A 113,654-nucleotide genomic window follows, 5' to 3' on the forward strand; every position below is an offset into this window, starting at 1 on the left:
CTCACCTTGCCGGTTTCCGTTCAGCGCTGACCCGTAACCTGAACACCTATATCGAGGCGGAAGGTCTGGCCAAGAAGTTCAAGGTTGCGACTACAGGTGACGATGCGCGTGAAGGCTTGACGGCAATTATTTCCGTTAAGGTTCCGGATCCCAAGTTCTCTTCCCAGACAAAGGATAAATTGGTTTCTTCTGAAGTGAAGACTGCAGTAGAACAGGAAATGGGTAAGCAATTCGCTGATTTCCTGCTCGAAAATCCTGGTGAAGCCAAAGCGGTTGTCGGCAAGATGATTGATGCGGCACGCGCTCGTGAAGCGGCGCGCAAGGCACGCGAAATGACCCGCCGTAAGGGCGCTCTGGATATCGCAGGTCTGCCCGGTAAGCTGGCGGACTGTCAGGAAAAGGACCCTGCCCTGTCAGAACTGTACATCGTGGAGGGTGACTCCGCAGGCGGTTCGGCGAAGCAAGGCCGTAACCGCCGTACGCAAGCCATTCTTCCACTAAAGGGCAAGATCCTGAACGTGGAGAAGGCGCGCTTTGACAAGATGCTGTCTTCTGCTGAAGTCGGTACGCTGATTACAGCGCTGGGCTGCGGCATTGGCCGTGAAGAATTCAACATCGATAAGCTGCGTTATCACAACATCATCATCATGACCGATGCTGACGTTGACGGCTCGCACATCCGTACGCTGCTCTTGACGTTCTTCTTCCGTCAGATGCCCCTGTTGATCGAGCGTGGTTATATCTATATCGCTCAGCCTCCGCTGTATAAGGTCAAGCGTGGCAAGCAGGAGCAATACATCAAGGACGACGAGGCGATGGAGGAATACCTCACGCAGACCGCGCTTGAAGATGCCAGCTTACACGTGAATGAGCATGCTCCAGGACTTTCCGGCGTTGAGCTGGAGAAAATGGTGAACAGCTATCGTACGGTGATGAAGTCCCTCAAGCGGCTGTCCCGCCTGTATCCGTCGGATATCAGCGAGCACATGCTTTACCTGCCTCGTGTTGAATTGGAGCAACTGGCTGACCAAGCGGCGATGAACGCATGGATCGACAGGCTGCGTACGCGTCTGAAGACCAATGAGCGCTCCGGTCTTGCCTACGAAGTCAACTTGCGTGAAGACCGCGAACGTCATCTTTGGCTGCCAGAGGTTGAGACCAAAGCGCACGGGCTCTCAAGTTATGTCACCTTCAACCGGGATTTCTTCGGTAGCAATGACTATCGTCAGATCACGACGCTGGGCGCCCAGATCAACAACCTGCTTGAAGACAGCGCTTATGTGAAGCGTGGCGAGCGCCGCAAGGCAGTCTCTACTTTCCGTGAGGCTCTTGAGTGGCTAATGGGCGAGACAGCGAAGCGCTACAGCATTCAACGCTATAAGGGATTGGGCGAAATGAATCCGGATCAGTTGTGGGAAACCACAATGGATCCGAATGTACGTCGCATGTTGCGTGTCACGATTGAAGATGCCATCGCTGCTGACCAGATCTTCAATACCCTGATGGGCGATCAGGTAGAGCCGCGTCGCGACTTTATCGAAAGCAATGCCCTGGCAGTATCGAACCTGGACGTCTGACCGCTCGTAGTAGTCAAAAGGCCAACGGAGACGTTGGCCTTTTTTATTGTGGTTAACTTTAACAGCATCAATACCATGCGTTGATTTTCCACAGCTGTGTTGGAAATCTGCTGGTAACACAGCTTGTGTATATCTCAAAGTTATACACAGTCGAGTTAACACATGTCTTCTCTTCCCTTGTTGAAAACACATCGTTTGCAGCTAAGGCCGTATGTCCCTGCCGATGCGCCTTTTCATTATCTGCTGGCTGACAATCCCGATATTGCTTCCATGACCGGGACGCTGCCCTCGCCTTATACCCTTGAACTGGCAAAGCACTGGATCTCCAATCATGAACGTTGGTTTATGGAAGGACGAAGCCTTAATCTGGCCGTTGTGCTTCAAGAACATGCTGCGTTGATTGGAACGATAAGCCTGAGCGGTTTCGGCTCTCCTCATCGGAAAGCTGGCTTGGCTTACTGGATAGGCAAAGCCTACTGGAATCAGGGCTACTGCAGTGAGGCAGCAAGGGTGGTAATTGAATATGGTTTTACTACGCTTGGACTCAATCGGATCTTCGGCGAGTGCTTCAAGCGAAACCGCGCATCTATCAGAGTGCTGGAAAAGCTAGGTATGAGCTATGAAGGGTGCCGGCGCGAAGATATGCATAAGGCAGAGCAATTCGAGGATGTGATGATGTATGGCTTGCTTCGAAAGGAATGGAAACAGACCGCTGTATAACGTTTCATCTGTGCATAAAAAAACCCGGTTATCCCGGGTTTTGTTTTTTGATCTGATCAACTATTAGTGGCGGGCCTGACTGGAGGGTCAGTTAACACTGAGTTATGCACAGGGGATATAGAGGCCAGCGCTTGATCGATAAAGGACTGACTACGGGTATTGAGGTCTACAATCGCACGGGGATCAGAGCCATTGGGCGATAGGGCCGGACCAATAATCACTTTGATGGTGCCGGGACGCTTGACCCAGCTCTTGTTTGGCCAGTATTCACCGGCGTTGTGAGCGATAGGCAGTACCGGCACGTTCAACGCACAAGCCAGCGCAGCGCCACCGCGAGAAAACTTGCCAGTCTCTCCCGGCGATACACGAGTACCTTGGGGAAAAATCAGTACCCAGCAGCCTTGCTTGATGTAGCGTCCGCCTTGTTCGGTAATCTGCTGAAGGGCAACCTTGCCATTGTTTCTATCGATAGCGATTGGCTTGAGCAAAGCAAAAGCCCAGCCGAAGAACGGTACCTTGAGCAACTCGCGCTTGATTACTTGCGAGGTGGGTTCAAACAGGGCAGACAGGAAAAAGGTTTCCCAGGTGCTCTGGTGGTTGGCAATGATGATGCAGGGTGTCTTGGGAATATTCTCAAGCCCTGAAATCTCATAACGGATACCGCAAACCACCTTGGCCAGCCAAACGGCAAAACCCGTCCAGGCCTTGACGATAAAGCGATAGCGCGCTCGATAGGAAAGCAGCGGAGCGACCAGCAGGGATACACACGACCAGATGATGCCGCTGGTGCCAAGGAGAATATAGAAGATCACAGTACGCAGGACGCGCATGGATTAGTCCTGTAGGAGATGTTGTACAACAGCCGCCAGATCGGGAAAGACCTGTGTTCCTTCCGGGAGCGGCTTCTGCAAGGTTCGCTCACCCTTCCCTGTTTTCACAAGGTAAGGCGTACAGCCCGCGGCAATACCAGCGGTCAGATCACGCAGGCTGTCACCGACCACAGGAACCCCGGTCAGGTCGGTCATGCCGTAATGCTGTGCCACCTGGCGGAACATACCCGGGCTTGGCTTGCGACAGTCACAGCCGTCATCCGGGCCGTGGGCGCAGTGAACGATCAGATCGACATGGCCGCCCTGCCCGCTCACCAGCTGCTTGAGCTTTTCGTGCATGGCCCCCAGTGTCTCGCCATCGAACAGCCCGCGCGCAATACCAGACTGGTTGGTGGCAATCGCCACCTTCCAGCCGGCTTGGCTCAATCGGGCCATGGCTTCGATACTGCCCGGGATCGGAATCCATTCCTCAACCGATTTAACAAACGCGTCGGAATCCTGATTGATGACGCCATCCCGGTCCAGCACGATCAGCTTCATATCAATCAACCCAGCAACGAGATATCAGCAATGCCCAGGAACAGTGCCCGTAGACGTGCCAGGAGCGCGTAGCGGTTTGCGCGGATATGCTCGTCTTCAGCGTTTACCAGTACCTGATCAAAGAAGCTATCGACCGGTTCACGCAGACTTGCCAGGCGGTTGAGTGCTTCGCGGTAGTTACGTGCCAGCGACAGCGGCTCGACGTTCTGCTCGGCATCAGTGATTGCTTCGAGCAATACCCGCTCGGCGTCGTGTTCGAAGAGCTTGGCATCGACCTGGGCCAGTACCATGCCTTCGGCCTTGCCGAGAAGGTTGGATACACGCTTGTTGGCCGCTGCCAGCGAAGCGGCTTCCGGCAAGCCACGGAAAGCCTGAACGGCCTGCACTCGCTGATCAAAGTCCAGTGCCGAGTTGGGTTTCAGGGCGCGTACAGACAGATAGACTTCAGCGGCAACGCCTTCATCCTCATAGCGCGCGCGCAGGCGGTCAAAGATGAAATCCTGTACCTGCTGAGCCAGATCGCCCGCCTTGACCTTATCACCGTACAGTTCAATGGCCTTGTCGATCGCAGCCGGAATACTGAGGTCCAGCTGTTTTTCGATCAGGATGCGCAGCACACCCAGGGCCTGACGGCGCAGGGCGAACGGGTCCTTGCTACCGGTGGGCAGCATGCCGATGCCGAAGATACCAACCAGGGTATCGAACTTGTCTGCCAATGCAACAGCGGCGCCTGTAGCGGTACGAGGCAATTCAGCTCCTGCGCCGCGGGGCATGTATTGCTCGTTCAGGGCATGTGCAACGTCTTCGGCTTCACCACCATGCAGTGCGTAGTAATAGCCGGCGATGCCCTGCATTTCAGGGAATTCACCCACCATTTCGGTAGCCAGGTCGCATTTGGCCAAGATGCCGGCGCGTGCTGCTTTCTCTACGTCGCTGCTCAGTTGTTCGGCGATGTATGCCGCCAGCTGGGAAACACGCTCGGACTTCTCATAGACAGTGCCAAGTTGAGCCTGGAAGACCACATTCTTCAATCGCTCGTTGAAGTGCTCCAGTGGCTGCTTCTTGTCCTGCTTGAAGAAGAATTCGGCATCGGTCAGACGCGGGCGAACAACCTTCTCATTTCCAGAAACGATCTGGGTCGGGTCTTTGCTTTCGACGTTTGCCACTGTGATGAAACGCGGCAGGAGCTTGCCGTTAGCGTCCAGCAGGCAGAAATACTTCTGGTTGTCCTGCATGGTGGCGATGAGGGCTTCCTGGGGAACCTCGAGGAAACGCTCCTCGAACGAGCACACCAGTGGTACCGGCCATTCGACCAGCGCGGTCACTTCGTCCAGCAGATCCGCCGGCACAACGGCATTGCCCTGCTGTTCGGCGGCCAGCTCATTGACGCGGTGCTCGATCAACGTGCGACGTTCGGCAAAATCAGCCAGCACATAAGCTGCGCGAAGGTCTTCAGCATAGTTGGCGGGAGCCGTGATGTTTACGCTGCCTGGGCTATGGAAGCGGTGACCACGAGATTCGCGGCCGGCCTTCTGGGCCAGGATTTCGCAATCCAGTACGTCATTGCCAAACAGCATGACCAGCCACTGGGTTGGACGAACAAATTCTTCACGACGGGCGGCCCAGCGCATGCGCTTGGGAATAGGCAGTTCGCCCAGGGAGGCTTCGACAATCCCTGGCAACAGGGTGCCGGCTGGTTGACCCTGAATTGTCTGGGAGAAACGAAGCTTCGGACCGCTACGGTCGATTTCGCTGATATCCACGCCGCACTTGCGGGCGAAACCCAGCGCCGCCTGTGTAGGGTTGCCGTCGGCATCAAAGGCTGCCTTGACCGGCGGGCCGTCCAGATTGACGCTGCGATCAGGTTGCTGCTCATCCAGCTGGTTGATCAGCACGGCCAAACGGCGCGGTGCAGCGTAATAGCGGGCGCCGGTGTAGTTCAGCCCGGCCGCCTTGAGCCCTTTCTCGATACCGGCCAGGAAGGCTTCGCCCAGGCTCTTCAAGGCCTTGGGTGGCAGCTCTTCGGTGCCAAGTTCGACGAGGAAATCCTGGGCGCTCATTGTTCGGCCTCCTTGAGTTTGGCGAGTACTTCGTCACGCAGTTCGGACGTGGCCATGGGGAAGCCAAGGCGTGCGCGGGCCTTCAGGTAGCTGTGCGCCACAGCACGGGCCAGGGTACGAACGCGCAGAATATAGCGCTGGCGCTCGGTTACAGAAATGGCGCGGCGAGCATCCAGCAGGTTGAAGGTATGCGAGGCCTTCAGCACCATTTCATAGGTCGGCAACGGCAATTCGAGCTCAAGCAGGCGGTTGGCTTCCGACTCGTAAAAGTCGAACAGCTCGAACAGCTTGGGCACATTGGCATGCTCGAAGTTGTAGGTGGACTGCTCCACTTCGTTCTGATGGAACACGTCGCCATAGGTCACGGTACCGAATGGACCATCGGTCCAGATCAGGTCATAGACCGAGTCGACGCCCTGCAGGTACATGGCCAGACGTTCCAGGCCATAGGTAATCTCACCGGTCACTGGATAGCACTCGATGCCACCGGCCTGCTGGAAGTACGTGAATTGGGTAACTTCCATGCCGTTCAGCCAGACTTCCCAACCCAGACCCCAGGCACCCAGGGTGGGCGATTCCCAGTTGTCTTCCACGAAGCGGATGTCATGGACGAGCGGGTCAAGGCCGATGGCCTTCAGGGAGCCGAGGTAAAGCTCCTGGAAGTTTTCCGGGTTGGGCTTCAGGACTACCTGGAATTGGTAGTAGTGCTGCAGGCGGTTGGGGTTTTCGCCGTAGCGACCGTCGGTTGGACGGCGGCTGGGTTGTACGTAGGCGGCGTTCCAGGTTTCCGGGCCGATGGCGCGAAGGAACGTGGCGGTATGGAACGTACCGGCGCCGACTTCCATGTCATAGGGCTGCAAAACAACGCAGCCCTGCTCCGCCCAGTAGTTTTGCAGGGCGAGGATCAGATCCTGGAAGGTGCGCACGGCGGGTGGAGTCGAAGTCACGGCGTTCACCTGTGCTGGAGACGGTAAAAGTCAGGCAGTATAACCGATTAGACTCGGATGATATTTAGGTGAACGGCCTGTTCTGACCATTAGGGAGTCCTCATGCCGCGTTGCTACTGGTGTACTGACGATCCGCTGTATATCGCCTACCACGATCAGGAGTGGGGAATACCGCTGAAAGATCCGCAGCGGCTATTCGAGTTGCTGGTGCTGGAAGGCTTCCAGGCGGGATTATCGTGGATCACCATTCTGAAAAAGCGCGCCCGTTATCGGGAAGTGCTGTTCGGTTTCGATCCTGGGCGACTGGCGGCCATGACCGATGAGGAGATTGAGATACGCATGCAGGATGCAGGCATCATTCGCAACCGGATGAAGCTCAAGGCTGCCCGGCAAAACGCCCAGGCGTGGCTGCGCCTGGAGGATCCGGTGACGTTTCTCTGGTCGTTCGTCGGTGGTGAGTCAAAGATCAACCATTTCCGCGATCGCAGCGAGGTCCCTGCCATCACGCCTGAGGCCGAGGCCATGAGCAAGGCGCTCAGGAAGGCAGGCTTCACGTTTGTCGGCCCGACCATCTGTTATGCCTATATGCAGGCCGCCGGGCTAGTGATGGATCACACGACGGACTGCGACCGTTACGCCGTGTTGTGTGGTCATCAGATGCCGAAAGGCTGATCAGCCCCGGCGTGCGGCAGTACAATAGTGGATTTTATGCTTGTGGGAGTTGCTCTTGGAAAAGCTCAAAGGCGCGCTGATTGTCGGCTTCTTGCGTCTGTTGGCCCTATTGCCCTGGTCCATGGTACAGCGGCTGGGTTCCTTCATTGGCTGGTGCATGTGGAAACTGCCGACACGTGCTGGCAAGGTGACCCGGATCAATCTGGCCCATTGTTATCCAGAGCTTGAGGGCGAAGCGCTGGAGCAATTCTCCAAGGAGTGCCTAGCTGGTATCGGCAAGACCCTGACCGAAAGCGCCTGTGCCTGGATCTGGCCAGCAGAGCGCTCGCTCAAGCTGATTCGTGAAGTGGAAGGCATGGACGTGCTGCAGGAGGCATTGGCTTCAGGCGATGGCCTGGTGGGCATTACCAGCCATCTGGGTAACTGGGAGTTGCTCAACCACTTTTATTGCTCCCATGCCAAGCCGATCATTTTCTACCGTCCGCCCAAGCTGAAAGCAGTGGATGAGCTCCTGAAGAAACAGCGGGTTCAACTGGGCAACCGTGTGGCACCTTCTACCCCGGAAGGCATCATCAGTGTGATCAAGGAGGTGCGTCGGGGCGGCGCTGTGGGTATTCCGGCCGATCCCGAGCCCAGCCGAAGTGCGGGGCTGTTCGTGCCCTTCCTCGGCACTACGGCGCTGACCAGCAAATTTGTGCCGTCGCTGTTGGCCAAGGGTAAGGCGCGGGGTGTGTTTTTCCATGCGGTGCGCCTGCCGGATGGCAGTGGCTACAAGGTGATTCTCGAGGCTGCTCCACCGGAAATGTATGACAAGGATCCGGAAGTGTCCGTGGCCGCCATGAGCAAGGCGCTGGAGCGTTACGTCAGTACCTACCCTACGCAATACATGTGGAGCATGAAGCGCTTCAAAAACCGCCCGGATGGCGAGCCTCGCTGGTACTGAGCGTATTCCATGCACTTGTGTGGTCAACCATTCATATCCAGCCAAGTGTGATGCCTGGTCTGTTCGGGTTCAGACCAGGCCTTGATACAGGCAAACCAGTCTTACTGTTCGAGAGCAGCAGGTGAAATTCTCAATTCCCAAAATTGCTACAGCACCCTTCTGTCCCTCCGAGGTCAGTGGGTCGTTGCCTGTCACGCCCGGTGCCCCCTTCTGGCGCAAGGCTTTCCAGTTTGCAGGTCCGGGTCTTCTGGTCTCGATCGGTTACATGGATCCTGGCAACTGGGCAACCGCCATCGAGGCAGGCTCCCGCTTTGGCTACAGCCTCTTGTTTGTGGTGTTGCTGGCCAGCCTGGCCGGCATGGTGGTTCAGTGCCTATGCGCGCGTCTGGGGCTTGCTACTGGCCGCGATCTGGCGCAGCTCTCTCGCGAGCGATACAGCCCGCGGACAGCCAAGACGCACTGGGCATTGGCACAGATATCCATCATCGCCACCGATCTGGCGGAGGTGCTGGGATGCGCGTTGGCATTTCATCTGCTGCTTGGGTGCTCGCTAACCACGGGGATCATCCTGACGGCCTTCGATACCTTGTTGATCCTGAGCTTGCAGCGTCGGGGGTTCCGTCAGTTGGAGGCTATCATGCTGGGGCTGGCCGCCACGATCGGTATCTGCTTCTTTATCGAGCTGATGCTGGTCAATCCATTCTGGCCCGACGTGGCGAAAGGCTTCGTACCGTCCTGGGAGGCGATCGCTCATCAGGAGCCCTTGTATCTGGCGATCGGCATCCTGGGCGCGACCGTCATGCCGCACAACCTCTATTTGCACTCTTCGGTGGTGCAGACACGTCTGGTGGCGAAGGATCAGGCCAGCCGGCTAGAGGCCATTCGGCTGGCGCGTTTCGATACCATCGGCTCGCTGGCACTGGCCCTGCTGATCAATGCGGCGATCCTGATTCTGGCCGCTTCGGCATTCCACCGTACCGGCCATACCGATGTGGTCGAGATTCAGGATGCGTACCACCTGCTCGATCCGCTGGTTGGCGGTGCGCTCGCCAGCATTCTGTTTGGTGTGGCGCTGCTGGCTTCGGGACAAAGCTCGACCTTTACCGGGACGGTAGCCGGACAGGTCATCCTGGAAGGGTATCTGCAACTCAAGATTCCCTGCTGGCAGCAGCGATTGGCCACACGCGCCATGGCCCTGGTCCCGGCGCTGATTGGCGTGTGGTGGTTGGGCGAGGGTTCCGTGGGCAAGCTATTGGTACTGAGTCAGGTTGTCCTGAGTCTGCAGCTTCCCTTTGCGCTCTACCCGCTCATTCGGATGACGAGCGATACGAAACTCATGGGCCCTTTTGCTAATCGCACCTATACCAAGCTGCTGGCCTGGTTTCTGTTCGGTATCATCAGTCTCGCCAACCTGTGGCTTCTGGTGCAGTGGTTATTCTGATGACAGACGGAAAAGCAGTAAGTAGGAGAGCCTGATGGGTATCAATCAGAGACGCCATCCCCGTGTAGCCATGAAGTGCCGGTTGCGCATTACGCACCCGGAGTTTGGCGAGCTGATCTGCCAGACGCGTGACCTTTCCGACGGTGGCGTCTATGTACAGCACGAGACGCTGACGGAGTGGCCTGTAGGGACACGGGTGCAGGGACAGGTGCTGGACCTGCCCATCGAGGCACCTGTTGTCGACATGGAGTTGATGCGTGTGGATGCGCTCGGTGCAGGCTTTCGCTTTCTACGTGGGTAAACCCTGCGTTGGCTTAGCCCTTCTTCTTGTCCAGACGCTTCAGGAAAACCGTCATTTCCTTTTCCGACTGCTTATCGCCTTTGGTCTGCGCAGCAGTCAGGCCTGACTGCCAGGCCGCGCGGGCACCTTCACTGTCTCCCTGCTGTTCCAGGGCCTTGCCGAGCAGCTTCCAGGCGGCCGAATAAGTGGCATCCTGCTCTACGCAGCGTTGAAGGTGTATAGCGGCTTGCGCGGCATTTCCGGCATCTAGATAGCCCTTGCCCAGCCCGAAACGCAACATGGGGTTATCCATGCCTTTGGCTAGCATGTTTTCCAATGATTCGAGCATGGGCATTTCCTCTTATTTGGCGATCTTGATCAGCTTGGCGTAGTAGAACCCGTCGTGGCCATTTTCCTGAGGAAGTAGCTGCCGCCCGTGGGGCTGTTTGATTCCCCAGGGGGCTGGAATATCCAGCTCCCGAGCACCCGGTGTTCGGGCCAGAAACGCGCCGATGTTGTCGGTATTTTCGACCGGCATTACCGAGCACGTGGCGTACAGCAGAATGCCTCCCACCTCCAGCGTAGGCCAGAGTGCATCCAGGAGTTCGGCCTGCAGTTGGGCCAGGGCTGGGATGTCTTCGGGCTTGCGGGTGAGCTTGATGTCGGGATGACGACGGATAACTCCGGTGGCTGAACAGGGTGCATCCAACAGGATGCGCTGGAACGGTTTGCCGTCCCACCAGCTGTCCACCGCACGGCCATCGGCAGCGATCAGGTTGGCAGAGAGATTAAGGCGGCTGAGGTTTTCACGCACACGCACCAGGCGCGACGCTTCTGCGTCGATCGCTACAACTTCAGTCAGCCGCTCTTCCCGCTCAAGGATATGGCACGTCTTGCCGCCCGGTGCGCAGCAGGCATCCAGGACACGTTGACCCGGGGCCAGCTCCAGCAGCAGGGCTGACAGCTGCGCAGCTTCATCCTGAACGCTGACGCGTCCCTCGGCAAAGCCCGGCAGGGTTTTAACGTCCTGAGCGACCGCCAAGCGAATACCGTCCTCGCTGTAGGTACAGGCTTCGGCCTCAACACCTGCGGCGACCAGTTCAGCCAGGTAGGCATCGCGCGTTCCCAGGCGATGGTTTACCCGCAGCATAAGCGGCGGATGCAAGTTGTTGGCGTGGCAGATTGCTTCCCACTGCTCCGGCCAGCGGGCCTTGAGTTCTTTCTGCAGCCAGCGCGGATGCGACAGCCGGGCCGCCGGGTCACGCTCGAGACCTGCCAGCAGCTCTTCGCCTTCGCGCTGGGCACGGCGCAGCACTGCATTGAGCAGGCTTTTTGCCCAAGGCTTTTTAAGCTTGTCCGCGCAGCCTACGGTTTCACCTAAAGCTGCATGGGCAGGCACGCGGGTGTAAAAAAGCTGATACAGACCAACCAGCAGCAGCGCTTCCACGTCGCGATCCGCTGCCTTGAATGGTTTTTGTAACAGCTTCTCGGCCAACAGAGCCAACCGGGGTTGCCAGCGAGCGGTGCCAAAAGCCAGCTCCTGCACCAGCGCCCGATCTCGTGGATCAACCTTGTCCTGTTGGGCTGGCAGGCTGCTACCCAGCGAGGCGCGGCCTGCCAGTACGGCAGCCAGTGCCCGAGCCGCAGCAAGACGGGGATTAAGACTCATAAGCCAAGTACCTGACCTGCGGCAAAGCGCTCACGGCGGGCATTGAACAAGTCAGCAAACGCGAGCGGTTTACCGCCAGGAAACTGTATACGCGTTAGCAGCAACGCGCCTTCACCACAGGCAACCCTTAAGCCTTCACGGCTGGCCTCCAGAATCGCACCTGGCTGTCCGTTACCGTCTACTACTGTTGCTGCGTAGATTTTCACGCCCTCTCCCGCCAAGGTGCTGTGGCACAACGGCCATGGATTGAAGGCACGAATCAGCCGTTCCAGATCGACAGCAGGACGACTCCAGTCCAGCTTGGCTTCTTCCTTATTAAGCTTATGAGCATAGGTTGCCAAGGCATCATCTTGCAGCTTGTCTGGCAACGTACCGGCTGCCAGCGCAGGAATGGCTTCGACAACCGCTTCTGCGCCGAGTAAGGCGAGGCGATCATGTAAGCTGCCACCAGTGTCCTCGGCGGTAATCGGTGTGCTTACCTTGCTCAGCATGGGACCGGTATCCAGGCCCGCTTCCATCCGCATGACCGTGACGCCCGTTTCGGCATCGCCCGCTTCGATGGCACGTTGAATTGGCGCAGCCCCTCGCCAGCGAGGCAACAGCGAGGCATGGCTGTTAATGCAGCCCAGGCGCGGAATATCCAGGACAGCTTGAGGCAGAATCAACCCATAGGCTACGACGATCAGCAGATCAGGCTTAAGGGCTGCAAGCTCTGCCTGTGCATCAGCGTTGCGTAGCGTCTGAGGTTGATACACCGGAATATTGTGAGATTCCGCCAGCTGCTTGACGGGACTCATCGCCAGTTTCTGCCCTCGTCCGGCCGGACGGTCAGGTTGTGTATACACAGCGGCTATCGAGTAGCCTACCCTTAGCAAGGCATGCAGATGGCGGGCGGCAAATTCTGGTGTACCAGCAAAGACAATACGCAACGGTTGAGTCATGGGGCTCTCATGGATCAGTACAAGGCAGCAACTGCTCGCTACTATAAAAACGAGTCTTGCATAGGATAGAGGTCTTGGCACCAGAATGAAAAAGGCCTGCTGCTGCAGGCCTTTTCAGCGCAATCAGGCGTTCTGCTGGATACGGTGCTGCTTTTCCAGCTTTTTCTTGATGCGGTCACGCTTGAGCGAGGACAGATAGTCTACAAACAGCTTACCGTTGAGGTGGTCGACCTCATGCTGGATGCACACAGCCAGCAGACCTTCACAGATCATCTCGAACGGCTCGCCGTTACGATCAAGGGCATTCACCTTAACGCGCTCGGGCCGCTCTACTTTCTCGTAGAAGCCCGGCACGGACAGGCAGCCTTCCTGGTACTCGCCCAGATCCTGGGTCAGGGGTTCCAGTTTGGGGTTGATGAACACGAGCGGCTGACTCTTGTCTTCACTGATATCGATGACGATCAGCTGCTTGTGAACATTGACTTGAGTGGCGGCCAATCCTATGCCAGGTGCTTCGTACATGGTTTCGAACATGTCATCGATCACCTGACGAAGGGCATCGTCCACCTCCGCAACCGGCTTGGCGATAGTACGCAAGCGGGGATCAGGGAATTCTAGGATATTTAAAAGGGCCATGATGTGTGTGAAGCACGTGTGGAATAAATTCGAAAGGCACTGCTAAGATGCAGCAGCGTTGATTTAACAGCCCCGCCAGGGAGTGATTGGGGCATTCCCTCAGGGTTTTTTTGCATATTGCACATAGTAAAGGGATTCACCGGATGAGGAAATCGTTGTTCGCCCTGTTGCTGGTGGCGGCTAGCAGTTGGGTGCAGGCCGACGTACAGCTGCGCCAAGGGCATCCAGACAGTTACACGGTGGTGCGCGGCGATACCCTTTGGGATATTTCCGGCAAGTTTTTGAGCAAGCCCTGGCAGTGGCCAGAAATATGGCATGCCAACCCACAGGTCGAAAACCCGCATTTGATCTATCCCGGCGATAGACTGAGTCTTGTCTACGTGGACGGGCAGCCTCGGCTGATGCTCAACCGTGGCGAGTCCCGCGGCACGATCAAACTGTCGCCTACCATCCGGTCGACACCGATTGCCGAAGCGATACCGACGATTCCGCTGGAGGCCATCAACAGCTTCCTGCTGTCGAACCGTGTGATCGATGATGCCAATCAATTCAGGAGCGCCCCCTATATCGTGGCCGGCAATGCCGAGCGTGTTGTCAGTGGCGCCGGTGATCGAGTCTACGCACGTGGCCACTTCACCGAGGACCAGCCTGCCTACAGTATTTATCGGCAGGGAAAAGCGTATAAAGATCCCCAGACTGAAGAATTTCTGGGCATAAACGCCGATTATATCGGTAGCGGCGACAAGGTGACCTCTGAAGGCGACATGACCACGCTGGTGCTCAGCCGCTCCAATGAAGAAGTTCGCCTGGGCGATCGCCTGTTCCCCACCGAGCAGCGTGTCGTCAACTCGACCTTTATGCCCAGTGCACCCGACAGGGACATCAACGGAATCATTCTTGATGTTCCGCGTGGTGTTACCCAGATCGGCCAGTTCGATGTGGTCATCATCAACAAGGGTATGCGCGACGGGTTGGTCGAAGGCAACGTACTGGCTGTCTACAAGACCGGCGAAACCGTACGCGACCGGGTAACGGGTGATAACGTCAAGGTGCCCGACGAGCGCTCTGGTCTGCTGATGATCTTTCGCACCTATGACAAGCTCAGCTATGGCCTGGTCCTGAATGCGACTCGTCAGCTCTCGGTTCTGGACAAGGTCCGTAATCCCTAAATAGTCACACTGGCGCAGCCTTTCAAGGGGTGCGCCACGATCAAGGATGATCGTATGTCGTTTTCTTCCCCGGCGGAGCTTGAAGCCCGCCTGCGTCTGCATAATCTCCCTGAGATTGGTCCGCGCCGCTTTCACCATCTGATTCATGCCTTTGGCAGTGCTTCGGCAGCGCTCAGTGCGCCGGCTTCCGCCTGGCAGGCATTGGGTATTCCGGGCGTCTGCGCTGACGCCCGCCGTACCGCTGAAACCCGTGAACGTGCAGCCCATGCCCTCGCCTGGCTAGAAGGTGAACATCACCATGTGGTGTGTTGGGATGATCCCCGCTATTCCGCACTACTGGCCGAAACCAAGGGGGCGCCGCCTCTGCTCTATGTAGCGGGAGCCGTGGAACTGCTGGAGCGGCCCCAGCTCGCCCTGGTCGGCAGCCGCCAGGCAAGTGCCTATGGGCTTGATAACGCTCGCCGGTTTTCCAAGAGCCTTGCGGCGGCAGGTTTTTGCGTAACCAGCGGCCTTGCGCTCGGCGTCGATGGTGCAGCTCACGAAGGTGCGCTGGAAGCCAGCGGTGCTACGATTGCCGTATTGGGCACAGGACTTGAGCGACTCTATCCTCGTCGCCATATCAGCCTGGCTCGTCGTATCGTCGAGCACGGTGGCGCGCTGGTGTCAGAGTTACCCTTGGATGCAGCACCCAACGCCGCCAACTTTCCGCGGCGTAACCGTATCATCAGCGGGTTATCACTCGGTGTACTGGTGGTCGAGGCGAGTCCTTCGAGTGGCTCCCTGATCACAGCGCGGCTGGCAGCAGAGCAAGGACGCGAAGTGTTTGCCATTCCCGGCTCGATTCATCATCCCGGCGCACGTGGCTGCCATCAGCTGGTCCGTGAGGGGGCGCAACTGGTCGAGAGTATCGAACATATTCTGGAGTCGCTTAGAGGCTGGCAAGCACCGTTTGGACAGTCATCCCTGCCCTTGATGAATGAGCCCGAACTAGCAGATGTTCCACGTGAAACGCATCCTTTGCTGGACGTGCTGAGGGCTTCCCCCCAAAACAGCGAGACGCTTGCCCAGCTCAGCGGTTACGAGGTTTCTCATTTGCTGGCCGAGCTGACGGAGCTTGAGCTGGATGGCCGTGTGGCCCGTGAAAATGGACTTTGGGTCTATCGAGCGTGACGGGTCAGTCTCGGTTAAACTCGTGATCTTTTTATGGACAGGAGTGAACCGATGCTCAGCTGCTGGCGCGTTCAATATGCTGCTCACGTCATACGTCACGGCGGTGTAATCGCCTACCCGACCGAGGCAGTCTGGGGCCTGGGATGTGATCCCTGGGATGCGGCTGCGGTCTATCGGTTGCTGCGTATCAAGCAGCGCCCGCTGGAAAAGGGTTTGATTGTAGTGGCCGACAACATCAGGCAGTTCGATTTCCTGCTGCATGATCTGCCCAAGGAATGGAAGGACAAACTGTCGAGCACATGGCCGGGGCCCAATACTTGGCTGGTGCCGCACCAGAACCGCTTGCCGGGCTGGGTGACGGGTGTGCATCAAACGGTAGCGTTGCGTGTGACTGACCACCCTCTGGTGCGTGAACTGTGTGCCTTGAGCGGCCCGATCATTTCTACCTCCGCCAACCCGGCGGGACGTCCGGCCGCCCGTTCACGGCTTAAGGTTGAGCAGTATTTTTCCGGAGAGCTGGACGCCGTGCTGGGCGGTGCGCTGGGTGGTCGCAGAAGCCCCAGCGTTATCCGCGATCTGGAAACAGGTCAGGTCTTTCGTCCCTGATAGTAGAGCTGACCTCTATGACTAAATAGTCAGCTCTGGGGTTCGTCAACAAGCATATGACGGACCCGGTTGGCCAGCTCATCGATCAGGAAAGGCTTGCCGATTATGTCGGTACCTTCGGTCAGACTACCCTTGGGCTGGACGGCTTCGCCCGCATAGCCGGTCATGAAGAGAATCTTCAATGTCGGACGTGACGCCCGTGCCCGCTCGGCCAGTTGCGTACCGCTCATGCCGGGTAGCCCTACATCGGTAATCAGTAGATCCACCGGCGCGTCGGATTCCAGGATAGCCAGGGCCTCATGTGCATGGTGAGTATCCTGGGCCGCGTATCCCAACTCATTGAGTACTTCGACCACGAGCAGGCGAACGGCCGAGTCATCACCTACGACCAGAATGGATTCGCCGTTTCCTGGCGCTACGACTGCTTCGACTTCCTCTTGATCCAGAGACTCGGCTTGAAGTGCACGGGGGAAATACAGGGTAATCGTTGTGCCTTGCCCTACTTCGCTTTGCAAGGTGACATGGCCGCCAGACTGTTTGACGAAACCATAGATCATCGACAGACCCAGGCCTGTGCCCTGCCCGATGGGCTTGGTAGTAAAGAACGGGTCGAAGGCCTTGGCTACGACCTCCGGACTCATACCGGTACCGCTGTCCCGTACTGTTAGCGTGACGTAGTGACCTGGATTCAGATCTTCCAGCGGATGGGTTGCCTCATTGAAAAAATGACCTGTTTTGAGTACCAGGGTACCCCCATCAGGCATTGCGTCGCGCGCGTTGATGACCAGGTTCAACAGGGCGTTTTCCAGCTGGTTGGTATCCGACAGGGCATGCCAGAGATGGGGATGCAGTTGGGTGATGATTTCGATGTGCTCGCCGAGGGTTCGCCGGACCAGATCTTCCAGTGAAGTGACGAGGGCATTCAGATCGATGGGTTGAGGATCGAGTGTCTGACGACGAGCAAAGGCCAGCAGGCGCTGCGTCAATGTGGCAGCACGATGAGCCGAGACACTGGCGGCCTCCATGTAACGCTCCAGCCCTTGAAGCTGCTGGCTGCCAATTCGGCGCTTCATGATTTCAAGCGAACCAATGATGCCGGTCAGCAGGTTATTAAAGTCATGGGCAATCCCGCCGGTGAGTTGCCCGACCGCTTCCATCTTCTGCGACTGGCGTAGGGCTTCCTCGGTCTGCTTGAGCATGACCGCCGCCTCTACTTCAGCCGTGACATCCCGCGCAAAGACATAAACCTGTCCATCCTTGTCGGCCGTGGCCTTCCAATCGATCCAATGCCATTCGCCTGAGCGGGCTTGGTAGCGGCTGCGAAGGCCATTGATCGTCTCGCCGATTGGGAGCTGTCGAAAATACTGTGTGGGCGATGGATCGTCGGGATACTCGAGTCGGGAAGGCTCAAATGCCAGCAGCTCCGATTGGGACCAGCCCAGCTGGCGCGTCCAGGCCGGGTTCAGGCTTTGCCAGCGCTCACGCGCGAACACGCCCAAAAGATCGTCTGACAATGTCCAGGTACGGTCGCGTTCGGCTGTTCGTTCGGCAACCCGTTGCTCCAGGGTTTCGTTCAGTTGGCGCAAACGATGCTCGACTTGGCGAATTTCGGTGATGTCGGTGTGCACGCCTACCCATTCGACAATGACGCCCTCTTCGATGACAGGGATCGCCCGGACCGAAAAGATCCGCCACTTGCCGTTCTGGCAACGCACGCGCTGTTCGTCGTGAAAGGTCTTGCGTCCACGTAGGGCAGCACGCCACCGCTTGAGCGAGCGAGGCGCATCTTCGGGATGCAGCGCGCGGGTCCAGCCCGTGCCCTGGTATTCCTCATACGTCTGGCCCGTCAGAGCACTCCAGGCGGGCTGTTCTCCAATCATGCGGCCCTTGGCGTTGTTGGTCCACAGCACCCCCTGAACCGCATCGACCGCGGCGCGGAACCGCTGGTTGGACAGGTGCAGCGACGCTTCGGCCTGCTTGCGCTGGGTAATGTCCACAACCACGGCACTGACATACTGAGGCATGCCCTCTGCGTCGTGGGCCAGCGAGACGTGCAGGCTGGTCCAGACATGGGAGCCATCCGGCCGCATATAGCGCTTGTCGACCAGATAGGACTCTCCCGTCTTGAACATCTGCTGGGTCAGCACCTTGCTGGTCTGGCAATCTGACGGATGCGTCAGTGCATCGACATTGCTGCCGATCAACGCTTCTTCGGAGCGCCCGAGAATCTCGCAGTAGCGTGCATTGACGAGCACAATCGTGCCGTTGAGGTCCGTCTGGCAGATACCGACCGCAGCCTGGTTGATCAACGTGGACAAGCGGTTGGTACGGTCCTGCAGAGTAGCTTCAGCCTGAAGCCGATCTTCGATATCGATGGAAACAGTCACCGAGGCGATGACCTCGCCTTCGGAATTACGCACGGGCGCGCTGGAAACTTCAAATGTGCGAACGGTCCCGTCCGCGCGCCGATAGATCATGGGTTCCGGTGGGATGGGATTTCCAGAGGAAAGCGCCCGTACCGTCGGGTAGTCCTCAATGGCATAGGGTCGGCCATCAGAATGAACCGCTCCCAGATGCTTGTAGCGATGCAGACTCTCCCCGCCCGGTGTAATGCCAAGTTGGTTCTGAATCTGCTTGTTCAGCATCAATGAGCGCCCGGTGCCCGCTTCGGAGATGGAAATACCCAGAGGGGCCTGCTCCAGGACGCTGGTCAGCAAGCCACTTTCGAGTTGTAGCCGGGCTTGGCTTTGGTGAAGTTGATCCTGTGTCCTGGCCTTTTCGATAGCGACCGACGCGAACTGCGCCAACTGCACCACAATGGCTTCGTCCGCCTCATCGAACTCACCCGTGAACTTATCCGAAAGCTGGATCAGGCCCAGATTGGTGCCCTGATGGCTGATCAACGGGACCGCCAGCCAACCGCGCATGGGTGGATGTTCATTGACATAGGTGCCAAAGTTCTTCCAGCGCGTATGCGCTTCCAACTCGGCCTGGGTCATGCGCACGGGCTGATTGGTCTCGCAGACCATGGCATAGATGCCGCCGCCACTGGGCAGGGCGTCGAGATGGCGCCACTTTGCGTATTTCTCGGAAAGCGACACGCTGGTGATGGATTGGCTCCAGTCTTCACCCTGGGTCATGCTGACTACGGATTGGTGAGCCCCTACGATCAGGCGGGCCTGCTCGGTAATGGCGTCCACGGTGGTTTTCATGTCGGGTGCCGAGGTAATCGCTCGCGTTGCTTCGGCCAATGCCTTGAGCTGGGTCACGCGGCGGCTGAGCGTGTCAGTCAGATGATCGCGGTCGCGCTCGGTATGCAGGGATTGGGTTCGATCCCGCAGGGTCAGCAGAAAGCCGAGATGAAGGTCGTCTTTCATGAGCGGTACGGTTCGCGCACTTCCCCAGAACTGCGTGCCGTCGCGGCGTACATACCAGCGCTGGCTGTTCACATGACCTTTCGCTCGGGCCGTTTGCCGCTCCTGATGAAGAATGGGACCGATGAGGTCTTCGGCGTTGAGCAGGAACTCGACGGTCTTCCCGACCGCCTCGGCCTCGCTCCAGCCGAACAGCGTCTGGGCACCGGCATTCCAGCTGGTCAGTCGCCCGTCCAGGTCCGTGGTAATGATGGCGTAATCCGTAGCGCTGTCGAGGATCGCAGCGAGGAGGGCTTGATGAGGCATACGATCGACACAGGCTCCAAATCAGCGGTACTACGGAGGAGGCAAGTCAGGCTTGCCTCCTTTCCTGCAATTATGACCGTTCCAGGATCAGAACGGTTGACCCCGTTGTTTCACGGCCTGCCAAGGCACGTTGCGCCTGGGCGGCTTCGGATAACGGGTAGCGTTGGTTGATCTCGATCTTGAGCGTACCGTTGGCGACCAGGCCGAAGAGTTCGTCTGCCATGGATTGCAGCCGTTCTGGCGTATCGGCATAGCCTGCCAGGGACGGACGTGTGACAAACAGCGAGCCTTTCTGGTTCAAGATCGCCAGGTTGACCCCTGTCACAGCGCCAGACGAATTTCCAAAACTAACCATCAGGCCACGCGGTGAGATGCAATCCAGCGACGCCTCCCAGGTATCCTTGCCGACACTGTCATAAACGACCGGACACTTCCTGCCATTGGTCAGCTCAAGGACTCGCTTGGCGATATCCTCTTCCTTGTAATTGATTGTCTCCCAGGCGCCCAGGCGACGGGCATGTTCGGCCTTGGCCGCAGAGCCCACAGTGCCGATCACGCGCACGCCCAGCGATTTTGCCCACTGACAGGCCAGGGAGCCGACGCCGCCCGCAGCGGCATGAAACAGGATGGTTTCGCCCGCTTCGACACGATAGGTCTGGCGCAGCAGGTACTGGACGGTCAGCCCCTTGAGCATGACCGCTGCCGCTTGCTCAAAGCTGACGCTTGCTGGCAGGTGAACCAGATTACGCTCCGGCAGGGTGTGGACCTCGGCATAGGCGCCCAGCGGGCCGGTGGCATAGGCAACCCGATCTCCAACCTTGAACCGCGTTACGCCACTGCCGATGGATTCGACGATCCCTGCGCCTTCACTGCCCAGCCCGGACGGCATGGTGCTGAGAGGATACAAGCCGCCCCGGTAGTAGGTATCGATAAAGTTGAGCCCGATGGCCTCATTGCGGACACGTACTTCGTTCGGCCCTGGGTCGGCAGGTGTGAAATCGACATATTCGAGCACTTCCGGGCCGCCGGTGCGGCTGAACTGGATACGTTTTGCCATGGGGATTTCCTTGTAAGAATAGTGGCTGAACCTTAATCCAATCCCTTGCAGGGGCCTGCGTCAACCGGCAAAGCACCCTCCGGTGGTATGATTCAGGACTTTCTTTACCCTGCCCTACTCCAGGTGATGACCGTGAAAGACCGAATCGAAGCCGTAAAGGCATACCTGCTCGATCTACAGGATCGCATCTGCCAGTCCTTGGAAGCGGAGGATGGTCATGCCCGGTTCATGGAGGAGGCCTGGACACGTCCTACCGGCGGCGGTGGTCGTACGCGTGTGATTGGTGAAGGTGCCGTCATCGAAAAAGGCGGTGTGAACTTTTCTCATGTCCACGGCGACAGCATGCCGCCTTCGGCCAGCGCCCATCGTCCTGAGCTGGCAGGTCGCAGTTTCGAGGCCATGGGCGTCTCGCTGGTGATCCACCCTGAAAACCCGAATGTACCCACCTCCCACGCCAATGTGCGTTTTTTCATCGCTGAAAAAGACGGTGAAGAACCGGTCTGGTGGTTTGGTGGCGGTCTGGATCTGACGCCTTATTATGGTAACGAGGAAGACTGTATCCACTGGCACCGGGTGGCACGTGATGCCTGTGCGCCATTCGGTGAAGACGTCTACCCGCGTTACAAAGCCTGGTGTGATCGTTACTTCCAGATCAAGCATCGCAACGAGCCGCGTGGAATCGGTGGCCTGTTCTTCGATGATCTGAACGAGTGGGACTTCGAGACCAGCTTTGCCTTTCTGCGGGCTATTGGCGATGCCTACCTGAACGCCTACCTGCCGATTGTACAGCGTCGTCGGAACGAGCCTTTTACCGAAGCACAGCGCGAGTTCCAGGCCTATCGCCGCGGCCGCTACGTAGAGTTCAACCTGGTCTATGACCGTGGCACCCTGTTCGGTCTGCAATCGGGCGGCCGTACCGAGTCGATCCTGATGTCCCTGCCACCCATCGTGCGTTGGGGATATGACTGGAAGCCGGCACCCGGTAGCGAAGAGGCTCGTTTGACCGAGTACTTCCTGACCGACCGTGACTGGTTGGCTGATACCTGATACCGACCCATTGATCTTTGCTTCAAGGACATCTCATGGACCGTTATGCCGTCATTGGCAACCCTGTCGCCCATAGCAAGTCGCCTGCCATTCATAGCCGCTTTGCCGAGCAGACAGGACAGGCCATGCGCTACGACACCTGGCTTGCGCCGCTTGGCGAGTTCGAGCGCAGCGCGCGTGAGTTTTTTGCCAATGCGGCAGGCGCTAATGTGACGGTCCCGTTCAAAGAGGATGCCTTTCGATTTGCCGATGAGCTGACCGAGCGTGCCCGACGTGCCGGTGCGGTCAATACGCTAAAGAAGCGGGAAGACGGGACCTTTCTGGGCGACAACACTGACGGTGCCGGACTGGTTCGTGATCTGACGGTCAATGCAGGCCTGTCCCTGACTGGCAAGCGTATCCTCATCCTGGGCGCTGGTGGTGCCGTACGTGGCGTGTTGGAGCCCATTCTGGCGGAGCGGCCTGCGGCCCTGGTCATTGCCAATCGGACCGAGAGTAAGGCCATACAGCTGGCGCGTGAATTTTCAGCGCTGGGAATGATCGAGGCGGCAGCGTTCAACCTTGAGGCGGAGCCGTTCGACCTGATCATCAATGGCACTGCTGCCAGCCTTTCCGGCGATGTTCCCCCTATCACCTCTGCCCTGGTCCGCGCTGGGGTAACCGTTACCTACGACATGATGTACAGCAAGGAGCCAACGCCCTTCTGTTGTTGGTCAACCACACACGGCGCAGCACAAGCCCTGGATGGTCTGGGTATGCTGGTTGAGCAGGCTGCCGAAGCATTTTACCTCTGGCGCGGCATACGGCCGGAGAGCGGCCCGGTATTGCATGAACTCAGACAGCAGCTAGCAGCGTCCTAATTAGAGCATTGCGTCCCCTGGATGGCTTTGTAGGAGACCTGCTGCTGACGCATGTGGATAAGTAATGCCTGTACAAAAAGATCCGAATATTATCCACGCTGAAAATGGATATTGCAGTAGGCCTGTTTTGACTAACAGAATTTATGGCTTGAAGGCAAAAGACAGGCGTATTAAGACGAAGTAGCAATGGAGTTTGCTATAGCGCATGTGGATAAGATTCAACTCCTGTGCATAATTGGGGAGATACCCACAGGCTTCATGTTGTCTTTATCTACGCTTGAAGAAGGACGCTGGAAGGTATTTGCGGCAAACAGTGCCCGGCAGCGTAGCCAGGCACTGAGTTGAATATCAGTTCAGCAAGGTGGCATCCAGGCTGATCTTGGCGTTCAGTACCTTGGAGACTGGGCAGCCTTCCTTCGCCTTGTTGGCGATGGCCTGGAATTGGTCGTTGTCGATGCCTGGGATCTTGGCCGACATGGTCAAATCAATCGTCGTGATTTCGAAGCCTTCGCCTACCTTGTCGAGCGTAACCACTGCCTTGGTTTCGATACGCTCGGCTGTGAAGTTCTCCATCCCCAGCATCATGGAAAAGGCCATGGAGAAGCAGCCCGCATGCGCTGCGCCAATCAGCTCCTCGGGGTTAGTGCCGGGCTGGTCTTCGAACCGAGTGTTGAAACCGTAGGGATTTTCCTTCAGCGCGCCGCTGCCTGTGGAAATCGTACCTTTACCGTCCTTCAAACCACCTTGCCATACAGCAGATGCTGTCTTTTTCATGGTTCCTCTCCTGTGGATGACTCGAGTTATATGTGAAATCGGATGCTGGGCAAAGTTCGTTGGAGGGTGCGGCGAAACGTAAGGCGTACAGGTGGTGTTCATCAGGGTAAGGTAAAAAGGCCGGAGCAAATGGCCAGGGTTGTGGTCAGCCTATGACCTGCCTTTTCTCCGGTCTGATTTATTTCAAGGAGTCGTCATGGACTATAAGAACCTCGGGTCTACGGGCCTGAAAATTTCTCCGCTGTGCCTGGGCTGTATGACCTACGGCGTGCCTGAACGTGGTAATCATCCATGGACGATGGGCGAAGAAGAGAGTCGCCCGCTACTCAAGAAAGCCCTCGACATGGGCATTAACTTCTTTGATACCGCCAACGCCTATTCCGATGGTACCAGTGAGGAAATCGTCGGTCGGGCGCTGAAGGACTTTGCCCAGCGTGACGAGATTGTGCTGGCCACCAAGGTCTATTTTCCGATGCGCAACAAGCCCAACGTGGGCGGCCTGTCACGTAAGGCGATCTTTGCCAGTATCGATGCCAGCCTCAAGCGCTTGGGCACTGACTACGTGGACCTATACCAGATCCACCGCTGGGATTATGAAACGCCCATCGAAGAAACCATGGAAGCGCTGCACGATGTGGTGAAGGCGGGTAAGGCGCTGCATATCGGTGCGTCCAGCATGTATGCCTGGCAATTCGCCAAAGCTCTGCATGTGGCGGATCGAAATGGTTGGACCCGTTTCGTCACTATGCAGAATTATGTGAACCTGCTGTATCGCGAAGAAGAGCGCGAAATGCTGCCGCTCTGCCGTGACGAAGGCATAGGGGTCATTCCCTGGAGCCCCATGGCACGTGGAAGGCTGACCCGAGATTGGGATACCAGCAGCGCACGCGTTGAGAGTGACGAGTTTGGCAAGAGCCTGTATGCCAATACGGCCGATGCCGACCGCCGTGTGGTTGAGCGTGTGGCCGAGATTGCTAACGAGCGTGGCGTACCGCGTGCACAGGTGGCGCTGGCCTGGGTTGTGCAAAAAACTGGCATCAGTGCACCCATCATTGGTGCGTCCAAACCGCAGCACCTCGAAGACGCTGTGGCCGCCCTCTCGCTCAACCTGACCGCCGAAGAGATCGCCCGCCTTGAGGAACCTTACGTCCCTCATGGTGTGGTCGGTTTTGCCTGATCATGGTCTTTCCGGTACGACACCTGTCGTACCGGACCTACCGCACCATTACCTCACCCTATCGGTTTCATAGTTACTAAAAAGAGCCTGGTTACTTTTAATAACTGCCTTAAAGGCGTAAAGTGAATTTCTTGATGTAATCACGCTCAGCGAGGTTGCCATGGACGATTTTAACAAGTCCGCTACCGGGCGCCGCCGACTGAAAAACCACGACTGCCCTATCCGTGATGTGCTGGACCGTGTAGGCGATGCCTGGTCGGTACTGGCTGTTTTCAAGCTGGACAGCGGACCACTGCGTTTCAATGAACTCAAGCGTCAGATCGATGGCATTTCCCAACGAATGCTGACCGTCACGTTGCGCAACCTGGAGCGCGATGGATTGATTACCCGAACGGTCATTCCGTCAACGCCGCCCCAGGTGGAATACGCCCTGACCGGGATCGGGCAAAGCCTGGTCATTCCCATCAGAGCCTTGGCCGATTGGGCCGCTCAATCGCAGCCGATCATTCAAGAGGCGCGCGATACCTACGATCTGGCCGTGCGGCAGCGGCAAATTGAAGAGCCTGCCGCGGCTAACGAGGAGACTTCTGCATGACTCAACTCAAAGACACTGCCATTTCCGTTTTGGACCTGGCGCCGGTACGGGACGATGGTAACGCCGCCCAGGCTCTGCACAACTCACTCGACCTTGCTCGCCATGCGGAGCGGCTAGGCTATAACCGATTCTGGGTCGCTGAGCATCACAACATGGACGGTATCGCCAGCTCAGCCACGGCCGTTCTGCTCGGATACCTGGCGGGTGGTACATCCACGATCCGCATCGGCTCCGGTGGCATCATGCTGCCCAACCACGCCCCTCTTGTTGTGGCCGAGCAGTTCGGCACGCTGGATGCTCTGTATCCGGGCCGTATCGATCTGGGGCTTGGCCGTGCGCCCGGGTCCGATCAGATGACCGCCCATGCACTGCGCCGTGATCGTTTGGGAAGCGCCGATGACTTCCCTTCCGACGTAGAGGAGCTGCAGTACTTCCTCGGTCCACGACAGGAAGAACAGCGGGTAATTGCCGTGCCGGGTATCGATAGCAACATACCGATCTGGCTGTTGGGATCGAGCCTGTTCAGTGCTCAGCTAGCGGCTGCCAAAGGTTTACCGTATGCCTTTGCATCCCATTTTGCGCCACGCTATATGCATGAAGCGATTCGTCTGTACCGTGAAAACTTCCGCCCTTCCGAGGTGCTGGACAAGCCCTATGTCATGCTGGGTGTTCCGCTGGTTGCAGCAGACAGCGACGAGGAAGCCAATTACCTGGCAAGCACGGTTTATCAGCGCGTCCTGGCATTAATGCGTGGCCAAAGCCTGGTGCTTCGCCCGCCGGTTCGAAACATGAGTCCTGAATGGTTGCCCCATGAAAAAGACGCTGTGCTGAACATGCTGGGCATGGCGATTATTGGTGGGCCGGACAAGGTACGCGAGCGGGTCGATTTGCTGCTTGAGAAGACCGACGCCGATGAATTGATTTTCACCTGCGATGTGTATGAACATGCTGATCGACTCAGGTCGTATCAGATTCTGGCCGAACTTAAAGGCTGATATAAAAAGGGCGCTATGGCGCCCTTTTTCATAACGTTAAACTAATAATGCTGATATCAGCGCATTCTAAAGAGATATCAATCAGCTATTAAATTAATATTACTTTATTAGCGGGCTATTTATCTGCAAAGTTCTGTTGCCAGAACTGTTCGAAGGCTTCTTTCCACTCGGGTAATTGCACGCCCCAGTTAGTCTGAATACGTGAGCAATCCATTCGTGAATTAGCTGGACGTTTCGCTGGAGTGGGATACTCATACGTGGCAATAGGATAAAGCCGGGCACGTAAACGGCCTTGCTCTTCAAGTTTCTGAGCGATCGTTTCGGTAAAGCCAAACCAGGATGTCTTGCCTGTCGAGGTAAGGTGGTAAATACCCCAGGGGCCTGGGTTGCCCATGGTAATGCGATCTACGATGTGGCTAGTGGCTGAGGCAATCGTATCGGACCAAGTCGGTATGCCGATCTGATCATCTACAACGCGCAATTCGTCTTTTTCCTGCAGCAGGCGATGCATGGTACGAACAAAGTTGTGACCATCCTGGGAGTAAACCCAACTGGTTCGCAGAATCAGATACTGTCCGCCTACGGCCTGAACCGCCTGTTCGCCAGCCAGCTTGCTTTCGCCATACACGCTGGTGGGGTGGGTGGCATCCTCTTCACTGTAGGGCTCGTTCTTGTCACCATCAAATACATAGTCGGTCGAATAGTGGATGAACGGAATGGCCCGTGCCACAGCCTCCTCCGCCAGAATCCGCGGTGCCTCTGCGTTTACCTTGAAAGCCATCTCGGCGTCGGTCTCGGCCTTGTCCACAGCCGTATACGCAGCAGCATTGATAATCAGGTCTGGCTGCACACGTCGAACGGTTTCACGAATGGCCTCTTCATTTGCAAGATCCATGGCATCACGACCCAGAACAACAAGTTCATGATCGGTTTTAAGGCTTCTTTGCAGCGCTTGAGAGACCTGACCGCTTCGACCTGTAATTAAAATTTTCATACTTCTCCAGCCTGATCGAGCGGCATTAACCCAAAAGCAGTGAGCTAGTTGATTAAGAACCCGATAGTGGTTGGTTTAATAATGAGCGACTGATGCTCAATTATTGCCCAACAATAAATCAATGTGATGGTCGCTATGTTGAACGCGTTTAAAAGTTAAGCAAACTTTAAATAAAGCGAAAAACACAGAGCACCGCAGTTTATAAAAAACCAGGGCGATAGTGTGCCTGCCTATACGGGCAAGGCCAGAGGCGGGGCGGAGCGCTATGGCGGCGTGGGCAGCCAGAAAAGGAGATTGGTCATAAAACGTGCCAATAACAGCGTGCTTAGTCGGCGAACACTAACACACCTTTGTGACGGTTTGTCAGCAAAGTTGTTTCAAGACAGACAAACCTTTACAGAGGCTGTTGAAAGGCCATGAAGTTGGCAGAAGAAGCGGGCCTAGTACCTTGAGGCTTGTGAGTTCCATGGCAAGGCCGCTCTTCTTTGATAAGGGTCAAACCGGCTTTTGTACCAGTGCAAGGCCAGTCATTTCCTGAAGACTTTCAAGTGTGAGGCCTTCGACAAGTTCGCTGGCATACACGCGGCCGTCAGCAATATCGAAAATAGCCAGATCGGTATACACACGAGATACGCAGCCTACGCCCGTCAGCGGGTAGGTACAGTGCTCGACCAGCTTGCTTTGCCCGGCTTTGGTCATGAGATCCATCATGACAAAGACCTGCTTGGCACCTATTGCAAGGTCCATAGCACCCCCTACGGCAGGAATCGCATCAGGCTCGCCGGTGTGCCAGTTGGCCAGATCGCCTGTGACGGATACCTGGAAAGCGCCGAGCACGCAGATATCCAAATGGCCGCCGCGCATCATTGCGAACGAATCCGCATGGTGAAAAAACGCACCGCCTGGCAGCAGGGTGACAGGCTGCTTGCCAGCGTTAATCAGATCAGAATCTTCCTTGCCCTCCTCTGGCGCCGGACCCATGCCCAGTATGCCGTTCTCGCTATGCAGAAAAATCTCGCGGTCAGCCGGCAGGTGGTTGGCCACTAGCGTCGGCAGTCCAATCCCCAGATTGACGTAGGCTCCTTCCGGGATGTCCTGGGCGACTCGGGCAGCGATCTGGTTGCGGTTGAGTCTGTTCATTCCTGATCTCCTGAAACACGAACGACGCGTTGCACAAAAATGCCTGGCGTAACGATGATTTCCGGATCGATCTCGCCCAGCTCCACAATTTCACGGGTTTGCACGATGGTAGTCTTTGCGGCCGTCGCCATGATGGGACCAAAATTGCGGGCAGCCTTGCGGTAGGTCAGGTTGCCCCAACGGTCGGCACGGTCCGCGCGAATCAGAGCAAAGTCGGCATGAATGGGATATTGGATAACGTAGTGCTTGCCGTGGATTTCGCGTGTTTCCACGCCTTCGGCCAGAATCGTGCCGTAGCTGGTCGGCGTGAAAAAGGCGCCGATACCGGCACCCGCAGCGCGGATACGCTCGGCCAGATTGCCCTGCGGCACTAACTCCAGTTCAATTTTGCCGGCACGGTAAAGCTCGTCGAATACATAGGAGTCGGTCTGGCGTGGAAACGAACAGATGATTTTGCGAACCTGACCTGCCTTGAGCAGGGCTGCCAGGCCTACATCGCCATTGCCCGCATTGTTGTTAATGATGGTGAGATCTTTCGCACCGTGCGCTATCAACGCATCAATCAGCTCAGAAGGCTGTCCGGATGGGCCGAAGCCGCCAATCATTACGGTGGCACCATCGTGGATGTCTTCCACCGCCTGGCTCAGGCTCTCGACAATCTTGTTGATCATTGTATGTCCTCATTCAAGGGTCTCGCTGTTGCTCATGCACCAGCCGAGGAGGTAAGCCGCATGCACCGAGCATATGCGATTGCATCCTTTGAAAAAGGTGGTTGTGTCCGATAATCGGACACAAAACGCTTCATATGTGCGTTTATCGATCGGCACCCGTATTAGTACGCCGTCGTAAGGCAAGTAGACCATTTCAGCATTTCAATACGGCCTTTGGAGAATTAACCGGCACAGCGCTGGTCATTTTAATGACTTACTCAAATGCGATGATGGCAAAAGGCTCTAGGTCAAGCATTGGCGATTAGGTTAACCAAATATTTGTGTGCACCAATTCACGGTATTGTAGGGGAATCTGAATCATTCCTGAACACGGGAGAATCGGTTAAGCAAAAAACATTGTGATCCTAAAGTTTCCTTTTACTGTGTCGACTTACTAAAGAGGCCACAGGAAATTCGGCTTTCGCGCTAACGCTATCAACACAAGGGATTTGAATGAATATTCTTCAGGAAACACTGAATGAGCTATCTTCACTCCGCGCCCAGTATTGGACGTTTTGTACCCAAAGAGCAGCATGTCTTTTGGGGTGAGCGAGTCAGCGAGCTGCTGCAGATCGTTGCGATCAGTCACGGCTTTGATTTGATGCGCCTTGGCGCAAGCGAGGCATACCGCCTCAAGGGCTTTCTGGATACGCTCGAACAGAATGACTATCCAGAACTGGCCGACTGGAATGACCGGGTTTTTGCCTGCACCCGCCTTACGTGCCGGGTCGAGCTTGAGAAGTACATGCTGGAAGGCATGCCCAAGTCCTGACGTACCCCCTCTCCTTTCTGGGCTGCCCGCCTGATGTGGCAGCCGGACGCTCATGGTGAAACCGCCTCTTCTTCAGCCGATGCAGGTTTGGTCAGGCGCATTGAGGTCAGATATAGCGAAAATACCAGGACGAAGGCACCCAGAAGAAAGCCGACATAGGGAATTCTGAAGGCAATCAACAGGGCGGCGGCGGCACCGCTGGCTGCTGCTGGGATAGCTCTGAACACATCAAGCTTCAAGGTAAAGGGTTTGTGGCATTCGGGACATAATCGGCTTCCATCCGACTCAGGCGGACCGAAGACTGCAGCGTGGAAGGCGCTGATGCTTTGTTTGCAGTGGGGGCATTTCATGCTGAATTCCTTTTCAAGCAGTCAGGCAGGTTAACTGCATCCTGAAATCCTACGCGCGCTCCGAAGAAAATGGGGAGCTGCCGTGCAGAGCTGTGAGCAGGTTCATGTAAATAAGCATGGGTTTGTGCTAAAGCCACAGGCCGTTAGCTCAAGTGCCTGGACTGTCTTTTCGAACGGATAGGACCCTCCGGGTTGCCGATCGTTTCTGGTCTTATCACATCTTGTGGCCCTGGCTGGAGCAGCCCTGCGTCAGAATGTCAGTCACGGTATTGTTCGTCCCTGCCGTACGCCAGGATATGCTGGCATAGCCTTTCGTCTAAAAACATATAAGGTGACTCAACGCTTACGGGCGCGTTCCGAAACGAGCCTTCTTCTCCCTGCCCATCGAAGCGGTTTCGCTGGAATGGTTTCAGTAGAGGCACTCCAGCGCAGCGGCTTAAAGTGATCCCGTCAGAGAGGTCTTTCGGATCTGTCCAGTCCTAGTCGTATTGCTGCCCATCGGCATGTGCCGGGCGGACGAAATGCTCTCACCAACCCTTTTTACCTTGTTGCAGAATCCCTTGGCAGGCAGATGAGCCCTTTCCCTTCAGGTGGCGCTGTCTGCCTTTAGCGACAGGCCCGGCTAAGCGGGCTGTGAACACAATAACTAAAAAGGGTGGTAGCGATGGAGCACATTCTCAAAGCAGCCTTCGGCTGCCTAAGCGAAGCCGAGCATGTCCGACATGAGTTGATCGCAAAAGGTGTAGCCGGTCGGCATATCTCACTTTCAGCCTCTCGAAATGAGACGGCAGGTTCTTCCACAGGTTCGCTGGGTGAACGAATCAGCCATTTCTTCTGTTCGCTTTTCGACCTGGCCGATGATGAGCCCGCGCGCGAGGCCATTACCGAGCACTCGACTGTCCTGACGGTCACGCTTACCGAGTACCAGCAGCAGGCCGTAGTTGAGGCCGTGCTCGCGCAGAACGGTGCAATGAGTGCCCATGCCCTGACGGATGACTATGCCATCTCCAGTCACTATCCAAGTTCGGCCTGTATGCTCGGCATGGGTTCCTTCGCCTTGGCCGGTCAGGTGCCACAAGAGGCGACAGGAGGCCGGTTCGTGCCGACCCAGGCGGAAGAGGAGGCCTGGTTGACCAAGCCTCCGCTGGAGCTGCCCTCGCTATCTCTCTCATTTGCCAAGCCCTAATCACAGGATCAGGGCTTGCAGGGCTAGGTGTGCAGTGCTGCCATGGCCTGGCCGAGATAGCGCTGGATATCGTCTGTCATCCAGGTGCCCTCAGCCAGCTGCGGCTCGCAGGCATGGGCCTGGCGCAGTTTATGGTGGGTCTCGGGATTTGTGCCTGCATAGGCGGTAAACAATGCGGTCCAGCGTTGCGCCAGCTGCAGCGCCTCTGGAGAGTGGGGAGGCAGTCCGTTATCCATAATGCGGCTTAGATCGGCCAGAAGCGGTAGCCATTTCGGGACCTGCTCGCCATAGTTTGCCTGCATGAAGGCGAACTCTTCGGGTGTGAGATACCGTTCATAGATCGCAAGCTTGCCGGCCGTGAAGGCCTTCAGGATAAAGCGGGTCATCTCGGTGGTGACACCCGTCTGTTCCTGTAGCGGGGCCTCATGGCGGAACAGCTCGTTGAGCCGTACGGCCAGGGCCGGGTTGGTTGATGTATTGCGCTCCAGGAGCGTCATCCAGCGCCGTGCCAGCGACTGTGCTTGAACGGACTCAGGGGGGAGCCCTTGTTGGAGGAGCTGATGGGCTTCCTGCACCAGTGCGCGCCAAGCCTGCTGGTTGGCGGGAGTGTAGAAAGGCAGTTCATTCAGGTCTTCAGGGGCGAAATGCTGTTCGTACATGGTCATCAATTCCAGGGTCTTCAACCAATCGGCCAGGTCAGGCTCCTCTCCTTCACTGAGTTGGCGATGCAAGTCTGCCAGGCGATTACGCAGATTCGTTTGCCGGGTAATCTGTCGGTCCAGCAGGCGGATCTGCTGCTCGGTGATGGTCAGGAGCGCAACGTCTGGCCGCGCCAGAAGGGCTCCGATCTCGGCCAGCGACAGGCCCATGCCACGCAGGGCCTGGATCTGGTGCAGCCGGGCAATATCGGCCCGGTTATACAGTCGGTAGCCAGCATCGGAACGCGCGGAGGGTGTGAGCAGGCCGATGCTGTCGTAATGGTGAAGAGCCCGAATCGTAAGACCCGACTGCTTAGCCAGTTCGCCCACTTTCAATAGCATCGAATTGCTCCTTTCTTCCACGTGCGGAATTGATCCTGAGGCCTCACGTTACGATAGGGTCAAGTGCAATTGCATGTGTCATTGGGATCAGACAGACATGCGACAATAATGCGCTAGGATCTGGCCGTACCGTATAGGAGCAGGTAATGGGTTTTTTTGAAAAACTGCGCAGGCGATCGGCTAGAAAAACGATTCGCAAATTGCCTAAATTGCATCGAGAAACCGCTAAGCTCAGAGATATATACCCGAGCTACACCATAGGTACAGGCACCTATGGTGCTTTAACCGTCAGCGATTGGCATGAAGGCTCGACCCTGGTAATTGGCCCTTACACCTCTATTGCCGCTAATGTTCAGATCTTTCTGGGCGGTCATCATCGTATCGACTGGATCAGTTGTTACCCTTTTCCAGCAGTGCTCGACGAGGCTGCACATATTATCGACTATGGCGGTACTAATGGTGATGTGATCATTGGTAGTGATGTCTGGCTTTGCTCAAACGCTATGATCCTTTCAGGAGTCAGTATCGGACATGGGGCAGTTGTTGCAGCAGGCGCGGTGGTAACCAAGGATATAGCCCCTTACGAGGTGGTAGGGGGAAATCCGGCGCGCCATTTGAAGTGGAGATTTCCTGAAGCCGTTAGGGCGCAGCTTTTGGATTCCTGTTGGTGGGACTGGCCAGAAGACGAGATCTGCAAGGTATCTCCGCTGTTATGTTCGCAAGATATTGATGCTTTCTTATCGTACTGCCAGTCCCGTTAAGCCTGTCGGCTCATGACGAGAAAACGTGCCAAACGAATAACTTCGTAAGGCTACGCTTTAGATACGGGAGCTGGTTTATTCCTGTTGGCCAGGGATCCAACCAGCGCCCAACCCAAGCCACTTACCACGACTCCAATGGACAGCGCCACGGCCAGACGGAAGGCGCTGCCGTACACCAATGGTGCAAGCCAGCCGCTGACAATGGAAAAGAAGATCATCTGGACAAACCCCAGGACTGACGCGGCGGTACCAGACAGCTCCGGTACGCGCTCGAGGATGCGTAGTGTCATGGTAGGAATACCCAGCGACAGGCCGAAGACGAACAGCCCGTGCGGGATGACGGCCGCATAGACGTTCAGGTCGGTAGCCAGACCTGTATAGGTCAGGTTGATCAAGCAGCTCAGGCCAAGCATGGCGTAGGCAAAGCCGATCAGTCGACCGGAAGGCAATTGTGAGGAAAGCCGTGCTGCCAGAAAGGACCCGCTGGTCAATCCGATCACGATAGGAATGAACAGATAGCCAAAGTCGGTTTCGGCCAGCCCCAGTACCTGGGTGACAAAATCGGGGGCGGCGCCGATCAGGAAGGCGAAGCCGCCAAACAGGGCGCCGAAGACCACGGCGCGTGCCATGAACTGCCCGTCCCGCATGACTCGTCCGTAATTGCGCGACAGGACGCTCAGATCGAAGGCTTGTCTGCGTTCTGGCGCCAGGGTTTCGGGCATCAGGAACGCGCAGAGCGAGGCGCTGAAAACGGCAAGCGCCGCGAGGAAAAAGAATACGCCGCGCCAACCGGTGTGTTCTGACAGGTAGCCGCCAATAATCGGCGCAAAGGCTGGGGACACGCTGAAGACCATGATGATGTAGGACATGGTTTTCTGGGCCACCGGACCCTTGTAACAGTCCGTCACGATGGCCTGTCCCACTACCATTCCTGCACCAGCGGACAGGCCCTGGCAGACACGGCCTGCCAGCAGCCAGTCGAAGCTCGGGCCGAATGCCGCGATCAGCGAGCCGGCGATATACACCGCCAGGGCCGAAAGAATGACCCGCCGGCGGCCGAACGAGTCGGACAGGGTGCCATGCAGAAGCGTCATGAATGCGAACGCCAGCATATACAGGCCGAGCGTCAATTGGGTCTTTTCAGGTGTCAGCTGAAAATCTCGGCCGATGGCGCCAAAGGCCGGCAGGTAGGCATCAATCGACATGGGGCCGATACAGGCCAGGGCGCCGAGGATCAGCACCATCACGGGATAGCGAGGAATAGAGGTGGTGGTCGTTTGCAAGGGGAATAACCTGTCACGGGCCACAGTGGTCCGCGTCAAACAAGGGAAACGCCTACCCCTCAGGGTAGGATGATCAGCCGGTCCGGTAGCTCGTTACGCGTATGGGTTGCCGGCAGGTGTTGCTTCAGGTGCTCACCGCATGCATCGATACAGGTCAGAAAGCCCTGCAAGGTTTCGCCGCGACGAACCTGCTGTGTAAAGGTTGCGATGATCGACTGCCAGGTTTCGTCACTCAGCTTTTGCGAAATACCTCGGTCTACGAGGATTTCCACATAGCGTTCGGCTTCCGATACAAAGATCAGCATGCCAGTTTCCGCCTGTGTGTGGTGAAGGTTGTGCTCGAGAAACTGACGGCGTGCCAGGTTGGACGCGCGCCAGCAACGCACCTGGCGCGGAATCAGACGCGTCGTGATGGCTGGAATACGGAAGATCAGACTCAGCACAATTAACGTGCCCCACTGGACCAGCAGGAGTTCATGGGGGCTCAACCAACCTGGGTAGTAATTGATTGCGCCTGGAACGATCAATGCAATGAGGCTCGCCCAGAGTAACGGGATATAGGTGTAATCATCGGCCCGTGCGGCCAGCACCGTGACCAGCTCTGCATCGGTATCGCGTTCAACGCGAGAGATGGCTTCAGCGACCTGTCGCTGCTCGTGCTCGTTGAGTAATGTCATAGAGGTCCGCTCTCCTTACCAATCACCTGAAGCCCCGCCGCCGCCAAAGCTGCCGCCGCCCCCACCAAAACCACCTCCTCCAAGGCCACCTCCTCCCGAGCGGCCACCACCGCCGAGAACACTGCCAAGGATTGCCCCGGTTAGCACCGAGTTGCCTCGCCCGCCACGTCCACCACGACCGCCTCCGCCACCTTTCATCATGAACAGGATGATGACGAACAGGACGATGAACAGAATCGGGGTAGGACGATCTTCACTGCCGTGATATGTATCCTCCTGTACCGGGCGTGCCAGCGGATCGCCGCCCAGCACCTTGAGCATGGCACTGGCTCCCTCGCTGATGCCTTGGGCAAACTGACCCTGCCGGAACGCGGGAACGATCACCTGATTGATGATCAGGAAGGACTGCGCATCCGTCAGGCGATCTTCCAGACCATAGCCGACTTCGATTCGGACCTTGCGGTCGTCACGCGAGACAAGAAGTAACGCACCATTGTCTTTGCCTTTCTGCCCGATCCCCCAATGGCGACCGAGCTGATAGCCATACTCCTCGATAGAACGGCCTTGCAGGCTGGGGATGGTAGCGACCACCACCTGTTCGCTCGTCGCCTGCTCATGGGCCTTGAGCATCTGCTCCATCCGGGCCTTGGTCTGAGCGTCCAGCATTCCGGCCTGATCAACGACCCGGCCGGTCAAGGGTGGGAAACCAGGAGCCTGCTGGGCCTGTGCCACTACTGCACAAGCCCAGAACAGAATCCACAGCGCAAAGGCGCGAAACACCAGGCGATCAATCATTGATTGAAGTTGACCTTGGGTGCCTGATCAGCGTTGGGCGTCGTGGCTTTGAAGTTCTCGCGAACCGGCAGGTCGCTATAGAAGATCTTGTGCCAGATGCTGCCCGGGAAAGTGCGGATTTCGGTGTTATAGCGCTCGACCGAGGCGATGAAGTCACGGCGGGCCACGGCGATACGGTTTTCAGTACCTTCCAGCTGGGATTGCAGGGCCATGAAGTTTTGATTGGACTTCAGATCCGGATAACGCTCGGACACCACCATCAACCGGCTCAGGGCACCACTCAGCTGCTGCTGGGCCTGATCGAACTGCTGGAGTTTCTGGGGATCGTTAAGCGTGCTCGCGTCGACCTGAATGGAGGTTGCCTTGGCGCGGGCCTCGATCACGGCGGTGAGGGTATCCTGCTCCTGCTTGGCGTAACCCTTTACGGTCTCAACCAGATTCGGGATGAGATCGGCACGGCGCTGGTACTGGTTTTCCACCTGCGCCCAGGCCGACTTCACTTGCTCGTCATAGGTAGGAATAGTGTTGATGCCGCAGCCGCTCAAGAGCGAAGCCAGCACGGCGAAGACCGCAATCTTCCAGCTCAAGCGTAGTCCCTGGGTCGTATGCATTGCGTGTAACTCTCCGTTTGTATACCTGAATATGGGTGGCAGTCATGGCTTCGTGATGACGAAGCGTGCGTATAAATACGGATAGCGCGACCCCGCAAGAGTTCAGGCCAGTCGCCTCCGCTGTTGCCACGAAAATCGCAACCACTGCCCATTGAGGTAAGGCGAGCGAGGCTCATTATCTGGCAGACGGAACTGCCCGGAACAGGTGTTAGGGTTTTGTTGCAGATGGGATAACGAGAGGGGTAACGCAGAGGAATGGGATTACGAAGCTGCGCGGGGGTTGATAGCGGATCGGCGCAAAGGCCGCTGCGCTATCACCTGCCGGGCAGCTCCGGGAAGTTCTCGCAGCAATAGAGCGTTTCGCCACTTATTGGTTCACTGCGAAATATTTTTTATCAGATCAGCTGTTTTCGATACGGAAACCGATTTTTAGCGTTACCTGGTAGTGCGCCACCTTGCCGTCTTGAATATGACCACGCGTTTCGGCGACTTCAAACCACTCCATGTTCTTGATGGACTTGCTGGTCTCCGCCAGGGCGTTGTTGATGGCATCTTCGACGCTGGTGGTGGAGGAGCCGACAATTTCCAGCTTCTTGTACGTGTGATGATCAGACATGAAAACCTCCTGGTTGTAGTTGGCCAATCATCTGGCCAAGGAAAAAACCGCTTGTTTAATGAGTCTCATCAAAACGTGGATTAGTTCAGTGTGTACAAGTGTTGATCAAGTTTGTGTCGCACTTTCGCTGCCGGGTGAAGTCAGACCCGGAACACCCAATGAAACAGGAGGTTCACGCCATGGCTCGTAACAGTTCCTATCAGGCAACCCTTGAAAATCTTGAAGACCAGATTCAAACACTGAAAGATTCTCTCTCCTCCTTGAAGCGCAGTGCTTCGGCGGAGTCCCGTCATTCGTTGAAGTCGTTCAAGGACAACACCAGCCACGCGCTGCACCGCTCGGGTGAGAGCCTGGAAGATTTTTATGACGAAGCACGTGTACTGGCACTAGAAGCCAGCAAAATAGCCGGTACAAGTGTGCGCAAGCACCCTTGGGCTACTGTAGGCGTGGTCGCCGGTCTGACCGTACTGGCAGGCTGGTGGCTGCTGCGCGACGAATAATGTCGCCTTTTTCGCCGCTCGCCTTGCCGGGCGGCGATGACCCTTCCTAGTTTTCTGCCAACGCTGCTCGCAGCCACTGTGCAAGCCGCTGTGCTCGCTGGTCCGCCAGCCGCCCCGGCACCCATAATGCCAAAACCGCTTCGGTCTCAACGAATCCCCACGGTGCTATTAGCCGTCCTGCCGCCAGATCTCCAGCCACTAGGGGTTTAGGCGCAATGGCGACGCCCAACCCGGCCACGGCTGCTTCCAACAGGTAATACAGGTGCTCGAAGCCTGCGCCAACCGTCAGGCTGTCAGCTGGCAGACCATGGCGTTGCGCCCACGCAGGCCAGGCCTGCGGACGGGAAGCCGTATGCAATAGTGGCTCACCCAACAGCGCCGTAGGGGGTGCGTTCTGAAACAGGAATGCATTGGCATACCGCGGACTGACGACCGGGCCGATACATTCAGGGGCCAGCATGTGTACGTGCATGTCCGGCGGTGCAGTTGGCTCGGCAAACAAGAGCGTGGCGTTGAGGCCGGGACGGCGGGGATCGAGCTCTCCCTCGCTGGTAGACAGGCTCAGCCGTAGTTCAGGCAGTTCACGGTTGAGTCGATCCAGTCGCGGAATGAACCAGCGAGCCAGAAGGCTGCCCGAACAGCCCAGCACAAAGGGGGCATCGCTGGCGCCGCGTTTGAGATCGGCGCAGACGCTGCGCAGCCGCTCGAACGCTTCGGCACTGGCGTCCCGCAGTCGAAGACCCGCTTCGGTTAGCGCAAGGCCCCGCCCTTCCCTGACGAACAGCACCACGCCCAGCTGTTCCTCCAATGCACGGATCTGACGGCTTACCGCGCCATGGGTAACGAACAGCTCCGCTCCTGCCTTGCTGACGCTACCCAGGCGCGCAGCTGCCTCAAAGGCACGCAGAGCATTTAAATGAGGAAGATCGTTCATTATCCGACCCGTGAGTTTTTCTAACAGATACAGGCGATCTTATCGATTTATTCCTGTCCAGCAACCGGTTAGTGTAAAACCATATTCACAGGGAGCTCTCCCATGACAGACATGACCTACAGCCAAGGCCCTGATGCTCAGGGCATGTTCGGCCAGTTTGGTGGCCGCTACGTGGCCGAAACCTTGATGCCGCTGATTCTGGATCTCGAGCGTGAGTACACCGCCGCGATGAAGGATCAGGCGTTTCTGGATGAGCTGGCCTATTTCCAGCGCGACTACATTGGTCGCCCCAATCCGCTGTATTTCGCCGAGCGCCTGACCGAGCATTTTGGTGGCGCCAAGATCTATCTGAAGCGCGAAGAGCTGAACCACACCGGCGCGCACAAGATCAACAACTGCATCGGCCAGATTCTCCTGGCCAAGCGTATGGGCAAGACCCGCATCATTGCGGAGACTGGCGCCGGCATGCACGGCGTGGCCACTGCCACCGTAGCGGCCCGCTTCGGCCTGCCCTGTGTGATCTACATGGGCACCACCGATATCGACCGGCAACAGGCCAACGTCTTTCGCATGAAGCTCCTGGGTGCGACGGTGATCCCGGTCACTGCCGGTACGGGCACGCTCAAGGATGCGATGAACGAGGCACTACGTGACTGGGTGACCAATGTCGCCGATACCTTCTACCTGATTGGCACTGTCGCCGGTCCGCACCCCTACCCGGCCATGGTTCGTGATTTCCAGGCCGTAATCGGTCGTGAAGCCAAGGCGCAGATCTTTGAGAAAGAGGGTCGTCTACCTGACAGCCTGATCGCCTGTGTGGGTGGTGGCTCAAACGCCATGGGGCTGTTCCATGAATTCGTGGATGACAAGGACGTGGCGATCATTGGCGTTGAAGCCGGTGGTCACGGTGTCAGTACCGACAAGCACGCTGCCAGCCTGAACGGTGGCGTTCCTGGTGTCCTGCATGGTAATCGTACGTTTCTTCTACAGGACGACGACGGCCAGATCATCGACGCGCATTCTATCTCCGCCGGCCTGGACTATCCTGGCATCGGCCCGGAGCACGCCTGGTTGCATGATGTGAAGCGCGTGGAGTATGTGCCGATCAATGACGACGAGGCACTGGCGGCTTTCCACCAGACCTGCCGTCTGGAGGGCATCATTCCAGCGCTGGAATCCGCCCACGCTCTGGCTGAAGCCTACAAGCGCGCGCCTACGCTGCCCAAGGATCACATCATGATCGTCTGCCTCTCCGGCCGCGGCGATAAGGACATGCAAACCGTGATGAGCCATCTGGGAGACAAGCTATGAGTCGTCTGGAAACCCGTTTCGCCCAGCTGAAGCAAGAGGGCCGCGCCGCGCTCGTGACCTATACCACCGGGGGTGATCCGGACTATGCCACGTCGCTGGCAATCCTCAAGGGCCTGCCCAAGGCGGGTGCCGATGTGATCGAGCTGGGCATGCCCTTCACCGATCCCATGGCTGATGGTCCAGCCATCCAGGCTGCGGCCCTGCGTGCGTTGAAGAATGGGCAGACCCTGGCAAAAACGCTGGAGATGGTGCGTGAATTTCGCCAGGAAGAAGCCGAAACACCCCTGGTGCTGATGGGGTATTACAACCCGATCCACCGTTATGGCGTTGAACGCTTTCTGGCCGAGGCCAAGGAGGCCGGCGTAGATGGTTTGATCGTGGTAGATCTGCCACCCGAGCACGATACCGAATTATGCGATCCGGCTCAGGCAGTGGGCATCGACTTTATCCGCCTGACGACACCTACTACAGACAATAACCGCCTGCCGCGTGTGCTGAACAGCAGCTCAGGCTTTGTATATTACGTCTCGGTGGCGGGTGTGACAGGGGCGGGTTCGGCCACGACCGAACACATCGAGCATGCGGTCGAGCGGCTGCGGCAGTTCACCCAGCTTCCGTTGTGCGTAGGCTTTGGTATCCGGACGCCCGAGCAGGCCAGAGTGGTCGCTCAGCTGGCGGATGGGGTGGTAGTGGGCTCCGCCTTGGTAGACCAGATCGCCAAGGCGCAAAGCAGCACCGAGGCCGTCGAGGGTGTATTGAGCCTGTGTGGCAGTCTGGCGGAAGCGGTACGCAGCGCGAGGCGATGATAGATAAGTGGCCTGAGTGATGGATATCGCTTCGCTCAATCTATCCTATGGGCTAATACCCTGCCGGTACTGCGCGTAACGCACTCGCCTCAAACAAAAGCCGCTGCATTTGCAGCGGCTTTTGTTTTGCAGGATGGGTTGAGCTTGGCGATACCCATTATTCCCGCCCATACCGCGTCTTATTGCGCGGCGACTGCCTGGCGAGCGGCCATATGGCGCTGCTGCTTGTAAGCCTTGGCAACCTCTGGAATTGGAGTGACCTTGCCGGTCTCTATCCATTTGCGCAGACGGTTAGCGTCAGCCATGTGGGTGTATTTACCAAAGGCATCCAGTACCACAAACGCTACGGGACGGTTGTTCATGACCGTGCGCATGACCAGGCAATGGCCGGCTGCGTTGGTAAAGCCGGTCTTGGTAACCTGAATATTCCAGTCGCTCTTGCCTACCAAGTGGTTAGTGTTATGAAAACCCAAGGTGTAGTTGGGCTTGCGGAACGCCACGGTTTTCTCTTGCGTGGTGCTCAGCTGGCCAATCAGCGGGTAATTGCGGGTGGCCTGGAGCAGCTTGACCAGGTCACGGGCGGTCGAGACGTTATTCAGGGACAGACCTGTCGGCTCGGTATAGTGGGTATTGGTCATGCCCAGCGCACGCGCCTTGGCGTTCATGGCGGCCACAAAGGCCTTTACACCGCCCGGGTAATGCTCGGCCAGACTGGTGGCTGCACGGTTTTCCGAGGACATCAGCGCCAGTAAGAGCATGTCATGACGGCTGATCTCGCTGCCCAGACGCACACGCGAATACACACCGCGCATTTCCGGCACATCGTCAATCTTGACGGTCAGCATTTCATCCATGGGCTGTTTGGCATCCAGAGTCACCATGGCGGTCATCAGCTTGGTCACGGACGCAATGGGAGCCACGACGTCGGGGTTGCTGGAATACAAAGGCTGGCCCGTTTGCATGTCGACCAGCAGGGCGCTGCCCGATGCCAGTTCTTGCCGCATCGGCACAGTGGCCTTGGCCTCGGCTGCACTGACATTTGCAGCCCCCAGGCTGCCCCCGATCAATACAGCACTCAATACGAGAGAAAGATATTTCACGTGAATATCGTCCGGCTGAAGAGGTAAATAGCAGACTCGACCTGTCTGGCGTCTCGAAAGGCACTCTGGCAGGTCCCGAGTCCGGCGCAGCGGCAGTATAAAGGGCACCCTCCCGGGCGATGGAACCCCCTTACCCAAGTTTTTTCGTGGCGCGAAGGTAAAGGTTTGCTGACATAGCGCTCTGACGACGCGGATGACGATAGACTGAAAACAGCCCATGCCGTAGGTAACGGGTTGTTTTGAATCAGGATCCTCTGGATCGCCATGTGGGAGACCACCATGAATCGCATGAAAAAAGCCATCGCCAGCGTATGCGTTACGTTGTGTGTGGGATCGCCACTTGCGCTGGCTGCGCCGCCGGATCAAATGAACGGGCCGCAGGGTGGCAGCAAGGGACACGGTCAGGGCGCGCAGATGCTGCATGGCCAGGACCATAAAGGCGGTTCTGCCCAGTCGAAGGGTAACCAGGGCAATCAAGGACATGGCGGTCCGCAGGCCAGCCAGGGTCATGGCAAGCGGTTACCTCCGCAGGATTTCAGCCCGGTACGTGAAACCATACGGGCCCACAAGGGCGAGATCGGCCGCGGCTCACCGCTTCCGCCGGGGCTGGTGATCGCCAAGGGCAAGCCACTGCCCCATGGGTATGGCAAGCCGCTGCCACCCGGCATCGCCAAGCAGCTACCCCGCTATGACGGTTATGAATGGCGCCGTTTGGGCACAGACATGGTACTGATCGCCATCACGACCGGCATCGTGTATGAGGTCCTGCACAACGTGCTGGATTGATTGGTCAATTCTTTGGGTGGTGGCGCAGTAACCCTGCGTTAGTGCGCCTTTGCCTAGACTGAAGCAATCCATGGTGCCGCACAGTGCGTCATCACGGGCTTACTGAAAGTCGTATTGCACGGGTTCTTCGGGTAACACGGACAGGTCAAGCGGCCTTACCGCACCCATCCAGAGGGCATGGTCGCGGTGATCGGCACGATCATGGCCGGTCACGGGATGGAGAAAGATCACCAGCCCGTTCCGGTTGAGCGCCAGCCAGGGCACCACGTCCGCAAATACCTCTGGACGAAACGACAGCTGACAACTCCAGTCCGGGTGAGGGCCGACCGGTCGCTGGTGAACCCGGCCCATCGTCACGGCAAAGCGGCGCGCGGCCTCTTCGCACAGCGCCCTGGCCTGCTCCAGTGTCGTGGCGTCGAAATAGACATGGGCGTGGTAGCCCTGGATAGCCGCTGTCATGTCTTACCCTTCAAAGCGAATGACGACTTTGCCCACATGGCTCTGTCCGTCCATGTAGCGATACGCCGCTTGGGCCTCGTCGAAGCTGAAGACTTTGTCGATCACCGGCTCGATGCGATGCAGGGCGATGGCACGGTTCATGGCATCGAACATCTCGCGTGAGCCGACATAGATACCCTCCAGTACGACAGAGCGCTGGATCAGCGCTGCCGGGTTGATCTCTCCACCCGTCAGCACACCGATCAGGTGGGTGGCGCCGCCCGGACGAGTCGAGCGCAGCGAGCGAGGCAGCGTACCGGCTCCGCCGACTTCTACCACATGGTCAACACCGATTCCTTCGGTCAGGCCTAGCACCTGCTCCTGCCACTCCGGATGCTGCTTGTAGTTCACGGTCTCGTGGGCACCCAGGGCTTTAGCTTTTTGCAGCTTTTCATCGCTAGATGAGGTAATGATGGTGCGTGCTCCGGCCGCATGAGCGAATTGCAGGCCGAAAATAGAGACCCCGCCTGTGCCAAGCAGCAGTACAGTCTGACCGGCTACCAGTGGCTGAACACTGCCGAACAGCGCATGCCAGGCCGTTACGCCAGCGCAGGGCAAGGTGGCACCGGCCTCATAGGAGAGATGCTCGGGTAGCGTAACCACGCCGTTCTGGTCGAACAGTACGTACTCGGACAGCACCCCGTCGATGGCGCCACCCAGGGCGGAGGCACCGTGGGTGGGGTCCAGATGGCCGCCAATCCAGGTCTGCATGAAGATACCGGCCACGCGATCGCCTACTTTGACGCGGTCAACGTCATCTCCGATCTCCACTACCTCCCCTGCACCATCGGACAGGGGCACCAGATCCTTGGGCAGACCGCTACGTGCATAACGGCCGGTTGCGACCATGAGGTCGCGGTAGTTCAGCGAGGCGGCCTTCATCTTGACCAGAACCTGGCCGCGTCCCGGCTTGGGTGTATCACGCTCGCGCAGGGTCAGGTCGGCATAGGATTCGGCTTTAGGCAGGCAATAGAAACGCATCGTACTCTCCTGTTTGAGAAATGAGCGGGCTCAGGGCCGCCACAGAAAAAGGTTCAAACCGTTACACTTGGGTCGGACCGCATGGAAACGATGAAGCTCAACAGAATGTGTCACAAAGCGAACTGATATCACCGGTTCAGGTCTGTTAGCTAACTTTTTTGCCCGTGCCTCACTGATCAGAATGAGTAAACGCCATGAAGCTGCCCTCTTTGCTACCACTGTTCCTGCTCGCGCCACTGACCGGCATCGCGACCACCGCCAGCGCTGAGCCGGGACTGTATAACCTGCTGGTAGGGACCTACACCAACGGCAGTAGCCAGGGGCTTTATGTCTACCGATTCGACAGCCGCGCCGGGCAGGTCACCGGACCGCTGCGCGTTGTCAAAGCCCACAACCCGTCCTATCTGACACTGGCGCGCGACGGCCGTACGGTATTTGTCGTCAATGAAAACGGTCGTGGCAGCAAGGGCGATGACATTGGCCGCGCCACGTCTTATCGCTTCGATCCAGAAAGCGGCCGGCTGCAACAAATCAGCCAGGTCAAGACCCTGGGGGATCATCCAACCCACTCGACGCTCAGCCCTGACGGACAGTTCCTGTTTGTCGCCAACTATTCCGTCGAGCCCGAAGGCTCTCTGGCCGCGCTGCCGGTGCAAAGCAACGGTGTGCTGAGCCCGGTTGCCCAGATCGAATTCTTCCAGGCCAGTAATAATCACCCGGAGCGGCAGACGTCCGGCCATGTCCATGGGGTGACGTTTACGCCAGACGGCCAGTATCTGTTCTCGCCAGACCTCGGCGCTGACAAGATTTTTGCCTATCGCTACAACCCTGCACGACAGGAGCGCCCGCTGTCTCCGGCTGAAACCCCCTATACGCCCGTTCCATCAGGCAGCGGCCCGCGCCATATCGTCTTTAGCGGTGACGGCCGTTTCGCCTACCTGACCCTTGAGCTGACCGGACAGGTCATGGTGTTCGCCCATGAAAACGGTGCACTGCGACAGTTACAGGTCTACACCTTGGCGCCGGAAGGTTTCAGCGGCAAGGTAGGAGCAGGCGCCATCCATCTCTCCAACGATGGCCGCTTCCTCTACGCTGCCAACCGAGGCGATGACAACCACATCGATGTGTTTGCCGTCGATCCGGTGGAAGGCACGTTGACCTTTGTTGATCGCCGCTCCGTCAACGGTCGCGAGCCCCGCGAGTTCAGCATTGATCCGACGGGACGCTACATGCTGGTCGCCAACCAGGGCAGTAGCCAGCTGAAGGTGTTCGCGCGCGATCCGCAAACCGGCAAGCTGGGCGAAGAGTTACAAAGCGTCGACGTGGCCATGCCGTCCGACCTGAAGTTCGTGGCGGTGCCCTGATGTTCGACCGTTTGCACCATGTGGCGCTGATCTGCTCCGACTACCCCACGTCCAAGCGTTTTTACACCGAGGTGCTGGGGCTCAGGGTGATAGCCGAGACCTTTCGTGAGGCGCGCCAGTCCTGGAAGCTGGATCTGGCTGTTGGTGATCACGCCCAGCTCGAGCTGTTCTCCTTCCCGGACGCGCCACCGCGCCCTTCTCGGCCGGAAGCGCAAGGGCTGCGTCATCTGTCCTTTGCCGTGGAAGACCTGGACGCTGCCATTGCGCATCTCAAGCAGCATGACGTTGCCGTAGAGCCTGTTCGGGTAGATGAGCTGACGCAGAAACGCTTTACCTTTTTCAGCGATCCGGACGACCTGCCCCTTGAGCTCTACGAGCGTTAAGGGCAATACCCGGCGGCAATAAAAAAGGCAGCTCCTGGAGCTGCCTTTTTCGTAGGCGTCAGCGTTAGATCTCGAAGCGTTTCACCAGACCGTTCAGGTCCACCGCCAGGCGAGACAGTTCCGCACTGGCAGCATTGCATTGGGCTGCGCCGGTTGCGGACTGGGAGGCCAGGTCACGGATGTTGACGAGGTTACGGTCTACTTCACGAGACACCTGCGCCTGCTCTTCCGACGCGCTGGCAATCACGATGTTGCGCTCGTTGATCTCGGCAATGAGCTGGGTGATTTCTTCAAGCGCCGCACCGGCAGACTGGGCAATCGCCAACGTGTTTTGCGCTTGGCTGGCGCTGCTCTGCATGGATGTTACGGCTTCCTGCGTACCGCCCTGGATGGCGCTGATCATCTGTTCGATTTCACGGGTGGACTCCTGGGTGCGGTGGGCCAGGGCACGCACCTCATCCGCGACCACGGCAAAACCGCGCCCCGCTTCACCGGCCCGTGCTGCCTCGATGGCCGCGTTCAGGGCCAGCAAATTGGTCTGCTCGGCAATGGCCCGAATTACATCCAGCACCTTACCAATATCGTGGGCCTGTTCGGCCAGTCCGCTGACCAGTGTGGACGTCTTGTCCACCTCGCCGGCCATGTGCTCAATGGCTGTAACTGTGTTGTCGACCTTGGTGCGGCCTTCGTGAGCGGCCTGCGCCGAGCGCTTGGACGATTCGGAGGTGGACACGGCGTTACGGGCTACTTCCTCGACAGCGGTGCTCATCTGGGTCACGGCAGTTGCAGCCTGCTCGATCTCGTGGTTTTGCTGGGTCAGGTTCATGGATGAGCTTTCCGTAACTAGATTCAGCTCCTCTGCCGCAGAGGCCAGTTGTGTGGAGGACGAGGAGATCTGTTCGATCGCATCGCGCAGGTTACCTTGCATGATGGCGAGGGATTCGAGCAGCTGCCCTACTTCATCTTTGCCTTCTACCTGAACCGGCACGCTCAGGTTGCCGGATGCCACGGCGCGTGCACTGCTCACGGCCTGACCCAGCGGACGTACGATGCTACGGCTCATGACCCAGGCCAGCAATACCGTGATTGCAAACGCCAGGGCGATGGCAAGGCTGACGCCCAGCTTGCCGGCGTTATAGGCTGCCTCCGCCTTGTCGGCGGCCTTGCCGGATTCATCTGCGCTGTACTGCGACAGCTTTTTCAGGCTAGCAGCAAGTTCATCGGCAATTCCCGCCATTTGCGCATTTAGAATTATATTCGCTGAAACTTTATCGCCTGACATGACTAAGCGTGTCATTTCAGCTTGATGGATTAAGTATGCATCCTGGAGCTTTTTGAACTGGGTATAGAGTTCCTGCTCGCTTGGCAGTTGAACCATCGTTTCATAGCGCGCCTCGGCATCCTTAAGCTCTGCTTTGACGGCGCTTAATTTGTTTGCAGTTTCCTGGCGGCGTTGATCAGTGTCAGCTGTAAATAGGCGCAGGCTAAAGACACGTACACGCATCATGTGCATGTTCATGTCACCCAAGGCGGCAATAGCTGGCAGCCAGTGTGCATCTACCTCGCGTGACTGCTCGCGCATGTTGCTCATTTGGCTCATTGAAAACAGGCCGAGCCCTAGAACGATAAGCGCCATCAGACCAAAGCCTGCGGCCAGGCGGGGAGCGATTTTCAGAGTGCGTAACGCCATGAGTTCATCCTCAAGAACAAGTAGGCAGAAAGCCTTTGCTTGTCCTATCGGTCCAGGCGCTATTAGCTTGATAGGCTTTTTACATATCGCAATACAGTGTTTTTCATATGCTGAGGCGAAAGCGGTCTAGCACAAGGGTTTCGCCGTTGATCTCATTATGCAGCCATCCGACGAACTGCTCGACCAACCTGCCCCGCCGCTTCCGCTCGGGAATCAGCGCGTGATAGCCATAGGCAGACGTAGCGCACTCGGCAATCGGGCGACATAGCAAACCTTGCTCGACCAGATTGTCCACCAGATGGCGCCAGCCAATCGCAACGCCCTGGCCGGCGATAGCGGCTTGAATGACGAGGGTGTAGTTATCAAAGCTCAACACTGCCGGAATAGGCGGTGCTTGAATATCCAACGCCTGGAAGAGCCCTTTCCAGTCGAACCATTTGCTCGACAGCTCCGGCTTCAAATGCAGCATGGGCAGGCTGGCCAGCGTCTGCTTGGGGAGCGGCAGTGTCATACCCTGAACCAGGCGCGGACTACAGACCGGGAAAACCTCTTCTCGAAACAAGGCCAGCGACTCACCATGCTTGAAGCGACCATCGCCAAAGGTCAGGGCAATATCGATATTTTGCAGATTTAGCCCAGGCATGCGATCGCTGGTGACAAGGCTGACGTCCAGCTCCGGGTGCAGTGCATGAAAGCGGGGCAGGCGAGGCATCAGCCAATAGGCGGCGAAGGCGAAATCGGTCGCTACGTTCAATACTTCATGAGGTGCTCGTCGCGTGATGGCTGCAATGCCTGTGTCGATGCTGTCCAGTCCTGCTTGCACGTGTTCCAGAAGCAACGCCCCAGCGGCCGTCAGGGTAATGCCTCTATACACACGGTCGAACAGGCGTACCGCCAGCTGTCCTTCCAGCCGTTTGATCTGCTGGCTGATGGCCGGCTGCGTCATGCCCAACTCGGCTGCCGCTGCGGTAAAGCTCAGGTGCCGGGCAGCCGCTTCGAAGATACGCAGGCAGTCTAGCGATAGTGGCTCATCCATCAATGCCATAAGTTCTCCTTATCCAACACATGCATTCTCATGTGGTTTACCCATCAACCTTGCAGGATTGATCATGGGCTCACGCACTATCGCATAACTTTCCAGCATAGGACGCGCCGCAATGAAGCAACCCAATATCCTTTTCATCATGGCGGACCAGATGGCTGCGCCGCTGCTGCCGCTCCACGGTGCCGACTCGCCCATCAAGGTTCCCAATCTTGAGCGTCTGGCACAGCAGGCCGTGGTGTTCGATTCGGCATACTGCAACAGCCCGTTGTGTGCGCCCTCTCGCTTTGTCCTGATGAGTGGGCAATTGCCTTCCAGAATCGGGGCCTACGACAACGCCGCTGACTTTCCTGCGGACGTTCCGACTTATGCCCATTACCTGCGCCGCCTGGGCTATCGCACTGCCCTCTCCGGCAAGATGCATTTCTGCGGACCGGACCAGCTCCACGGCTTCGAGGAGCGTCTGACCAGCGACATCTACCCTGCCGATTATGGCTGGGCGGTGAACTGGGACGAGCCGGATGTGCGTGCAAGCTGGTATCACAACATGTCATCCGTGCTGCAGGCCGGGCCTTCCATCCGCACCAATCAGCTGGACTTCGATGAGGAAGTGGTCTTCAAGGCCAGGCAATATCTCTACGACCATGTCCGTCGGGGGGATGACCAGCCCTTTTGCCTGACTGTCTCCATGACTCACCCGCATGACCCCTACACGATTACCAAGGAATTCTGGGATCTGTATGAGGAAACGGACATCGAGTTGCCACGGGTGGCGCTGTCCCAGGATGAGCAGGACCCTCACAGCCAGCGCCTGCTCAAGGTCATCGACCTGTGGGACAAGCCGTTGCCGGAGCAGAAGATTCGGGATGCGCGCCGCGCCTACTACGGGGCATGCAGTTATGTGGATGCCAATATCGGCAAGCTGCTCAAGACTCTGGAAGAGTGCGGACTTGCAGAGGATATGATCATTGTCTTCTCGGGTGATCATGGCGACATGCTGGGCGAGCGCGGCCTCTGGTACAAGATGCACTGGTTCGAGATGTCTGCCCGCGTACCCCTGCTCATCCACGCCCCCAAACAGTTTGCGGCGCGGCACGTTAGTGCGTCGGTTTCCACCATGGACCTCCTGCCGACCCTCGTGGAGCTGGCCGGAGGCTGTGTGCAGGACGGCCTGCCCCTGGATGGTCGATCACTGCTGCCGCACCTGGAAAACCGTGAGGGCCACGATGAAGTGATCGGCGAATACATGGCCGAAGGTACTCATAGCCCGCTGATGATGATTCGGCGTGGCCGCTACAAGTTCATCTACTCCGAGCAGGACCCGCTGCTTCTGTTTGATCTCGCCAATGATCCCCAGGAGCTGGAGAACCTTGCAACCAGCAGTGAATACCAGAGCGTGTTGGATACCTTTGTACAGGAGGCCCGTACCCGATGGTCCATACCCCATATCCACGCCGATGTGCTGGCCAGCCAGCGGCGTCGCCGCTTTGTCGCCGAGGCGCTGAATAAGGGCATGCGCACGGCGTGGGACCACCAGCCGTTCGTGGATGCGAGCCAGCAATACATGCGCAACCACATCGACCTGGATGATCTGGAGCGCCGTGCCCGTTATCCACAGCCGCTGTAATCAACCCTTGCTCGAAGGATGCTGACGGGCCACTGTAGACCCGATAACACACGCTGAAGGACGCACGCATGAAACCAATACCCACGCTCTTGATGGTTGGCGCCGCCCTGTTTGGTACGCAGGTTCACGCTGAAGATGCCGCTTGCGGCACTGTTCGTATGGCTGATCCGGGTTGGAGCGATATATCCACTACCAATGCCGTTGCCGGCTTTCTGCTCGAATCGCTGGGCTACCAGAGCACGGTCGACACGCTTTCCGTCCCCATCGTGTTTGGCGGCTTGAAGGATGGCAAGATCGACGCCTTCCTGGGCAACTGGATGCCTGCGCAGCAAGGGTATTACGATCAATTCGTTAAAAGCGGCCAAGTGACCGATCTCAAGGAAAACCTGAACGGGACCGAATTCACCCTGGCCGTACCCAAGTATGTCTGGGACGCCGGTGTGAAAGACTTTAGCGATCTGGCCAAGCATGCTGGCAAGTTCAACAAGAAGGTCTACGGCATCGGCTCGGGTGCCCCGGGTAACCAGTCGATCCAGAAGATGATCGACGGTAACGAGTTCGATCTGGGCGGCTGGCAACTGGTGGAATCGAGCGAGCAGGCCATGCTGGCGCAGGTAGGCCGCTCTGTGAAGCGCAACCAGTGGGTGGTCTTCCTGGGCTGGACGCCCCACCCCATGAACATCAATTACGAGATGAAGTACCTCACCGGCGGTGAGAAATACTTTGGCGAGGCGGGCACGGTTCATACGCTGACACGTAAAGGGTATGCCGAGCAGTGCCCGAACGTAGGCAAGCTGCTCTCCAACCTTGCGTTCACGCTGGATATGGAAAACGCCATCATGAACGACGTGGTGGAGAAAAAGATCAGTTATGCCGACTCTGTACAGAACTGGCTCAAGGCTAATCCACAGGCCATTGAGCCCTGGCTGCAGGGTGTGAAAACCAAGGACGGCAACGACGGTCTGGACGCGGTCAAGGCAAAGTTGTAGAACATGATTGCGTAGGGAAAACGGGATGTATCACTAACCCGTTTTCCTGCGGCTACAGGCTGAACCCGCCTCTATCGATAGCCATATTCACCAGGCTGTCACAACACGGCGATAGCCTTTATCGCACCGTGTGCAGCGGGCAAAAAATGTCCCTTATCGGCTACACCCCCCTTATTTCCTGTATTCCATGAGCTTATGAAACGTCATACGTCAGACATCTTATGAGTTAAAAGGCTATGCAAAATCACCAGATAAATAGTCATACCTATTGCTAACGAAGTGGGGCTGTTATGAGTAACTTCACTGGGTCATGTAGCGAGCTTTAGAGCGCGCTACACATGATCTCGCGGCCTACAGTGGAGGGAATATCGGCGGTTAAGGAGCATATTGAGCGAAGCGATTTTGCTGCTTTTCTCTGCATTCAGTGGGCATGAGTGTTTTGATGATGGGTATCGCGCAGCTCAACCCATCCTGCTCATCACACCAGCGCTTCTTTCAACGCCTCCAGTGTCTCAAACACAAACCGCGGCCCTTCCGCTTCCAGCTCTGCACGGCCTCCATAACCGTAGCTCACACCGGCTGCATCTACACCGTTGCGTCGAGCACCTATGAGGTCGTGTTTGCGGTCTCCAATCATCAGGCAGGTCTCGGGCTGCAGCTTTTCCGTCTCCAGCACATGTTTGATCAGCTCGCCCTTATCCGTACGCGTGCCATCCAGCTCGCTGCCATAAATGGCCTTGAAATACCCCGTCAGCTCAAAGTGGCGCGCGATTTCATTAGCAAACACCCAAGGCTTGGACGTCACCACATACAGGCTGTACCCCGTCTCCTTGAGCGCTGCCAACGTCTCGCGGATGCCTGGGTACGGCGTGTTTTCATACAGGCCCTTCTCTTTAAAGCGCACCCGATAGTGCTCTACGGCTTGCCAGGCCTGGGCATCGTCGAATCCATAAGACGCCATAAAGGCGCTGTGCAGCGGCGGGCCGATAAAATGAGTAAGCGTGTCTGGATCGGGCTCATTGATACCCATCTGAGCCAGTGCATATTGGATGGACAGTGTGATGCCGAGCTTGGGATCGGTCAGTGTGCCGTCCAGATCGAACAGGAGATTGGCATAAGGCATAAAGTCTTCTCATCAAGGCTGTGGATAACAGAGCCTACCCTAACCGCGCGGGCTGGTTTAGGCTCAGGCCTTACCTAATAAGAAGAAGGATTCACGCATGAACGTAGCCGGTAAAGTCGCGCTTGTCACCGGGGCCTCCCAAGGAATCGGCAAGGCCGTTGCCCAGGCGCTATTGAATGATGGGTATCGCGTCGTAGTCGCTGCCCGTCGCGAAGCGCCGTTGCAGGCGTTTATGGAAGAAGCCAAGGCTGCAGGTCAGGAGGCCCTGGCCGTTGTGTGCGATGTGACGGACGAGCAAAGCGTAGACGCCCTGTTCGAGCGCATTAACGCAACTTATGGCCGGCTCGACGTCCTATTCAACAATGCGGGTATCGGTGCCCAGGCCGTACCTATTGATGAGCTGGACGTCAGTGCCTGGCGTGCTACGGTCGACACCAACCTGACCGGCGTCTTTCTGTGCAGCCGCGCCGCCTTCCGCCTCATGCGTCACCAGACACCCCGCGGCGGTCGGATCATCAATAATGGCTCCATCTCCGCCCACGCCCCACGGCCTTTCAGCGTAGCCTATACCGCGACCAAACATGCCATTACCGGCCTGACCAAATCCCTCTCCCTCGATGGCCGCGCTTATGACATCGCGTGCAGCCAGATCGACATCGGCAATGCCGCTACCGAAATGACCGAGCGCATGAGCACAGGCATCTTGCAAGCCAACGGCGAAAAAGCCATCGAGCCACGCATGGATGTGCAGCACGTGGCAGACGCGGTGCGTTATATGGCCGGTTTGCCTCTGGAGGCGAATGTGCAATTCATGACAGTGATGGCGACTAAGATGCCGTATATAGGGCGGGGATAAACATAGCGGTTGTCTTCGATTAATTAAGAAAAGCTGTATAAGAAGCTTAACTGACCCTGAAAGCTAATTTTATTTAAAGGGGAGTTTGCGATGTTAGGTAGATTTAGTCGTTATATGAGGTCGCAGCTAAGTTGTTTTAGAAAAGAATCATTATGGTCTGCGCGTGATATAAATGAAGGAATGCTGATTATATTTTGCTGGGCTATTCCTGCTTTTTTGATAGTTTGTCTTGTGGAGTATTTTCATGATTATCTTCCTGCTAATTATTTGAAGGCGGCTGTTTCAGAGGGAATAGGCCCTCATTTGTGGAATGTAATTGGGGTCATATCTTTTGTTTTTGTTGGCCTCGCAATTTTGTTGCCTCGATCAAAGTTTATTGCAAGGTGTGCTTATCATCTTTTGGTAAATACTTATGCGATTGGGGGGCTTTCACTTGGTTTATTGACTGGACAATTGCTGATATATTCAGATCCAGTGGTTGGGAGTGTTGATTTATGGAAGGCTTGGATTATAAGCACAGGATTAATACTATTAGTTGCGCTAGCCTTTTTACTTAACTTTTCTTTTTGGTATCTTGGGATTTTAATGAATTCACAAGGGAAAAGTGGTGGTTTTCTTCACTGTATGGAAAGTGTGGATTTATGGATAAGAGTATTTGCATTTATATTTTTATCTATTTTATCCACTGTTTTTTTGTTTATGGAAACTTAGAGTCGTATTTTTAAGCTAGGCAAGCTGTAGCTGAAAGAATTTTAGCTTCAAAAAACAATTTACTAACGAACCTAAGGCTGAGTAGGCAGCTGTAAAAATACTAACTCTTGTAGCTGCGATACGGTCCGTTTTAGGAATGTAGATTTTTCATACCTTTTTGATCAATCTCTACCGCTCTTGGTATGTTTTAGTTTGTTTTATATTTTTTCCAATTTTTCTAAGTTTCTATAAGAAACAAGCCCATCCAACAATAAGTTTTACTTAGCTTCTAGCTCGAATACAGAGTGATTATAAATCTAGTTCCTATATCTATGATTTGCAGCCATTAGCACTTATGAAGCCGGAAGTTTTGAGGAGTCGTATTGAGGAAATATTTTGCGAATGAAGGTAATGATCTGAATTAGCTATTAGGTAAACTTGTTTGATGCAGAAACTATTAAGTCACTTAATTTCTTTGTTCGGCGATTTCTTTTCTGCTTCACATAGTCTCGCGCCTTATTTAAAAGCCCGAGCTATAAATTAATGGGCCCCTAATCTTTGCCTGCATAAGGATTTTCTGCTTATATAAATAGCCAAATTTAATTTTTAGTGCTGCATGTCTGAGGTCTTCTAGGCTTTCAATAGGTGTTCAAATTCCATAAAAGCTGAATTATTTATTCTGCGAATAGAAATTTACTTTTTATATAGAATTAAGCTGGGTGATTTCATCATCCCCATGCGCTTAACCTATATAATAGGTAGTTCCTCATAGAAGCAGCTCAGTATTTTTAAAGTTGTGTGGTTGTTACAAGCTTTATATTTTTAAGCAAGACCATATGCGCCTCAGAAAAGGATGGTCATTTTAAGTGCGATACATTGTGGCCATTCTAAAAGCTGAATTGAGCGCATAGCCTGCTTATGCTAACTACACAAGAATTCATGTTCTTTTTTTGACTTGCCTATTTGAAAATTGTTGCCTCACTTAGCCATATCAAGCATGCGTCAAATACCACTGCCAATCCTGCTCCCCTACCTCCCCCATGAACTGACGGTACTCGGCCCATTTAATAGCGAGATAGACCTTCAAGAACTCCTCACCCAAAGCCTCCCGTGCCCAGGTTGAAGTTTCCAGACTGCGCAGCGCTGTGAGCCAATCGGTGGGCAGGGTTTCGCGGGCTTGTTGATAGCCGTTGCCGGTGATGGGCTCGCCGGGATCGATTTCTTCACGAATCCCTTTATGAATACCGGAAAGAAGCGCGGCGGCGGCGAGGTACGGGTTGGCGTCGGCGCCGCAGATGCGGTGCTCGATGTGGCGGCTGGGCGCCGGGCCACCAGGAATACGGAAAGAGACGGTGCGGTTGTTAACACCCCAGCTCTTGGCCAACGGGGCGTAGCTGTTGGCCTGGAAACGACGGAACGAGTTGGCGTTGGGGCAGAAGATCGCCAAGGCGTCATTCAGCGTCGCCATCATGCCGCCAATACTGTGGCGCAGTAACGGCGTACCGTGTGGGTCTTCGCTGGCCATAAGGTTGTTACCGTTGGCATCGGCCAGGCTCACGTGCAAATGCAGGCCGCTGCCCGCCAGATCACCAAAGGGTTTGGCCATAAAGCAGGCCTGCAAGCCGTGCCGGTTGGCTACGCCACGGACCAGCCGCTTGTAACGTACGCCCTCATCCACCGCCTGCAGCGCATCGAAGCGGTGCTCCAGGGTCAGTTCGATCTGGGATGGAGCGTATTCGGAAATGGCTGTGCGTACCGGCAGCCCTTGCACCTGGCAGGCGGCGTACAGGTCATCCAGGAACGGCTGTAGCTGCTCCAGCTCATACACTCCGTACACCTGCGGAGCCTGTGGGCGGATGCCATTCATTTGCACGGCAGGCTGTGGGCGGCCCTGGGCGTCGCGCTGCTTGTCCAACAGATAGAACTCAAGCTCCACCGCCATGACCGGGTGATAACCGTCCGCCTTGAGTCGATCCACGGCGCGCACCAGCACATGCCGAGGGTCTGCCGGAGCGGCAGGCAGGCCCTTCTCCGGGTGCATGCTGACCTGCACCTGCCCGGTGGGCACGGTGCGCCAGGGTTGCAGCGTCAGGCTGCCGGGCAGTGGATATGTCCAACAGTCGGCATCCGCCACGTCCCAGACGAGCCCGGTCTCGTCAACGTCCTCCCCCTGGATGGTCAGCGCCAGGATAGAGCTGGGCAGCGGGCGACCATTTTCATAAATGGCCAGCAGTTCGTCGCGATGCAGGAGCTTGCCGCGTGGGACACCGTTGGCGTCGATCAATATCAGCTCAATGCTGCGCACGTCAGGGTGCTGGGCAAGAAAATCGCGGGCTTCCTGGGGATCGGCAAAGGTCATGATCAGGGCTCTTGTTGTTAGGGTTATTCGCGGGCGTTGGGCAGGGCCAGCAGATCGATCAGGGCATTATCCAGCGTGGCGATGAGACGATCCACGTCTGCCTCGGTGGTGTCGGGGCAGCACAACGTCATGTTGTGAAACGGCGTGATCAGGATGCCGCGATTGATCAGATACAGGTGCAGCGCCATCTGTAATTCATCATGAAAGGCTGCCTCGGCTTCGGCACCCGTCTTGGGCGGGGTTGGGCAGAACTGAAACTCGCACCGTGCGCCCAGCTCGGTCACAGACCACTTCAAGCCATGTCCGGCGATCAATCGGCGGAAGCCATCAGCGAGGCGCTTGGCTAGCGGCAGCATGTGGGCATAGGCAGCGGGTGTCATCACCTGTTCCAGGTTGGCGCGCATGCAGTGCATGGCCAGGGCGTTGGCGGAAAGTGTGGTGCCCATGCCGCTGTGGCCGTGTCCGTGGCTATGTGCCTGCGCCTGTTCTCGCGCTGTGTGCATGCGTTCGGCCATTTCCGCACTGCAACCAAACACGCCGCAGGGTACGCCGCCAGCGATGGGTTTGCCCATCACAAAAAAGTCTGGCTCAAGGTTCCACAGGCGGGTGCAGCCGCCAATGTCAGTAGAAATGGTATGGGTCTCGTCGATGATCAGCAGCGCGCCATACTGGCGGGTCAGCTGCCGACACTGTTGTAGAAAGCCCGCCTCTGGTAGGACCATGCCAATATTGGTCATGGCGGGCTCGCATAACAGCGCGCAGACATCCCCTTCAGCCAGGGCCGCCTCCAAGGCTGCCACATCGTTGAAGGAAATGGCGCGGCTGTATTCGGTCAGGTCATACGCTTGGCCAATCAGGCCGGAACGAGGCACCGTCCGACCGTTGCGGTGGCGCACCATCACATCGTCTACCGTGCCGTGGTAACAGCCATCGAATACCAGAAGCGTCTTGCGTCCGGTTACGGCACGCGCCCAGCGCAGCACGTAGCGATTAGCATCGGTTGCCGTGGCGGTGACCTGCCAATACGGCAAGCCGAAGCGTTCGGCCAGCAACTCGCCGCACACGACCGCATCCTCGCCCGGCAACATGGTGGTAAGGCCGTTGGACGCCTGTTCGGCCAATGCCTTGGCAATGGGGTCCGGTGAGTGACCAAACATGGTGCCGGTATCGCCCAGGCAGAAGTCGATGTATTCATGGCCGTCCACGTCGTAGAAACGTGCGCCCTTGGCCTGCTCGACGAACAGGGGCACCGGCGTGGACCAGTCGGCCATCCAGTGCATGGGAACGCCTCCGTAAAGCGACTTTCGGGCGCGTTCGGCCAGTGCCACGGAGTTCGGATTGTTGGCGAGAAAACGCTCGCGCTCTTGAGCGGTAAAGGTTTCTACAGCAGATGGGTGGATGCCACTGGCGGTCATGCAGATCACCTCGCTTGGACGTCTCCTCATGCTATGAGTAACCGCGTAAAACGCAAGGTGTTGGCAAGAGGCCGTTTTCTATTAGAGGGGCCTTACAACGTGTTCATGTCCCGGACATTGTAAGATGACGGTTTTGCTGCCGTGCGGCCTGACTCCTGTATGAGGTTACAGCCTTGATTCTCTACGATCTGGAACGATCCGGTAATTGCTACAAGATCCGTCTGCTGCTGTCTGTGCTGGAGTTGAACTATCAACGGGTCAAGGTCGATCTCAATGCTGGCGAAAACCGGCAGCCGGAGTTTCTGGCCATCAACCCCCGGGGGCAGATTCCGGTTCTGGTGGATGACAGCGTAACGCTCTGGGACTCCACATCGATCCTGGTGTATCTGGCTCGCCAGTATGGTCGTGGCTTGTGGCTGCCTACCGATCCCGTGACCATGGCCAAGGTGATGCAGTGGCTGGCCTTCGAACAGAACGAAGGTCGCTATGGACTAGGCCGTGCCCGGTCGATCAGTCTTAACAACACGTCGGTCTTTGCGCGTACCGGCAACCTGACGGATTGTCAGGCCTTGGGTCTGGCTGGACTAGACGTTCTGGAGAAACAGCTGACTGGCGAAGAGTGGCTGGTGCCGGAAGCCGGCGGCCCGACGATTGCCGATATCGCCTGCTACCCATACACCGCCATGGCGCCGGAAGGCGGCATTGATCTGACGCCGTTTGTAGCGGTTCAAAAATGGCTGCGCCGTGTACAGGCGTTGAAAGGGTATGTAGAGCTGCCAAAGGCCGCTCCGGCATGACGTATAGGTTGGATTGAGCGCCTTGGATTGATACCCAGCAGCCCGCTTGGGTATCAATCGGCTCAATACAGCCTGAAGTAGGCTTTTTGCCACTATTTTCTGTCATGAAAAGGTCATCTGAGCACGGCACTTTTGGCAGGCCTTGAAACAATCAAGCGCTTGGATCACTGTCAAAAGGATATTCAATGAAGACGATGCCCGCCCGTTGGTCTCAAACGGCCGCACTGTCCACCTCTCTGGTTGCCTCTGCACTGCTCACCGCCTGCGCCACACATACCACTTCTCCCACGTCCGCCGACACCAGCAAGGCCGCTCCGGCCAGCTTTTATGCTCGGGGTGCAGCGGGTGACCTCACCCAGCATGGTGGTGCCCGCCGACTGGACGGCGACCTGACACAAGCCTTGAAAGCAACGCTTTCGGATCGGCCTGCCAAGAATGTGATCCTGCTGATTGGCGATGGCATGGGCGATTCGGAGATTACGATCGCGCGCAATTACGCTGAAGGTGCAGGCGGCTATTTCAAAGGCATCGACGCCCTGCCGGTCACGGGCCAGTACACCCACTATTCACTGGATCGCAAGACGGGCAAGCCTGACTATGTAACTGACTCAGCGGCGTCTGGCAGCGCCTGGGCAACCGGCACCAAGACGTATAACGGTGCCATCAGCGTCGACATCAAAGGGCAACCACAAAAGACATTACTGGAATTGGCGAAAACGGCTGGGAAGGCGACTGGAAACGTCTCCACCGCTGAAATCCAGGACGCAACGCCTGCTGTGTTGGTCGCTCATGTAACCGGGCGTAAATGCTACGGTCCGGTTGCTACCAGTAAGCAGTGCCCTGCCAATGCGCTGGAAAATGGTGGTGATGGTTCGATTACCGAACAGCTTTTGAACACACGCCCTGATGTTACGCTCGGCGGCGGTGCAGCGAGCTTTGCCGAAACGGCCCGTGCCGGACAATGGCAGAGCCAGACGCTGTTGCAGCAGGCCCAGGCGCGTGGTTATCGCGTGGTGAATGACCTTGATTCGCTCAAATCGATTTCTCAGGCCAACCAGCAGCAGCCACTGCTCGGGCTCTTTTCCCCGGGCAACATGCCGGTACGCTGGATGGGACCAAAAGCCAGTTACCACGGCAATATTGATCAGCCAGCCATTACGTGTCGCGTTAACTCCGAGCGGACGGCCAGCGTGCCAACGTTGGCAGACATGACACAAAAGGCTATTGAGCTACTTAATCAGAACGACAAGGGCTTTTTCCTGCAGGTAGAAGGGGCCTCCATCGACAAAGCTGATCATGCGGCTAATCCCTGCGGCCAGATCGGTGAGACCGTAGACCTCGATGAGGCGGTGCAAAAGGCGCTGGCTTTTGCCAAGGCTGACGGTAATACGCTGGTTATTGTGACGGCGGATCATGCCCACTCCAGCCAGATCGTCTATCCCGATGTGAAAGCGCCCGGCCTGACCCAAGCCCTTAACACGCGTGACGGTGCAGTCATGACGGTCAGCTACGGCAACTCTGAAGAAAGCGACCAAGGCCATACCGGCGCGCAGCTACGGATTGCTGCTTACGGTCCTGGCGCCGCCAACGTGTCCGGTCTGACTGATCAGACGGATCTTTTCTTTACCATCCGCAATGCCCTGCAATTGCCCTGACAAAGGCTACTGTGTAGCGCTACTCAATGGAGCATGCTTCGTTAGGTAGCGCTACGCTTTACCCAACCTACAATTCAGAATGGCAGGCATGTGTCATGCGGCGATACCTAACGGTACGATTTGATCAAAGCGCGCGGAACATCACGTAGCAGTCCACCAGCCCCTGGGTGCGGTGACGGTAGGCCTTGGGCAGCGTGCCGACGACCTCAAAACCATGCTTTTTCCACAGGGCAACCGCCACCTGATTGGTGGAGACCACCGAGTTGAACTGCATCGCCAGAAAGCCCAGCTCGCGCCCCATATCCAGTGAATGGGCGCACAAGGCACTGGCGACTCCCTGCCCGCGTGCGGCTTCGGCAGTCATGTAGCCGCAGTTGCACACATGGCTGCCCGGCCCGGCGGCATTGGGCTTGATGTAATAGGTACCCAGAATCTGCCCGTCCCGCTCAGCGACAAAGGTGGCCTTGGGTAGCTCGACCCAGAGCTTCCAGGCGGCGTCACGGTCCATGGCCGGATCAAGCGCATAGGTTTCCTGGCTTTGGACGACTGCCTGGATGATCGGCCAGACCTGATCAAAGTCAGCGGCGGTAATGGGACGAATATTCATAAGAGTACTCCTGCGTTCGTTCTGGCTTTGATAATGCCAGCTCACGCCTGAAAACGTTACGTTTGTCGCTTCGCGAAACGTTCTGTTTCATCTCCACACTTTGCACACAATCCCTCGACAGGCCAGCAAGGTTGCCTTTGCACAATGCAGGGCAGTTGTCATCGCGCGTCTGCTGTAGACCACGGTGATCCTCACCCAATCGCAGTCTGGAGCAATCCATGAACAACGAAGCCTTGCTGGCTGACGAAGCCAAATACTGTTCTTTTGGCGACACCGTCCACTACGTTAATCCGCCCAAGATTTTTACTGGCTGCGAAGGCAGCTACATGTATGACGCCGAGGGTACGCCCTACCTCGACCTGCAGATGTGGTACTCGGCCGTCAACTTCGGCTACAAGAACCCGCGTCTCGACGCCGTGATGCGCAAGCAGCTGGACGTCCTGCCCCAGGTTGCCAGCCAGTATCTACACCCGACCAAGATCGAGCTGGCCAAGACCATCGCTCAGGACGCCGAGCGCAAGTTTGGTTTGCCGGGCCGCGTGCATTTCAACGTTGGCGGTTCGCAGTCCGTTGAGGATTCGCTCAAGATCGTCCGTAATGCTACCGGCGGCAAGAGCCTGATGTTTGCCTTCGAAGGTGGCTACCATGGCCGTACGCTGGGCGCATCGAGCATTACCTCCAGCTACCGCTACCGTCGCCGTTATGGTCACTTTGGCGAGCGCGCCAACTTCGTGCCGTTCCCCTATCCCTTCCGCCGCCCGAAAGGCATGACGGCCGAAGAGTACGGCGAGCACCTAGTGAAGGACTTTGCCCGTAAGTTCGAGAACGAATACCACGCAGTGTGGGATCCCAAGGCGAAGGAGTCGGAATATGCGGCCTTCTACGTCGAGGCTATCCAGGGCACCGGCGGCTATATCGTTCCACCGAAAAACTACTATACCGGCCTGAAAAAGGTCTTGGACGACCACGGCATTCTGATGGTGGTCGACGAGATCCAGATGGGCTTCTACCGTACCGGCAAGCTGTGGTCGATCGAGCATTTTGGCGTGAAGCCGGACATCATCGTCTTCGGCAAGGCGCTCACCAACGGCATGAACCCGCTGGGCGGTGTGTGGGCCCGTGAAGAGCTGATCAACCCCGATGTATTCCCGCCGGGCTCCACGCACTCCACTTTCGCGTCCAACCCGTTGGGTACGGCGCTGGGCCTCGAAACCCTGCGCATGACCTCGGAAGTAGACTACGAAAAGCATGTGATGGACCGTGGTGCGTACTTCCTGGAAGGCCTGAAGGACCTACAGAAGCGCCACAAGGAAATCGGTGATGTTGACGGCCTAGGACTCGCCCTGCGTGCCGAGATCTGTACTGAAGACGGCTTTACCCCGAACCGCGAGCTGCTGGACAAGATGGTTGATATCGGTCTGGCTGGCGATCTCGAATACCAGGGCAAGAAGACCGGTCTGGTGCTGGACGTGGGCGGCTACTACAAGAACGTCATCACGTTTGCACCGTCGCTGGAAATCTCCTTCGCCGAGATCGATCAGGCGATGGTACTGCTTGACCAGCTGATCACTCGCGCCAAGCAGGCCTGACGCGGTGGGGCTCGAACAAAGGTCCGGCTCTGCCGGACCGCTGTACGGCAATCAGCTCGAGCCTGGGGCGCTGATCGATCAGTTCAGTGCCCATCCGCCCGATGGGTTTCAGGTGCTGCGCCTGCCCCAGGCCACACCGGGCTTCGAGGCGGAGTTCGATCTGCTGACTACAGTAGACGGATCGCTCAAGCGTAGGGTCGAATCACTTCCCCTTTATCGCCATTGGTCCAAATGGCTGCGTATCCGTACAGCCTTCATCGGCACGACGGTTTCCGAATATGCCCTCTTCCCGGCAGCCTGGTCGGCCCGCTCGCTGGTCAAGCGTCTGCGTAAGGCGCTGGGGTGGTGCTATCCGATGATGATCATCAAGGATATTCCCCAACACTCCCCCCTGCTGGACGACTCGGCCAATCGGTATGCGGAGCGGCTGCTTGAGGCCTGCAAGGCAGAGGGCTTCGTCCTGGTAGAAGGTCAGGCGCTGGCCTATGTACCCATCGATTTCGTCTCCGTGGAGGAATACCTGGGCCGTCTTTCGTCGAGCCGCCGTAAGGATATTCGCCGTAAATGGCGCAAGCGCGAGGCGTTGACGATTCGTGAGGTGCCGACAGGCGATGCGCAGTTCCTGTGTGACGAGCTGATCGACGAGTATTACCGGCTATACCTGAATGTGTACGACCAGAGCGAGATTCACTTCGATCGTCTGTCTCGAGGGTTTTTCGAGCAGATGCTGCGAGATGCAGGCAGCGGTGGAATGGTATTCGAGTATCGCCATGAAGATCGTCTGATCGGCTATAACGTGTGCTTCGTGCATGACGGCAAGCTGATCGACAAGTACATCGGGCTGCAATATCCCGAAGCCCGGTCGTTCAACCTGTACTTCATCAGTTGGCTCATCAACCTGGACTATGCCCTCAGCCGCGGCCTGACCCATTACGTAGCCGGCTGGACAGACCCGGAAATCAAATCCTACCTGGGTGCTTCCTTTACTTTCACCTGTCACGCCGTCTATGTGCGCAACGCCCTGTTGCGTGGCCTGGCGCGACGCTTTTCCCGGTACTTTGAAAGTGACCGCCAATGGAGTGACAGCCGTGAACCAGCCTATCGTTCTGGATCTTGATGGTTCTATCGGTGCAGTAGACAATGCCCTGCGCCTGGACCTGCGTGACTGGCAGGCACGGGTGCGGTTTGGCTGCCGCGTCTCGACTCTCGATGCCTTCGGCCGTGATGTGGTGGCCCGCCTACCCGTCAACCACGGCCCTGTACTGATGGGTAGTGGTGATTTTCATCATTTGAGCTGGCCGCTCATTGCCCGGCAGACGTCCCGTACACGGGGCGTTCGGGTCGTAGTGTTCGATAATCACCCGGACAACATGCGTTATCTGTTTGGTATCCATTGCGGTTCCTGGGTGCGTCGTGTCGCCCTATTGCCGCAGGTCAGCCACGTTCATGTGGTGGGTATCACCTCGCCAGACATCGGCCGTGGACATGCCTGGGAGAATTACCTGACGCCACTGCGCAGCGGTAAGCTGAGCTACTGGAGCCTGGGCGTAGACACGGGGTGGGCGCGTTGGCTGGGTGTGCGGTCGGCCTTTCGCAACTTTGCCGATGCCGACACCCTGGCTGATACCCTGAGTGAGCTCCTGATTCGTGAGCAGCAACCCACGTACTTATCCATCGACAAGGATGTTTTCAGTCCTTCGGTCGTCCGCACCAACTGGGATCAGGGTGTCATGCTTGAGCATCATGTCATGCAGGCGATTGAGGCCTTGAAGGGGCAGCTCTTGGGCAGTGATATCACCGGTGATGTCTCGGTCTATCGGCACCCCAGCGCCTGGAAGCGCTGGCTAAGCGCCGGCGATGGCCAGACGCTGGAAATACCTGATTTGACCTTACAATCCTGGCAGGTGGAGCAGCATGTGCTCAATCAGCGTTTGGTTAGCCGGCTGAACACGGCGCAGGGCTATGAGCGCGTCATGCGCTCGGCGTGACAAGCCTCTTCAATCACCCCATAGACCACATCAAAATCAGCCTCGCTTAACCAGGGGCTATTACTGATAGCCAGGATTCGACCCGCCAGCCGGCGGGCTTCCTGGCATTCAACGGGCGACTTGTAGGTAAGCGTCGTGTTCAGATAGTGGTAATCCGGCAGAGCATGCACGAAGGGAATGCTCAAACCGTAGCCACTGCCCCAGGCAGTCTCTAGCACCGTATCGCGGGCCTCGCGGCTGGGCATGAGCACTAATAAAACGGGCCAGCTCCCCTCGCCCTCATGACCTACAAGGGGAACCAGCCCAGAAAGGGTGCGCAGGCGCTTGAGCCTGCGTTCGGCCTGCATGCGCTGTTGTGTGAGGAAGTCGGGCAGGCGCTTCAGGGCGCGAACGCCAACGGCCTGCCGCCAGGACCCAACCTGATGCAACGTAATGGGCAGAGAAAAATATTCATCGGCAGCGGCCACCCAATCCCCTTTCTTCAGCGCACGCCGCAGTGGCAGGCCGTAAGCGAGCCGCAGACCCGCAGGCCGATAGAGGGCGGCATAGCCCAATAGCTCAACACTGCGCTTGAATTCCAGCCAGGGTTTTGGCTGCGCCAGCGCCTGACTGGCATGACGCAAGGCCTGACGAATCGTCTCCTCGCGGGCGATAAGGGCGCCGCCTTCAAAAATCGTAAGCCCCTTGCCCACTGCCAGGCTGAAAAAGGCAATGTCGCTGCGTATGCCGATGCTATGACCACCGACACGGCTGCCCAAGCCCTGGGCGGCATCCTCGATCACCCAGGCGCCTACCGCCCGGGCGCATTCAATCGCTGGGTCGATATCGCTGATCCGGCCGCACAGGTGGGTTGGGACGACGGCCAAGGTCTGCTCGTTGCACAAAGCCTCGAGCATTAATGGATCAAGGTCGAGGCTGTCCGGCTTGAGGTCACAGAGTTGCAGCTCAAGCCCACACTGGACAACCGCCAGCGCCACCAGCGGGCAGGTATAGGCCGGAACGATAACGGTCGTACGCGCAGGTGACAGCCTTTTCAGCGCTGTAAGCGCAATGACCATTGCCGCGGTGCCAGAGCTTTCCAGCTGAACATGCTCCACGCCTAGAAAACGCGCCAGGGCGGTGCTCAGGTTACGCTCGCCGCCGGGCAGCAGGTCGCGCAACCGCAAGGGCAGGCCCGCTGTGGGCGGTGCGTCGAAGTAGGCTTTACGAGGAAGCGGCTTCACGGTGTTCACTCAGGGCCAGGCAAACGATGCCCAGGATGATCAAACCGGCAGCCAACAGTTGCGGCCAGCCCAGATGCTCGTTGAACAGCCACACGGACAGCAGCATCACGGAGACGATCTCCAGGTGCGAGGCCGCAAAGGCCGGGCCGACCGGCACGTGCTTGAGCAGGGTCATCCAGCAGAAAAAGGCGCCGATGTAGCCTACGAACGCACCGTAGATCCATGGATGGCCGAATACCCGCCACAGCCACTCGGTGGTCATCGACAGGGGTTCGGCCTGCATGGCGGCGTATTTGAAGCTCAGCTGCGCCAGCGTATCGAACGCCATGAGTAGCAGAAAACCAATCAGGTAGAAACGCTTCATGCCTGTATCCCTACCACGGCAACGCCAATGGAAATGAGGCTGATGCCCAACACCCGCAATGGCGTGAGCTTTTCAGCGAAGAAAAAGCGCCCCGCCAGCATGATGGCCACAATATTGATAGAGCCCAGCAGTACACCCTGGGACAGCGGCACCAACGACAGAAACGCCAGCCACACGACAAACTCCATCACGTAGCAGCCGATTCCCAGCCACAGCCACGGGCGACGGCTCATCTCTATCCAGTGCGCAAGTCCGTCCTTGTCCGCCGACTCGGTCGCTGCAGCCTTGAACGCCAGCTGGCCGACACTGTCGATCACCACATTGGCGATCCACAGCACGATGACGAGCCCCGGAAAGGTTTCGGCCGTCATGCCGTGACCCTGTCCGCCACAGGCGATACTGCCTGCTCGCCCAGCGCGCTCTTGATGAACGCAACCGTTTCGGAGGCCACCTTGCGCCGCTCACGGTCCACTGTGATCATGTGGTAGCTGTCTTCCAGCCAGACCGTTGTCACCGGGCCCTTGACCGAGCGCTCTACCAGTCGCGCGTTATAGTCGAGGCTGGCAATGTCGTCCTGGGTCGCGTGCATCACGAGACAGGGTGAGGTGATGTCGCCGAGCTGTTTGCGTACCTGGGTAGCTAGGGCATACATCTCTGCCACGGCCCACCAGGGATTGCCCGGCAAGCCTGCTGCGGCGCTGTCGCCGGAATTCATCTGGTCGACGATGTAGGTGCGCAGCATTTCATCCTTGATGCCATAGGGCGGCTGCTCGATGAACATGGTCTTGCGACCGATGCCCAGCGCCTTGCAGATCGGAAGGATGAAGCAGAAACGGGTGTAGAACGGCATGCTCCAGCCGTCGTGGCGGAACATGGTCGCCAGCGCGGCTACGCCGGCAATCCGGTCCGGCTGATCGGCTGCCAGCTTGAGTGCCAGTAGCGCGCCCATGGACAGGCCCGCCACGAAGACATGATCGACCTGCTCGCGCAGCTTGTCCGCTGCAGCGCAAACACTGGCATACCAGTCCTGCCAGCGTGTTTCGACCAGATCATCGGCTGTGCCGCAGTGGCCGGCCAGTTGAACACCATAGACTGTGAAGCCAGCCTTGTTCAGCCCACGGCCGAACAGGCGCATCTCGTTGGGCGTTCCGGTCAGGCCGTGGATCAGAAGGACGCCGGTGCGGCCGCCTTCCAGAAGAAATTCATGTTCAGTCATCGAGAGGGTTGCTCTTGAGGAACGAGCTCGTCCAGCCAGGACAGGGCGTCGTTGAAAGTGGAAATCGGTGCGAAGGGATAGCCGCGCTGGCGGCAATGATCGATCAGCTTGTACTTGGCCAGCACAAAGTCGGCACGGCCCGAGACGCAGAAGTCCGAAGTGCTGTCGCCAATGAATAACACGCGTTGCTGGCGCTGGTGCTGAAGGGCAAGCCGCTCGCACTTGCAGGTGCCGCTGTCGCGAAGGCAGTGCGGGCTGGCAAAGGGAGAGGCAAGTTCCCAGCTGCGCTCGCCGGTCTGGGTCAGGTAGTTGGCCTGCACGGGCAGCCCGCCCAGGCCGTGGCGACGCAGGATATAGCGGATCGCATAGTCTAGCCCGTCACTGATGACTTGAATCAACAGGCCCCGCTCACCGGCCGCCTCAACGAAGGCCTGAAAGCCCGGATCGATGGCGATACCGTCAAGATGTGCGTGAAACTCTTCCTGCGACATGTCCAGCAGTGCCACCTGGCCCTGCATGCAGTCACGGGAGCCGATCCGACCGGCCTCCCAATCGTCTTCCAGCTCTTGCCAGCCGGGGCGGCCAAAGCGTTCGAGCAGGGAGTCGATCACATCGACCTGGCTGATGGTGCCGTCGAAATCGCACTGGATCATCCAGGGCTGCGAAGGGTTCGGCAAAACCTCGCGAACGACAGGCGTATAGGGCCTGAGCGATTCGTCGAGCACGGAGTGTGAAAGATTATTCATGGAAATTCACCCGTACATTCTGGCCGATACGAAGCGTCGGCGGCTGATCGAACGCGAGCAGGCAGTCGACCACTCGCACGTTGGGATGTCCCTGGCTGTCGTCGTCCAGGTGGCTGCTGCCAAAGAGATCGCCCAGGCGTGTCACGTGCGCCTTCAGGGGCGGCTGGCCGGGCTCGGCTTCCAGCACAACATCTGCCGTCATGCCCGGCTTCACACGATGGACAAAGCTTTCATTGAGTTCTGCGCGGATTTGCAGCGGGCGCTCCGGCAGGATCACCAGCAGCGGCCTGGCATCCTCTGGCGAAACGAGCGAACCCTGGGTGGCGTTGACGCGCACTACCGTCCCGGCCTGCGGTGCGTGCAATACGCGCTCGGCCAGTCGATCCTTGGCCAGCGCGACGTGCTGGCGGGCAATCTCGACCCCTGCCTTGGCAACGGCCTGTGCCGATTCCAGCTGCTGAACCTGTTGCCGGGCCTCGGTTGCCTGTTGAGGGTCCACTGCACCCTGACGGGCGGCCTTCTGCAATTGCTGCGCACGCTGGCGCGCTGGCGGCAGACGCTGCTCCGCCGCTTTCTGCCGGGCCTGCGCCTGCGCCAGCTCTGCTTCATAGGCCTTGAGTTCGGTACGGGCGCTTCGGTCGTCCAGCGCTGCCAGTTCGGCGCCGCGCTGGACCGTATCGCCTTCGGCTACGGTAAGGCGTGCAAGTCGGCCGGCTTGCAGGGATTTAAGCTCCAGCAGCCCACCTTGCACCTCTACCTTGCCCCTCGCCATGGCTACATATTTTGCGGCTTCGGTCGCAGCCGGTTTCGCCGGTCGCGGAGGTTTCTTGTCCGAGCAGCCTACGACCGACGCGATCATCAAGGCGGCCAGCAGACTGTGGGTAATACGCATGTTCATCAGGCAAACTCCCTGCGGGCGTGGCTGCCCTGTTCGGAAGGTCGCCAGTCACGTTGAATCTGTCCGTCCTCCATCTCCAGTACCCGGTCGGCATGACGGATCAAGCGCGGATCGTGGCTGACGCACAGCACGGTCGAACCTTGCTCATGGGCGATGCGTTGCAGCATCCGGGCGACGTTTTGTCCGTTTTCGGCATCCAGGGCACTGGTAGGCTCATCGGCAAACAGCAGTTGGGGGCGCTTGGCCAAGGCGCGGGCAAGTGCCACACGCTGCCGCTCGCCGCCAGACAGCGAAGCCGGGCGCAGGTCGAGCCGGTGAGCCAGCCCCACTTCCTTGAGCACCTGCCGGGCGCGCTCCAGGGCGTCCTGGTTGGAAAAGCCCAGATAGCCCAGCGGCAATGCCACCTGCTCGGTAGCGGTCAGCGCCGGAAACAGATTGAAGCCCTGAAAGACAAAGCCGGTGTGCTTGAGGCGGAAGCGCTCAAGGGCACGCTTGGCCAGACCGCCCAGCTCCTGGCCCAGAGCGCGGGTCTGACCTTCGTCCGGCGCCTGCAACCCACTGAGCAGCGATAGCAGCGTGCTCTTGCCGCACCCTGATGGACCCGAGATCAAGGTCAGTTCACCGGGATAGATGGAGACGGACAGCCGTTGCAATACGTGCAGGCGAACCATGCCCATGAGGAAGGATTTGCTGACCTCATCGGCTTCCAGGCTGGGAGCGGGACGCTTCACAGGAGTCATGTCATTACCTCAACAGCAGTGCAGGGTCAGCGCGCAGCAGGCCGCGCATGGCAATAAGCCCGGACACGAGCGCAAGGCCCAGGACCAGGGCGGCGCAAATCAGCGCGATCGGGGTGTTCATGGCCACGGGGACGTCATGGCGGGCGGCGATGCTGAGCAGGACCGTGCTGGTAAGCCCGGTGACAAGCAAGCCGAGCCCGCCAACCCAGCAGGACTGTTCAAGCACTACCTGACACAGTGATCGGAAGCTGGCGCCCAAGGCGTTGAGCACCGCGTATTCGCGGGCAGAGGCGGCTACCATGGCCATCAGCGACTGGCTGGTAATCACCGCGCCGACCAGGCAGACAATGCCTGCCATGAACAGTACGGCTACCCCCGCGCCGGTATCGAACATCCAGTAGAGCTGGGAGCGCCAGGCGAATTGCTTGGCCGTCCAGACCTCGAAGGGACCGAAAGACGGGTTGGCGACCAGGCGGGTCTGTGCTGCCTCGACATGGCTGGGCTTGCGCACCTTGGCAACGTAATAGGTCGGTCCGCTGCCAGGATTGTCATCCCCCTGCAGCAGGCGGGCCGTGTCCAGTGAGGCCAGCACGTTGACGCCACCCAGGCCGCGCAGACCGGCAATGGCCGCGACGACATGAACGCGATGGCCATTGATCCATGCGGATTGATCCAGGCTGACGCCCAGCTGATTCAGTTCCGAGCGGTCGACGATGACGGCGTTGGGCTCTTCCAGGCGCTGGCGCAGTCCTGAGGAGAGCAGGCTGGAAAACATCATGCCCTGGCGGCCCGGATTGATCCCCGATACAAAGACCGATACTCCACCGCTTTTCTCATGGGTGCCATGCCAGTCGCCTTCCACCCAGATATAGGGTTCTACATCGGTAACATCCGGGTCCATGCGCAGGCGCATTTCCACGTCAGGACTGATCGTCCGACCAAAGTTGACGCTCTGGGTACCTGGATAGCCCGCCCATAAATCGGCGGATGAGGACGAGACGTACACCGCCGCGCTGCCAAAGATACCCAGCACCAGTGCAGCCTGCACCGTCAGCAGCACACCGGAAAAGCCAATGGCCAGAATGGCTGGCAGAAAGCGGCGCCACTCGTGGAACAGTGTCTTGCGGGCCAGGGCAATCATGTGTGCTTCTCCCCGGCTCCGGCAGGAAGCGGTGCGCCGCCCAGCGCCTTATAGAGCGCCACGAATGCCAGGCTTCGACGAGCCTGGGCCGTGGTAAGTTGAAGCGAGGCCTGCAACTGATCACGCTGGGCGTCTAGCTGCTCCCATTGGCTGGTCAGGCCTAGTTGAGTCAGGGTCAGGCCGTGTTGCGCCCGTTCGTCCAGTGCCGCTTCTGCCTGTTGTAGGTGCGTGACCCGCTCCTGCTCCTGGCTAAAGGCCGCCAGGGCCGCTTCGGTCTGGGCAACGCTATCGAGCAAGACCTGGCGGTAACCCTGCAAGGCGGCCTTCATAGCGTACTTCTGGGCTTTCTCTGCGGCTTTGCGCTGGCCCCAATTGAAGATAGGCAGGTCAATAATCGGACCTACCATGGGAACGCTGTTTGAGCGGACCTTTTCGTGCATTGTCATGTTGTAGGCATACAGATAGGAAGTGCCCAGCGCGACGTGAGGATAGAGATTGGCATGGGCCAGACCCAGCTCACCGGCTGCCTGCAGGACGTCGGCTTCTGCCCTTTGGATATCGGGGCGCGTACGCAAGAGGTCGCTGGGTACCTGCTGCACCGAGACCTGCTTGATGCGCGGCAGCGGCTGTACCGTATTCCAAGAGGCATCTGGCGAGGTCTGCCCCAGCAGGGCGGCCAGGGATTGCAGGGTTCGTGCCTGGACCTGGCGGGGTTGCGCCAGGCGTGCCAGGGTCTCGGCTCGTTGGGCCTGGAGTTGCAGGCGCTGATCGGGCGCCGCCAGATGGCTGGGAATACGGATATCCAGCAGGGCCAGGGCCTTCTGATCCAGCGCCGCCAGGGCTTCGAGCGTCTGGATCTGCTGCTGGGCGGCGCGCAGTTCGAGGTACTGGCGCACCACTTCCGAAACTACAGTGACCTGGGCGGCCTGCTGCTCGGCTTTGGCCTGCTTTATCCTGGCTTTGGCCTGCTTTTCAGCACCTTCACGCGCGCCAAACAATCCCAGGTCCCAGACCGCGTCCAGGCTGATCTGGAAAAAGGTATCCGTGGCTGAGACTTCCTCGCTGCTGCGGGTTGCCAGTGACAGTTGGGGTAGATAATTGGCGTCAGTCTGGCGTGTCAGTGCGTGGGCCTGCTTCAGGCGGCTCGAAGCCTGGGCGAGCGTCAGGTTATCGGATACCGCACGTGCCACCAGCTTATCCAGTACGGGATCGTTGAAGGACTTCCACCAGCCGTGCAGGTCAACGGTCGGCGCTGCTGATGCAGGCTGGGCAACCTGTTGCTGCCACTGGCCCGGCAGCGTCTGGGGCAGCGCCGGTGCATCGATCTGCGAGCAGCCCGCCAGCACCGTGAGTGCCAGGCTGCAGGTAGAGCAAAAACTGACCGGAAAGCGAACCATACGACAGCGAACCCTGGACAGCGAGTATCCAATCGAAAGAGGTTTATGTAGCCCGAGGCTACGGCGTGAGGAGATTGTGCAAAGTCAAACTTGCGTGGCTTTGCAGGTTTTGTGGAGGAACGATGGAGACGCGAATGTCGGGTGCGGATGAATGAACATGCAGGCATGGAGTCCAAGTCGATACGCTTGGTTTGCGCTAGTTTGGTAGTCCGCGGAGCTACCCTCGTAGAGGTGTGAGCAGGTCCGTATACTGCTTCGGATTGAACTCAGAGGCGCTATGTATGAGTAACGACCCCCGGCCATCAGGTCCTCTCGTCCTGTTCGTGGAGGATGAGCCGAGCATCTCGGATATTCTGGTGGCCTATCTGCAACGTGACGGCTTGCGTACCGTGCATACGGCGGACGGGCTCGAAGCCCTCCAGCTGTTCCGTCGCCTGCGTCCGGATATCGTGCTGCTCGATATCCGCCTGCCCGGCATGGATGGTGTAGACATCCTCAAGACCATCCGCAACGAAAGCGAGACGCCGGTCATCATGGTCAGCGCCCTGGCCGACGATCTCGACAAGATGCTCAGCCTCCGCCTGGGGGCCGACGACTATGTGGTCAAGCCGTATAACCCGGCCGAGGTTGTGGCCCGTGTCCGGGCGGTACTGCGCCGCACCAGCGCTGTCCAGGCGCAGACACATACGTCTGCCCCGCTGCGCGTAGGTCGTCTGGAAATCGATCAGCAGGCCTACATGGCCCGGGCATACAGCGAAGGCGGCGAAGCTCAGGTCCTGCCACTGACCCTGACCGAATTTCGTTTGTTGAGCACGCTGGCCAACCAGCCTCGCCGCTGTTTTTCGCGCAGCGAGCTGATCGAGTCCTGCCTGCCGGAAAGCGACGCGCTGGACCGGGTCATCGACTCGCATTTGAGCAAGCTGCGGCGCAAGCTTCAGGATGCTGGCTGTGATGATCTGATCGAAACTGTACGCGGCATTGGGTATCGACTATGGCCCGAGTCCTAGACCGCATATGGGTCCGCTTCGGGCTGAATATTGTTGCCACGGTCTTTGTGACCATCGGCCTGCTCTGGGCCACCATATTCGTCTACACCCAATACGAGTACGACCGCTTCTACAACAACCTGCCCGTTAACGTCCGGCAGGAGATGGATCTGCTTGAGGCGCAGGATCAGGACAACAGTCCCCGGATGATTGAGATCTACAGCCAGTACTGGCGGGGCGACCCTTGGGACGGCGAGCAGCTGGCGCTTGTCCTGGGGTTGGTGTTCTGTCTGCCGTTCGGCCTGATCGCCGGGCTCTGGACGTCGCGACTCGTGACCTTGCCGGTGGGGTCCATTGCTGAGGCGGCCAACCGGATCGCCCTGGGCGATTTCAGCGTGCGGGCGCACAGCAAGAGCCAGCGTGGCGAGCTGGCGGATCTAGTACGCGATTTCAACCACATGACCGATTCCCTGGAATCTTTAGAGCATGAGCGCAAGGCCACTGCGGCTGCCATCTCCCATGAGCTGCGCACGCCTATTGCCATTCTGCAGGCCCGGCTGCATGCCCTGTGCGATGGAGTCATTCCGGCCGAGCCCCTGGAGTTTCAAAAGCTACTCGAACAGGCTGAACACCTGGGGCGGCTGGTGGATGATCTGCATACCCTGTCGGTAGCCGATGCCGGGCGTTTGTCGCTCCATATGGTCACGGTGGATCTGGCTGAAGTGGCGCGGGACACCCTAGGCAAATATGCCAGCCGTCTGGACAGTTATGGGATTGAGGCCGAGCTGGCGGTGGAGGCCCCGGACCTCACGGTCAAGGCCGACGAGGATCGGCTGCGACAGATCCTTAACAACCTGATCGAAAATGCGCTGCGCTATGCACGCGAAGGCGGCTGGCTGGAGCTTCGCCTGAGTACCCATGCCGAACAGGCTGTAATCGTGCTGAGCGACGCCGGTCCCGGCCTGCCTGATGTCATCAAGGCCAATCTGTTCAAACGCTTTCAACGCGCGGATGCCTCGCGTAACCGGGCCAGTGGCGGAACCGGCCTGGGCCTTGCCATCGTCAAGACGCTCACGGTGCTGCAGGGTGGCCGCATTGAGGCCGGTGAGTCGGCGCGTGGCGGCGCACAGTTTCGTATCTATCTGCCGTTGAGCCGTGCCTGATCGCGTATCAACATAGCCGATACCCAAGGCGATTGGCATAATCGCGCCGGCTTGCAGGCCTGAAGCCGCAAGCCGGACCTTTCGACTGGCCGCGCCGCTGGTGCTCGACCGGCTGAAAATGGATTTTCACCCCTTATACGAGTTCTCTCATGAAAAAAGCAGCTGGAATTGCTGTCGGTGTTGCCCTGGTCGTTGGAGCGGTCGCTGTGGGCGGTGCCTGGTATACAAGTACCCAACTGGAAGGTGCGCTGAACCAGGCCATTGACCAGACCAATACACAATGGGCCAAGACGCTGCCTGATCAATCGGCGCATATGGAACTGGTCAGCCTGGACAAGGGACTCTTCAAGAGTACCGCCCACTACCGCATCGTCCTGCCGGGTAGCGGCTTGGGACTGGACACGCCGATCGAAGTGCTCATGGTCGATCACCTGGAGCACGGCCCCTTCCCAGCGTCCCGTCTGGCCTCCTTCAAGCTGGCGCCGGTCATGGCCAGCAGCCATTTTGCGCTGGAATCCAGCCCCAGCCTGCAGGCTTGGTTCACGGCTGCCAACAATGCGGTACCCGCGTACGGCACAGCGGTAATTGGTTACGACCAGCAGGTGAATGGCACGCTGACACTGCAGCCCTTCGAGCTTAATGAGGATGAGCGACACGTAGCCTTCGCTGGGGCAACGCTTGGGTTTAAGACTGACCTTGAGCTGAAACGCTATCAGCTCGACCTGTCGGCGGATAGCCTGGTATTGACCTCGCCGACCAAAAACGGAGCGATGGTCAGTACAACGTTGAAAGGCATGCGTGTTACCGCCGATCGCAGCCTGGGACAGAGCGGGCTGTATACGGGCCGCTCGGACCTGGGCCTCCAGTCGATGCAGATCCAGGGGGACACCCTTCCACCGGTGGTCATGCGCGATATTACCGCCCAGGACAATCTGCAGGAGCACGGCCTGAGGCTCGCCGATACCATCCACTACACACTGGGTGGTATGACGGTTGACGGTAAGGAGGTAGGAAGTGGCCGTATGTCCCTGAGTTTTAGGGATATCGATGCGGCAGCCTTGCAAGGCATGGCGACCACCTATTCGCAGTATGCCGAGCGTGTCCAAATCGATCCGGAAACCCAGCAGATGCCCGCAATGCTGCCGGAAGAGCGGGCCCGTATGCAGTCCTTTGGCAGTACGTTGCTGGCGGCCAATCCCGTGGTCACGCTGGACGAGTTGTCCTTCAAGACCGCCCACGGCGAGAGCCGCTTCAACATGGCGGTCAATCTGACGCGTCCGGCGGAATATGATCATCTGTCGCCCGCCGAGGTGTACCAGCAGATGATCAGCCGGCTGGATATGCAGCTTCGCCTTTCCAAGCCGATGATTGCTGACCTGCTCTCGCTCAAGCGCGATCCGTCCCAGGATGCTGCCGACGCTGCCCAGGAGGCCAAGGCGGCAGGTGAGGCAATAGGCGACATGGCAGCGTCGTCGCAGATGGCTCGGGTGGAAGGCGATGACATTGTCGCTACGCTCAACTATGCCGACCACATGGTCGACTTCAACGGCCAGAAAATGGCCCCCGAGCAGTTCGCCATGCTAATGCAGAACACCGCGCTGGCGGCTATCACCATGTCAGCACTGGCGCCCCAAGCACAGTGATTCTGGTGCGCGCGGTGGCTGGCTGATGCCGCCGCGTTTCATCGGTCTCGGCAAATAGCACTCCCCGCTCCCGGACAATGGCGCTATAACTGACCCACCTTAGTCAGGGAGCGGTCGCCATGTTGTGGAGTCAGTTCGCCGAAACGCACGAGGTGTTCAATCAGGTCCCGCCGTTGGAGGGAGTCAACCTCTATAGGCTGGATACGCCACTTCAGGAGTGGATACACCGCTACCGGGGTGGTTGGGCGGATGACCGCCTCGGCGTCTATGGGGCGCTGGCGGGAGGACCTCTGATGGCGGCCGGTTTTCTGGCGAACCGGTATCCCCCCGAATTTCACAGCCATGACCGGTCCGGTCATCGTATCGACCAGGTCGAGTTTCACCCTGCCTATCACGAGTTGATGCGTACCGCCGTCGAGCACGGTATCCCTTCCCTGCCATGGACCGATCCGCAGCCTGGCGCTCACGTGGCACGGGCAGGCCTCATGTACCTGCATAATCAGGCCGAAGCCGGTACGAGCTGCCCGCTGACCATGACCTTTGCCAGCGTACCGGCCCTGTTGCACCAGCCGGGGCTGGCTGCGCGCTGGCTTCCCAAGGTCACGGCGCGTGTCTACGATCCGTCCCATGCGCCGATGGAGACCAAGGGCGGTGTGACACTTGGCATGGCCATGACCGAGAAGCAAGGCGGCACTGATGTGCGCGCCAACACCACTCAGGCTCACCCTGTGGGCTCCCCTGGTCCGGGCGAAGCCTATGAACTGGTTGGCCACAAGTGGTTCTGCTCGGCGCCCATGTGTGATGCCTTCCTGACACTGGCACAGACCGCCCAAGGGCTCTCGTGCTTCCTGCTGCCACGCTTCCGGCCGGACGGCAGCCGCAATCAATTCTACATCCAGCGGCTCAAGGACAAGCTGGGTAACCGCTCTAATGCGTCCAGCGAGGAGGAGTACCGCGGTGCGCTGGCCTGGCTGATCGGCGAGGAAGGCCGTGGTGTGGCGAATATTCTGACCATGGTGGGGATGACCCGCTTCGACTGCATGATTGGCTCCAGCTCGCTCATGCGGCAGGCGCTTACGCAAGCCATGCACCATTGCGCCCATCGGCAGGTCAGTGGCAAGCGGCTGATTGAGCAGCCGCTCATGCAAAATGTTCTGGCTGACCTGGCCCTGGAAAGCGAGGCTGCCCTGGCACTTACGCTGCGTCTGGCGCAAGAGCTGGATCAGCCGGACGATACGGGCGAACGGGCCTTCGCGCGGCTGGCCACAGCGGTGGGCAAATACTGGATCTGCAAGCGGGCTCCCGCCTTTATCAACGAGGCGCAGGAGTGCCTGGGCGGGGCGGGCTATATCGAGGACAGCCTCCTGCCACGGTTATATCGCGAGGCGCCGGTGAACTCCATCTGGGAAGGCTCCGGCAATGTGCAGTGTCTGGATGTGCTTCGTACGCTGTCACGTGATCCGGACGTGGCAGCCGTCCTGTTCCAACATCTGGATGAAGGCCGTGGAGATGTGCGGTTGCAAACCCATGTGGCGCGGTTGAAGGCCGCCTTGGCTGAGCAGGATGATCTGCCGTACCGCGCCCGACAGGTCACGCAGAGCATCGCCCTGGCCCTCCAGGCGCGTCTGTTGCTGGATGCGGGTAACCATGAGGTAAGTGATGCCTTTCTGGCCAGCCGGCTAAGCGAGCGGCACGGTTATGTCTACGGCACGCTGCCTCTGGGCGTGGCGCATGAGGCAATCCTGCGCCGCAGCGCACCCTTGATGGTATAGCGCCAGCTTTCCTGGCCAGCAATGAAACCTTGGGCGGCTCCTGCGGTTCATACCTGTATCGTGTACAAGCGGGTGACGACAGGCATGGGTATGCGCGCCTCCTTTCTGGTGCTGTTGCTGGGCTTCTTCCTTGGAAGTGGCTACGCCCAGGCATGCCGTGCGCCCGGATCTCCGTGCCTCTTCATGCAGGCCGAACAGATTGACGTTCGCCACTCGTCGCCCTCTCCTGCCTCTCAGAATACCCTGATGGTCAAGGCATGCTGCTGCGTTCCGGCACAGGCTGCTGCGGTACGGCTAACACTTGCCCGTGCCCCCCTTCCTTCGGACCCTTACGCGCCGTCCTTATACCACTCTGTATACCCCTCCCTGCCTGATCCGCCTCCCAAGGCCATGCCCGTTTGAGCCCATCAATCAAACCCTTATTTCAAACGGAGAACGATCATGACGACTTCTGCTTACGACGCCTGCATCAAAGCCTGCTCCAACTGTGCCCTCGTCTGCGAAATGTGCGCATCGGCGTGCCTACGGGAAGAGGACGTGAAAATGATGGCGCGCTGTATTCAGCTTGACCGGGACTGCGCCGACCTGTGCGCCTTGGCAGCGGTGCTGATGCAGCGCGAGAGCCCTTTGGCCAAGGAGTTTTGTGCGCTGTGTGCCAAGGCCTGCCGTGCTTGCGGTGAAGAGTGTGCCAAGCATGACATGGACCACTGCCAGGCCTGTGCCAAGGCTTGCCTGAGCTGCGCGGAAGAATGCGAGCGCATGGCGGCCTGATCCATCCGTACCCCGGCGCTCCGGCGCCGGGCCCTTTTGCTTTGGAATGTGGCCAACCGTGAGCTGACAAGGTCAGCGGCCATCTGCCTGCAAGGAGCTACGCGTGAACAAACCTCGTTTCAAGCCTTATAAATCACCCTCCGGTGGTTGGGGTTCGGCTTTCTCAGTCGCGAATATCCTGATCCGTGAAAAGTCGCCTGTTGGCTCCGGCCTTCTTCTACTCAAGCAAAACAAGCCGATCGAAGGCTTTGCCTGCGTCAGCTGCGCCTGGGCCAAACCCCACCCGGCCCGCCCTTTTGAGTTCTGCGAAAACGGGGCCAAGGCCACCGCCTGGGAAAACACCAGCAACCGCTGCGGACCTGATTTTTTCGCGCAGCATACCGTGACGGAATTACTCAACTGGCGTGACTACGACCTAGAGCAACAGGGTCGGCTTACTCATCCGCTGCGCTGGAACGCCGAGACGGACAGATACGAGCCGATTCGCTGGGACGTTGCCTTTCGCGAGATTGGCGATGAGCTGAGGGCCATGGCCGACCCGAACGACGTGGTGTTCTACACCTCGGGCCGGGCGGCGCTGGAAACCTCCTACATGTTCCAGCTGTTTGCCCGTATGTATGGGACAAACAACCTGCCCGACAGCTCCAACATGTGTCACGAGAGCACCTCCATCGCCCTGCCGGAAAGCATTGGTGTGCCGGTGGCCACTGTGACGCTTAACGACATGGAAAAAACCGACGGCCTGTTTTTCTTCGGTCAGAACGTCGGTACCAGCAGTCCGCGCATGCTTCACCAGCTTGAAGAGGCGCGTCAGCGCGGCGCGCCTATCGTTACCTTTAACCCGATCCGTGAGCGCGGGCTGGAGAAATTTACTAACCCGCAGTCCCCGACCGAGATGGCGACCGGCAAGGAAATCACCATCAGCACCCATTACAATCAGGTCGCCATCGGGGGTGATATTGCGGCCATGGCCGGGATGTGCAAAAAGCTGTTCGAGATGGACGACCAGGCGCGTGCCGCCGGGAAACCACGCGTGTTGGATGTGGACTTTATCGAACAGCATACCCATGGCCTGGATGCTTTCGAAGCGAAGATTCGCAGCTATACCTGGGAAGAGCTGGAGCGTCGTTCCGGCCTTACCCGCAGTGCCATGGAGCTGGCGGCAATGGTCTATGCCCGCTGCGAGCGCGTCATTGGCGTATATGGCATGGGGCTTACCCAGCACCGTCAGGGCGTAATGAACATCCAGATGCTCGTCAATTTGTTGCTGCTGCGCGGTAACATGGGCAAGGAAGGCGCCGGTATCCTGCCCGTTCGTGGTCATTCGAACGTGCAAGGGCAGCGTACCGTCGGAATCACCGAGAAGGCCAGCCACGTCCCGGCGGAAAACCTCAAGAAGCAGTTCGGCTTCCAAGCGCCCCAGGATGACGGCGTGAACACCGTCGAGGCGTGCGAAGGCATTGTCAGCGGTAAGGTAAAGGCCTTTATCGGTTTGGGCGGCAACTTTGTACGAGCCGTTCCGGAAACACTGCTGATGGAGCCGGCCTGGCGCAAGCTCAGGTTGACCGTGCAGATTTCCACCAAGCTCAACCGTAACCATCTGGTGCACGGTGAGAAATCCTACATCCTGCCATGCCTGGGCCGTACGGAAATCGATGTGCAGGCCACCGGTGAGCAGCGCCATACCACCGAGGACAGCACAGGGTGTATCCGTGCCTGGCGCGGCGTTGCCAAGCCGGCGGCGCCTAATCTGTTATCGGAGCCCGCCATCGTGGCGGCACTGGCCAAGGCAACACTGGAGCCCAATCCCCGGCTCGACTGGGATGCCTGGGTCGCCGACTACAGTCTGATCCGTGACGCCATCGCCGAGAGCTATCCCGATATCTTCCATGACTTCAACGTGCGGATGCTGGAGCCTGGCGGTTTCCATCGTCCACTCGGTGCCTCCGAGCGCAAGTGGGCCACCGAGACCGGCAAGGCCAACTTCATCACTCCCGACAAGCTCACTCCTGATGACGACATCGAGCCTGATCTCAAAAAGCAGGGCGTGCTGCAGCTGATGACGCTGCGCAGTAACGATCAGTTCAACACCACCGTTTATGGCTACAGCGACCGCTTCCGCGGCGTCTATGGGACGCGGGCGGTCATCCTCATGAACCGTCGTGACATGGCCCGCCACGGGCTGGCCGAAGGCGACATGATCCAGGCCATTACTGCGGTGGACGATGGCGTACACCGGGAAGTCGGCCCACTCCGGGTGACCCCGTACGACATCCCCGAGGGCTGTTGCGGTGGCTACTACCCCGAATGCAATCCGCTGATTCCGCTCTGGCATTACGCGGAGCGCAGTAAAGTGCCTGCCGCCAAGTCCATTCCGATTCGGCTGCGCAAGGTCATCGCCGTGGTGAAGGATCGCAACATCCCGTCCGAGCCGGCTTCACCGGCCGGGGTGGGCGCGGTGTAAGTGAACCGAGCCCTGGCGGTCCGGCCAGGGCTCAGCGATTGATTAGCCACAGCACAACGGATACCACCGCACTGATCAGAATCATGGTGGTGATAGGGAAAAAGAACGAGACGTTCTCCCGTTTGATCACGATATCGCCCGGTAAATGACCCAGCGGTAGGCGTCCGATCCAGGGCCATAACAGGCCGACGGCAACTATCAGCAGTCCTATGACGATCAGGGTACGAGACATATCATCATCCGATTCGAGAGCCATGCCTAAACAGATTTCGCGAGTGTGCCTTGCGTTCCTTTTAATCCTTTCTCTAGGCCACGCCCTGGCGGCTGAGCAATCCGCCACGGGTGATGAAACCATTTCTCCAGGCGATGCCCGCCGCGCCGTCAGTGTGTTGCAGGACGAGCAACAGCGTGCCGAAGCGGTGCGGGCCCTCAAGGCGATTGCCGACACGGCTCCAGCCAAGGATGCCGATGCAGCGAAGTCCGATGATCAATTGACGGACGATACTGCTGCCGATACCGCGGCCCCTGCCGAAGCACCTGCTGCCGTGGCGATCGAAGCGAACGGTCTGATTGCCAGAACGCTCCGTCAGGTCAGTCGGTGGGGCGATGGGCTGGAAGATCAGCTTCACCAGATCAAACAGGCCGCCCTGGCGTTCCCAGTGTGGTTACGAACCCATTCTGCCAGTGACCAGGGCAAGCATATCCTGAGCGAGGCGCTGGTCGATCTGGCCATTGTTTTCGGCGTAGGCCTCGCCCTTGAATGGGGGTTGCGCTACCTGTTGGGCAGACCCCGCCGCGCCTTGATCCAGCATGCTGAAGAAGCAGACGAACGCGCCCGACGCGAGCAGGCCGAGCGGGATGAAAGGCAGCGACTGGCTCAGGCCCAGGCCAGGGCGCGGGCCGAACGGGAACAGGCCGAGCAGGCAGCTGTTGCCAACGCTGCCGAGGTGGGCGGTATTCGCCCGGCCAGCGAAGAAGTGGCGCTGGTACAGACGACGCGTGATGGCGTCGAGCAGATCGAGGCCGTACCGGTCGGTGCGACAAATGCCGCCAAGGGTGGCACCGCCAGTACCACCTCCGACTCCGCAGCCCAATCCCAACAGCAGGCGACTGCTGATGCCGCTACGCATGATACAGCTGCTTCACCCCGGCATACCGCCATGCCGGGCGAGCACTGGAGCACCCTGCGTCACCTGCCCTATGCACTGGGCTCGCTAATCTTTGATCTGTTGCCGCTGGCGTTATTCTTTGGTGCAGCGGCGCTGATCATGCGGGCGCTGTCGGGGGATGAACAGAGCGTCATGACGGTTGTTCAGGGCTTCGTGGGCGCCTACGTTACAGTGCGCGTCTGCATGGCCGTGGTTCGCCTGTTGATCTCGCCGATAGGCCACGGGATGCGCATTATTCGCGTCAGAACTGATATTGCCCAAACCCTGGAAACCTGGATACGGTTCACCGTTGTGCTGGCGGCGTTCGGTATCGCCCTGGCTGAGGCTGTCGAGGCGCTGGGCGCAGGCCGGGCGGGCCATCTGGCAATCGTCAAACTGTTCTCGCTGCTGGTTCACCTCTGCCTGGTCGTGCTTATCTTCAAGGTTCGCAAGCCGGTCGGTGCATTGATCGAAGCACCTGCCGAGGCAACCGGGCCGGTGGCCGCCCTGCGTAACTGGCTGGCGCTCGTCTGGGCTTTCTTTGCCGCAGCATTCGTTATCGGGCTGTGGGTGGTGTGGGCGCTGGGTGTCGAGAACGGCTTTCCCAAGCTGATCAACTTTATTGCCCTATCAGGTGCGGTGGTCATTGCAGCGCGGCTGCTGGCGATCCTGGTCCTGGGCGCAGTAGGGCGTGCTTTTCAACCCAAGACCGACGCGCCTTCAGATGAGAGCAATACGCCTGCCTCGTCTGTACGCAGCCGCTTGGCTGATCGTTATTACCCGCTTGCCCGCCGGTTGATCACCGCGACTATCACCGTGTGCACCGTCATTGTCCTGTTTCAGCTCTGGGGCCTTGACGCGCTGAGCTGGTTTGCCAGTGGCACCATAGGGCGCAGTCTGCTTTCTGCCGTATTGACGATCCTGGTGGCGGCTCTTGTGGCGATTGTTGTCTGGGAGTCGGCCAATGCCTCGGTGCAGCGACGTCTGACGCGGTGGACAAACGAGGGGGATCTGGTCCGGGCTGCGCGCCTGCGTACGCTCCTGCCCATGCTACGCAGCTTCCTGCTCATCATTATCGTACTGGTGGTCGGCCTTACAGCACTCAGCCAGATCGGTATCAACACCACGCCGCTGCTGGCCGGTGCCAGTATTATCGGTGTGGCTGTCGGTTTCGGCTCGCAGAAACTGGTGCAGGACTTCATTACCGGTATCTTCCTGCTGATGGAAAACGCCATGCAGGTGGGGGACTGGGTCACCGTGGCAGGCGTCTCCGGTACGGTAGAGTACCTGTCGATTCGGACGGTACGTATCCGGGCCGGTGACGGTTCGCTGCATATCGTGCCGTTCAGCTCAGTCTCGACGGTCAACAATATCAACCGTGGAATCGGCAATGCGTCCATTCGTATCAATGTGGGCTACAACACCGACATCGATCAGGTCTTTGACGAGCTGAAAGCCATCGGTGCAGAAATGCGACAGGACCCGGCCTTCAAGGATCTGATCATCAATGATCTGGAGGTCTGGGGGGTGGACGCGGTCGACGGCTCCATGGTGACAGTACTGGGTCAGATGCGGTGTATCGACAAGGGCCGCTGGGGTGTGCAGCGCGAAACCAACCGCCGCATCCTCAAGCGCTTCCGAGAGCTGGGTATCACCATTGCCGACCCACGTACCTATCTGGTCATGCCAAGCGAGACTGCTGCCACGGATCGGTCGCCCCTGCCACACGGTAACCATCTGCCCAGCAACCAGCCAAGCCCCGACACCTGAGGGCTTGGCTGATAGGAGGAAGAGCGCTGTGCTCCGGCAAAGCGCTCTTCCTCTTCCCAACCGTAAATCCGTTGCCGCCATGGCTCAGGCGTCGTGTTGGTCGTAGCCCTCGGCAAGGTGTTGATCCTTCAACTTCACGTAGTTGGCTGCGCTGTACTCAAAGAAGCTACGCTCCTTTTCCGTTAGCGGGCGCGCCTGCTTGACCGGGCTGCCTACATATAAGAACCCGCTTTCCAGTGTCTTGCCTGGCGGCACCAGACTACCGGCACCGATGATCACCTGACTCTCCACCACGGCCCCGTCCATGACGATGCTGCCCATCCCCACCAGGACCTGATTGCCGATGGTGCAGCCGTGCAGGGTGACCTTGTGGCCGACCGTCACATCATCGCCTACGATCAGAGGATAGCCGTCCGGGTTGTATGGGCCGGCGTGGGTGATGTGCAGCACGCTGCCGTCCTGAATGCTGGTACGCGCACCAATGCGCACGCGGTGCATGTCACCGCGGATCACGGTCAGCGGCCAGACGGAGCTGTCTGCGCCCAGCTCCACGTCACCGATGACCACGGCGGTTGCGTCTACAAAAGCGCGTTCGCCCAAGACGGGCGTTTTATTCTGGTAAGTGCGAATGGTCACGATAGATACCTTTTCTAATCAGGCGAGCCTTGAGTCTGGTTAAGATGGGCTCCATATAGTCTTCTTTGAGAGCCTTTCGTTGACTGGGCAGACCCGGCCAATGCGTCCTCTGAGGCAGCATAGCCGTATCCCGGTCGGCGTGGGGCTCAAGCTACCCGTATATATCCTTAAGGGGAACACCGTGAGCGCCAGCAATCCTCTGTTACAGCCCTACGATCTGCCACCCTATTCCGCGATCAAGCCCGAGTCTGTCGAGCCGGCCATTGATCAGATCCTGGCAGACAACCGCGCCGCCATTGCCGAGCTGCTGAAGACCCAAAAGGAAAACCCGACCTGGCAAGGTCTGGTCGTGGCGTTCGACGAGCTGAACGACCGCTTGGGCCAGGCATGGAGCCCGGTCACCCACCTCAATGCCGTGTGCAACAATCCTGAGCTGCGTACGGCCTATGAGGCCTGCCTGCCCAAGCTTTCTGCTTACTCCACGGAGATCGGGCAGAACAAGGACCTTTTTGAGGCCTACCGGAAACTGTCCGAAAGCGAAGAGGCCAAGGGCTTCGACGCTGCTCAGAAGAAGATTCTCGACAACGCTCTGCGTGATTTCCGTTTATCGGGTATCGATCTGCCGCCTGAACAGCAGAAGCGCTACGGCGAGATCCAGTCGCGCAAATCGGAGCTGTCCAGCAAGTTTTCCAACCAATTGTTGGACGCTACCCAGGCGTGGACCAAGCATGTGACTGACGAGTCTGCTTTGGCGGGTCTGCCAGATTCCGCCAAGGCCCAGATGGCCGCTGCCGCCCAGGCTAAAGGGCTCGACGGCTGGCTGATTAATCTGGAATTCCCCAGCTACTACGCCGTGATGACCTACGCCGACGACCGTGCCCTGCGTGAGGAAGTCTATGCGGCTTACTGCACCCGCGCCTCTGACCAGGGTCCCAACGCTGGACAATTCAACAACGGTCCGGTGATGGAAGAGATCCTCGACCTGCGCCAAGAGCTGGCGCGCCTGCTGGGCTATGCCAATTATGCCGAGCTGTCCCTGGCGACCAAGATGGCTGAATCCAGCGAGCAGGTCCTGAATTTCCTGCGTGATCTGGCCCAGCGCAGCAAACCTTTTGCCCAGCGTGATCTGGATCAGCTCAAGGCCTTTGCTGCTGAGCAGGGCGTAACTGATCTCAAGAGCTGGGACACCGGCTACTTCGCCGAGAAGCTGCGCCAGGCCCGCTATTCGCTTTCCCAAGAAGAGCTACGCGCCTACTTCCCGGTCGACAAGGTACTGTCCGGTCTCTTCGCTGTGGTGCAAAAGCTTTACGGTATCGAGATCAGCGAGATCACGGATGGCTTCGACAAATGGCACCCGGACGTCCGTCTGTTCGAAATCACCGAAAACGGTAAGCACGTAGGTCGTTTCTTCTTCGACCTCTACGCCCGCGCCAACAAGCGTGGCGGTGCCTGGATGGACGGTGCTCGTGACAAGCGTCGCAATGCCCAGGGCGAGCTGATCAACCCGATCGCCTACCTTGTCTGCAACTTTACCCCGGCCAGCGGTGGCAAGCCTGCCCTGCTAACCCATGATGAAGTGACCACCCTGTTCCACGAATTTGGTCATGGCCTGCATCATCTGTTGACCCGCATCGAGCATGCAGGTGTTTCCGGCATCAACGGCGTGGCATGGGATGCGGTCGAGCTGCCGAGCCAGTTCATGGAAAACTGGTGCTGGGAGCCGGAAGGTCTGGCATTGATCTCCGGCCATTACGAGACCGGCGAGCCACTGCCTCAAGAACTCCTGGACAAAATGCTGGCTGCGAAAAACTTCCAGTCTGGACTGATGATGGTGCGTCAGCTGGAGTTCTCGCTCTTCGACTTCGAGTTGCATGCCACCCACGGCGATGGCCGTAGCGTACTGGACGTGCTGGAATCCATCCGCGATGAAGTCTCGGTTATGCGTCCGCCGGCCTACAACCGCTTCGCCAACAGCTTTGCTCACATCTTCGCCGGTGGTTACGCCGCGGGGTATTACAGCTACAAGTGGGCGGAAGTCCTGTCAGCCGATGCCTTCTCCAAGTTCGAGGAAGAAGGCGTGTTCAATGCTGAAACCGGCCGCGCCTTCCGTGAGGCCGTCCTGGCCCGCGGTGGTTCGCTTGAGCCGATGGTGCTGTTCGTGGACTTCCGCGGCCGTGAGCCCAGCATTGACGCGCTGCTGCGACACTCCGGTCTTACCGAGGAGGCTGCATGAGCGGACCGGTAAAACGCTTCATCGCCGGGGCCGTGTGCCCCGCCTGCCAATCGGTAGACACGATGAAGATGTGGAACGAGGGTGGCGTACCGCACCGCGAGTGCGCCTCCTGTGGCTATGGGGATACGCTGGACGAGCGCGGCAATTCGGTTCCCAAGGAATTGCCTACGCGCGTCAATGCGCCCAAGCAGCTAAAGCCTGCCACGGCTCAGGTCAAGGTGGCTCAGTTCTTCCCGAATCCCAAGCTCAAGAAGGACAAGCCTGACTGATGTGGCACGTTGTCTGTGGTGATGTCGCGGCTAAAGGTGTCCGTCAGGTGATTGATACCGAGGCCACTTCATTGCTACGGATAATGCGTGACGATCTGGCCGTAGGGCCGCTGGTGGATGTACACCAGCCGCCCTGCCCGGTTCGGTCGGCCTTCTGGGAGGCCGTCTGGCCAGACGATGTTCCCGCTCCCGACTTTTCCCGCCAACTGGCGGACGATGCCACGTGGCTTGAGCATGCAGCACAAGGCAATCGCCCCATTACTGTCTGGCACGGCGACAGTGCTTCCGAACAACTCTTGCTCTGTCGTATCGTTGCTGCTCTGCATGATTCTTATGTTTCGCTATACAGTGTTCCATGTGGAACACATCGTAGCGATGTACAGACTCGCCGTGCGGTCGGCCAATGCTCACCTGTGTTGTTGAAGCAACTGTATAGCCCTGTCCTCATCCTGCCCGAGCAGCAACAGGAGCTGGCCAGAGCCTGGCATGAGGCAGTCGAAGCCAAGGCCGGTATCAGGCAATGGTTAGGCGGTACGTTTCGGTACAGCGGCTACGAAACGGTCGACACTATCCTCCTCCAGCATTGCACGCCAGAATGGCAACCGCTCGCACGAGTGATAGTCGAAGTCATGGTACGCAGCGAAGGGTTTTTCGCGACGGATACCTTTCTAGGCTGGCGTGCCCGCGATTTGGCTCACAGAGGCCTCCTTGTCCTGCAAGGGCCTGAAAAGGGGCATTACTCCCAGCAAATGGTCTGCCTGCCAACGGTCTGAACAATGACAGGCACAGGCCGGTCTTATCATGGCCTTCTGCCCTGATCTTCTGAATTTAACCGCAACGCAAGCGTCGAAGGGATACGCATTCGACCTGGAGGGAATCTGTGTACGCCCGTTTATTACTGCTGTCCTTCGTCCTGTTGACGGGTTGCGCTCAGGTCCAGACACCCACTCCCTCCTCCATGCTCGCGCCAGCCGGCACGCACCTCAACAGTGTGCTTCAACGGCAGGCCGTCAAGCATCCCGGACAGTCAGGGTTTCGCCTTCTGGAGTCCAGCACCGACGCCTTTACCGCTCGCGCCGAGCTGATCCGCATGGCCCAGCGCAGTCTGGATATTCAGTACTACATTGTTCACGATGGGGTGACCACGCGCATGCTGGTCAATGAGCTGCTGGCCGCTGCTGACCGTGGTGTGCGGATTCGCTTCCTGCTTGACGACACCAGCAGCGATGGTAATGACTATGCCCTGGCGGCACTGGCAGCCCATCCCAACATCGAAGTTCGCGTCTTCAACCCGCTGCATATCGGCCGCAGTACCGGCGTTACGCGTTACATGGGGCGCTTCCTGCACTTGTCGCAGCAGCATCGCCGCATGCATAACAAGCTATTGCTTGCCGATAACAGCGTAGCCATTGTAGGCGGTCGCAACCTGGGGGATGAGTATTTCGATGCCAAGCCCGAAATGAATTTCACGGACCTCGACCTGCTTGGAGCGGGCCCTGTCGCCCATCAGCTCGGCGTAAGCTTCGACCAGTACTGGAACAGCGAGATCAGCCAGCCCATTACAGGTTTTCTGCGCCGCCCGCCCACAGCTCACGCGCTGACTCGAATGCGCACAGGGCTCAAGCGCTACCTGGACAGCGAGCGGGTAAAGGATTCGGCGCTCTACAACCGGTTGCGCCGTTACGACACTGCACCGCAAATGGAGGGTTGGCTTCATGAGCTGACCTGGGCCAATGGCAAGGCGCTCTGGGACGCGCCACGTAAAGTGTTGGCAGAGGGCGAGCCGGACCGAAATCTGTTACTGACGACTCAGTTGATGCCCAGCCTTGACGACGTGCACAAGGAGCTTTTCCTGGTCTCCGCCTATTTCGTTCCAACCCAGACAGGAGTGGAATACTTGGGTGAGAAAGCCCGCGAGGGGGTAGATATTCGCGTGCTGACCAACTCGCTGGAGGCAACGGACGTTCCCGCTGTTCATGGCGGATACGCGCCGTACCGCGACGAATTGCTCAAGCAGGGCATCAAGCTCTATGAAATGCGCAACCGCCCGGAAAAGGGCCTGCATGCCTCGCCTTATAGCTTTGGTCAGTCGGCTTCCAGCCTGCACAGCAAAGCCATGGTACTTGACCGTGAGCATACCTTTGTCGGGTCCTTCAACTTCGACCCGCGTTCTATCCTGTGGAATACCGAGGTTGGCATCATGGTAGACAGCCCTGCCCTTGCCGGCCGGGTCCGTCAGCTGATTCTCGATGGTATGGCCTTGGGTGTCAGCTATCAGGTGAAGCGGGTCGACCGCGACGGAACAACCAAGCTGATCTGGCTGGAAGAACGCGACGGCAAACTGTATGAGCTGAACCATGAGCCTGGCGGATTGTGGCGCCGATTCAACGCCTGGATCGTGCGTGCAGTAGGCCTTGAGCGTATGCTCTGATCAGCCTTTTGCCGCCTTTACGCATTCCAGAAAGAACGACAGCGCCGCTTGCTTGCGCAGACCCCGACGGCAAATGGCGACCAGCTCGCGGTGAAACGTGAGCGGCCCCAGGGAGAGAGTCCGTACGCGCGCCTGAGCCAGTTGCAGACCAGCCTGAGGAATCAACGCCACCCCTAGGCCACACTCGACCATTCTGACGATAGCCTCCAACTCATCCAGCTCCAGTGCCTCGCGAACAGTGATCCGATGTTCTTGAAGAAACCGGCTCACCTGCCGGCCACCAAAGGAGCCACGGTCATAACGAACGAAGGGCTGTGTTGCCAATAAGGCCAGCGGATCGTCGCCTGGCAACGTGGCGGGCGTGATGAGCACGAATGGCTCCTGGGCCAACGGAATTTCATCCAGCTCCTTGGGTAAGGCAAATGGTGGTTTGATCAATAGCGCCAGGTCGATTTCGCCGGCGTCCACGCGGCCTAGGAGCTGCAGCGAGACGCCAGGAATCAGCTTGAGGTCTACCTGGGGGGCGTCCTGGCGAAAGCGCATCAGCGCTTCGGGCAGCACGCCGGTTTGAACCGTGGCGATTGCGCCGATCTTCAGTTCGCCCTGCCAGTGGGCGATATCTGTGGGGGCCGCCATCTGCTCGTACAGCGAGAGGATCTGCTCCGCCAGCGGAAGCGCTTGCTGGCCGGAAGCATTGAGCAGCGCCGCGCGGCCGGTCCGGTCAAAGAGCCGTACGCCTAGGTCGCGTTCCAGCTGGCGCATTTGTGCACTGACTGCCGACTGCGTCAGGCCAACCTGTTGCCCAGCCGCTGAAAAGGTGCCATGTCGTGCAACTGCAATAAAGGTCTTCAATTCCCGAAGCACTGTCAGCCTCAAAATAGTTGCTGCTCGGCAGCAAGAATATTCGTTTTTCCATCGAAACGCTTGTGGCTGACAATAGGGTCTTGCCCAACCTGATGAGGTTTCTCATGGCGCTCTCCCCTTTCCACCTGGCTATTCCTGTGTACGACCTGGCGGCCGCCCGGCATTTTTATGGTGACGTTTTTGGCTGCCCTGAAGGTCGCAGCAGCGAGCAATGGGTCGATTTCGACTTTTTTGGCCATCAGTTGGTGATTCACGAGCACCCGCGTACCGCTGCGCAGGAACATGCCCATACCAATCCTGTGGATGGCCATGATGTGCCTGTGCCGCACTTTGGTGTCGTATTGGGTTGGGCTGAGTGGGAAGCGTTGGCGGATCGCCTGAAGACACGTGAAACGGCGTTTGTAATCGAGCCCTACGTGCGCTTCAAGGGACAAGTAGGTGAACAGGCCACCATGTTCCTGCTGGACCCGTGTGGTAACGCGCTGGAGTTCAAGGCGTTCAAGGACATCGGTCAACTATTCGCCAAGTGAGGCTATTAGCCGTCGCTATAGGGTTCGCCATAAAAGCGCAGCAGGCAGAAGCCATGGCCAAAAGGATCACGAAGCACGGCCATGTCTCGAAATACCGAACGCCGGATGTCGCCCTCCAGTGTAGCCCCGGCGGCTAACACCCTTGCCAGGGCAGCATCAAGATTATCGACTACGATGTCGAGATGTACAGGTGTCCAGTGCTGGCCGTACTGGCGCACCTGTCCTGCGGTTTCGCTACCCGCTGGCTTTTGTAGCAGATAGATCGGAACATCTGCCCCGGCTAGCTCAACGACGTGTTCATCATAGAACTTACGCTGCACCGTCAGATCTAGCGCCTGCGTATAAAACTGGATACCGCGCTCCAGGTCGTCGACATCCAGGTTGATCAGCAAGCGTATAGTCATTAGCGCTTGGCTTCCATCAGACGTGGCAATTGCTGGGCCAGCAGGTCCAGCTGCATGGGCTGGCGTACATAACCGACAGCACGGCCGTTCGGGTCGATCAGAACCAGATTGGCGCCATGGTCCACGGTGTAGCTCTGCTGGGTGGTATCGGCCGGAATGAAGGGAATCCCGACAGTATTGGCCAGCGTCTGGGTGTCGGCCATGTCGCCTGCCAGAGCCTTGAAGCTGGGGTTGAAGAACGCCACGTATTGCTTCAGCCGTTCCGGTGTGTCCCGGGCAGGATCGACGGTTACAAACGTTACGCCCAGCGCATTGCGATCCTTTTCAGGCAGTTTGGTGAACAGCTGCTTGAGCTGCGCCAGGGTCGCCGGACAGACGTCCGGGCAGAAGGTATAGCCGAAGAACATCAATCGCCACTGCCCTTTCAGCGAGTCGAGCGTAATCGCTTCCTTGTCCTGATTCGTAAAGTTGAGTGCAGGAAGTGCCTTGCCTTGAGGCAGCATGACGATGCCTGCGTCCATCAGCTCGGCAGGTGTTGGCGCCGCATCGGTTCGATAGGCGCGGTAGCCGAGAGCTGCCACCGCAATCACGGCAAGAAAGATGGCAAGAATAAGAGCGAGACGGCGAGCATTGGTCATAACGGACAACCTTGAGCAACGGAATGTGCATCAGGGTACTGGATGTAGGCCCGCCTCGCACCGTCAGCAGGCCGGATCGACCCGCGAAGCGTTTCAAGACGCTTCGCGAGCCTGTAACAGCATCAGGTGGTAGGTTCGGTGGTATTGATGTAGTCCGGCACCTTGGCGAGCGGCAGTGTACGCACCTGCGCCTGAGTAGGGCCCTGGCGGGGCGGCAATGGCTCCAGCGTCTGGGCCTGTCCGGTTTCCAGCGCCCGCTCGATGGCAGCCAGCACCCGAATGTCCCGCCAGCCTTCATCACCGTCCATCTCAGGTACCCGATCATTCAGGATGCAGTCGGAAAAATACTCGGTCTCGCCACCGAACTGGTCGACGACAGGATGTTCATGTTCCTGTGTCTCACCCTCAATGGTCGCACGATAGGTGATAGCTACACCTTCACCAAAACCGAAACAGGGCGACGCCTCGATTTCGCCTTTCGAGCCGACTACCTGGAAGCGCTCGGTATTGGGTGCGCTGTAGCTAACGGTAAACTGCGCCAGGCGCTCCTGAGGGAAGCGCAGGGTGACGGACACTGCGTCATAGGTCGTGATGTCACGCCCGGGTGTATTGACCCCTACGGCATGCACTTCGATCGGCTCGTCACCAAACAGGTTGCGAACGGCATTGAGCGGATATGGCCCCATGTCCGGTACTGGTCCTGCCCAGTAACCATTCAGGGCGCGATGATTCTGCGGGTCTAAAGGCTGGGCGAACGTGGAAGTGAAGATACGTGGGTCGCCAATATCACCCTTGCGTATGCGCTCGACCATCTCGACCATCCCCGGCTCGCAGTGAAGACGGTAAGCGATCATGAGCTTGGCACCCGACTTCTTGGACGCCTCGATAATGGCCTTGCAGTCTTCCTCGCTGGTGGCCATGGGCTTTTCCAGCAGCACGTGGATACCTGCCTCAAGTGCCGGTACGGCAAATTCGCGGTGGCGGAAGTTGGGTGTAGCCAGGTAAATGGCGTCGATCTCACCGGAGGACAGCAGTGCCGGAAAGTCCTCGTAGCGATAGCTCTTGAGGTTGTACCGTTTGGCCAGTTCGTCGGCCTTGACCGGATCGCCTGTCACCAACGCCGTCATGACCGAATTGCTGGTCTGGCCAACACCCGGCATGAACGCGCCCTGGGAAATCCAGCCACCCGCGACAACCGCATAACGGATCTTGCCCTCTGCACTTGGCATGTTGCTTGTCCTCCATTCGATGGGCAGGCGAAAAGCCTGACCCTTATTTCTGTCGGCAAGCAAGCGAGGGGTGAAGTTCCTCAGGCTGGACGACTGTTCATGAAGAAAGCCGTCTAGCCTGCAGTTTTTACTGAGGCAGTTGAGACGCCAGTTCGCGCAGGGCCGCTTCGGCACCCATGATGCGGCTCAGGCATTCCTGCGCCTTTTCAGGAGTCAGCCCCAGGCGCTCATACAGCTCAGGCGGAATGGGACGTGCCGGGCCGCTGCCAATGCCTTCAGCGCGCAGCAGTTGCACGGCCATGAAGGTCAGGTTGGCATAGATGGCGTTGGGTCCGTCATAGGCCGGATAGGCCTGGAAGCGAAGCGCGGCTACCAGTTCTTCCGGCATTTCCCAGTTACGCATCAGCCAGGCGCCGATCTGCTCACGGGTGATGCCGATCAGGTGGCGCTCAATCAGGCTGCTGTCCAGATGCGGGTTGGCTTCCACGTGACGGCAGATCAGTGAGAAATGCGGCGGGAATACATGAGCCAGCACCAGATAGCCAAAGTTATGTAACAGTCCGCACAGGTAGGCAATGCCCATCTCAGGACGAACCTTGCGTGGCATGGCGCGCGCCAGCCCTTCGATGACGGCGGCGGTAAAGATAGACTGCTTCCAGTACGGCGTTGCGCTTTGCGGCTTGTCCTTGGGCAATGTGATCGTCTTGCCCAATGTCAGGCCCAGCGCCAGGTTGATGACCAGGTCGAAACCCAGAACCCGAACGATTGCATCTTCCACGGAGCGAATCTTGCCGGGCGCCGCGTAATACGGAGAAGACGCCCAGCTGATGACCTGGGCGGCTAGCGCCGGGTCGGTTTCCACCACACCGGCCAGATCATCGACCGTCGCTTCGGGATTGACGCGCAGCTTGATGATTTTCTCAGCTGTCTTGGACAGCGGCGGGATTTCCAGCGTCTCATCGAGGCGCTGCTTGATACGGCGGGCCGTGAAATGCGTGACGGCGCGGGTGATTTCCGCATCGTCCGCTTCCGGGCGCGTCTGATTGGGCTGAATGTCCAGCAGCGGCTCGCCGAAACGGCCCGGGTTGGCCTCAGCCAGCAAGCGACGGAAATCATCCACGGAGACTTCCAGCAAGACATCTTCCTCGCCAGACTCCAACAGCAGGTTGGGTTCCTTGAGCAGGCGTTCGTCATACAGGCAGGGCGAACTACTCAACGTAGGCAGGCCCGGCAGCACCTTGAGTTCGTGCTTGTGCAGCGCCTGGGACAGCCGTTCAGGCTTCATGACGGTCAGCGTGCGGCCGGTTAATTCCGACAGACGGTTAAGGTCGAGCAGCTGGTTCTGCGGAAACAGAACCATCAGAACCCCAGTCGAGTCATCCAGCAGGACGGCCTGTACGCGTTGGGCATTGGAAGAGAGGCCCATCGTGGAATTCACTTCACGATAGGACACCCCCAGCTTATCCAGCATCTCCTTGATGGGCGCTGGTGCATGAGGGGTTGGCTCGGAGGTGTGGGCTACGTCAGTCATGGTATTTCCGCTAGGCCAGATGTAGCCAGTATAACTACCTCGCGCCGCACTGGAATGCCTCTGACCAAAGGTCGCAAACTTTTATTTAGACCTGACCGTATTGCTGACCATGGCGTAGCCAACGTTCCAACAGTGGACTGACATGGGCGGGCCATTTTGCCAGCAGTTCCTGAGCGGCATCCCGTACCGCCGGGAGCAGATCGGCATCGCGCATCAGATCAGCGACCTTGAATTGCAGGAGACCGGTTTGCCGGGTACCCAGCATTTCACCCGGGCCACGCAATTCCAGATCCCGTTCGGCAATCACGAAGCCGTCGTTCGTCTCCCGCATGATCGCCAGCCGTTCACGGCCAATATGCGACAGCGGAGGATGGAACAGCAGCACACAGTGGCTGACCGCACTGCCCCGCCCTACCCGGCCGCGCAACTGGTGCAACTGGGCAAGGCCCAGCCGCTCGGGGTTCTCGATGATCATGAGGCTCGCGTTGGGTACGTCCACGCCAACCTCGATCACTGTGGTGGCTACCAGCAGCTGCAACTCGCCCGCCTTGAACTGCGCCATGATCTCGGCTTTCTCGGCGGGCTTCATCCGGCCATGGATCAGGCCGACCCGCAGCTCGCCCAGGGCCAGCGACAATTCCTCGAAGGTGGTTTCCGCGGCCTGACAGGTCAGCTCCTCGGATTCTTCGATCAGCGTGCACACCCAATAGGCCTGTCGGCCTTCCAGGCAGGCGGCGCGCACACGCTCCACGACTTCTTCGCGACGGGTATCGGTAATGGTGACGGTATTGACCGGCGTGCGGCCAGGGGGCAACTCGTCCAGCACCGAGGTATCCAGATCCGCATAGGCGCTCATGGCTAGTGTGCGCGGAATGGGCGTCGCGGTCATGATGAGCTGATGGGGGCTCAGGCGCCCTTCTACACCTTTCTGCCTCAAGGCCAGCCGCTGTTGGACACCGAAGCGGTGCTGCTCATCAATGATGACAAGGGCCAGCCGCGCAAAGTGGACTTCACTTTGAAAAAGAGCATGCGTGCCGACAACCATGGGCGTTCCGGCCGCAATGCGCTCCAGTGACGCGGCGCGCGCCCTGCCCTTGAGCTTGCCAGCCAGCCAGGCAACCTCCAGCCCCAGAGGCTCGAACCAGCGTTGAAAATTCAGGTAGTGCTGCTCGGCCAGGATTTCTGTCGGCGCCATCAGGGCGACCTGATACCCAGCCTCAATGGCCTGCAGTGCAGCCATGGCCGCGACCACGGTCTTGCCTGCCCCTACGTCACCCTGTACCAGACGCAGCATGGGTTCATGCTGGGCCAGATCATGGGCAATTTCTGCACCGACCCGCTGCTGGGCGCCGGTAGGCTTGAAGCCCAGGTTGGCCAGGTATTGTTTGGGTAGTTTTTTAGCAGGTGGCAATGGCGGTGCCTGCTGCGCGCGCATGGTTTCACGCAGGCGTTGCAGGGAGAGCTGATGGGTCAACAGCTCCTCGAAAACCAGCCGGCGCTGTGCCCAATGATGACCTATTGCCAGCTCCTCAACATCGGCGTCCGGCGGCGGACGGTGGAGATAGCGCAGGGCCTCGGCCAGAGGACCAAGCTTGTACTGTTTTGCCATTTCCGGCGGCAGCCAGTCTGGCAGGCTATGCGGCCCCAGTCGCTCCAGTGCCTGTTCGGTCAACTGCCGCAGGCGCAGCTGGGTCAGCCCTTCGGTGGTCGGATAGATCGGCGTCAGTGTCTGTTCGACAGGCGCTGGCGCGTCATCCTTCAGGGCCCGGTATTCCGGATGATAGATTTCAAGCCCCGATGCGCCGGGCCTTACTTCACCGTAACAGCGCAGGTGCGTGCCACGCTTCATGCCATCCTTCTGGGCCTGGCTGAAATGAAAGAAGCGCAGGCTCAATGTGCCACTGCCGTCCTGCAGGCGAACCAGCAGGCTGCGGCGGCGACCCATGATGACATCAGCGGTGGCTACGACGCCTTCTACAACAGCGTCTTGCCCAGGGCGCAAGGCCCCGATCGGGACGACCCGGGTACGGTCCTGGTAGCGCAAAGGCAGATGGAACAGGACGTCCTGCAGATTCTCGAGCCCTACCCTGGCCAACTTCTCTGCCATGGCCGCGCCGATGCCTTTCAGCGCGGTGACCGGGATCGCAGACAGTTCGGTCATGCCGGTTGTACGACTCCTGCCGCTTCAGGTCGGGCCACGGAGCACAGGCGTACCGAGTCGGCCAGCACCTCGATGGCGCGTGGACGCGGGAAGCTGGCTCGCCAGGCAATGGCGACCGTACGATAAGGCACCGGCGCGGTGAACGGGCGAACCTCGATCACGCCCGGTGCATAATGGTGACTTTCCACTGCCGAGAACGGCAGGACAGACACGCCTAGCCCGGAGGCCACCATGTGGCGGATGGTTTCCAGCGACGAGGACTCGACCTGGGTATGCTTGGCTTCGTCCCCATGCTTGCGCACCGTCGGACAGGCCTCAAGCACCTGATCGCGGAAGCAGTGCCCTTCACCCAGCAGCAACAGGCTCTTGTCGCTGAGCTGGGAGTTGTCGATCGACTTGAGCTCCGTCCAGGGATGGCGTGCCGGCATCATGACGTAGAAGGGCTCGTCATAGAGGGGCTTGGTCAGAACGTCCGGCTCGCTGAACGGCAACGCGATGATGATGGCGTCGAGTTCACCGGTGCGCAGCTTGTCCCGCAGGACGTGCGTGAAATTCTCTTCGATATACAGCGGCATTTCCGGCGCCACACGGTTCAGCTGGGGAACCAGGTGGGGAAACAGATAAGGGCCAATCGTATAGATGGCGCCGATCTTCAGCGGAGCGCTGAGCTGGTTCTTGCCCGCCTGGGCCAGCTCGCGGATACCCTGGGCCTGTTCCAGCACCTTCTGGGCCTGGGCCACAATGCTTTCACCCGTGGGGGTCAGGCGAACCGCACTCTTGCTGCGTTCAAAGATCAGGATGCCCAATTCGTCCTCAAGCTTTTTCACTCCGACCGACAGAGTCGGCTGGCTGACATGGCAACGTTCGGCGGCACGGCCGAAATGCTGCTCTTGGGCAAGAGTCACGATATAGCGCAGTTCAGTGAGGGTCATGATTGAATCAATCCTTAGAGCCTTTCCATACACAGCGGCGCACGAGGCTCGGCGAGGTGTCAGGCAAGGCGCCATTCCGAAATGACGGCGACGCTTGAAGGTCGTCCGTTCCGAGTCGTTCGCCAGACGGGTCAGCTAATGACCAATTAACAAATACTATCACCTGCAAGCATAACGGCTGCTCTTTTTTGAACCAAGCTGTGTTGCAAGGCTTGAGGCTTAAAACGTGACTCGGCAAGCTACTCCATTCGATCGCTATTGATGCAGGTATTCCTATGTCCGTCTCCCCTCGTGTTCTGATTGCCGGCTGTGGCGACGTTGGCAGCCGCCTGGGTATACGCCTGCAGGCGGCTGGCTGGACGGTGCATGGGCTGCGCCGCTCGGTGGAACAGCTGCCCAGCGTTATTCTACCGGTCGCAGGCGATCTGACCGCCGCGGAGGCGCCAGCGCAATGGCCGACCGAGCCGCTGGATTATGTCGTATACGCCGCTGCGGCGACGCAGCACGATGAGGTCGGTTACCGCACTGCCTACATCGAGGGCCTTCAGCATGTGCTGGCGTGGCTTGAACAGCACCAGCAAACGCCGCGTCGGCTGGTCTTTATTTCCAGCTCTGGCGTATACGGGCAGAAAAACGGCGAGTGGGTGGACGAGACCTCAGCGACCGAGCCCGAAGGTTATTCCGGAAAGATCCTGCTGGAGGCCGAGCAGGTGGCACAGGCAAGCGGCCTGCCTGCTACAGCTGTACGCTTGAGCGGTATTTACGGCCCTGGTCGCGAATGGCTGCTCAATCAGGTTCGCCAGGGGTATCGCGCCGCCAGTGAGCCACCGCTGTATGGCAATCGTATTCACGTTGACGATGCTGCCGCGCTGCTCGCTCATCTGTTGAGTGCAGATCAACAGGGCGTTGCGCTGGAGTCTGTTTACCTGGGGGTGGATGATGAGCCCGCTCCGCTCCACGATGTCGTCATGTGGTTGCGTGAGCAACTGGGCGTTACCCATTGGGCGGAGGAATCTGCCGTACGCCGGGCCGGTAGCAAGCGCTGCCGCAATACGCGCGCCCGTGAATTAGGATGGACGCCGCAATACCCCAGCTTTCGCGAAGGCTATTCCGCTATCCTGAATGTCTAGGACAAGCAGGCGCAGCCGTGGAGCTGCGCCCTGTCGTGCTTATTCCAGAACCAGGATACCGTCCATTTCAACCTGGGCACCCTTGGGCAGCGCTGCTACGCCAATGGCAGCACGCGCCGGATAGGGCTGCTGGAAGTAACGACCCATGATCTCGTTCACCTTGGCAAAGTGACTGAGGTCAGTCAGGAAGATGTTCAGCTTGGCGATATCGGCCAGCGAACCGCCTGCGGCTTCCGCAACGGCTTTCAGGTTCTCGAATACCTGTACGGTCTGCGCCTCGAAGCCTTCTACCAGCTCCATGGTCTTGGGATCCAGCGGGATCTGCCCGGACAGGTAAACCGTATTCCCGACCTTGATCGCCTGGGAGTAGGTGCCGATGGCGGCCGGTGCATTCTCGGTATGGATCACGGTCTTGCTCATGGAGTCGCTCCTTTATCCAGATGACAAAAAGCCTGTCGATAGAACCGACAGGCTAGCAGGCATCAGGGACAGGTGGAAAGGCTCGTTAACTGCGAACGCGTGTGATGCTGGCGACGCCGGAAAGCGTACGCAGTTTTCGAATGACCCGAGCCAGGTGCACACGGTCATGCACGCTGACCACCAGCTGAACCACGCTGATGCGGCCGTCGCGCTCGTTCATGCTGATCTTTTCAACGTTGGCATCCACTGCCGTTACGCTGGTCGCCAGCATGGCGATCAGGCCGCGCTGATGCTCCAGTTGAACGCGTAGCTCTACATTGAATTCACCAACCACATCCTTTGCCCAGGTGAGCGGGATGCATTTCTCGGGATTCTGGCGAATCTCGGCGATGTTCTTGCAGGTGTCCAGATGGACGACCATACCCTTGCCCGCCGACAGGTGCCCAACGATCGGGTCGCCTGGAATCGGCGTACAGCACTTGGCATAGCTGAGGACCAGCCCTTCGGTACCCCGAATCGCGAGCGGGCCTTCGGTCTGCGCCTTATCTTCCTGGCTTTCGGCATCGGCCGATACCAGGCGACGGGCGACCACGTAGGCCATCTGGTTGCCCAGGCCGATCTCTTCCAGCAGGTCTTCGAGTACCACTACCTTGTATTCCGCCAAGACCGGCAGGATACGCGGCAGGGAAATCCTGGAGAGCTGGGTATTGAAGTTGGCCAGCGCCTTATTGAGCAGACGCTCGCCCAGGCTGATCGATTCGGATCGGCGCTGCTGCTTGAGTGCATGGCGGATATTTGTCCGCGCTTTGCCGGTCACGACAAAATTCAGCCAGGCCGGATTGGGCCGTGTGCCAGGTGCCGTGATGATCTCTACCGTCTCGCCACTGTTGAGCGGCTGTGACAGCGGTGCCAGACGGCGGTTGATGCGGCAGGCAATGCAGCTGTTGCCCACATCGGTGTGTACCGCATAAGCAAAGTCGACCGGCGTGGAGCCCTTGGGCAGCTCCATGATCCGACCTTTTGGCGTGAAGACATAGACCTCGTCCGGGAACAGGTCAATCTTCACGTTCTCGATAAATTCAAGGGAGTTGCCGGCGCGTTGCTGGAGTTCAAGGATGCCCTTTACCCACTGGCGAGCACGGGCGTGGGAGCCCTTTGGCTCCTCTTCACCTGACTTGTAGAGCCAGTGCGCTGCAATGCCGTTGTTAGCCATGTCTTCCATTTCGCGGGTGCGAATCTGGATTTCAATCGGTACGCCATGCATCCCGAACAGGGTCGTATGCAGGGATTGGTACCCGTTGGCCTTGGGAATGGCGATGTAATCTTTGAAGCGGCCCGGAATCGGCTTGTACAGGCTGTGCACCGCGCCCAGGACGCGGTAGCAGGTGTCGACCTTGTCGACGATGAGGCGGAAGGCATAGACGTCCATGATTTCATTGAACGACTTACGCTTGCCCCGCATCTTCTGGTAGATGCTGTAGAGGTGCTTTTCGCGACCGATCACCTCGCCCGGCAGCCCTTCACGCTGCAGACAGCTGGTCAGCGACTCCTGGATCTTGCTGACGATCTCGCGGCGATTGCCCCGGGCGGCCTTGACTGCACGCCGGATACGCTCGGCGCGCATGGGATGCATGGCCCGAAAACCCAGATCCTCGAACTCGGCATACATATTGTGCATGCCCAGCCGGTTGGCGATCGGTGCATAGATTTCCAGGGTTTCCTTGGCGATGCGGCGGCTCTTGTCCGGCGGCATGGCATCAAGGGTGCGCATGTTATGCAGCCGGTCGGCCAGCTTGACCAGAATGACGCGAATGTCACGCGCCATGGCCATGGCCATTTTCTGGAAGTTTTCCGCCTGAGCCTCGGCCTTGGTCTCGAATTGCATCTGGGTCAGTTTGCTGACCCCGTCCACCAGCTCGGCCACAGTTTCGCCGAACTGCGCCATGAGCGCCTCTTTGGCAATGCCGGTATCCTCGATGACGTCGTGCAGCATGGCGGCCATCAGGCTCTGATGGTCCATGTGCATATCGGCCAGGATATTGGCGACCGCAAGCGGGTGGGTCACGTAGGGCTCGCCGCTGCGGCGGCGCTGCCCATCGTGAGCTTGCTCGGCGTAGTAATAGGCGCGGCGGACCAGGTTGACCTGATCAGGGCCCAAATAGGACGCGAGCCGTTCGGAGAACGTGTCTATGGCTGGCATGGATGGCTTATCTCCTGCCGGCCCACGTGACGGCTCGTCGGTCCGGCATCTTACAGCGCCTCGCTATCGGCCTCGTTGTTTTCTTCGAAAGCAGCGAACAGCGGCTCTTCTTCAACGATATCTTCCTGACGAACCACTTCGTCATCGACCAGGCCTTCAGCGATTTCACGCAGGGCCACTACGGTCGGCTTGTCATTATCCCACGGTACTTTGGGTTCTTTGCCGCCGGTTGCGAGCTGACGCGAGCGCTTGGTGGCGAGCATGACCAGTTCGAAACGGTTATCGACGTTATCCAGGCAGTCTTCAACGGTGACGCGGGCCATGGTGTTCCTCGGTGGTAATGTGATCCCGAAGCGGGAGGACTGTGTAGTCTAAAAAATCGGCAGTGCTAAGGGAAGTGCCGTTTGGCTCATGACCGCTGGATCAGGAGCTTTTCGAGCAATTCGTTGTGTCGGCGTTGCTGGCGGTCCAGACGCAGTTGCCTGGCTCGGAAGACGGACTTCAAATCTTCCAGTGCCGAGGCGAAGTCATCATTGATAATCAGGTAGTCATATTCGACATAGTGGCTCATCTCGCTGACCGCTTCGTGCATGCGTCGCTCGATCACCTCCTGGCTATCCTGCCCGCGGTTGTTCAGTCGCTGGCGCAGGGCTTCCTGGCTGGGCGGCAGGATAAAGATGGACTGAGCATGAGGCATCTTGCGACGCACCTGTTGGGCACCCTGCCAATCGATCTCGAGGATCAGGTCGTGACCTTCGGCGAGGGTCTGCTCCAGCTGGCGTTGGGACGTACCGTAGTAGTTGCCGAACACTTCGGCATGCTCCAGGAAGTCGCCATGCTCCAGCAGGCCCTGAAAGGTCGAGATATCCACGAAGTGATAGTTGACCCCGTCGACCTCGCCCGGGCGCATGGCGCGCGTGGTGTGGGAGACGGATACACGGACTTCAGGCAGGGCATCGAGCAGGGCCTTGACCAGGCTGGTCTTGCCTGCACCCGAAGGCGCCGAAACGATGTAAAGGGTGCCAGGGAGGGCTGTCATAGTGAATGGCCTATTCGATGTTCTGCACTTGTTCGCGCATTTGTTCTATCAATACTTTGAGATTGACCGCCGCCTGGGTGGAACGCGGGTCAAAGGCTTTTGAGCCTAGGGTGTTGGCTTCGCGGTTGAGTTCCTGCATGAGGAAGTCCAGGCGACGGCCGGCGGCGCCTCCAGCCTTGAGCACACGGCTCACCTCGCCTACGTGCGTTGTCAGACGGTCCAGCTCTTCTGCCACGTCGCTTTTCTGGGCCAGCATAACCAGCTCCTGTTCGAGCCGCTGTGGATCGGCCTCAAGGCTTAGCTCGGCAAAGCGGTCGAGAATCTTCTGGCGCTGGGCGGCGAGCATCTCGGGAATCAGCTCACGAAGCGCGGCCACTTCGACCAGAATGGCCTGCAGGCGCTCCTCGATCAGGCGGGCCAGCTCCGCTCCCTCACGGTTGCGGCCGGCCTTGAGTTCATCCAGTGCGGCTGCAAACAGGGCTTTTGCCTCGGCATTCAGGGCCTGTGGGTCGGCGCTCTGGGAGATCAGTACACCCGGCCAGCTCAGGACGGTCATCGGATCGATCAGGGCGGGCTGTTGGATCATCGACGCCAGGCGTTCGGCTGCTGCAATCAGCTGGCCGGCGCGCTGTTCATCAATCTGTAGGCTGGGTGCGGCATTCTCTTCGCTGAAGCGCAGGGTGCATTCCACCTTGCCACGTGACAGACCCTGGCGCAGTGCCTCGCGGACACTGCTTTCAAGGTCGCGAAACGCTTCAGGCAAACGCAGGTGCGGCTCCAGATAGCGATGATTGACCGAGCGCAACTCCCAGCTCAGCGTACCGTACACACCCGCGCGTTCAACGCGGGCGAAGGCCGTCATGCTATGCACCATGGAATGTCCTCGCTTAAGCAGTGCGGGAATACCCGGCAACGATCACGGAAGCGTTTTCGCTGCAGAGCGGTCCGCAAAAAAGAGGTAAGTCTACCCCAGCCTGACGGTGGGCCCAACGTAGTGATGTCGCATGATCCTCTATGGGGCCTATAATGACGACCAGTTTTCTCCTGCAACAGGTATCCCTACATGAATCGTCCGAGTGGTCGCGCTGCCGACCAGTTACGCGAGATCCGCATCACCCGTCACTACACCAAGCATGCCGAAGGTTCGGTTCTGGTGGAGTTCGGTGACACCAAAGTGATCTGCACGGTCAGCGTCGAGGCCGGAGTGCCACGCTTCCTGAAGGGCAAGGGTCAAGGTTGGCTGACGGCCGAATACGGCATGCTGCCACGTGCGACCGGCGAACGTACCCAGCGTGAAGCCTCCCGTGGCAAGCAGGGTGGCCGTACCCTGGAAATCCAGCGCCTGATCGGCCGCTCGCTGCGTGCGGCGGTAGATCTGACCAAGCTGGGCGAGAACACCCTGTACATCGACTGCGACGTGATCCAGGCCGATGGCGGTACCCGTACGGCCTCTGTGACCGGAGCCTGTGTGGCGCTGGTCGATGCGCTGGCGGCGCTCAAGAAGCGTAGCGGGCTCAAGGGCAACCCGCTCAAGCAGATGGTTGCAGCCGTCTCTGTGGGTATCTATCAGGGCGCACCGGTACTGGATCTGGACTATCTTGAAGATTCCACTGCCGAGACCGATCTGAATGTGATCATGACCGATGCTGGCGGCTTCATCGAAGTCCAGGGCACGGCGGAAGGTGCACCCTTCCAGCCTGAAGAGTTCAACGCCATGCTGGCGCTGGCTCAGAAAGGCATCAAGGATCTGTTCGAGATACAAAAGGCCGCCTTGGCCGAATGACCTGACGAGGGCGTATGAACGAACTACAGCAAGTCCCCAGTGCAGATGCACGCCGTTGGGCCATGCTCTGCCATTATTCGGCGTTTCTGTGGTTCGTGGCGCCCATGATCGGCAATGTCATCGGACCGCTCGTCGTGTGGCAGTTCAAGCGGGAGGCTGATCCATTCATTGATGATCAGGGCAAGGAAGCACTCAACTTCCAGCTCACCATCACGGTGGCCACCCTGCTCTGCTGGCTGCTCGCCTGGGTACTGATCGGGTTTCCCCTGATGGTTCTCGTAGGCGTGTGGGCTTTTGTGCTGACCGTTATCGCGGGCCTCAAGGCCAACAAGGGCCGCCCTTACCGGTATCCCTTCTGCTGGCGACCGGTGGACTGAGCGTCAGACAATAAAAAACCGGCCCTGGGCCGGTTTTTTATTTATTACCAACAACTCTCAGATGCTGAGCGCCCAATCGTAATCGATCATCAGCGGAGCATGCTGTGAGAAGCGCGGCTGCCGAGGCAGACGTGCCGAACGCACGAAACGGCGCAGACCCGGTGTCAGGATCTGATAGTCGAAGCGCCAGCCAAGGTTCAGGTGCTCGGCCTGCTCACTGTCCGGCCACCAGCTGAACTGGTCGCCATCACGGCTGATCTCGCGCAGGGCATCCACATAGCCCATGTTGCCAATCACTTCGTCCATCCAGGCCCGCTCAGGTGCCAGGAAGCCTGGCATCTGCTGGCATTCACGCCAGTTTTTCACATCGATCTTCTGATGTGCGACGTAGAGCGAACCGCAATAGATGTACTCGCGGCGCTTGCGGCGCTGCTTGTTCAGGTAATTGGTGAAGTCGTCCATGAACTTGAACTTGTGGTTCAGTTCATCATCACCGCCCATGCCGGAAGGCAAAAGCAGTGTGGCAATACTCACCTTGTCAAAATCAGCTTGCAGGTAGCGTCCGTAACGATCTGCAGTCTCAAAACCCAGGCCGCTGATGACCGCTTTGGGCTGGAGCTTGCTATACAGCGCAACACCGCCCTGGCTGGGTACCTCGGCGTCGCAGGCATAGAGGAAGTAGCCATCCAGTTGGTAGGCAGGATCTTCCAGATCGAAGGCGGAGGCGCGGGTGTCCTGCAAGCAGATCACGTCGGCATTCTGGCCTTGAAGCCAATTGAGCAACCCTCGCTCAACGGCAGCCTGAATACCATTCACGTTCATACTAATGATCCGCATAAATGGCCCCCAAAAAATCGTGGATGTATGATACCCGAGCTCAAACGCTTTAGCTAAATTCATGCCGCCCGGGATTTTCGTAATGCAGGCGTATCAACGCAATTTCATTCGTTTTGCTATCGAGCGCGGAGTTCTGCGCTTCGGTGAATTCACATTGAAGTCCGGACGTGTTAGTCCGTATTTCTTCAATGCCGGTTTGTTCAACAGCGGAAACGCCTTGGCTCAGCTAGGACGTTTCTACGCCGCTGCGGTCACAGACTCAGGCCTTAATTTCGACGTATTGTTCGGTCCGGCCTATAAAGGGATTCCGCTGGCTGCCGCTACAGCCGTTGCGCTGGCCGAAGAACATGGTCGTGACCTGCCTTGGTGCTTCAACCGAAAAGAGGCCAAGGATCACGGTGAAGGCGGCATGTTGGTGGGGGCTCCGCTGGCGGGTCGCGTCCTGATTATCGACGATGTCATCACGGCCGGTACTGCAATCCGCGAGGTCATGCAGATCATCCAGGCACAAGGCGCCACGCCTGCTGGCGTATTGATTGCATTGAATCGTCAGGAGCGTGGTAAAGGCGAGTTGTCGGCCATTCAAGAGGTCGAGCGGGACTTTGGAATGCCGGTCGTCAGTATCGTGGCCCTGGATCAGGTACTGGAGTATCTGGCCGGTGACACTGAGCTGAAGCAGCATCTGCCGGCTGTTGAAGCCTACCGCGCGAATTACGGTATCTGAACTGACGCATGAGGCGAGATGGCGGTGGCGAGAAGAAAAAAGGCGGTGCTTGGGAGCGCCCTGATTTTACTGACAAGTAGTGTTCTGGCTGCTGAGTCCACCCCCATCCAGCTGTATCGCTATGTGGATCGCAACGGTGTGACCGTAATCGATCGGCAGGGCGTGCCGGCCGAATATGCAGGCAAGGGATACGATATTCTCAACGAGCAGGGGCGCGTCATGAAGGTCGTGCCCCCTGCCCCGCCTGCTGAAGAAATTCTCCGACGGGCGGCAGCCAAGCAGCAGGCCCAGGCGGACGCAAATCTCCTCAGGCTGTACAGCAGTGTGGCGGATGTCGACCGCGCCAAGGTGCGTAAACTGAACGAGCTGGACGGCTTGGCGGCCGTCAAGCGCGGGAATCTTCAGGCACTCAACCAGCAGCGCGACACGCTCATGAGCCAGGCGGCCAGTTATCAGCGTGGTGGTCAGGCTGTGCCGGACGATCTGCTTCAGCGGATCGAGGCGCTCAAGGGGGAAGAGCATCGCCTGCAGAGCGAGCTGGACCGGTATATCAAGGATCGCCAGACGGCAGAGGCTAACTTCAATACGGATCGCGCCCGGATCGTACAGCTTCTGGGTGAGTAAGCGATTCCACTGAAAACGGGGCCTGAGCCCCGTTTTTATGCTTACAGCTGCTGATTGGTAATCAATGTGCCCACACCGATATCGGTGAAGATCTCCAGCAGTACAGCATTAGGGACGCGGCCATCAATAATGTGGGCGCTTTGTACTCCGCCCTGTACCGCTTCCAAGGCACAGCGAATCTTGGGCAGCATGCCCCCGTAAATGGTGCCGTCGGCAATCAGGCCGTTTACCTGCTCAGTGGTTAATCCGGTCAGAACCTGCCCTTCTTTGTCCATCAAACCGGCGATATTTGTGAGAAGCATCAACTTTTCAGCCTTGAGGGCTTCGGCTACCTTCCCTGCCACCAGGTCCGCGTTGATGTTGTAGGATTCCCCGTTTGCGCCCACGCCAATGGGTGCAATGACGGGAATGAAATCGCCCGATACCAGCATATTCAGAAGTTCGGTGTTTACACCGCTGACCTCCCCGACCTGACCGATATCGATGATTTCCGGCTTGGTCATTTCCGGTGTCTGACGGCTAACAGTAAGCTTGGTCGCTCGAATCAGGTTGGCATCCTTGCCGGTCAGGCCAATGGCACGACCGCCATGACGGTTGATCAGATTGACGATGTCCTTGTTCACCTGACCGCCCAGCACCATTTCCACGACGTCCATGGTCTGGCTGTCGGTGACACGCATGCCGTCGATGAAATTACTTTCGATGCTCAGGCGCTTGAGCAGATCACCGATCTGGGGGCCGCCACCATGCACCACGACCGGGTTGATCCCCACGGCCTTCATCAACACGATGTCTCGGGCGAAGCCGGCCTTGAGCTCATCGCTTTCCATGGCGTTGCCGCCGTACTTGATTACCAGCGTCTTGCCGACGAAACGGCGAATATAGGGCAGCGCTTCGGAAAGCACTTGGGCGACATGCGAGGCATCATCGCGGCTCAGGGTCATGGCGTACTCCTCAGGTCGATAAAAATAAAGGGCGCCTGGGCGCCCTTTATTCTGCGGTTCGAATGTTAGAACGGCAGGTTCAGGTCAGGCTGAACGGCAAGCAGCTGCTTGCGGAAGACATCCTTGATACGGTCCAGCTCTTCTTGGGTTTCAGCCTCGAAGCGCAGCACCAGTACCGGCGTGGTGTTGGACGCACGGACCAGACCCCAGCCTTCTTGATAGTCGACACGCACGCCGTCCAATGTGGTGATCTGTGCGTCACCCCACTTGGCATCGCGCTGCAGGGCATCGATGATGCCGAACTTGCCTTCTTCGGTCACCTGGATATTGATCTCGGGTGTAGAGATATCCACCGGGAAGGTATCAAATACTTGCTGGGCGGTGCCCTTCTCCTGGCTCAGGATCTCGAGCAGACGCACGGCGCTGTAGATGCCATCGTCAAAGCCATACCAGCGCTCTTTGAAGAACACATGACCGCTCATCTCGCCCGCCAGCAGAGCACCGGTTTCCTTCATCTTCTTCTTGATGAGGGAGTGACCGGTTTTCCACATGATCGGACGACCGCCGTAGCCGGCAATCAGGTTGTTCAGGCGGCGGGTGCACTTAACGTCAAAGATGATATCGGCGCCCGGGTTGCGGGATACCACATCCTTGGCGAACAGCATCAGCAGCTGGTCGGGATAAATGATGTTGCCTTCGTTGGTCACGACGCCTACGCGGTCGCCGTCGCCATCAAAGGCCAGACCCAGGTCGGCGCCGGTTTCCTTGACCTTGGCAATCAGGTCTTCCAGGTTCTCGGGCTTGCCCGGATCCGGATGGTGGTTCGGGAAGTTGCCGTCAACGTCGCAGAACAGCGGAATAACGGTGCAGCCCAGGGCTTCGATCAGCTGGGGTGCAACCACACCGGCCACACCGTTGCCGCAGTCGACCACGACTTTCAGCTTCTTGGCCAGGACGATGTCGTTCTTGATCTGGTCGAAATAACGCTCCAGGACGTCGATCTTCTCAACGGTGCCCTGGCCGGTTGCAACGTCGCCGGTCTCGATGCGCTCGCGCAGGCGCTGAATGCTTTCGTTGGCCAGGGTCTCGCCGGCGATCACGATCTTGAAACCGTTGTAATCCGGCGGATTGTGGCTACCTGTGAGCATCACACCGGACTTGCCAGCCAGAACGTTGGCTGCGTAGTACAGGACGGGTGTAGGCACCATGCCGATGTCGCTGACGGTTGCGCCGGTATCAGCGATCCCCTTGATCAGCTGCTCGACCAGTTCCGGGCCGGACAGACGGCCATCACGGCCTACGGCCACGTTGGGCTCGTTACGGGCCAGACTTTCGGAGCCGATGGCGCGACCGATCCAGTACGCGGTTTCCGGCGTCAGGGAGTCGCCCACTACGCCACGGATGTCGTAGGCGCGGAAAATGCTGGTATTGAGTTTCGGGGCTTGAACGGTGTTGCTCATTAGGGGTTTCTCCAATCCCAGGAGATCCTGGTCTTCGTCGAGGATATCGATATCAAGTATGTCGTCACTGCTTGGAAACATCGGGTCTGTATACGACGCGCTGCCTTGCTTGGCCAATGCCGTTACGGTCGCCTCTACAGGCGCCGTGACCGAAGCGGCTGCTTCGGTGGATTTCGGCGGTGGCCCGACCAGTGCCTGTGTCAGGGGTTCGAGTTGTGAGAACCGCAAAACAGGCCGTTGGGCCACAAGACCGCTAACAAGTTCCTGATGAAAACGGGAGAGACTGCACACATCGTCAACGAGACGCCGTTGCAGGATCCTGCGGAGCAGCAAAAGCCCGGCCCCGGCCCCGGCCAGTGACAGGATGAGCGCCGCTGGCAGCGTCCATAGCGGCCAGCCGGCACTGAACGAGGTGGCCGGTATTACTTCCAGCGTCCAGAGAGGGTTATTGGTCTTGAAGGTATGCGTATCGGCAGTAACCGGTATGCCGCCCTCTGCCAACCGTTGAGGCGCAGCCTGGTTGAAGCGCTGGGTCAGCTGCCAGTGGCCCGCCTCGATGGGCATGCCTGTCAGGCCGCTTAGCAAGACGCGCAGGTCCTGTACCAGCAGGACGGTGCCAACGACCCGGCTGTCGCTTGCAGTAACGGGGGCTGCGGTATAAACCAGCCATTTCTGGCCGACCCGGTAGGCTTCTGATCCGGCAGGCTGCCCTGAGCTGACACGACGTGCCAGATCCAGAGCGGCGAAGTTCAAGGGCCCCGGCCTTGTCTCGTTGGGCTGGCTGGTGTTCTGACGAACCAGATGGGCATCGATCAGGCCGCCGTGCTGAAGAATCTGCTCAGCTGATGAGCGCAAGTCCTCGTTGGACTGGGTCAGTGCCTGGACCACCATGGGCTCGGCAGCAGTCATGCGGGCGCGATTTTCCAGCTGGCTCAGCGCCTGGCTCACAGCGGCGGCCTGCCCTTGTCCCCAGGCCTGGGTCAATTGTGTCTGGGAGTCCCGCTGCAGCGGCTCGATGGCGAGACCCCACAGCAGGCCCAATCCCAGGAGGGAGCCCGCCAGGGCAGGTAGAAGACCGGGTAGCAGAGAGACGTTCTTGTTCTTTTCTTGAGCGGGGCCTTTGGGCGTGGCCTTGCGCTTGGTGTTTTTCAATGCAGCACCTCGTTTCTGTCCCTGGGAGGCAGGCTCGGCGGTCAGCGGGTACCGGAGTGTCCGAAACCACCTGCGCCTCGCTCGGTTTGCTCGAACTCGTCCACCAGTTTGAAATGCGCCTGAACGACCGGTACCAGCATGAGCTGGGCGATGCGTTCACCCACAGTAATGGTGAACGTGGTTTGACCACGGTTCCAGCATGAGACCATCAGTTCGCCCTGATAGTCCGAGTCGATCAGACCAACCAGATTGCCCAGCACGATGCCGTGCTTATGGCCCAGGCCCGAGCGCGGCAGAACAAGCGCCGCCAGGCCCGGATCGGCAATGTAGATGGACAGGCCGGTTGGAATCAGAACCGTCTGGCCCGGCTCCAGGGTTATGTCGTCCTTGAGCATGGCACGTAAGTCGAGCCCGGCAGAGCCGGACGTTGCGTAGGCTGGCAACGGAAAATCAGTACCGAGGCGGGGATCGAGAATCTTGGCTTGAAGGTTATGCATGAGTCTGGGTTTGTCTGAGTCGGTTGGCGATAAAGTCGATCAGCTGGCGGGCGATCTTGCCCTTGCTGGTCTGGGCGAAGCGGGTTTCGTGCAGGTCGCGGTCAATGACGCTGACGGCATTGTCTTCGCTGTTGAAGCCAATGGCCGGGTTGGCTACGTCGTTGGCGACGATGAGGTCGAGATTCTTGTCCACCAGCTTGCGCGAGGCGTAGTCGAGCAGGTGCTCCGTCTCGGCGGCAAAACCTACGCTGAACGGCCGATCCGGGCGGCGCGCCAGGGTGGCCAGAATATCTGGGTTGCGCACCATCTGAAGCAGCATGCCCTCGCCGCTGGCGGGATCTTTCTTGAGCTTGTGTGGCGCGACGACTTCTGGGCGAAAGTCAGCCACGGCGGCTGCGGCGATCAACACATCACATGGCATGGCCGCCTCACAGGCGGCCAGCATGTCGCGGGCACTGACGACATCCACACGGCTGACGCGATCAGGCGTCGGCAGGTGGACGGGGCCCGTCACCAGGGTGACGCGAGCCCCTGCTTCCACGGCCGCCTCGGCCAGGGCAAAGCCCATTTTCCCAGAGCTGTGATTGGTGATGTAGCGCACCGGGTCGATGTTTTCCTGCGTGGGGCCTGCAGTGATCAGCATGTGCTGACCCGTCAGGCTCTGCCGGGCGAAACAGTCAGCGGCAAGTTGCGCCAGATCATCCGGTTCGAGCATGCGACCCATGCCCACATCTCCGCAGGCCTGGCTGCCCGAGGCGGGGCCGAAGAGCTTAAAGCCACGGCTTTTCAGCAGTTCGGTGTTGGCCAGGGTCGCCGGGTCCCGCCACATGGCCTGGTTCATGGCCGGGGCCAGCGCCACGGGTGCATCGGTCGCCAGCACGACCGTGGTCAGCAGGTCATTGGCGATGCCCTGGCTCAGGCGGGCCATCAGATCGGCTGTAGCCGGCGCGATCAGGACGAGATCCGCCCAGCGGGCCAGCTCGATATGTCCCATTGCCGCTTCGGCTGCCGGATCGAGCAGATCAAGATGCACCGGGTGGCCCGATAGGGCCTGAAGGGTCAGAGGAGTGATGAATTCACGGCCGCCCTGAGTCATGACGACCCGGACTTCCGCGCCACAGGTGCGCAAGCGACGCACCAGCTCGGCACTCTTGTATGCGGCGATTCCGCCGCCGACGCCAAGCACGATGCGTTTACGATAAAGCCGTTGCATGAGCCTGCCTTATGTTGAGCCTGACTGGCCCGGAGGCCGGTTACAGGAGCTTTTTATGACGGATATCGCGTCTGTACGAACGGCGGTCGATAAGCCGTTCGCCAGGCAAAAAGTGCGGCTAAGATAGCACAGCGCCCGCCATGGAGTAGCGGGCCGATATCGACAAGGAGCGTTCGATGAGTATTCGCGACTGGCCCGCCAACGAGCGGCCCCGTGAGAAGTTGCTGGAGCAGGGCGCGGCTGCCCTGACCGATGCCGAGCTGCTGGCTATCTTTCTGCGTACCGGTGTGACCGGAAAGAGCGCGGTAGACCTGGCGCGCCACCTGTTGCAGGAATTCGGCAGCCTGCGGGCGCTTCTGGAGGCTGATCTGCCCTCGTTCAGCGCGCATTTGGGACTGGGGCCGGCCAAGTTCACCCAGCTGCAGGCCGTTCTGGAAATGGGCCGCCGCCACTTGGCAGAGCGTCTGCGGCGTGATTCCGCGCTAGAAAGTCCGCAAGCCGTCAAGGACTACCTGAAGGCCCGCCTGCGTCATGAGCCCCATGAGATCTTCGGCTGCCTGTTCCTGGACGCCAAACACCGTGTTCTGGCGTTCGAAGCGCTGTTTCACGGCACCATCGATGGCGCTAGCGTCTACCCACGACAAGTCGTTAAGCGCGCCCTGGCCCATAACGCGGCAGCCCTGATCCTCACCCATAACCACCCTTCTGGCATCGCGGAACCCAGCCAGTCGGATCGCATTCTCACCCAGCGGCTCAAGGAAGCGCTTTCGCTGATCGATGTGCGGGTGCTTGATCACTTCATCGTGGGCGAAGGCGAGCCATTGTCCATGGCTGAATATGGTTGGCTGTAAAAGTATTGGGGCGACAGGCTATTGCATGACGCAAGCCTGCCGCCCTCGCCTCATCGATTGACGCTGACCTTGGAGAAGTCCTGGCGACCGAAGGGGTTGGCCTGATAACCCTCTACACCCTGGCGGGTCAGAACCGAGACGGTAGGATGAGCCAGCGGTAGCCACAAGGCCTGATCGTGAATGATCTGCTGAGCCGTATGATAACGCTTGGTGCGTTCCGCCTGATTGGATACTGCCTTGCCCTCGCGTATGGCCGTGTCGAGCGTCTGATCGCAATAACGGGCGAAGTTAAGGCCGGATTTGACCGAAGCACAGGAGAACTGCGGTGTCAGGTAGTTATCCGGATCGCCGTTATCGCCTGCCCAACCCATGAACAGGAGGTCGTGCTCGCCATTTTTGGCGCGGCGGATCAGCTCACCCCATTCAATCACGCGGATGTCTGCTTTGACGCCAATCTTGGCCAGGTCCGCCTGCAGCATCTGGGCGCCCAGGCTGGGATTGGGGTTCAACAGGCTGCCGCTGGGGCGCGTCCAGATGGTGGTACTGAAACCCTCTTTCTGCCCTGCATCGGCCAGTAGCGCCTTGGCTTTTTCCGGATCGTAGGCATACGGCGTGATGTCCTTGGCATAGCCCCAGGTAGTGGGTGGGTAGATGCCGCCAGCCGGAGTGGCGCTGTTTTCAAATACAGCCTT

The 113,654-nt window shown here is 58.5% G+C and carries 111 protein-coding genes (2 of these 111 cut by a window edge); 51 read left to right on the plus strand and 60 right to left on the minus strand.

Annotation, left to right across the window (positions count from 1 at the left end; all coding sequences use genetic code 11):
- Together gyrB and GM154_RS05700 are read left to right on the plus strand one after the other, a co-directional pair.
- Nucleotides 1–1,577, plus strand: partial view of a DNA topoisomerase (ATP-hydrolyzing) subunit B gene (gyrB, locus tag GM154_RS05695; RefSeq protein WP_219651303.1) — the 3' portion only. The gene continues 844 nt to the left of window position 1, outside the view; the window shows 1,577 of its 2,421 coding nt (coding positions 845–2,421); its start codon lies beyond the left edge, outside the window; it ends in the stop codon at nt 1,575–1,577.
- 162 nt (nt 1,578–1,739) lie between these two features.
- A complete protein-coding gene (locus GM154_RS05700) occupies nt 1,740–2,297 on the plus strand; it encodes a GNAT family N-acetyltransferase (RefSeq protein ID WP_219651305.1) in 558 nt (185 codons plus the stop codon).
- Between the two features lie 56 nt (nt 2,298–2,353).
- On the opposite strand, the gene GM154_RS05705 is transcribed toward GM154_RS05700, so the two are convergent.
- The 4 genes from GM154_RS05705 to glyQ are packed head-to-tail and all read right to left on the minus strand — an operon-like array spanning nt 2,354 to nt 6,674.
- Nucleotides 2,354–3,127, minus strand: a complete 774-nt coding sequence (locus tag GM154_RS05705; RefSeq protein ID WP_197872468.1) for a 1-acyl-sn-glycerol-3-phosphate acyltransferase — start codon at nt 3,125–3,127, stop codon at nt 2,354–2,356.
- A gap of 3 nt (nt 3,128–3,130) precedes the next feature.
- Nucleotides 3,131–3,667, minus strand: coding sequence for a D-glycero-beta-D-manno-heptose 1,7-bisphosphate 7-phosphatase (gene gmhB, locus GM154_RS05710; protein ID WP_219651306.1), 537 nt, complete (start codon nt 3,665–3,667; stop codon nt 3,131–3,133).
- Nucleotides 3,668–3,672: 5 nt separating this feature from the next.
- A complete protein-coding gene (gene glyS / locus GM154_RS05715) occupies nt 3,673–5,727 on the minus strand; it encodes a glycine--tRNA ligase subunit beta (RefSeq protein ID WP_219651307.1) in 2,055 nt (684 codons plus the stop codon).
- Nucleotides 5,724–6,674, minus strand: coding sequence for a glycine--tRNA ligase subunit alpha (gene glyQ, locus GM154_RS05720; RefSeq protein ID WP_219651308.1), 951 nt, complete (start codon nt 6,672–6,674; stop codon nt 5,724–5,726). Before glyQ ends, glyS begins: the two co-directional genes overlap by 4 nt.
- Before the next feature lie 102 nt (nt 6,675–6,776).
- Here glyQ and GM154_RS05725 point away from each other — a divergent pair, with 102 nt between their 5' ends.
- The 4 genes from GM154_RS05725 (at nt 6,777) to GM154_RS05740 (ending at nt 10,031) form a co-directional block, all read left to right on the plus strand.
- The gene (locus tag GM154_RS05725; RefSeq protein WP_074820952.1) at nt 6,777–7,346 is read left to right on the plus strand and encodes a DNA-3-methyladenine glycosylase I; all 570 of its coding nucleotides are present in this window, start codon (nt 6,777–6,779) and stop codon (nt 7,344–7,346) included.
- A 55-nt stretch (nt 7,347–7,401) separates the two neighbouring features.
- Nucleotides 7,402–8,289, plus strand: a complete 888-nt coding sequence (locus GM154_RS05730; protein WP_010796354.1) for a lysophospholipid acyltransferase — start codon at nt 7,402–7,404, stop codon at nt 8,287–8,289.
- Between the two features lie 121 nt (nt 8,290–8,410).
- The gene (locus tag GM154_RS05735; RefSeq protein ID WP_219651310.1) at nt 8,411–9,730 is read left to right on the plus strand and encodes an Nramp family divalent metal transporter; all 1,320 of its coding nucleotides are present in this window, start codon (nt 8,411–8,413) and stop codon (nt 9,728–9,730) included.
- Nucleotides 9,731–9,764: 34 nt separating this feature from the next.
- A complete protein-coding gene (locus tag GM154_RS05740) occupies nt 9,765–10,031 on the plus strand; it encodes a PilZ domain-containing protein (RefSeq protein ID WP_019366488.1) in 267 nt (88 codons plus the stop codon).
- Between the two features lie 13 nt (nt 10,032–10,044).
- Here GM154_RS05740 and GM154_RS05745 read toward each other — a convergent pair whose 3' ends face one another.
- The 4 genes from GM154_RS05745 to def all read right to left on the minus strand — a co-directional run bounded on the left by GM154_RS05745 (nt 10,045) and on the right by def (nt 13,256).
- The gene (locus tag GM154_RS05745) at nt 10,045–10,359 is read right to left on the minus strand and encodes a tetratricopeptide repeat protein (protein WP_019366489.1); all 315 of its coding nucleotides are present in this window, start codon (nt 10,357–10,359) and stop codon (nt 10,045–10,047) included.
- 12 nt (nt 10,360–10,371) lie between these two features.
- Nucleotides 10,372–11,679, minus strand: a complete 1,308-nt coding sequence (rsmB, locus tag GM154_RS05750) for a 16S rRNA (cytosine(967)-C(5))-methyltransferase RsmB (protein ID WP_219651312.1) — start codon at nt 11,677–11,679, stop codon at nt 10,372–10,374.
- Complete coding sequence (gene fmt / locus GM154_RS05755) at nt 11,676–12,620, minus strand: methionyl-tRNA formyltransferase (protein WP_074820963.1); 945 nt, start codon at nt 12,618–12,620, stop codon at nt 11,676–11,678. The genes rsmB and fmt overlap by 4 nt, the downstream gene beginning before the upstream one ends.
- Nucleotides 12,621–12,743: 123 nt before the next feature.
- Nucleotides 12,744–13,256 carry a peptide deformylase gene (gene def / locus GM154_RS05760; protein WP_010796360.1) on the minus strand — a complete coding sequence of 171 codons (513 nt, stop codon included), beginning with the start codon at nt 13,254–13,256 and terminating at the stop codon, nt 12,744–12,746.
- Nucleotides 13,257–13,399: 143 nt separating this feature from the next.
- Here def and GM154_RS05765 point away from each other — a divergent pair, with 143 nt between their 5' ends.
- The 3 genes from GM154_RS05765 to GM154_RS05775 are packed head-to-tail and all read left to right on the plus strand — an operon-like array spanning nt 13,400 to nt 16,201.
- Nucleotides 13,400–14,425, plus strand: coding sequence for a LysM peptidoglycan-binding domain-containing protein (locus GM154_RS05765; protein WP_219651314.1), 1,026 nt, complete (start codon nt 13,400–13,402; stop codon nt 14,423–14,425).
- Between the two features lie 54 nt (nt 14,426–14,479).
- Complete coding sequence (dprA, locus tag GM154_RS05770; RefSeq protein WP_219651316.1) at nt 14,480–15,595, plus strand: DNA-processing protein DprA; 1,116 nt, start codon at nt 14,480–14,482, stop codon at nt 15,593–15,595.
- 51 nt (nt 15,596–15,646) lie between these two features.
- The gene (locus GM154_RS05775) at nt 15,647–16,201 is read left to right on the plus strand and encodes an L-threonylcarbamoyladenylate synthase (protein WP_010796363.1); all 555 of its coding nucleotides are present in this window, start codon (nt 15,647–15,649) and stop codon (nt 16,199–16,201) included.
- A gap of 29 nt (nt 16,202–16,230) precedes the next feature.
- Here the strand turns inward: GM154_RS05775 and GM154_RS05780 are convergent, their stop codons facing one another.
- Together GM154_RS05780 and GM154_RS05785 are read right to left on the minus strand one after the other, a co-directional pair.
- Complete coding sequence (locus tag GM154_RS05780) at nt 16,231–19,881, minus strand: PAS domain S-box protein (protein WP_219651318.1); 3,651 nt, start codon at nt 19,879–19,881, stop codon at nt 16,231–16,233.
- A gap of 70 nt (nt 19,882–19,951) precedes the next feature.
- Complete coding sequence (locus GM154_RS05785; RefSeq protein WP_125888044.1) at nt 19,952–20,938, minus strand: NADPH:quinone reductase; 987 nt, start codon at nt 20,936–20,938, stop codon at nt 19,952–19,954.
- Nucleotides 20,939–21,070: 132 nt separating this feature from the next.
- Here GM154_RS05785 and hemF point away from each other — a divergent pair, with 132 nt between their 5' ends.
- Nucleotides 21,071–21,985 (plus strand): oxygen-dependent coproporphyrinogen oxidase, encoded by a 915-nt coding sequence (gene hemF / locus GM154_RS05790; RefSeq protein ID WP_112297975.1) that lies wholly within the window; start codon nt 21,071–21,073, stop codon nt 21,983–21,985.
- A 35-nt stretch (nt 21,986–22,020) separates the two neighbouring features.
- A complete protein-coding gene (aroE, locus tag GM154_RS05795; RefSeq protein WP_219651319.1) occupies nt 22,021–22,845 on the plus strand; it encodes a shikimate dehydrogenase in 825 nt (274 codons plus the stop codon).
- 348 nt (nt 22,846–23,193) lie between these two features.
- Here the strand turns inward: aroE and GM154_RS05800 are convergent, their stop codons facing one another.
- A complete protein-coding gene (locus tag GM154_RS05800) occupies nt 23,194–23,619 on the minus strand; it encodes an OsmC family protein (protein ID WP_010796368.1) in 426 nt (141 codons plus the stop codon).
- 196 nt (nt 23,620–23,815) lie between these two features.
- Between GM154_RS05800 and GM154_RS05805 the strand changes: the two genes are divergently transcribed.
- The 3 genes from GM154_RS05805 (at nt 23,816) to GM154_RS05815 (ending at nt 26,386) form a co-directional block, all read left to right on the plus strand.
- Nucleotides 23,816–24,796, plus strand: a complete 981-nt coding sequence (locus tag GM154_RS05805; protein WP_219651321.1) for an aldo/keto reductase — start codon at nt 23,816–23,818, stop codon at nt 24,794–24,796.
- Between the two features lie 160 nt (nt 24,797–24,956).
- Nucleotides 24,957–25,391, plus strand: coding sequence for a helix-turn-helix domain-containing protein (locus tag GM154_RS05810; RefSeq protein ID WP_219651323.1), 435 nt, complete (start codon nt 24,957–24,959; stop codon nt 25,389–25,391).
- Complete coding sequence (locus GM154_RS05815) at nt 25,388–26,386, plus strand: LLM class flavin-dependent oxidoreductase (RefSeq protein WP_219651325.1); 999 nt, start codon at nt 25,388–25,390, stop codon at nt 26,384–26,386. Before GM154_RS05810 ends, GM154_RS05815 begins: the two co-directional genes overlap by 4 nt.
- Before the next feature lie 115 nt (nt 26,387–26,501).
- Here the strand turns inward: GM154_RS05815 and rfbD are convergent, their stop codons facing one another.
- From rfbD to GM154_RS05830, 3 genes are all read right to left on the minus strand, one after another.
- A complete protein-coding gene (gene rfbD, locus GM154_RS05820) occupies nt 26,502–27,380 on the minus strand; it encodes a dTDP-4-dehydrorhamnose reductase (RefSeq protein WP_219651326.1) in 879 nt (292 codons plus the stop codon).
- Between the two features lie 495 nt (nt 27,381–27,875).
- A complete protein-coding gene (locus GM154_RS05825; RefSeq protein WP_074820992.1) occupies nt 27,876–28,520 on the minus strand; it encodes a 3-oxoacid CoA-transferase subunit B in 645 nt (214 codons plus the stop codon).
- Entirely contained in the window at nt 28,517–29,191 is a 675-nt protein-coding gene (locus GM154_RS05830) for a 3-oxoacid CoA-transferase subunit A (protein WP_219651327.1), read from the minus strand. The genes GM154_RS05825 and GM154_RS05830 overlap by 4 nt, the downstream gene beginning before the upstream one ends.
- A gap of 517 nt (nt 29,192–29,708) precedes the next feature.
- Between GM154_RS05830 and GM154_RS05835 the strand changes: the two genes are divergently transcribed.
- A complete protein-coding gene (locus GM154_RS05835) occupies nt 29,709–30,002 on the plus strand; it encodes a hypothetical protein (RefSeq protein WP_010796375.1) in 294 nt (97 codons plus the stop codon).
- A 50-nt stretch (nt 30,003–30,052) separates the two neighbouring features.
- Here the strand turns inward: GM154_RS05835 and GM154_RS05840 are convergent, their stop codons facing one another.
- The gene (locus GM154_RS05840; protein WP_010796376.1) at nt 30,053–30,352 is read right to left on the minus strand and encodes a hypothetical protein; all 300 of its coding nucleotides are present in this window, start codon (nt 30,350–30,352) and stop codon (nt 30,053–30,055) included.
- A 664-nt stretch (nt 30,353–31,016) separates the two neighbouring features.
- On the opposite strand from GM154_RS05840, the gene GM154_RS05845 reads away from it, so the two are divergent.
- The gene (locus GM154_RS05845; RefSeq protein ID WP_010796377.1) at nt 31,017–31,538 is read left to right on the plus strand and encodes a hypothetical protein; all 522 of its coding nucleotides are present in this window, start codon (nt 31,017–31,019) and stop codon (nt 31,536–31,538) included.
- 23 nt (nt 31,539–31,561) lie between these two features.
- Here GM154_RS05845 and GM154_RS05850 read toward each other — a convergent pair whose 3' ends face one another.
- Complete coding sequence (locus GM154_RS05850; protein WP_219651328.1) at nt 31,562–32,578, minus strand: MerR family transcriptional regulator; 1,017 nt, start codon at nt 32,576–32,578, stop codon at nt 31,562–31,564.
- Between the two features lie 146 nt (nt 32,579–32,724).
- On the opposite strand from GM154_RS05850, the gene GM154_RS05855 reads away from it, so the two are divergent.
- Nucleotides 32,725–33,339: a CatB-related O-acetyltransferase gene (locus GM154_RS05855; RefSeq protein ID WP_219651329.1), complete on the plus strand. Its 615-nt coding sequence runs from the start codon at nt 32,725–32,727 to the stop codon at nt 33,337–33,339.
- Nucleotides 33,340–33,389: 50 nt separating this feature from the next.
- Here GM154_RS05855 and GM154_RS05860 read toward each other — a convergent pair whose 3' ends face one another.
- The 5 genes from GM154_RS05860 to GM154_RS05880 form a co-directional block, all read right to left on the minus strand.
- Nucleotides 33,390–34,622, minus strand: coding sequence for a multidrug effflux MFS transporter (locus GM154_RS05860; protein ID WP_219651331.1), 1,233 nt, complete (start codon nt 34,620–34,622; stop codon nt 33,390–33,392).
- Nucleotides 34,623–34,681: 59 nt separating this feature from the next.
- Nucleotides 34,682–35,299, minus strand: a complete 618-nt coding sequence (locus tag GM154_RS05865; protein ID WP_019366508.1) for a TPM domain-containing protein — start codon at nt 35,297–35,299, stop codon at nt 34,682–34,684.
- 15 nt (nt 35,300–35,314) lie between these two features.
- The gene (locus GM154_RS05870; RefSeq protein ID WP_219651333.1) at nt 35,315–36,094 is read right to left on the minus strand and encodes a YgcG family protein; all 780 of its coding nucleotides are present in this window, start codon (nt 36,092–36,094) and stop codon (nt 35,315–35,317) included.
- Nucleotides 36,091–36,705: a LemA family protein gene (locus GM154_RS05875; RefSeq protein ID WP_219651335.1), complete on the minus strand. Its 615-nt coding sequence runs from the start codon at nt 36,703–36,705 to the stop codon at nt 36,091–36,093. Before GM154_RS05875 ends, GM154_RS05870 begins: the two co-directional genes overlap by 4 nt.
- 400 nt (nt 36,706–37,105) lie before the next feature.
- Nucleotides 37,106–37,321: a dodecin gene (locus GM154_RS05880; protein WP_010796383.1), complete on the minus strand. Its 216-nt coding sequence runs from the start codon at nt 37,319–37,321 to the stop codon at nt 37,106–37,108.
- A 179-nt stretch (nt 37,322–37,500) separates the two neighbouring features.
- Here GM154_RS05880 and GM154_RS05885 point away from each other — a divergent pair, with 179 nt between their 5' ends.
- A complete protein-coding gene (locus GM154_RS05885; protein WP_010796384.1) occupies nt 37,501–37,821 on the plus strand; it encodes a YqjD family protein in 321 nt (106 codons plus the stop codon).
- 46 nt (nt 37,822–37,867) lie between these two features.
- Here GM154_RS05885 and GM154_RS05890 read toward each other — a convergent pair whose 3' ends face one another.
- Entirely contained in the window at nt 37,868–38,758 is an 891-nt protein-coding gene (locus GM154_RS05890) for a LysR family transcriptional regulator (protein WP_219651538.1), read from the minus strand.
- A gap of 99 nt (nt 38,759–38,857) precedes the next feature.
- Here GM154_RS05890 and trpB point away from each other — a divergent pair, with 99 nt between their 5' ends.
- A complete protein-coding gene (gene trpB / locus GM154_RS05895; RefSeq protein WP_074821002.1) occupies nt 38,858–40,066 on the plus strand; it encodes a tryptophan synthase subunit beta in 1,209 nt (402 codons plus the stop codon).
- On the plus strand, nt 40,063–40,872 hold the full coding sequence (trpA, locus tag GM154_RS05900) for a tryptophan synthase subunit alpha (protein ID WP_219651336.1): 810 nt from the start codon (nt 40,063–40,065) through the stop codon (nt 40,870–40,872). Before trpB ends, trpA begins: the two co-directional genes overlap by 4 nt.
- A gap of 179 nt (nt 40,873–41,051) precedes the next feature.
- Here the strand turns inward: trpA and pbpG are convergent, their stop codons facing one another.
- Entirely contained in the window at nt 41,052–41,972 is a 921-nt protein-coding gene (gene pbpG, locus GM154_RS05905; protein ID WP_026004035.1) for a D-alanyl-D-alanine endopeptidase, read from the minus strand.
- A 279-nt stretch (nt 41,973–42,251) separates the two neighbouring features.
- Between pbpG and GM154_RS05910 the strand changes: the two genes are divergently transcribed.
- Nucleotides 42,252–42,758 (plus strand): anti-virulence regulator CigR family protein, encoded by a 507-nt coding sequence (locus GM154_RS05910; RefSeq protein WP_219651338.1) that lies wholly within the window; start codon nt 42,252–42,254, stop codon nt 42,756–42,758.
- Nucleotides 42,759–42,857: 99 nt separating this feature from the next.
- Here the strand turns inward: GM154_RS05910 and GM154_RS05915 are convergent, their stop codons facing one another.
- Nucleotides 42,858–43,217 carry a DOPA 4,5-dioxygenase family protein gene (locus GM154_RS05915; RefSeq protein ID WP_010796390.1) on the minus strand — a complete coding sequence of 120 codons (360 nt, stop codon included), beginning with the start codon at nt 43,215–43,217 and terminating at the stop codon, nt 42,858–42,860.
- Nucleotides 43,218–43,220: 3 nt separating this feature from the next.
- A complete protein-coding gene (locus GM154_RS05920; RefSeq protein ID WP_219651340.1) occupies nt 43,221–44,237 on the minus strand; it encodes an NAD(P)-dependent alcohol dehydrogenase in 1,017 nt (338 codons plus the stop codon).
- Nucleotides 44,238–44,431: 194 nt separating this feature from the next.
- Between GM154_RS05920 and GM154_RS05925 the strand changes: the two genes are divergently transcribed.
- Both GM154_RS05925 and GM154_RS05930 read left to right on the plus strand, forming a co-directional pair.
- Complete coding sequence (locus GM154_RS05925; protein ID WP_219651342.1) at nt 44,432–45,601, plus strand: lactonase family protein; 1,170 nt, start codon at nt 44,432–44,434, stop codon at nt 45,599–45,601.
- Nucleotides 45,601–45,984: a VOC family protein gene (locus tag GM154_RS05930; RefSeq protein WP_125888060.1), complete on the plus strand. Its 384-nt coding sequence runs from the start codon at nt 45,601–45,603 to the stop codon at nt 45,982–45,984. Before GM154_RS05925 ends, GM154_RS05930 begins: the two co-directional genes overlap by 1 nt.
- A 64-nt stretch (nt 45,985–46,048) precedes the next feature.
- Here GM154_RS05930 and GM154_RS05935 read toward each other — a convergent pair whose 3' ends face one another.
- Both GM154_RS05935 and GM154_RS05940 read right to left on the minus strand, forming a co-directional pair.
- Nucleotides 46,049–47,674: a methyl-accepting chemotaxis protein gene (locus tag GM154_RS05935; RefSeq protein ID WP_219651343.1), complete on the minus strand. Its 1,626-nt coding sequence runs from the start codon at nt 47,672–47,674 to the stop codon at nt 46,049–46,051.
- Between the two features lie 103 nt (nt 47,675–47,777).
- Nucleotides 47,778–48,719: a choline sulfate utilization transcriptional regulator gene (locus GM154_RS05940; RefSeq protein WP_374940299.1), complete on the minus strand. Its 942-nt coding sequence runs from the start codon at nt 48,717–48,719 to the stop codon at nt 47,778–47,780.
- 112 nt (nt 48,720–48,831) lie between these two features.
- Here GM154_RS05940 and betC point away from each other — a divergent pair, with 112 nt between their 5' ends.
- Both betC and GM154_RS05950 read left to right on the plus strand, forming a co-directional pair.
- Nucleotides 48,832–50,343, plus strand: a complete 1,512-nt coding sequence (gene betC / locus GM154_RS05945) for a choline-sulfatase (protein ID WP_219651344.1) — start codon at nt 48,832–48,834, stop codon at nt 50,341–50,343.
- 68 nt (nt 50,344–50,411) lie between these two features.
- Nucleotides 50,412–51,332, plus strand: coding sequence for a choline ABC transporter substrate-binding protein (locus tag GM154_RS05950; protein WP_074821024.1), 921 nt, complete (start codon nt 50,412–50,414; stop codon nt 51,330–51,332).
- Nucleotides 51,333–51,810: 478 nt separating this feature from the next.
- Here GM154_RS05950 and GM154_RS05955 read toward each other — a convergent pair whose 3' ends face one another.
- Nucleotides 51,811–52,455 (minus strand): HAD family hydrolase, encoded by a 645-nt coding sequence (locus tag GM154_RS05955; RefSeq protein ID WP_074821028.1) that lies wholly within the window; start codon nt 52,453–52,455, stop codon nt 51,811–51,813.
- A gap of 97 nt (nt 52,456–52,552) precedes the next feature.
- Here GM154_RS05955 and GM154_RS05960 point away from each other — a divergent pair, with 97 nt between their 5' ends.
- Nucleotides 52,553–53,311 (plus strand): SDR family oxidoreductase, encoded by a 759-nt coding sequence (locus tag GM154_RS05960; RefSeq protein WP_219651345.1) that lies wholly within the window; start codon nt 52,553–52,555, stop codon nt 53,309–53,311.
- A gap of 90 nt (nt 53,312–53,401) precedes the next feature.
- Nucleotides 53,402–54,022: a hypothetical protein gene (locus tag GM154_RS05965; protein WP_219651347.1), complete on the plus strand. Its 621-nt coding sequence runs from the start codon at nt 53,402–53,404 to the stop codon at nt 54,020–54,022.
- Between the two features lie 970 nt (nt 54,023–54,992).
- Here GM154_RS05965 and GM154_RS05970 read toward each other — a convergent pair.
- Nucleotides 54,993–56,360 carry a glutamine synthetase family protein gene (locus tag GM154_RS05970; RefSeq protein WP_219651349.1) on the minus strand — a complete coding sequence of 456 codons (1,368 nt, stop codon included), beginning with the start codon at nt 56,358–56,360 and terminating at the stop codon, nt 54,993–54,995.
- Nucleotides 56,361–56,383: 23 nt separating this feature from the next.
- On the minus strand, nt 56,384–57,775 hold the full coding sequence (locus GM154_RS05975) for an aspartate aminotransferase family protein (RefSeq protein WP_074821039.1): 1,392 nt from the start codon (nt 57,773–57,775) through the stop codon (nt 56,384–56,386).
- 173 nt (nt 57,776–57,948) lie between these two features.
- On the opposite strand from GM154_RS05975, the gene GM154_RS05980 reads away from it, so the two are divergent.
- Nucleotides 57,949–58,572: a glutathione S-transferase family protein gene (locus GM154_RS05980; protein WP_219651351.1), complete on the plus strand. Its 624-nt coding sequence runs from the start codon at nt 57,949–57,951 to the stop codon at nt 58,570–58,572.
- 185 nt (nt 58,573–58,757) lie between these two features.
- Nucleotides 58,758–60,227, plus strand: coding sequence for an alkaline phosphatase (phoA, locus tag GM154_RS05985; protein WP_374940300.1), 1,470 nt, complete (start codon nt 58,758–58,760; stop codon nt 60,225–60,227).
- Nucleotides 60,228–60,351: 124 nt separating this feature from the next.
- On the opposite strand, the gene GM154_RS05990 is transcribed toward phoA, so the two are convergent.
- A complete protein-coding gene (locus tag GM154_RS05990) occupies nt 60,352–60,834 on the minus strand; it encodes a GNAT family N-acetyltransferase (protein WP_074821043.1) in 483 nt (160 codons plus the stop codon).
- 218 nt (nt 60,835–61,052) lie between these two features.
- Here GM154_RS05990 and GM154_RS05995 point away from each other — a divergent pair, with 218 nt between their 5' ends.
- From GM154_RS05995 to GM154_RS06005, 3 genes are read left to right on the plus strand one after another with little or no spacing between them, the layout of a single operon-like run.
- Nucleotides 61,053–62,423, plus strand: a complete 1,371-nt coding sequence (locus GM154_RS05995; protein ID WP_010796407.1) for an aspartate aminotransferase family protein — start codon at nt 61,053–61,055, stop codon at nt 62,421–62,423.
- Between the two features lie 4 nt (nt 62,424–62,427).
- Nucleotides 62,428–63,540 carry a GNAT family N-acetyltransferase gene (locus GM154_RS06000; RefSeq protein WP_308460592.1) on the plus strand — a complete coding sequence of 371 codons (1,113 nt, stop codon included), beginning with the start codon at nt 62,428–62,430 and terminating at the stop codon, nt 63,538–63,540.
- Complete coding sequence (locus GM154_RS06005; protein ID WP_308460593.1) at nt 63,512–64,411, plus strand: arginase family protein; 900 nt, start codon at nt 63,512–63,514, stop codon at nt 64,409–64,411. The genes GM154_RS06000 and GM154_RS06005 overlap by 29 nt, the downstream gene beginning before the upstream one ends.
- On the opposite strand, the gene GM154_RS06010 is transcribed toward GM154_RS06005, so the two are convergent.
- The 9 genes from GM154_RS06010 to GM154_RS06050 are packed head-to-tail and all read right to left on the minus strand — an operon-like array spanning nt 64,384 to nt 72,136.
- A complete protein-coding gene (locus tag GM154_RS06010; RefSeq protein WP_219651354.1) occupies nt 64,384–65,634 on the minus strand; it encodes a DegT/DnrJ/EryC1/StrS family aminotransferase in 1,251 nt (416 codons plus the stop codon). The two genes, GM154_RS06005 and GM154_RS06010, sit on opposite strands and share 28 nt — an antisense overlap.
- Nucleotides 65,615–65,998: a multidrug efflux SMR transporter gene (locus GM154_RS06015; RefSeq protein WP_010796411.1), complete on the minus strand. Its 384-nt coding sequence runs from the start codon at nt 65,996–65,998 to the stop codon at nt 65,615–65,617. Before GM154_RS06015 ends, GM154_RS06010 begins: the two co-directional genes overlap by 20 nt.
- Nucleotides 65,995–66,369, minus strand: a complete 375-nt coding sequence (locus tag GM154_RS06020; RefSeq protein WP_122041166.1) for an EamA family transporter — start codon at nt 66,367–66,369, stop codon at nt 65,995–65,997. Before GM154_RS06020 ends, GM154_RS06015 begins: the two co-directional genes overlap by 4 nt.
- Complete coding sequence (locus GM154_RS06025; protein WP_122041165.1) at nt 66,366–67,214, minus strand: carboxylesterase; 849 nt, start codon at nt 67,212–67,214, stop codon at nt 66,366–66,368. The genes GM154_RS06020 and GM154_RS06025 overlap by 4 nt, the downstream gene beginning before the upstream one ends.
- Entirely contained in the window at nt 67,211–67,960 is a 750-nt protein-coding gene (locus GM154_RS06030) for an MtnX-like HAD-IB family phosphatase (protein ID WP_083397800.1), read from the minus strand. Before GM154_RS06030 ends, GM154_RS06025 begins: the two co-directional genes overlap by 4 nt.
- A complete protein-coding gene (locus GM154_RS06035; RefSeq protein ID WP_074821063.1) occupies nt 67,953–68,858 on the minus strand; it encodes an efflux RND transporter periplasmic adaptor subunit in 906 nt (301 codons plus the stop codon). The genes GM154_RS06030 and GM154_RS06035 overlap by 8 nt, the downstream gene beginning before the upstream one ends.
- Entirely contained in the window at nt 68,858–69,598 is a 741-nt protein-coding gene (locus tag GM154_RS06040; protein ID WP_219651356.1) for an ABC transporter ATP-binding protein, read from the minus strand. Before GM154_RS06040 ends, GM154_RS06035 begins: the two co-directional genes overlap by 1 nt.
- Nucleotides 69,599–69,602: 4 nt before the next feature.
- Entirely contained in the window at nt 69,603–70,739 is a 1,137-nt protein-coding gene (locus GM154_RS06045) for an ABC transporter permease (protein ID WP_219651358.1), read from the minus strand.
- Nucleotides 70,736–72,136, minus strand: a complete 1,401-nt coding sequence (locus GM154_RS06050; RefSeq protein WP_219651360.1) for an efflux transporter outer membrane subunit — start codon at nt 72,134–72,136, stop codon at nt 70,736–70,738. Before GM154_RS06050 ends, GM154_RS06045 begins: the two co-directional genes overlap by 4 nt.
- A 281-nt stretch (nt 72,137–72,417) precedes the next feature.
- Between GM154_RS06050 and GM154_RS06055 the strand changes: the two genes are divergently transcribed.
- The 7 genes from GM154_RS06055 (at nt 72,418) to GM154_RS06085 (ending at nt 80,935) form a co-directional block, all read left to right on the plus strand.
- The gene (locus GM154_RS06055) at nt 72,418–73,143 is read left to right on the plus strand and encodes a response regulator (protein ID WP_219651362.1); all 726 of its coding nucleotides are present in this window, start codon (nt 72,418–72,420) and stop codon (nt 73,141–73,143) included.
- Nucleotides 73,128–74,285, plus strand: coding sequence for a cell wall metabolism sensor histidine kinase WalK (locus GM154_RS06060; protein WP_074821074.1), 1,158 nt, complete (start codon nt 73,128–73,130; stop codon nt 74,283–74,285). Before GM154_RS06055 ends, GM154_RS06060 begins: the two co-directional genes overlap by 16 nt.
- A gap of 149 nt (nt 74,286–74,434) precedes the next feature.
- The gene (locus GM154_RS06065) at nt 74,435–75,928 is read left to right on the plus strand and encodes a YdgA family protein (RefSeq protein WP_219651363.1); all 1,494 of its coding nucleotides are present in this window, start codon (nt 74,435–74,437) and stop codon (nt 75,926–75,928) included.
- A gap of 119 nt (nt 75,929–76,047) precedes the next feature.
- The gene (locus GM154_RS06070) at nt 76,048–77,700 is read left to right on the plus strand and encodes an isovaleryl-CoA dehydrogenase (protein ID WP_219651364.1); all 1,653 of its coding nucleotides are present in this window, start codon (nt 76,048–76,050) and stop codon (nt 77,698–77,700) included.
- A gap of 90 nt (nt 77,701–77,790) precedes the next feature.
- Nucleotides 77,791–78,102, plus strand: coding sequence for a hypothetical protein (locus tag GM154_RS06075; protein ID WP_219651365.1), 312 nt, complete (start codon nt 77,791–77,793; stop codon nt 78,100–78,102).
- A gap of 39 nt (nt 78,103–78,141) precedes the next feature.
- On the plus strand, nt 78,142–78,471 hold the full coding sequence (locus tag GM154_RS06080) for a four-helix bundle copper-binding protein (protein ID WP_010796424.1): 330 nt from the start codon (nt 78,142–78,144) through the stop codon (nt 78,469–78,471).
- 103 nt (nt 78,472–78,574) lie between these two features.
- The gene (locus tag GM154_RS06085) at nt 78,575–80,935 is read left to right on the plus strand and encodes an FdhF/YdeP family oxidoreductase (protein WP_219651368.1); all 2,361 of its coding nucleotides are present in this window, start codon (nt 78,575–78,577) and stop codon (nt 80,933–80,935) included.
- Nucleotides 80,936–80,966: 31 nt separating this feature from the next.
- Here GM154_RS06085 and GM154_RS06090 read toward each other — a convergent pair whose 3' ends face one another.
- Nucleotides 80,967–81,167 carry a DUF2905 domain-containing protein gene (locus tag GM154_RS06090; RefSeq protein WP_219651370.1) on the minus strand — a complete coding sequence of 67 codons (201 nt, stop codon included), beginning with the start codon at nt 81,165–81,167 and terminating at the stop codon, nt 80,967–80,969.
- Between the two features lie 22 nt (nt 81,168–81,189).
- Between GM154_RS06090 and GM154_RS06095 the strand changes: the two genes are divergently transcribed.
- Nucleotides 81,190–83,853, plus strand: a complete 2,664-nt coding sequence (locus tag GM154_RS06095; RefSeq protein ID WP_219651372.1) for a mechanosensitive ion channel family protein — start codon at nt 81,190–81,192, stop codon at nt 83,851–83,853.
- A gap of 84 nt (nt 83,854–83,937) precedes the next feature.
- Here the strand turns inward: GM154_RS06095 and GM154_RS06100 are convergent, their stop codons facing one another.
- Nucleotides 83,938–84,489 carry a gamma carbonic anhydrase family protein gene (locus GM154_RS06100; protein ID WP_010796428.1) on the minus strand — a complete coding sequence of 184 codons (552 nt, stop codon included), beginning with the start codon at nt 84,487–84,489 and terminating at the stop codon, nt 83,938–83,940.
- Between the two features lie 181 nt (nt 84,490–84,670).
- Here GM154_RS06100 and prlC point away from each other — a divergent pair, with 181 nt between their 5' ends.
- The 4 genes from prlC (at nt 84,671) to GM154_RS06120 (ending at nt 89,422) form a co-directional block, all read left to right on the plus strand.
- On the plus strand, nt 84,671–86,722 hold the full coding sequence (gene prlC / locus GM154_RS06105) for an oligopeptidase A (protein ID WP_150348332.1): 2,052 nt from the start codon (nt 84,671–84,673) through the stop codon (nt 86,720–86,722).
- Entirely contained in the window at nt 86,719–86,991 is a 273-nt protein-coding gene (locus GM154_RS06110; RefSeq protein ID WP_219651376.1) for a YheV family putative zinc ribbon protein, read from the plus strand. Before prlC ends, GM154_RS06110 begins: the two co-directional genes overlap by 4 nt.
- Nucleotides 86,991–87,764: a DUF1835 domain-containing protein gene (locus GM154_RS06115; RefSeq protein ID WP_219651378.1), complete on the plus strand. Its 774-nt coding sequence runs from the start codon at nt 86,991–86,993 to the stop codon at nt 87,762–87,764. Before GM154_RS06110 ends, GM154_RS06115 begins: the two co-directional genes overlap by 1 nt.
- 107 nt (nt 87,765–87,871) lie before the next feature.
- The gene (locus tag GM154_RS06120; protein WP_308460594.1) at nt 87,872–89,422 is read left to right on the plus strand and encodes a phospholipase D family protein; all 1,551 of its coding nucleotides are present in this window, start codon (nt 87,872–87,874) and stop codon (nt 89,420–89,422) included.
- Here GM154_RS06120 and GM154_RS06125 read toward each other — a convergent pair whose 3' ends face one another.
- Nucleotides 89,423–90,286 carry a LysR family transcriptional regulator gene (locus tag GM154_RS06125; protein WP_219651380.1) on the minus strand — a complete coding sequence of 288 codons (864 nt, stop codon included), beginning with the start codon at nt 90,284–90,286 and terminating at the stop codon, nt 89,423–89,425. It lies immediately after the preceding gene.
- Between the two features lie 104 nt (nt 90,287–90,390).
- On the opposite strand from GM154_RS06125, the gene GM154_RS06130 reads away from it, so the two are divergent.
- Nucleotides 90,391–90,816: a VOC family protein gene (locus GM154_RS06130; protein WP_219651381.1), complete on the plus strand. Its 426-nt coding sequence runs from the start codon at nt 90,391–90,393 to the stop codon at nt 90,814–90,816.
- 5 nt (nt 90,817–90,821) lie between these two features.
- Here the strand turns inward: GM154_RS06130 and GM154_RS06135 are convergent, their stop codons facing one another.
- The 6 genes from GM154_RS06135 to GM154_RS06160 form a co-directional block, all read right to left on the minus strand.
- Nucleotides 90,822–91,220, minus strand: coding sequence for a VOC family protein (locus tag GM154_RS06135; RefSeq protein WP_258019732.1), 399 nt, complete (start codon nt 91,218–91,220; stop codon nt 90,822–90,824).
- Entirely contained in the window at nt 91,220–91,858 is a 639-nt protein-coding gene (locus GM154_RS06140) for an SCO family protein (protein ID WP_219651382.1), read from the minus strand. Before GM154_RS06140 ends, GM154_RS06135 begins: the two co-directional genes overlap by 1 nt.
- Before the next feature lie 122 nt (nt 91,859–91,980).
- Nucleotides 91,981–93,087 (minus strand): Gfo/Idh/MocA family protein, encoded by a 1,107-nt coding sequence (locus GM154_RS06145; RefSeq protein WP_219651384.1) that lies wholly within the window; start codon nt 93,085–93,087, stop codon nt 91,981–91,983.
- Between the two features lie 127 nt (nt 93,088–93,214).
- Entirely contained in the window at nt 93,215–94,618 is a 1,404-nt protein-coding gene (locus tag GM154_RS06150) for an aminoacyl-tRNA deacylase and HDOD domain-containing protein (protein WP_010796438.1), read from the minus strand.
- Nucleotides 94,619–94,703: 85 nt separating this feature from the next.
- Entirely contained in the window at nt 94,704–96,779 is a 2,076-nt protein-coding gene (recG, locus tag GM154_RS06155; protein ID WP_219651386.1) for an ATP-dependent DNA helicase RecG, read from the minus strand.
- Complete coding sequence (locus GM154_RS06160) at nt 96,776–97,711, minus strand: hydrogen peroxide-inducible genes activator (RefSeq protein WP_074821121.1); 936 nt, start codon at nt 97,709–97,711, stop codon at nt 96,776–96,778. Before GM154_RS06160 ends, recG begins: the two co-directional genes overlap by 4 nt.
- A gap of 275 nt (nt 97,712–97,986) precedes the next feature.
- Here GM154_RS06160 and GM154_RS06165 point away from each other — a divergent pair, with 275 nt between their 5' ends.
- Nucleotides 97,987–98,841, plus strand: a complete 855-nt coding sequence (locus GM154_RS06165) for an NAD-dependent epimerase/dehydratase family protein (RefSeq protein ID WP_219651388.1) — start codon at nt 97,987–97,989, stop codon at nt 98,839–98,841.
- Nucleotides 98,842–98,880: 39 nt separating this feature from the next.
- Here GM154_RS06165 and GM154_RS06170 read toward each other — a convergent pair whose 3' ends face one another.
- The 5 genes from GM154_RS06170 to GM154_RS06190 form a co-directional block, all read right to left on the minus strand.
- Nucleotides 98,881–99,261 (minus strand): RidA family protein, encoded by a 381-nt coding sequence (locus GM154_RS06170; protein ID WP_010796442.1) that lies wholly within the window; start codon nt 99,259–99,261, stop codon nt 98,881–98,883.
- Nucleotides 99,262–99,346: 85 nt separating this feature from the next.
- The gene (spoT, locus tag GM154_RS06175; RefSeq protein WP_219651390.1) at nt 99,347–101,461 is read right to left on the minus strand and encodes a bifunctional GTP diphosphokinase/guanosine-3',5'-bis pyrophosphate 3'-pyrophosphohydrolase; all 2,115 of its coding nucleotides are present in this window, start codon (nt 101,459–101,461) and stop codon (nt 99,347–99,349) included.
- Between the two features lie 50 nt (nt 101,462–101,511).
- Entirely contained in the window at nt 101,512–101,784 is a 273-nt protein-coding gene (rpoZ, locus tag GM154_RS06180; RefSeq protein ID WP_010796444.1) for a DNA-directed RNA polymerase subunit omega, read from the minus strand.
- Between the two features lie 86 nt (nt 101,785–101,870).
- Nucleotides 101,871–102,500, minus strand: coding sequence for a guanylate kinase (gene gmk, locus GM154_RS06185; protein ID WP_219651392.1), 630 nt, complete (start codon nt 102,498–102,500; stop codon nt 101,871–101,873).
- Between the two features lie 10 nt (nt 102,501–102,510).
- Nucleotides 102,511–103,374, minus strand: a complete 864-nt coding sequence (locus GM154_RS06190; protein WP_150348324.1) for a YicC/YloC family endoribonuclease — start codon at nt 103,372–103,374, stop codon at nt 102,511–102,513.
- A gap of 189 nt (nt 103,375–103,563) precedes the next feature.
- Between GM154_RS06190 and rph the strand changes: the two genes are divergently transcribed.
- Nucleotides 103,564–104,283: a ribonuclease PH gene (gene rph / locus GM154_RS06195; RefSeq protein WP_010796447.1), complete on the plus strand. Its 720-nt coding sequence runs from the start codon at nt 103,564–103,566 to the stop codon at nt 104,281–104,283.
- A 14-nt stretch (nt 104,284–104,297) separates the two neighbouring features.
- On the plus strand, nt 104,298–104,660 hold the full coding sequence (locus GM154_RS06200) for a DUF4870 domain-containing protein (RefSeq protein WP_010796448.1): 363 nt from the start codon (nt 104,298–104,300) through the stop codon (nt 104,658–104,660).
- A gap of 57 nt (nt 104,661–104,717) precedes the next feature.
- On the opposite strand, the gene GM154_RS06205 is transcribed toward GM154_RS06200, so the two are convergent.
- Entirely contained in the window at nt 104,718–105,497 is a 780-nt protein-coding gene (locus GM154_RS06205; protein WP_037029885.1) for an exodeoxyribonuclease III, read from the minus strand.
- Nucleotides 105,498–105,579: 82 nt separating this feature from the next.
- On the opposite strand from GM154_RS06205, the gene pyrE reads away from it, so the two are divergent.
- Entirely contained in the window at nt 105,580–106,221 is a 642-nt protein-coding gene (gene pyrE, locus GM154_RS06210; RefSeq protein ID WP_122041140.1) for an orotate phosphoribosyltransferase, read from the plus strand.
- Between the two features lie 24 nt (nt 106,222–106,245).
- A complete protein-coding gene (locus GM154_RS06215; RefSeq protein WP_372238879.1) occupies nt 106,246–106,845 on the plus strand; it encodes a DUF4124 domain-containing protein in 600 nt (199 codons plus the stop codon).
- A 41-nt stretch (nt 106,846–106,886) separates the two neighbouring features.
- Here GM154_RS06215 and argB read toward each other — a convergent pair whose 3' ends face one another.
- The 4 genes from argB to coaBC all read right to left on the minus strand — a co-directional run bounded on the left by argB (nt 106,887) and on the right by coaBC (nt 112,111).
- Nucleotides 106,887–107,789, minus strand: coding sequence for an acetylglutamate kinase (gene argB / locus GM154_RS06220; protein WP_010796452.1), 903 nt, complete (start codon nt 107,787–107,789; stop codon nt 106,887–106,889).
- A gap of 65 nt (nt 107,790–107,854) precedes the next feature.
- On the minus strand, nt 107,855–109,249 hold the full coding sequence (gene algC, locus GM154_RS25895; RefSeq protein ID WP_216822593.1) for a phosphomannomutase/phosphoglucomutase: 1,395 nt from the start codon (nt 109,247–109,249) through the stop codon (nt 107,855–107,857).
- A gap of 1,193 nt (nt 109,250–110,442) precedes the next feature.
- Entirely contained in the window at nt 110,443–110,898 is a 456-nt protein-coding gene (dut, locus tag GM154_RS06230) for a dUTP diphosphatase (RefSeq protein WP_197872415.1), read from the minus strand.
- On the minus strand, nt 110,891–112,111 hold the full coding sequence (gene coaBC, locus GM154_RS06235; protein WP_010796455.1) for a bifunctional phosphopantothenoylcysteine decarboxylase/phosphopantothenate--cysteine ligase CoaBC: 1,221 nt from the start codon (nt 112,109–112,111) through the stop codon (nt 110,891–110,893). Before coaBC ends, dut begins: the two co-directional genes overlap by 8 nt.
- A 176-nt stretch (nt 112,112–112,287) precedes the next feature.
- Between coaBC and radC the strand changes: the two genes are divergently transcribed.
- Entirely contained in the window at nt 112,288–112,962 is a 675-nt protein-coding gene (gene radC, locus GM154_RS06240) for a DNA repair protein RadC (RefSeq protein WP_010796456.1), read from the plus strand.
- Nucleotides 112,963–113,012: 50 nt separating this feature from the next.
- Here radC and GM154_RS06245 read toward each other — a convergent pair whose 3' ends face one another.
- On the minus strand, nt 113,013–113,654 hold the end of the coding sequence (locus tag GM154_RS06245; RefSeq protein ID WP_219651394.1) for an ABC transporter substrate-binding protein. 936 nt of this gene lie beyond the right edge of the window; only the last 642 of its 1,578 coding nucleotides appear in the window; the start codon falls outside the window, past its right edge — the gene reads right to left on this strand; the stop codon is at nt 113,013–113,015.

Source organism: Pseudomonas sp. MAG002Y, assembly GCF_019400845.1.
Lineage (GTDB): Bacteria > Pseudomonadota > Gammaproteobacteria > Pseudomonadales > Pseudomonadaceae > Chryseomonas > Chryseomonas luteola.

Coding starts and splice junctions, on each gene's coding strand:
- GM154_RS05700 (WP_219651305.1), top strand. CDS start 1,740: ATGTCTTCTCTTCCCTTGTTGAAAACACATCGTTTGCAGCTAAGGCCG.
- GM154_RS05705 (WP_197872468.1), bottom strand. CDS start 3,127: ATGCGCGTCCTGCGTACTGTGATCTTCTATATTCTCCTTGGCACCAGC.
- gmhB (WP_219651306.1), bottom strand. CDS start 3,667: ATGAAGCTGATCGTGCTGGACCGGGATGGCGTCATCAATCAGGATTCC.
- glyS (WP_219651307.1), bottom strand. CDS start 5,727: ATGAGCGCCCAGGATTTCCTCGTCGAACTTGGCACCGAAGAGCTGCCA.
- GM154_RS05725 (WP_074820952.1), top strand. CDS start 6,777: ATGCCGCGTTGCTACTGGTGTACTGACGATCCGCTGTATATCGCCTAC.
- GM154_RS05740 (WP_019366488.1), top strand. CDS start 9,765: ATGGGTATCAATCAGAGACGCCATCCCCGTGTAGCCATGAAGTGCCGG.
- GM154_RS05745 (WP_019366489.1), bottom strand. CDS start 10,359: ATGCTCGAATCATTGGAAAACATGCTAGCCAAAGGCATGGATAACCCC.
- rsmB (WP_219651312.1), bottom strand. CDS start 11,679: ATGAGTCTTAATCCCCGTCTTGCTGCGGCTCGGGCACTGGCTGCCGTA.
- fmt (WP_074820963.1), bottom strand. CDS start 12,620: ATGACTCAACCGTTGCGTATTGTCTTTGCTGGTACACCAGAATTTGCC.
- def (WP_010796360.1), bottom strand. CDS start 13,256: ATGGCCCTTTTAAATATCCTAGAATTCCCTGATCCCCGCTTGCGTACT.
- GM154_RS05765 (WP_219651314.1), top strand. CDS start 13,400: ATGAGGAAATCGTTGTTCGCCCTGTTGCTGGTGGCGGCTAGCAGTTGG.
- dprA (WP_219651316.1), top strand. CDS start 14,480: ATGTCGTTTTCTTCCCCGGCGGAGCTTGAAGCCCGCCTGCGTCTGCAT.
- GM154_RS05775 (WP_010796363.1), top strand. CDS start 15,647: ATGCTCAGCTGCTGGCGCGTTCAATATGCTGCTCACGTCATACGTCAC.
- GM154_RS05780 (WP_219651318.1), bottom strand. CDS start 19,881: ATGCCTCATCAAGCCCTCCTCGCTGCGATCCTCGACAGCGCTACGGAT.
- GM154_RS05785 (WP_125888044.1), bottom strand. CDS start 20,938: ATGGCAAAACGTATCCAGTTCAGCCGCACCGGCGGCCCGGAAGTGCTC.
- aroE (WP_219651319.1), top strand. CDS start 22,021: ATGGACCGTTATGCCGTCATTGGCAACCCTGTCGCCCATAGCAAGTCG.
- GM154_RS05800 (WP_010796368.1), bottom strand. CDS start 23,619: ATGAAAAAGACAGCATCTGCTGTATGGCAAGGTGGTTTGAAGGACGGT.
- GM154_RS05805 (WP_219651321.1), top strand. CDS start 23,816: ATGGACTATAAGAACCTCGGGTCTACGGGCCTGAAAATTTCTCCGCTG.
- GM154_RS05810 (WP_219651323.1), top strand. CDS start 24,957: ATGGACGATTTTAACAAGTCCGCTACCGGGCGCCGCCGACTGAAAAAC.
- GM154_RS05815 (WP_219651325.1), top strand. CDS start 25,388: ATGACTCAACTCAAAGACACTGCCATTTCCGTTTTGGACCTGGCGCCG.
- rfbD (WP_219651326.1), bottom strand. CDS start 27,380: ATGAAAATTTTAATTACAGGTCGAAGCGGTCAGGTCTCTCAAGCGCTG.
- GM154_RS05825 (WP_074820992.1), bottom strand. CDS start 28,520: ATGAACAGACTCAACCGCAACCAGATCGCTGCCCGAGTCGCCCAGGAC.
- GM154_RS05830 (WP_219651327.1), bottom strand. CDS start 29,191: ATGATCAACAAGATTGTCGAGAGCCTGAGCCAGGCGGTGGAAGACATC.
- GM154_RS05835 (WP_010796375.1), top strand. CDS start 29,709: ATGAGCTATCTTCACTCCGCGCCCAGTATTGGACGTTTTGTACCCAAA.
- GM154_RS05840 (WP_010796376.1), bottom strand. CDS start 30,352: ATGAAATGCCCCCACTGCAAACAAAGCATCAGCGCCTTCCACGCTGCA.
- GM154_RS05845 (WP_010796377.1), top strand. CDS start 31,017: ATGGAGCACATTCTCAAAGCAGCCTTCGGCTGCCTAAGCGAAGCCGAG.
- GM154_RS05850 (WP_219651328.1), bottom strand. CDS start 32,578: ATGCTATTGAAAGTGGGCGAACTGGCTAAGCAGTCGGGTCTTACGATT.
- GM154_RS05855 (WP_219651329.1), top strand. CDS start 32,725: ATGGGTTTTTTTGAAAAACTGCGCAGGCGATCGGCTAGAAAAACGATT.
- GM154_RS05865 (WP_019366508.1), bottom strand. CDS start 35,299: ATGACATTACTCAACGAGCACGAGCAGCGACAGGTCGCTGAAGCCATC.
- GM154_RS05870 (WP_219651333.1), bottom strand. CDS start 36,094: ATGATTGATCGCCTGGTGTTTCGCGCCTTTGCGCTGTGGATTCTGTTC.
- GM154_RS05875 (WP_219651335.1), bottom strand. CDS start 36,705: ATGCATACGACCCAGGGACTACGCTTGAGCTGGAAGATTGCGGTCTTC.
- GM154_RS05880 (WP_010796383.1), bottom strand. CDS start 37,321: ATGTCTGATCATCACACGTACAAGAAGCTGGAAATTGTCGGCTCCTCC.
- GM154_RS05885 (WP_010796384.1), top strand. CDS start 37,501: ATGGCTCGTAACAGTTCCTATCAGGCAACCCTTGAAAATCTTGAAGAC.
- trpB (WP_074821002.1), top strand. CDS start 38,858: ATGACAGACATGACCTACAGCCAAGGCCCTGATGCTCAGGGCATGTTC.
- trpA (WP_219651336.1), top strand. CDS start 40,063: ATGAGTCGTCTGGAAACCCGTTTCGCCCAGCTGAAGCAAGAGGGCCGC.
- GM154_RS05910 (WP_219651338.1), top strand. CDS start 42,252: ATGAATCGCATGAAAAAAGCCATCGCCAGCGTATGCGTTACGTTGTGT.
- GM154_RS05915 (WP_010796390.1), bottom strand. CDS start 43,217: ATGACAGCGGCTATCCAGGGCTACCACGCCCATGTCTATTTCGACGCC.
- GM154_RS05920 (WP_219651340.1), bottom strand. CDS start 44,237: ATGCGTTTCTATTGCCTGCCTAAAGCCGAATCCTATGCCGACCTGACC.
- GM154_RS05925 (WP_219651342.1), top strand. CDS start 44,432: ATGAAGCTGCCCTCTTTGCTACCACTGTTCCTGCTCGCGCCACTGACC.
- GM154_RS05930 (WP_125888060.1), top strand. CDS start 45,601: ATGTTCGACCGTTTGCACCATGTGGCGCTGATCTGCTCCGACTACCCC.
- GM154_RS05935 (WP_219651343.1), bottom strand. CDS start 47,674: ATGGCGTTACGCACTCTGAAAATCGCTCCCCGCCTGGCCGCAGGCTTT.
- GM154_RS05940 (WP_374940299.1), bottom strand. CDS start 48,719: ATGGCATTGATGGATGAGCCACTATCGCTAGACTGCCTGCGTATCTTC.
- betC (WP_219651344.1), top strand. CDS start 48,832: ATGAAGCAACCCAATATCCTTTTCATCATGGCGGACCAGATGGCTGCG.
- GM154_RS05950 (WP_074821024.1), top strand. CDS start 50,412: ATGAAACCAATACCCACGCTCTTGATGGTTGGCGCCGCCCTGTTTGGT.
- GM154_RS05955 (WP_074821028.1), bottom strand. CDS start 52,455: ATGCCTTATGCCAATCTCCTGTTCGATCTGGACGGCACACTGACCGAT.
- GM154_RS05960 (WP_219651345.1), top strand. CDS start 52,553: ATGAACGTAGCCGGTAAAGTCGCGCTTGTCACCGGGGCCTCCCAAGGA.
- GM154_RS05965 (WP_219651347.1), top strand. CDS start 53,402: ATGTTAGGTAGATTTAGTCGTTATATGAGGTCGCAGCTAAGTTGTTTT.
- GM154_RS05970 (WP_219651349.1), bottom strand. CDS start 56,360: ATGACCTTTGCCGATCCCCAGGAAGCCCGCGATTTTCTTGCCCAGCAC.
- GM154_RS05975 (WP_074821039.1), bottom strand. CDS start 57,775: ATGACCGCCAGTGGCATCCACCCATCTGCTGTAGAAACCTTTACCGCT.
- phoA (WP_374940300.1), top strand. CDS start 58,758: ATGAAGACGATGCCCGCCCGTTGGTCTCAAACGGCCGCACTGTCCACC.
- GM154_RS05990 (WP_074821043.1), bottom strand. CDS start 60,834: ATGAATATTCGTCCCATTACCGCCGCTGACTTTGATCAGGTCTGGCCG.
- GM154_RS05995 (WP_010796407.1), top strand. CDS start 61,053: ATGAACAACGAAGCCTTGCTGGCTGACGAAGCCAAATACTGTTCTTTT.
- GM154_RS06015 (WP_010796411.1), bottom strand. CDS start 65,998: ATGAAGCGTTTCTACCTGATTGGTTTTCTGCTACTCATGGCGTTCGAT.
- GM154_RS06020 (WP_122041166.1), bottom strand. CDS start 66,369: ATGACGGCCGAAACCTTTCCGGGGCTCGTCATCGTGCTGTGGATCGCC.
- GM154_RS06025 (WP_122041165.1), bottom strand. CDS start 67,214: ATGACTGAACATGAATTTCTTCTGGAAGGCGGCCGCACCGGCGTCCTT.
- GM154_RS06030 (WP_083397800.1), bottom strand. CDS start 67,960: ATGAATAATCTTTCACACTCCGTGCTCGACGAATCGCTCAGGCCCTAT.
- GM154_RS06035 (WP_074821063.1), bottom strand. CDS start 68,858: ATGAACATGCGTATTACCCACAGTCTGCTGGCCGCCTTGATGATCGCG.
- GM154_RS06040 (WP_219651356.1), bottom strand. CDS start 69,598: ATGACTCCTGTGAAGCGTCCCGCTCCCAGCCTGGAAGCCGATGAGGTC.
- GM154_RS06045 (WP_219651358.1), bottom strand. CDS start 70,739: ATGATTGCCCTGGCCCGCAAGACACTGTTCCACGAGTGGCGCCGCTTT.
- GM154_RS06050 (WP_219651360.1), bottom strand. CDS start 72,136: ATGGTTCGCTTTCCGGTCAGTTTTTGCTCTACCTGCAGCCTGGCACTC.
- GM154_RS06055 (WP_219651362.1), top strand. CDS start 72,418: ATGAGTAACGACCCCCGGCCATCAGGTCCTCTCGTCCTGTTCGTGGAG.
- GM154_RS06060 (WP_074821074.1), top strand. CDS start 73,128: ATGGCCCGAGTCCTAGACCGCATATGGGTCCGCTTCGGGCTGAATATT.
- GM154_RS06065 (WP_219651363.1), top strand. CDS start 74,435: ATGAAAAAAGCAGCTGGAATTGCTGTCGGTGTTGCCCTGGTCGTTGGA.
- GM154_RS06070 (WP_219651364.1), top strand. CDS start 76,048: ATGTTGTGGAGTCAGTTCGCCGAAACGCACGAGGTGTTCAATCAGGTC.
- GM154_RS06075 (WP_219651365.1), top strand. CDS start 77,791: ATGCGCGCCTCCTTTCTGGTGCTGTTGCTGGGCTTCTTCCTTGGAAGT.
- GM154_RS06080 (WP_010796424.1), top strand. CDS start 78,142: ATGACGACTTCTGCTTACGACGCCTGCATCAAAGCCTGCTCCAACTGT.
- GM154_RS06090 (WP_219651370.1), bottom strand. CDS start 81,167: ATGTCTCGTACCCTGATCGTCATAGGACTGCTGATAGTTGCCGTCGGC.
- GM154_RS06095 (WP_219651372.1), top strand. CDS start 81,190: ATGCCTAAACAGATTTCGCGAGTGTGCCTTGCGTTCCTTTTAATCCTT.
- GM154_RS06110 (WP_219651376.1), top strand. CDS start 86,719: ATGAGCGGACCGGTAAAACGCTTCATCGCCGGGGCCGTGTGCCCCGCC.
- GM154_RS06115 (WP_219651378.1), top strand. CDS start 86,991: ATGTGGCACGTTGTCTGTGGTGATGTCGCGGCTAAAGGTGTCCGTCAG.
- GM154_RS06130 (WP_219651381.1), top strand. CDS start 90,391: ATGGCGCTCTCCCCTTTCCACCTGGCTATTCCTGTGTACGACCTGGCG.
- GM154_RS06135 (WP_258019732.1), bottom strand. CDS start 91,220: ATGACTATACGCTTGCTGATCAACCTGGATGTCGACGACCTGGAGCGC.
- GM154_RS06140 (WP_219651382.1), bottom strand. CDS start 91,858: ATGACCAATGCTCGCCGTCTCGCTCTTATTCTTGCCATCTTTCTTGCC.
- GM154_RS06145 (WP_219651384.1), bottom strand. CDS start 93,087: ATGCCAAGTGCAGAGGGCAAGATCCGTTATGCGGTTGTCGCGGGTGGC.
- GM154_RS06150 (WP_010796438.1), bottom strand. CDS start 94,618: ATGACTGACGTAGCCCACACCTCCGAGCCAACCCCTCATGCACCAGCG.
- recG (WP_219651386.1), bottom strand. CDS start 96,779: ATGACCGAACTGTCTGCGATCCCGGTCACCGCGCTGAAAGGCATCGGC.
- GM154_RS06160 (WP_074821121.1), bottom strand. CDS start 97,711: ATGACCCTCACTGAACTGCGCTATATCGTGACTCTTGCCCAAGAGCAG.
- GM154_RS06165 (WP_219651388.1), top strand. CDS start 97,987: ATGTCCGTCTCCCCTCGTGTTCTGATTGCCGGCTGTGGCGACGTTGGC.
- GM154_RS06170 (WP_010796442.1), bottom strand. CDS start 99,261: ATGAGCAAGACCGTGATCCATACCGAGAATGCACCGGCCGCCATCGGC.
- spoT (WP_219651390.1), bottom strand. CDS start 101,461: ATGCCAGCCATAGACACGTTCTCCGAACGGCTCGCGTCCTATTTGGGC.
- rpoZ (WP_010796444.1), bottom strand. CDS start 101,784: ATGGCCCGCGTCACCGTTGAAGACTGCCTGGATAACGTCGATAACCGT.
- gmk (WP_219651392.1), bottom strand. CDS start 102,500: ATGACAGCCCTCCCTGGCACCCTTTACATCGTTTCGGCGCCTTCGGGT.
- GM154_RS06190 (WP_150348324.1), bottom strand. CDS start 103,374: ATGGTGCATAGCATGACGGCCTTCGCCCGCGTTGAACGCGCGGGTGTG.
- rph (WP_010796447.1), top strand. CDS start 103,564: ATGAATCGTCCGAGTGGTCGCGCTGCCGACCAGTTACGCGAGATCCGC.
- GM154_RS06200 (WP_010796448.1), top strand. CDS start 104,298: ATGAACGAACTACAGCAAGTCCCCAGTGCAGATGCACGCCGTTGGGCC.
- GM154_RS06205 (WP_037029885.1), bottom strand. CDS start 105,497: ATGCGGATCATTAGTATGAACGTGAATGGTATTCAGGCTGCCGTTGAG.
- pyrE (WP_122041140.1), top strand. CDS start 105,580: ATGCAGGCGTATCAACGCAATTTCATTCGTTTTGCTATCGAGCGCGGA.
- argB (WP_010796452.1), bottom strand. CDS start 107,789: ATGACCCTGAGCCGCGATGATGCCTCGCATGTCGCCCAAGTGCTTTCC.
- algC (WP_216822593.1), bottom strand. CDS start 109,249: ATGAGCAACACCGTTCAAGCCCCGAAACTCAATACCAGCATTTTCCGC.
- dut (WP_197872415.1), bottom strand. CDS start 110,898: ATGCATAACCTTCAAGCCAAGATTCTCGATCCCCGCCTCGGTACTGAT.
- coaBC (WP_010796455.1), bottom strand. CDS start 112,111: ATGCAACGGCTTTATCGTAAACGCATCGTGCTTGGCGTCGGCGGCGGA.
- radC (WP_010796456.1), top strand. CDS start 112,288: ATGAGTATTCGCGACTGGCCCGCCAACGAGCGGCCCCGTGAGAAGTTG.